We start from the raw sequence: 114,215 nt of genomic DNA, 5'->3' as shown, positions 1-114,215 counted from the left end.
CCGAATCGGCCATCAGTGCGGACGAGCGCGCGAACAGGCCACCGCCGAACTCGACGGCGAACATGACGAAATTGATCGCCATGACGACGATGAGCACGCGCCGCTGGTCGGCTTTTCGGCCAAGTTCGGCGATCGTATCGCCTTTCCTGGAGCAGCAATCGTCCGCCATCACCATCTCGATTCGCGTGTCGGACCCCCTATATGAACCCTCATCCCACTAGAGGGTCAAGCGGTGATTGCATGAGAATCGGTGAGATCGCGAAGCAGACCGGGCTGAAGGTCGAGACCGTCCGGTTCTACGAGGCGGAAGGCCTCATCACCGCGCCGACGCGCACGGGCGGCAATTACCGCGTCTATGAGCGCGCGCATCTCGATCGGCTCTCCTTCGTCAAGCGCGCGCGCGATCTCGGCTTCACGCTCGACCAGGTGCGCGAACTGCTCCGGTTGGCCGACGATCCCGACGGGACGTGCGAGGACGTCGATGCGATGGCGACGAGCCAGGTGGCGGAGATCGACCGCAAGCTCGCCGACCTCAAGGCGCTGCGCGGCGAACTGGTACGGCGCCTCGACAGCTGCGTTCGCGGGCCGATCGCGGATTGCCGGATCATCGACGCGCTCGCGCCGCGAGCCGGTTGAGCGATGTCCGATCGGCCGGCACCCCCCTCCCCTTCGCTGGCCGACCGGCTCGAGGCGATCGCGCGCGAGCAGCGCGAGTTTCTCCGCGATGGCCAGGCGGCGCTCGCCGCGTTCGGCGCCGTCTCGCAGATCGACATGCTGCTGCTGGCCGCCGCCAAGCGCTCGGTCGCGCTCGCCGAAGGCTTTCCCGCGATGATCCGGGCGCGAAACTTCCATGCCGCCGCGCCGATGATCCGCATGCAGCTCGACACCGCGCTCCGGGTCGCGGCGCTCCGCTTCGTCTCCGACCCCCATGCCTATGCCGAAGCCGTGATGGGCGGCGCCGAGGTCTTCCGGCTGAAGGACGACACGGGCGCCCGTCTCAACGATCACCGCTTGCTCGAACGGCTCGCCGAGACCTTCCCGTGGATCCAGGGTGTCTACCGCGACGCGAGCGCCTTCGTTCACCTGAGCGCACGGCATCTCTGGACGAGCATCGCCACCACCGACGAGGACAGCCGCACCGTGCGGTTCGTGCTCGGCCCGGAGGATCCGCCGCGGGTGTCGGACGGCCATTACATCGAAGCGGTCGACGCCTTCTACCGCTGTCTCCTCCTAGCGAAGGGGCTCGTGCTAGGCGGTCTCCATCGGGGGAGCGCAGCGGACGCTGCCTAGCGGATCCGATGCCTTCGCCCGCGCCTCAGCGCCGCAGGGATTTCGCGGTGGCATCGAGATAGGTGATCGATGCTCCGTCCGGGCTCCCGCCGAGCGGGATACCCGCGATCAGGCACGCCTGGCCCGGCTCGACTTCCTCGCCCGGCGCGAGCGGTCGCTCCTCCAAGGTCGTGTCGATCGCCTGCTGCAGCCGCGCCGCGCCGTGCGTCTGGCCTTCCCTGTCGAGCAGGGACCGCGCCATCCGCATCAGGCCGACCGCCACGGCGATTTCACGGTTGGACTGTTCCATCCTTGCCTCCCTCCGGAAGCCGGCGGCATGCCCGCCGGGGCATGCCGTCGCTTCGAACCGGGTGCTGAAAACCTAGAGCAAGCTAGGCGCGAACGCCTTTAGCCGGGCGGCCTGGACATACGCGTCCGCCACCCGGTTTACCGAACCGGCTCTTGCTCTTCGGGCTTTTCAGGACCCGCCCGCGTCTCCGCGAGTAGGTTAAGCCTACCGGCGCGTGCCCGATTTGGAAAGCCGCGCCGGCGATCGCCGCGGGGTCAGCTCCAATGCTCGTCGAGGACCTTCGCGAACGCCGCCTCGATCTCGCTGCGCGATGCGCCCGAGCGCGGCAGCAGCGTCAGGGTCACGCCCTTCCGCTCCGCGGCGTCGACCCGCAGCATCGGCTTGCCCCCCGCACTCTCGAACACCGGGGTTCCTGACCTCCTGGGGGCGGCGGCGCTGCTCGGCCGTCCTGACTTCCTGGGGGCTTCCGCTGCCGCCGTCAGCGCACGGACGACGTCGGCGGGGGCCAACGCCCCCCCTGCCCCACTCTCGCGCGTCGCCTTCATGTCCCGCGCGGTCGCCTCGACCCGCGCGGCGCGATCCGCGGGCTTCATGAGCGGCTTGAGCTGGGTGACGTGCTTGATGCCGAGGTCGTGCGGGCTCGCGAACGCGCCGAGGATTGCCGCCGGCAGGCGGGCGAGATCGAGGTAGCGGCTGAGCCAGCTCGGCGTCACCTTCATCCGCTCGGCCATCGCAGTCTGCTTGCCGTCGTAATAGGCGTCGAGCGCGCGCAGATAATCGCGAGCGCGCTCATAGTCCGAAATGTCCTCGCGCGCCCGATTCTCGATATCGGAGAGCCGAAACGCCTCCTCGTCGGTCAGGTCGCGCACCTCGACGAGAAAGCGAAATTCGGGATAGTTGTGGCTGCGCAGCCAGCTGATCGACCAGTGCCGCCGTGCGCCCGAGATGACCTCGTAATCGTGATCGGGATCGTCCCGCACGCGCCGGACGAGCGCCGGCACTTCCTGGCGACCCTGGGCCTTCAGGCTCTCGATCAGGTCGTGGCAGCGCGCTTCCGAGAGGTCCGCATATTCGCGGTTGTGGCCGTGCCACATCCGGCAGCGCGCCGGATCGACCAGCTCGATCGCGCGATTGACGAGGCTGCCGCTCGCGAGCTCCGCGAGCCGATTGCCGCGGCCCGCCAGCACGCCCATGCCGAGCCGCGACGGCCGCGCAACAGGCTCCGCCGGCGCGTCGATCGCGCCGACCAGGCCGGCGGCGAAGTCACGGTTTTTCATAGACACAGCACCCCCTTCCCGGCGAAATTGCACCGGTGCAATTTTCGCGCGCTCATGCCAATCCCTCACGCCGAAGCCGCGCGGCATGGCTCGGCCACATCGCGCGGATATCGACCTCGATCTCGGAGTTCACGCCGTCGAGGTAATTCAGGCATCGATCGCGCACCGACTTGCTCGTGGTCGGCCCGTCGAGCTCGTAGACGGTCATCAGCCGCGCCGACGCATTGTCGATCTCGGCCGAGTCCTTGAGCGGTGTCCGAACGAGCGCGTGGCCGTAGAGCTGGCTCATGAGGCCGAGCAGTTCGCGCTGCATCGACTTGTTCTCGTCGACCTTGGACGCCACGAACTTCAGGAAGCTGAGCTCCGTCGCCATGCCATGTTCCTGGAGGACGCTCATCGTCTCGTCGAGCATCGCCAGGAACGCCGCGGTCGACGCAAAGTCCATCACGGTCGGGGGCACCGGCACGATGAGCGCGTTGGCGGCGCGTAGCACCGAGAGCGAGATTGCCCCGAGCGCGGGGGGCGGATCGATCACCACCACGTCGTACCGATCGGCGACCGACGCGATCCCGTGCTGGAGCCGGTCGAGCAGCGCCCCCTGCCCTCGCGCCATGCGCGCGGCGAGCTCATACTCGGACTGGAACAGTCGCAGGTTCGCCGGGATGAGGTCGAGGCCATCGAAGTGCGTCGACCGGATCGCATAGTCGAGGCTGGTCAGTTCGTCCTGACGGAGGAACGGATACAGCGTCTGCTCTTCGTCGAGATCGAGGTCGGGCACATAGCCGAACAGCGTCGACGCCGACGCCTGACTGTCGCAATCGATCAGCAGGACGCGATAGCCCCTCATCGCGAGATATTGCGCGAGATGGACCGACAGCGTCGACTTGCCGACCCCGCCCTTGAAGTTCTGCACCGCGACGATCGCGCACGGGTCGGCGGCGTCGCGCCATGGCCGGGTGCCGAAAACCCCACGCATGTCGTTGACCTGCGCCAGCGTATACCCGACGCGGCGGTTGGTGTCGGTCCGCCCCGGCTCGGGCAACCGCCCGTCCTTCTCCGCCTCGCGGATCGCTGCGGGCGTGCGCCCGACCAGATCCGCCGCGCGACCGATGGTGAAGGTCGGTTCGCGCCGCTCCGATGCCCGGCGGCTCTGCGCCCCGTCGCGAAGTTTCTCCAGAATGCTCGAGCAGCGCTCAGCGAGGGCCGCGACCCTTGCCTGATCCGCCTGCCCTGCCCGCACGAGCGCGGTCGCCATTCCCCTACCTTTCGCTATTCGACGGAGGGATGACCGATTTGCGGTTTATCGTCAACCTGACGCTCTCAAGTGCAAACCGTGGCCCGCCCGCTTAGAGAGCGCAAACGACGGGGTGCAAGCTGACCGCTTGGGGGCGAAAACGGAAAATTGCACCGGTGCAATTTCTACTGCGGGCGACCTTTCCGAGTGACGTAGCTTTCGCAGAAGCCCTGCCAGGAGCGCTGCAGTTTGACCCCGCTCAGTCGCGCGATCCGCTCGCCCATATGCGCTCGATAGGCCTGCGCGATCAGGTCGACGTCCCACCCGCCACCATAGGCCCGACCGATCGCCAGGAACTCGGCGCCGTCCGCATATCGTAGCGAACCGCCCGGGAAGGCCGCGAATTTCGGCTTGGCCCCGGGTTCCGCCGCGGGCGGCGTGATCGCGGGCACGGCCGGCGCTGCCGCCAGACGCGGCGATGGGGCGGGGAGGGGAGGGGACCGCTCGGCCGCACCGATCGCGACCGCGCCCTCGACCAGCGTCTCGACCGTCCCGTCGCGTCGCGCACGCCGTCCGCCGGAATGCCGCGACAGTTCATCGACCGTACCGAGCTGCGCCGGCGCATCCTTCGGCTCGAACCGAAACTCGAGCTCGACGACGGTGCGCCCGGCGCGGGTCTCGGACCATTCGACCCGGAAATGGGCAAGCTGGTCGATCTCGGCCTTGGCGGTCTGGAGAACCTTGCGTCGCAGCTGCGCGAAATCCTTGTAGACATCGGGCGGGATGCCGAGCGCCGCACGCAGCCCCGCCATGTCCGTCCGCCAGACCGGTTGTCGCCGGTGGATGCGGAGCGCGCCGACCTCGTAGAGCTTGAGCGCATAGCTCGATCGAAAACCCAGTACCGCCTGGCGGTTGAGCACCGCGTAGGTCTCCGATTCCTGGATGAGCTTGCGCGCATCCGGCGTGAATTCCCATTCGATCCAGCCGGCCTCGACGCCGCCGTCCTCGTCGGTCTCCTCACGCGACATCTGGATGAGCGAGAAGCGGCGGGTCGCCTTCTTGCCGCGCCAGCTGCGATCATCCTCGGCGAACAGCGTGCGGTGAAGCTCTTCGAGCATGTCGGAGATGCGCTCGTTGCCCTTGTGGCCGCGACGGATGTCGGCCTTACGGAGGCGGTGCGGCATGTCGCGCCACGCGTCGCCGCCGGCGGTCAGGATCATCAGCGCAAGCAGGCGGGACGCGGTCAGGCTGAGCGAGTTGCCCCGGACGAACCGCACCTCGACGAGCTTGCCGGGCTTCGCGAAGTCGTCGGACCGTTTGGCGGAAAGCGCCGCCGCGACCCGCATCGCCCTCCCGACTTCCGGCTGGCGTTCCTCATCGTCCACGATAATCTCTTCGGCAGTGGCCATGGCCGAATCGCTCCCACGGTCGGCTTGCCTGTCCTGTCCGCCGTCGTCAAGGCAGGACAGGATGAAAATGGTGTCGGCTCGCCGTTCCGTTATCGGCTGTTCAGGCGAGTCCAGCCCCCACGAGGTCAGGTTACCCCGACAGGTCAGGATAGGGCCCCCGCCCGGTCAGGTCTCAGCCCCCGGAAGGTCAGGCAAACACCCCCAGGAGGACAGGATGACACGTCGCGAATCGCGGAGTTCCGCGGGTTTCGGCGTCCCGAATCAGAATCTCTAGAATCCTGAATCGCTTCCGCTGCTGGCGCAGCGGCGGTTGATGAGATTTTTTGAGAGAAGAGAGGGGGGGATCGGGCATGACTGGAGACCGATCATGCCGCTTACCGCCCTCCGTCCGACACAAGCACTCATCGACCTCGTCGCCACCCTCGGTGGCCGCTGGCACGGCTACACCGCGATGTGCCGATGTCCCGCCCACGCCGATCGCACCCCCAGTCTCTCGCTGCGGCAGGGGGAGCGTGCCATCCTCGCGACCTGCTTTGCCGGTTGCGATCCCGCCGACATCCTCCGCGAGCTGCGCCTCGTGCGGCCCGATCGCCATTACCCGCCACCGTCCGAGGTTCGGGCCGGCACCGCAAACATCGCGCGCCTCTGGGAGCGCAGCGTCGATACCGATCGCAGTCCGCTCGCTCGCCGCTATCTGTCGGGCAGACGGATCGACCCGCCGGGCGCCGACGTCCGCTTCCTCGCCCGCTGCCCGTTCGGACCGCGCCCGGCAACGCTGTTCGAGCCGGCCCTGCTGGTCGCCGTGCGGGAGCATAGCCGGTTGGTCGCGATCCAGCGCATCTTCCTGGACCCGGTCACCGGTAACCGAACCCGCAAGGTGATGCTCGGCCGTCCCGGCAGCGGCGCCTGGCAAGGCCAGCCGGCAGGCGAGGTGCTGGCGATCGCCGAGGGCTTCGAAACCGCGGCCGCCTACACCCGGCTCAACGCCACGCCCTGCTGGGCGGCGCTCGGCGCTCGGCGCCTCGACCTGCTCGCGATTCCCGGCAGCGTTCGCGAACTCATCATCGTGCGCGACGAGGACCCCGAGGGCCGCCGGGCGGCGGACCGAGCCGAACACCGTTACGCGACGGCCGACCGGCGTGTCCGCCAGCACGGTCCGGCCGATCCGTTCGAGGACTGGTCCGAGGTGCTCGTCGCCCGCGATTAGAGAGGAGGGGGGAGCGGGGGAGGGTGATGCTGCCAGGGGGCGGCGTCGCCCGGAGAACCTCGATGTCCCATCTTTCCGACGCACCGCTGCGTGCCGACCGCCGTGCCGCCGACCTGCTGCAGCCATTGCTCGCCGGCAAAGACGCGATCGCCCGCAACGACCTCAACGCGGCGATGATCAGGGCCTATGGCGGCAGCGACGCCGATGGGTGCTGGACCCAGCGCGACAGCTTCGAGGTGCTCGAGCTGGCGACCGCGCTCCATTTGCGCACGCGCCCCTATCCGCTGTCCGCGCTCGGCGACGTCGGCCATGCCGCCGCGCTGCTCGCGCGCTTTCCCACCCAGACGGTTCGCGGCGAAGACCAGCTCGACTGGCAGCAATTCTCGACCCCGATCGATCTCGCGGCGCTCGCGGTCCTGCTCGCCGCGATCGGACCGGACGACGTGGTGCTCGAACCGTCGGCAGGCAACGGCCTGCTCGTCGCCCAGGCGCCGGCCGGCGCCGAGCTTCACCTCAACGAGATCGAACCCGGCCGTCGCGCACGACTGACCTCGGCGTTCGCCGACGCCCGTATCAGCGGTCACGACGGCGCGATGCTGGGCAGCCTGCATGCCGACCTGCGCCGCCCGACCGTGGTCCTCATGAACCCGCCGTTCTCGCGTTCGCTCGGGCGCGGCGCGGACCCCTTCGCGGCGATCCGCCACGTCGAGAGCGCGCTGCGCCGCCTGCTGCCCGGCGGGCGAGTGGTGGCGATCCTGCCCGACTGGTTCGCTCCATCCGCGCGGATGCGCGATGTCTTCGAGCATCTCCTGGCGGGGCTGAGCGTGCGCACGTTCGCCCGCCTCGAGCGCGCCTACGCCAAGCATGGCACGAGTGTCGCGGTGAGGCTGCTGGTCGCGGACAAGATCGCCGGCGGAGGGCGTCCGGGCCTGATCCAGCGCAAGACGGTCGCCGAGCTCCTCAATGCGATCGCTATCGCCCCGCGCTGTCCGGTCACCAGCGCGCCGGCTGTGCGAGCGACATCGCCGGCGCGGTCGGTCGGGTTGCTGAGCGCGGTCAGGCAGGCTTCGGCGCGAGCCCGACCGTTCTTCGCGCCCGCGCGCAACGACGTGCTGCCCGTCGCCTATGCGACATTGGAGGTGCCCGCCGCCCAGCTCGAGCAGGTTGGCGTCTATCTTCCCTACCGGCCGAGCAGAATCGCTTTCGAGGCGGCAGGCGAGCATCCGACCGCGCTCGTCGAATCGGTGGCGATGGGATCGATCCCGGCTCCGGTGCCCGCCTATATTCCTCGTCTCCCCGAGCGGACGGTCAGTGAACGGCTGCTCTCGACGTCGCAGCTCGAAACCGTCGTCTATGCGGGCCACGCCTGGGCGCAGACCTTGCCCGGTCGCTTCCGCCCGGCCGCCGAAGGTGTCGGGCTCGACCTCGCCGGCGACGGCAAGGCGTATCGCCAGGGGTTCATGCTCGGCGACGGGACCGGGGCAGGGAAGGGGCGGCAGGTGGCGGCCTGTGTTCTCGACAATTGGCTGCAGGGGCGTCGCCGCCATATCTGGGTGACCAAGAACGAGCCGCTGCTCGAAGACGCGCGCCGCGACTGGACGGCGCTCGGCGGCTTGTCCGCCGACATCCAGCCGCTCTCGAACTGGAAGATCGACGAACCCATCTCGCTCGACCGCGGCGTGATCTTCGTCACCTATCCGACGCTCCGCTCCGCCCGCGGCGACCGCACCAGGCTCCAGCAGCTGATCGACTGGGCGGGCGCGGACTTCGACGGCGTCCTCGCGTTCGACGAAGCGCACGAAATGGGCGGCGTCGCGGGCGGGGAGGGCGCACTCGGCGCCAAGAAAGGCTCGCTCCAGGGGATCTGCGGCGTCCTGCTCCAGAACCATCTCCCCGACGCCCGCGTGCTCTACGCCTCGGCGACCGGCGCCTCCGACGTCAACAATCTCGCCTATGCGGTCCGGCTCGGCCTGTGGGGTCCCGAAACCGCGTTCGCCGACCGCGAGGCCTTCATCGCCGGCATCCGGCAGGGCGGCATCGCGGCGATGGAACTGGTCGCGCGCGACCTCAAGGCGACGGGGCTCTACATGGCGCGTGCGCTGAGCTTCGCAGGCGTCGAATACGAGATCCTGCGGCACGCGCTGACGCCCGAGCAGGTCGCGATCTACGATACCTATGCCGATGCGTGGGCGGTGATCCACCAGAACATGGAGGCGGCGCTCGAGCAGACCGCCGTCGTCGACGCGATGGGCGGCGAAACACTCAACGGCGGCGCCAAGGCAGCCGCGCGGTCGCGCTTCGAATCGACCAAGCAGCGCTTCTTCGGCCAGGTCCTGCTCGGCATGAAGCTGCCGACCGTCATCGCCGCGGTGGAACAGCACCTCGCGGCCGGCCAGTCGGTGGTGTTGCAGCTCGTGACGACCGCGGAATCGATCCTCGACCGGCGCCTCGGCGAGCTCTCGCCCGAGGAACGCGCGGACCTCGACATCGATCTGTCGCCCAAGGAATATATCATCGACTATCTCGAGCGCGCCTTTCCGACCCGGCAGATGCGGGTCTTCACCGACGATACCGGGACCGCGCGCTCGATGCCGATGGTCGACGATCATGGCCGGCCGGTCCACAATCCGGAGGCGGAGGCGGCGCGCGACCGGATGATCGAGCATCTGTGTGCGTTGCCCCCGATCGGCGCGGCGCTGGATACGCTGATCGGTCACTTCGGCCACGACGCGGTGGCGGAGGTGACCGGTCGGACCAAGCGGCTCATCACCGCGAGCACCGGCGTTCAGAAGCTGGAGAGCCGCTCGACACGCACCGCGCAGGCGGAGGCGGCGGCATTCATGGCCGGTCGCAAGCGGATCCTCGTCTTCTCCGACGCGGGCGGCACCGGCCGTTCCTACCATGCCAGCCTCGACGCGGTGAATCGGGCGCAGCGCGTCCATTTCCTGCTCGAACCCGGCTGGCGCGCCGATCGTGCGATCCAGGGGCTCGGCCGGACGCACCGGACGCATCAGGCGAGTTCGCCGCTGTTCCGGCCGGTGACGACCAACTGCAAGGGCGAGCTGCGCTTCACCAGCACGATCGCGCGCCGCCTCGACAGCCTCGGGGCGTTGACCCGGGGGCAGCGCCAGACCGGCGGCCAGAATCTCTTCGATCCGGCCGACAATCTCGAAAGCGAATATGCGTGCGCCGCGCTGGTCAGCTGGTTCCACCTGCTCGTCGCCGGCAAGCTTACGAGCATCTCGCTCGACGACTTCGAGCGGCGGAGCGGCCTGTCGCTGTGCTCGACAGATGGGGTGCTGCGCGACGAGCTGCCCCCGATCCAGCGCTGGCTCAATCGCCTGCTCGCGCTGCCGATCGCGCTCCAGAATGCGATTTTCGACGAGTTCCTGGCGCTGGTGGAGGCGCGGACGGCCGCGGCGCGCGAGGCTGGCACCCTCGACGTCGGTGTCGAGACGATCGCGGTCGAGCGGGCGACGGTGCTCGAGGACCGGCTGCTGCGCACCGATCCGAACAGCGGCGCCACGTCGCACCTGCTCACGATCGAGATCGCCCAGCCGCGGCGGGTGGTGTCGCTCGAACGCGTCCAGCGGATCCTGGCGAGCGATCCCGACGCGGTGTGCCTGCGCAATGGCAAGTCCGGCCGGGTCGCGCTCCAGACCCGCGCCCGCGCCATCATGAATGCCGAGGACGGCACCTCGATACCTCGGGTCGAACTTCAGCGCCCGACCCGGCGGGAATATCTGCGCGAGGCCGACCTCTTCGAGACCGCCTGGTCGCCGGTCGACCGCTCGGCCTTCGAGCAAGGCTGGAACGCGGAAGCCACCGAGGCCGCCGGGTGCGTCGACGTCGAGACGATCAGGCTGGCCACCGGCCTGCTGCTCCCGATCTGGTCGGCCTTGCCGTCGGATCACCTCGTCGTGAACCGAATCGTCGACGCGTCGGGCCGGTCGTGGCTGGGGCGCCTCGTCTTCGACGAGCATGTCGTCCAGCTCTACACCAAGCTGGGGCTCGAGGCGGCGGACGCCTTGTCGCCCGCCGCGATCGCGAAGGCCGCGCTGTCGGGACGCAGCGTCGAACTCGCGCATCCGTTTCGGCTCACCGTCAAGCGCGCGCTGGTGAACGGCACGCAGCGGCTCGAGCTGGTCGGCTGTCCCGCCGGACAACTGGCATGGCTGAAGTCGATCGGCTGCTTCACCGAGGTGATCCAATACCGTACCCGCGTGTTCGTGCCTCTGGCGGATGCGGACGCGCTTATCGCGCGCCTGTCGGCCGGTGCCGTGTCGTCGCCCGCGGCGCCATGATCCTGCGTCGGCGACCGAAGCCGCGCGGCGGCTGGAGCGCCGGCCAATTGGTCGGCAATGGCGCCTTCGCCGCCTTGCCAGACGAGAGCCCGACCGGGTAGCATCCCCGGACCACGTTAGCGCGTGGCAGGGCTTAGTCTCCCTGAATGCGAGAGCCGGTTCGATCGACCGGGTGGCGGACGCGCATGTCCAGGGCCACCCGGCCTAAAGGCGTTCGCGCCTTGGCTCGTTCAAGGAGACTAACACCCGGTTTCGAGCGACGACGTGCCCCGCCCGGGCACGTCGCCGGCTGTTGGATGGGGGTCGACACATGGTCACACCGGAACAGGGGACCGCCGCCGCGCTCGATCTGGCGCGACAGGCGGCGAAGCTGCTGGACGGGGTCGGCGACCGCGCCGGCGCGATGCGGCTGCGACAAGCGGCCGCTATGATCAGGCACGATGCCGGGTTTCCCGCGCGCGACGCCGTCAAGGTGCCGCTCTCGCTGATGAAGATGGCGCTCGCGCTCTTTGACCGCGACGGGCATCGCACAAGCGACGCCGCGATTCATCTGCAGGCGGCGATCGACCGCGCGCGGGGCGCACGACCGCTCGGGCCGCGCGACGAAATCGATCCCGACCTGATCGCTGCCTTTCTCAGCGAGCTGCCGGCCCAGCCGCCGAACTAGCGCTCGCCGACGGTCAGAGCCGTGCTGATGCCGTCGACCTTACCGGCGAGGCCCGGCACCTCCTCCAACTGACGCAGGTCGCTGAAGCCCCCGCGTTCGTCGCGATAGCGGACGATCTCCGGGCCATGGCCCTGCAGCGCGGCGACCGCATCCAGCTCGTCCGCGGTGGCGGTGTTGACATCGATCGGGGTCATCGCGCGTTCTCCTCCTGGCCGACCCATGGATCGGCAATGGCTATCCGTCGACGTCCCCGATAGCGCGGCTCGACGTCCACCACGATGGTCGCCTCATGCGCGCGCATCCCGGCCAGACGATGCCGATCCTCCCTCGGGCGCCAGCACATCGACGGTCGCGCGGGCGATCGCGGTCATCTCGCTGCGATCGACGCCGCTGCGCGCCCGCAGCGCCAGGCTCTGCACCATCGCCGTGGCCAGTCGTCCGAGCACGGCCGGCGACATGTTGGCGGAGACTTCGCCTCGATCCCGGGCGATCGCGAAGCGACGCTCGAACGTCCCGTCGAGGCTGGCGATGAGCCGCCCGAGCGCGGCCCGGATCGCGGGCGTCTCCGCCGCCTCTGCCGGCGCGGTACACGTCACCAGGCAACCGCGCGCCGTCACCCCGGACAGATAATGGTCGATCGACATCGCGAAGAACGCCGCCAGCTCATCCCGCACCGGCCGCGCGGCCGGCAGCGCGGTGTCGAGCGCCGCCTCCGTCTCGGCGATCACGCGATCGACGACGGCGAGGTACATCGCCTCCTTGTCGGGAAAGGTGTCGTACAGCCGCGGCCTGCTGACGCCGGCGGCGCCGGCGAGGTCGGTGAGCGACGCACCCGCATATCCCTTTTCCCAGAACACGCCCTGCACGGCGTCGAGCAGGCCTCCATCGTCGATCCGCTTGGGACGGCCCCGCGCACGCCGGCTTTCCTCCATTTCCCTACCGATCCGCAGATAATTGTTGACCGCCGCATTTAATTGCGGAACGGTAGGAAAGTCCACAGTCAATGAAGCTTATGCGTGACCAACGACCTGCCTGCCCTGCCGCCCGTCTACGAAAACCCCTATGATCGTGCGCGGATCGACGCGGACGGCGCCACCAAGCTCTACCGTTTCGCGGTCGGCAATCCCGACGTGGCGCGGCACCTCTCGACGCTGTCGCCGCCCTCCACCAAGCTGGAGGCGTATTTCCGGCTGTTCGGCATCCCCTATGAGGTCGTGCCGGTGCAGGGCACCGAGGATGCGCCGCGCGGAAAGGTGCCGTATATCCTCGCCGGCGACGTGAAGCTGACCGATTCCGATCTCATCATCGGCTACCTGAAGCGGACCCAGGCAGACCCCGATGCCGGCCTCAGCGCCGCGCAGTGGGCGACCGGACACCTCGTCCAGCGCATGCTCGAGGACCATCTCTACTGGATCGTCATCTACTACGAGTTCTGCGACGACGCCGGCTGGGACTTCCTGCTGCGCGCGTCCGTCGGCGATCCGTCGGTGCTGCCGCCGGCCGTCATCGACGCGTTCGACGCCATCCGCGCCGACCGCGCGCGGCGCTGCTACGATCAGGGCATCGCCCGCTACACGCCCGAGGAGATCGTGGAAAAGGCACGCAAGGACCTGCTGGCGCTGTCCGAGGTGCTCGGCGACAACGACTATCTGCTCGGCACCGAGCAGCCGACGTCGTTCGACGCGATGGTCGTCGGCATGACGCTCGGCCTCTTCCAGGCACGGGCGATGCACCCGGAGATCAGCGACATCGCGCGCGGCCTCCCGAACCTCTCCCGCTACATGCACCGCATGCTCGCTGCCGCCTTCCCGGACCTCGAACCGGCGTTCGATCCGGCCTGACGGCTGGAGCCCGGCGGACGGTCCGGCGATCGGGGGGGGCGTCTTAACGATCGTCGTCCCGATCGGCGCGGCAAACGCGCTCGTCATGGCGACGCCGCGAGGGAGCCCGAGTGATCGCGCCGGCTGAAAGGGAAGGGGGGAGCGGGAAGGTGTCCGGGCTGATCCGGACGAAGAAGGAGCCTTCCCGATGATCCAGACCGTCAAGCTCGCCAAGCTGCGTCTGTCGCCGATCAATGTCCGCACCGCGCCGGACAAGGATCTCGCGATCGAGCCGCTCGCCGCCGCCATCCAGGCCCGCGGCGTTCTCCAGAACCTGCTGATCACCCCGGTGACCAAACCGCGCGGCCATTTCGAGGTGTTCGATGGCGGCCGCCGCCTGCGCGCGCTCCACCTGCTGGTCGAGCAGGGACAGATCGCCGCCGACGATTACGACGTGCCGGTGATGGTGCTGAAAGCCGACGCCAGCGAACTCAGCGAAACCTCGCTCGCGGCCAATTTTCATCAGCTCAAACTGACCCCGGCCGAGGAATGCCGCGCCTTCCACCATTTCCTCGGCAAGGACGGCGACATCGACGCGGTGGCCAAGCGCTTCGGCCAGACCCGCCGCTTCATCGAGGGGCGCCTGCGGCTGGCGACGCTGGCCGAGCCGATCTTCGACGCGCTCGCCGCGGGCGAGATCACGCTCGACATCGCCAAGGCCTATGCCTCGACCGAGAGCCACGACAAGCAGCTGATGGTCTGGGGCAGCTACGGCCAGAACGGCTACGCCAATGCCGACATGATCCGGCGCGTGATCGCCAACGAGACGATGAAGTCGACCGACCCGGTCGCGATCCTCGTCGGCGAGGACGCCTATGCCGCCGCCGGCGGTCGGGTCGATCGCGATCTCTTCAGCGATGCGGGGGATCGCTGGACCGATCCCGAGATCGCGCAGCGGCTGGGCGCCGAGATCATGGAGGCCGAGGCGCGGCGGATCGGGGAGGAAACCGGCCTCGGCTGGATCCGGCCGGTCGCGTCGAGCAGCACCTGGAACGCTGCCGCGGGCCTGCACCGCGTCGTGCTGCCGACCGTGCCGCCGACCGAGGAGGAAACCGCCCGGATGGACGAGATCGACGCCCGGCTCGAGGCGATCTACGCCGAGATGGAGGACGAGGCGCTGCCCGAGGAGGACTATGCCCGGCTCGACGCCGAAGCCGACGCGCTCGGCGAGGACCGCGAGCGTCTCTCGGAACGGCCCACGGTCCTTCCCGACGAGCTGAAGCCGCAGGTCGGCGTGTTCCTGACGCTGACGCCGCGCGGCGAGATGGTCGTCGAGCCGACCTATTACAGCGAGCAGCCGATCCGCGCCGACGATGCCGACGCCGGCGACACGGGCGGGGCCACCGCCGGTCCGACCGGGCGCGGCGAGCCGCAGGTGCCGGCGCTGCGTCCCGAGGCGGTCGCGCCGGGCGGCAAGGCGCTGTCGGCGAGCCTCTACGACAAGCTCGCGATCCAGCGTCGCGACATCCTTGCCGCCGCCCTGCTCGGCCATCCCGGCCTGGCGCTCGACTTCGCGCTGTTCGCGATGGTCGATGCCCGCTCGCGGCACGGCCAGTACGGGACCTCGATCCACGCCCGACCGCCGCTCGACCCGACGGTCGGCGAGGTGCCGGGGAGCCGGGCTCGCAGCGATCTCGCCGAGGCGCGCGAGGAGCTCGACGCCGGCTGGACCGAAAGCGCGTGCGAGGTCGAGCGGTTCGAGGCGTTCCGCGTCCTCGCCGACGACGCCAAGGCCGGATGGCTCGCCTGGGCGGTCGCGACGTCGCTCGAGGCCAAGCCGACCTACGCGACCCGGCAGAACCCGCTCCAGAACCGGCTGGCCACGATCATGGAGATCGACGTCGCCGCGTGGTGGCGGCCGACCTCGGAGAATTTCTTCGATCGCGTGACCAAAAGCGCGCTGCTCTCGCTGCTCGACGAGGTCGGCGGACCGGCGCTGTCCGGCCGCCACGCCGCGCAGAAGAAATCCGAGATCTCGGCATCGTGCGAGAAGCTGTTCGCCGGCGAGGCGATCGTCGAGGCCGAGGTCAAGGAGAAGGCGCTCGCCTGGGTGCCCAACGCGATGCGGTTCCTCGACGGCGTCGAACCCGATGGCTTCGACGACCGGGCCGACGAGAGCGGCGACGACGACGCGGACCTCGGCGACGCCGATCCGGTCGCGGGCGAGGGCGACGAAGCGCTCACCGACGCCGAGTTCGACGAGCCGGCGCTGGTCGCCGCCGAATAACCGTCAGTGCCACCACGCGACGGCGGCGGAGCCATGGCTTCGCCGCCGTCGCTTCGTTTTCGGAGCATCCGTCATGCCCAAGAAGGACAGCCGCGACGTCGCGGCCGAGATCACCGCGCTCATCGTCAGGAAGCTCGAGGAGGGGGTCCCGCCCTGGTCGCGGCCATGGTCGGTGACCGGCGCGGGCGCGCGGCCGCTGCGCCACTGCGGCACCGCCTATAGCGGGATCAACTCGCTCTACCTCTGGGCGATCGCCGACACGCGCGGCTATCGCAGCCGCTACTGGATGACCTACCGCCAGGCCGCCGAGCTGGGCGGCCAGGTCCGCCGCGGCGAGACCGGCTCGCTGTCGGTCTATTTCTCGACCTTCGCCAAGACCGAGACCGATCGCCGGACCGGCGACGAGGTCCGCAAGACCATCCGCTTCCTGCGCTCCTACATCGTCTTCTCGGCGGACCAGATCGACGGCCTGCCCGCGCATTTCTACCCGACGCCGGTCGCCGCGCTGCCGCCGACCCCGTCCGAGCACCAGGCGGCGATCGACCGCTTCTTCGCCACGCTGCCGCTCGACGTGCGGCACGGCGGCGACAGCGCCTTCTTCAATCGCGCCTTCGATTTTATTCAGATGCCGCCGCCGGCGGCCTTCCGGACGATGGACCATTACGCCTCGACGCTCGCGCACGAGACGGTGCACTGGACCGGCCACGAGCACCGGCTCGCGCGCACGTTCGGCAAGCGGTTCGGCGACGCCGCCTACAGCTTCGAGGAACTGGTCGCCTTATCTGGACAGTCTGCGCCGTCCGCAACATTGCAGTAAGGTCGGCGATGGACGCCCACGGTAGGCAGTAATCAGGCTGGCCGTAGCGCTGACCCAAGAGCTGGCGGAGGCCAGCCTGATAGCTGCCGGGCCATAGCGCGCATCGGTGTGAAGGTCAGCTTCCGGGTGGGGGGTCCGGGGGGAGGGCTTCGCGCCGGTGTCGATCATTACTGTTTGCGAGCGTCGCGAGGCCAGGGGCCTCGATGCGCATGTGCCGCTGATCCAGCGCGACGACGCGCTCTACGATCCCGATCTGGATCGCTTCTTTCTCGACCTGCCGCTGTCGGGCGTCCGCTCGCGGCACTCGCTTCGCGCCTACGCCTATGATGTCGTAGTCTGGCTTCGTTTTCTCGATGCCTGCGGCAAGACCGTGTGGGCTGCGACCCGCGACGATGTCGACGCCTATCATCGTGAGCGACGCCGCGACGATGCCGATCACCGGATAACGGCGGCAAGCTGGAACCGCGCCGTCGCCAGCCTCGATCGCCTTTACCGTTGGGGCGAGCAGCAAGGGTTGATCGCCGACGCGCCGTTCAGCCGCCGCGCCGTGTGGCGACCGGCGCAAGGTGGCCGTCGCGGCATGATCGCGGCGCGCAACGATGCCTATGAACGTGTCGCCAGGCGATCGGATGTCCGGTTCGTCACGATGGACGACTACCGCATTTTCCGCGAGGTCGGCCTGCGCGGGCTCACCCCTGACGGCACGGAGCGCCCCGGCGCTCGCGACCGTAATGGGCTGCGCAACGCGCTGTTCGCGGATCTTCTCGTCACCACCGGCCTGCGCCTCGAAGAGGCGTCGGGCTTGCTCACCGTCGAGCTCGCGGCGATCGACCGCGAGGACGGTGACGTCCAACAACTTTGGTTGCCCCTTCCGCCGCCGCTCACCAAGGGCGACCGCGGACGCAGCGTTCTGGTCCCACGCCGGCTGCTTCGTCAGATCGCCGCCTATGTCGCGGTCGAGCGCGCCGCGGGCGTGGCCAAGTTCGCCGCGCGCGACGGTGCGGCCAGCTTCGACCGACCGATCCCTGTCACCCGCGCCGGTCTCGACCGCATGCGCGATATCTGCACCCCGGAGGAACGATGCCGCCTGATCCTGTGCGACGAGGATGGAACGCCCCGCGAGCCGGCGGCGCTATGGCTGACCGAGGTCGGCCAGCCTGTCCGCCCCAACTCGTGGGAGGTGATCTTCACCCGCGCCTGCAAGCGGTGCGCACAGAACGGCTTCCCGCTGTCGATCAGCCCGCACCAGCTTCGCCACGCCTTCGCAGTCCATATGCTCGCCTTGCTGATCCAGCAGCGGCTGCGCGAAGCGGCATTGCCGGTGGGGCCGGTGGAGAGCTATCGGCTGATCCTGGGCGACCCGCTGCAACAGGTGCAACGCCTGCTTGGCCACGCCAGCCTCACCACCACCTATATCTACCTCGACCATATCGCGACCCGCGCCGATACGGTGGACGCGGCCGTCGAGGAGCTGCTGGCGTTACTGCCGGGGCCGCAAGGCGTATGAGCGGGCGTCCCCGCAAGGGCCGGCCTGTCGCCTTTGCGCCGATCACGCCGGAGCGATCGCAGCCCGATCCTGTGCTCGGCCTCAAGTTCACCATCGAGGCGCGGCATGGCGGAACGGTCCTAGTCGATATGACCGGGCTCGATCCTCGCCCACTCGCCATCGCTTTCGCCGGTGCGCTGCGTCGATCGGCGGCGCTCGGCGGCCCCATCGGTGCGGCCAGCGTCATCAAGCAGTATGTTCAGGTCTATCGCCACTTCTTCGCCTGGCTTGGCGATGATGCGCCGGAGGTGACCGGCGTCAACGACCTGCGCGCAGTCCATATCGATGGCTTTGCGTCCGCGCTCGAACGGCGTGGGATGGGCGCGATCCACCGGCACATAACGGTCGGCAAGGTCATCAACACGCTGCGCGCGATCGAGGCAGACCGGCCCGATCGGATCGCGCCCGACCTGCATGAGCGGCTGCGCTACACGCTGGCCACTTCGGCGGGCCGCTCGACCCCGCGCGATGCCTATAGCCCCTTCGTCGCCCGCGCGCTGCGCGACGCCGCGAGGGCCGATATCGAAGCGATGCTTCGCCGCCTCGGCGCCGACGACCGCACTGATGAGGGCGACCCTGTCGTCGCCAGGGCGCGCGCCGATGTCGAAGCGATCATCGCGCGGCAGGGCTTTATCGTCGCAGACCAGCCCGCGCTGAAGCGCCTCTATTTCATGCGCATGCGGCGCGGATTGCCGATCAGCACGCTCATCGACGACCTGCATGGCCGCCATCATCTGCTCGCGCGCGATCTGCCGGCGCTGCTCGTGCTGCTCACGCTCGATACCGGCCTCGAGCCGGAGTGCCTGAAGACGCTGACCGTGGATTGTCTCACCAACCCGCATGCCGGCACGGTGGAGCTGCGCTATCTGAAGCGCCGCGCCCGCGGTGCCGAGCACAAGAGCATGCGGGTCCGCGATGGTGGTAGCGGCACACCCGGCGGCCTCATGCGTCGCCTGATCGACGTCACCGCCGTCGCACGCGAGCATCTGACCGACGATTGCCTCTGGCTCTATCACAACGTTGGCGGCCTTCGCGCCGGCATCGTCGATCCCAAGTTCCAACTCGCCGCCTGGGCTCGTCGCCATGGTATCGCCGGCGATGATGGGAAGCCGCTCCATCTGCTGCTTTCCCGGCTGCGCAAGACCCACAAGGCGTTATGGTACACCAAGACCGAGGGGCATATGGCCCGCTTCGCGGTCGGTCACACCCGCGAGGTTGCGGCGCGCCACTATGCCGATCTGCCGTCGCTCCGGCCGTTGCACGAGGCGGCCGTCGCCGATGCCTTCCGCGCAGCGGTCGCTGCGGCGATGCCGACCGTGCTTCCACCCACCGCCGAGCAGGCGCTGCGCGAAGCGCCCGAACAGGTCGCGTCGCTGATGTCGGCTGATACGGTGGGTCCGGTGCTCGACGGCGAACAGGATGTCTGGCTCGCCGCCTGCGCGGGCTTCCATAGCAGTCCTTTCGCCGAGCCCGGTTCGCCCTGCGCGCAGCCCTTCTGGGGCTGCCTCGATTGTCCCAACGCCGTCATCACCGCGCGCAAGCTCCCCGCGATCCTCGCCTTTCTCGCGTTCGTCGAAGAGCAGCGATGCAGCCTGCCGGCGAGCGACTGGGCCGCCAAGTTCGGCCGCGTCCACACCCGGATCACGGTCCAGGTCCTGCCGGTCTTCTCCGATGCCGTTATCGCCGAAGCGCGCCGGCAGATGGGGAGCGAACGGCTCTATCTGCCGCCGGAGGCACGCGCATGACCACGCCCGTCCATGCCCTCGTGCCCGCGTTCGACGATCGCCCTGTGCTGGCGAGCGCGCCGCTCAAGGCGGGCCATGCCCGCGAGGAGCTGTCGCACGTCGGCGACCCGACCTGGGATCTCGGTCCCGCCGTCTTCCGCGAGAACGCTCGGCGCTGCCACGTCACCGTGCATTTCGACGTGCTCGAACATGCCGATGTGCAGGCGGCAATGCGCGCCTATCTCTACGCCCGCCTCAACGTCGGTCTTCCCGGCTACCACCCGAAGCTGCCGCCCGCCAGCATCCGACAGGCATTCAACCGGGCTCGCCGGTTCTTCGCCTTCGCGCGCGAGCGGCTTGGGCGGCTCGACCTGGGCCGCATCGATCAGGCGCTGATCGACGCTTATGCGCGCCACCTGCGGGATGATTCAGCGCGGCGCCCCGTCATCGTCGGCCAGCTCTTGCAGGTGGTCACCGATCTCTACCATCTCCGGGATCACCTGCCTGGAGGCGGTCTCGGGTTCGAGCCGTGGGCCGGGCAAGCGGCTGCGCGCGTCGCCGGATATCGGCATGTGCGCGAGAACCGCACCCCACGCATGCCGGAGGAGATTGTCACGCCGCTGCTCGCCTGGTCGCTGCGCTATGTCACGACCTTCGCGACCGATATTCTGGCGGCTCGGGTCGCGCTCGATCGGCTCGAGGCAGTCCGCGCTCGGCTGCTCGCCGCCGAACGCGGACTGCCTGATGCAGAGCGCCGCCTGCGGCAGCGCGCGCGCCTCGAGCGCTATCTCGCGCGCCGAGCCCGGCAAGGACGCGGCGTGCCCATCTGGACGACGGCACACAACGGCGCCACGCGCATCGATCCCCTCACCGGGGATGCAACCCCGCCGATCAACGCCCATCTCCTCCATTTGCATGCCGGCATCGATGCCGTCGCCGAGCCGGCCATGCATCTCATGCTCACTACCGGCGCACCGGATGTCATTCGCGAAGCGGTTGCATCGCTTGGTACCGAGGTCGGCGGCATGGACACGCCGATCTCGATCGCTCCCGAGAGCGGTCGGCCATGGCGTGCCCGCTTCGACGTGAAGACCCTAGCGATCGAGGAGCGGATGCTGCAGGCCGCCGCCTATATCGTATGCGCCTATCTGACCGGCATGCGCGACTGCGAGGTCCAGGCGATGCGGCGCGGCTGCCTCTCGATCGCGCGCAGCGAAGACGGCCTGATCGAGCGGCAACGCGTCCGATCGACCCTCTACAAGCGCCGATCGAGCGCCGGTGAGTCGGCGAGCTGGGTGACGATCGAACCGGTGGCCGAGGCGATCACGGTGCTCGAACGGCTGTCGGAACACGCGGCACGGAAGACTGGAAGCGACACGCTCTGGCCGGTGCTTCGTCCCCGCGCTGTCACCAAGACGCATCTGTCGAGCGAGGTGGTCCGCCAGCTCAACGCCTTCCGCGACCACCTCAACACCGTCTTCGGCAGCCCCGATGCGCCGGTCATCCCACCCGGCCCCGATGGCAAGCCGTGGCGCATCACGACGCGGCAGTTCCGGCGCACCATCGCGTGGCACATCGCCAACCGTCCGTTCGGCACCATCGCCGGCATGATCCAGTACAAGCATGCCTCGGTCGCCGCTTTCGAGGGCTATGCCGGGACCAGTGGATCGGGGTTTCGCGCAGAGGTCGAGGCGCAGCGCCGGCTCGGTCAGATTGACGATCTGCTGGACTATTTCGACCGGCGGCAGGGCGGCGCATCACTCGGCGGACCGGCGGGACCACGCATCGCGCGGACCCTCGACGATGCCGCCGTTAAGCTCGGGCCACTGCCCGCCATGATCGCCGATCGGGCCCGCCTGCGCGTCATGCTCGCCAGCGTCGCGCGCACCTTCCATGTCGGCCCGCTCGCGGATTGCTTCTTCGATCCCGCGACCGCGCTCTGCCTCAAGCGCGTGACGACCCCCGATCCCGCGCAGCCGCTTACCGCCCTGTGCGAACCGACCCGCTGCCCCAACGCCTGCATCACCGCCCGCCACAGACCGGCCTGGGAACGTGCGGCGGCCGATGCCCGGGCGCACTTACGCGAACGGCGCATCTCCGACCTCCAGCGTCAGGCGCTCCAGCGCGAGCTTGATCGCCTGACCGCGGTGATTGCCGGGATCGACCCTCCCGCGCCGTAGACCACCCCGGCTGTTGGCGGAGTCCTGCGCCGGTCGGCGCGCCCGCGCAACGGCTTCGCCGTCCTTCGCTTCGCTGCGGCCCTGACGGGTGCGCGAGCCCCCCTGTGCCCGGCGCGAACGGGCCTCCGCCGCCGGGGATGGTCCCCGGCGCGAGAACGGAGAACATATCATGTCAGCCTCACCACGCTCAGACGTCTACGCTCGCGTCACGCAAGCGATCGTCGACGCCATCGAAGCCGGCACCGGCACCTGGCGCATGCCGTGGCATCATTTTGGCGCCGACGTCACCCGCCCGACCAACGTCGCCAGCGGCAAGCCCTATCGCGGCATAAATACGATCTCGCTCTGGGCGGCCGCCTATGGCAGCGGCTACGCGAGCGGGGTCTGGGGCACCTATCGCCAGTGGCAGGCGCTCGGCGCGCAGGTCCGCAAGGGCGAGCACGCCAGCCTCGGCGTCCTCTGGAAGGAGTTTCGCGCGAAGGGTGACGACGCCGGCGGCGATGACGACCATCGACGGCTTTTCGCCAAGGCGTTCAGCCTGTTCAACGCCGATCAGGTCGATGGCTACGCGCCCGAACCGGCGCCGGACCTGCCTGAGAGCGAACGCCTCGCCGCCGCCGAAGCCTTCATCGCCGCGCTCGGCATCGATACTGTCTACGGCTCGGCCAGCGCCTATTATCATATCGCCGAAGACCGCATTCACATGCCGGATTTCAGCGCCTTCCACGATGCCCACGGCTTCTACGCCACCCACATTCACGAAGCGGCTCATGCCAGTGGCGCAGCCCATCGGCTTGACCGGGATTTCAGCGCCAAGTGGACCAGGCACGCGCTCGCCATGGAGGAAGCGACCGCCGAACTGACCGCATCGTTCCTGCTCGCCGATCTTGGGATCGCGCACGAACCGCGACCCGATCATGCGGCCTACATCGCCTCCTGGCTGCAACTGCTCAAGGACGAGCCTCGGGCGATCTTCACCGCGGCGAGCAAGGCGCAGGCGGCAGCCGACTGGATGCACGCCCGACAGCCGTAATGCTCACGCGACCCGCACTTCGGCGCCAAGTGTGTCGAGCAGCGGACAGCCCGGATCCCGACCGGCATCGCAGGCGCGCACCGAGTCGGCCAGAACCCGTTCCATCCGCTTGAGGTCCGCGATCCGCGCGCGTACGTCCTTCAGGTGCGACGCCGCGAGCTCGCGCACCTCGGCGCAGGAGGCCTGACCGCCAACCGCGAGTCCGAGCAAGGCGCGTACCTCGTCCAGGGTAAAGCCCAGCTCCCTCGCGCGGCGCACGAAGCCCAGGCGAGCCACGTCCTCCCGGCCATAGCTGCGGTAGCGGCCCCGCCGCGGCGGAGCGGGCAGCAGCCCGATCCGCTCGTAATAGCGGATCGTCTCGATGTTGCATCCGGTGCGGCGTGAGAGTTCGCCGATCTGGATCGCGCCGGTTGCGGCCATCCCCAAAATACCTCTTGAGTCTGTAGTCGCTACAGATGTTAGGACAGCTCAATGCCCGCCACAAGGAGTCGCCCGTGACCCAGACGCCAAGCCCGCCTAAGGGGATCGGCACCGCCACGCTCACGCTGGCGGGGATCGCTGCGGCGTTCGGCGTCGCCGCCTGCTGTGCGCTGCCGATCCTCTTCGCATCCGCCGGGATCGGCGCAGCTTGGCTCGGCGGCGTGGCCATTGTCGCCGCGCCGTATCGCACGCCGCTTCTCCTCATTGGCGCATTGTGCCTGCTTGCCGGCGCGGCGCTGCTGTTGCGCCAGCAAGTTACGGCGGCGCGCTGTGGGCCGGGCGGCATATGCACGCCGCGCTGGATGCGTGTTCTCACGCTCATCGGATTGCTGCTCGGTGCGGCCCTGCTCTGGGCAGGCTATCGCTATGTCTGATGCCACCCCCGAGCTGCGCTCGACGCTGACCTGTCCCCACTGCGGTCATCGGGCGACGGAGACCATGCCGACCAATGCCTGCCAGTATTTCTACGACTGCCGGGGTTGCGGCGCGGTCCTCAAGCCCAAGCCGGGCGATTGCTGCGTCTATTGCTCCTACGGCGACGTGCCCTGTCCGCCGATCCAGGAGAGCGGCGGCAAGGCGTGCTGCGGCTGAGGAGGGCGGGCGATGGCGCGCGCATCATCCGCTGAAGCCGCCTTTGGATCGACGGTTACATTTCCCGGCGGTGCCGTTGTCCCGGACTGGAGCGCAGTCACAACACCCAGCGCCCGCGCAGCCCTGACGGCACTGTTCGCGGCGTTCATCGGTTCGAAGTGGCGCGGGATGGACGGCGTCGAGGAGCGGGTCCGGCGCGCCGTGCTTCAAGCCTATGCTGCCGATGGTCGCTCGCCGGTGCCGGCACAGATCGCCGCCGCATCGGAACTCCCCTCCGGCGAGGTCGGCTCGGCCCTGCAGCGGCTCGCCGGGCGCGATCTCGTGGTCCTCGACGGCGCGGGCCGGGTGACCGGCGCCTATCCGTTCACCGACGGCCCCAGCGAACATCAAGTCGAAGTCAGCGGAGTGACCATGAGCGCCATGTGCGCCATCGACGCGTTGGGGATCGGCGCCATGCTGGAGCGGGACTGCATGATCCGCTCGGCCTGCCGCCAGTGCCGGCGCACGCTCGCCATCCATACCCCCAGCCGCGGCCGCGAGCTGGAAGAGGTTGAGCCGGGCGCGATCGTCGTCTGGTCCGGCCGTCGCTATGCCAGTGGCTGCGCGGCATCGTCGCTCTGCACCTTGCAGGCCTTCTTCTGCGATGACGATCATCTGGCGGCCTGGTGCGCGAGCGGTCCGGTCGGAGCCGATGACGGCATTCGTCTGTGCCTGGCCGAAGCGCTCGAGGTTGGGCGCGCGATTTTTGCGCCGATGCGGATGGAGATGCGACCATGGCTTCCTACGACCTGATCGTCATCGGCAGTGGCACGGCAGCGCAGGTCGCGGTCGGCCGGGTCCGTGCCGCTGGATGGTCCGTCGCCGTCATCGATCACCGTCCGTTCGGCGGCACCTGTGCGCTGCGTGGCTGCGATCCCAAGAGGATGCTGGTCAGCGGCGAGGAAGCGATCGACGCGGCAAGGCGCATGGCCAGACATGGCGTCGACGGCACGCTGGCGATCGACTGGCCCGACCTGATGGCGTTCAAGCGGACCTTCACCGATCCGATCCCCGCCAAGCAGGCGCACCGCTACGCCGAGCTCGGTGTCGACGCATTACACGGTGTTGCTCGCTTTGCCGGCCCAGACACGATCGTGGTGGAAGGCCGGACATTGCGGGCCCGCCATATCCTGATCGCCAGCGGCGCGCGTCCAGTCCCGCTCGGCATTCCGGGCGAAGATCTGGTGAGCACAAGCGATGCGTTCCTGGAGCTTCAGGCCCTGCCGCGCCGGATCGTGCTGATCGGCGGCGGCTATGTCGCTGCGGAGTTCTCGCATCTGGCGGCCCGAGCGGGCGCAGAGGTCACCATCCTACAGCGGGCCGAGCGGCTCCTGCCGCACTTCGATCCCGACCTGGTGGGCTGGCTGACGCCCCGGTTCGAGGCGCTCGGCATCCGCGTCGAGACCGGTGCCACCGTTACCCGGGTCGAGCGCAGCGGGAGCGGTCTGCTGGTCCACGCCGAGCGCCAGGGCGAGCCTGATCTCAGCGTCGCCGCCGATCTCGTCGTTCATGCCGCCGGGCGCGGTCCTGACCTCAAGGCGCTCGACCTGTCCGCCGGCGAGGTGGCGGTGCAGGACGGGCGCCTGCAGCTCGACGCGCATCTGCGGAGCATTTCCAACCCGCGGGTCTATGCCGCCGGCGACGCTGCCGGAGTCGGGCCGCGGCTGACGCCGGTGTCCAGCCACGATGCCAAGGTAGTTGCCGCCAACCTCCTGGATGGCCCGACGCACCAGCCGGACTATCGCGGCGTGCCGAGCGTGGCCTTCACTCTGCCGCCGATCGCCGCCGTCGGACTGTCAGAGGAGGCGGCGCGCCGCGGCGGCGTCGCGCTCCGGGTCAACGCAGCCTCGACGCCAGACTGGTTCACCGCCCGCCGCCTCGCCGAGCCGGTCTACGGCCATAAGCTGCTGATCGACGAGGACACGGACCTCATCCTCGGCGCGCATCTCGTGGGGCCGAACGCCGACGAGGTAATCAACGTTTTCGGTCTGGCAATCCGCCACGGCCTCACCGCGGCCGATCTTCGCTCCACCATGTTCGCCTATCCGACCGGCGCCTCCGACGTCGGCTACATGCTGACTTAACGCACGAGCGCCACTGCCATGGCGGCCGATCCCTCGCGCGATCGGCCGCTTCGCGATGCATGTCGATGCGGGCTGTCGCCCGCCATTAAGCGGACGCCGCTTGCGCGGCGGCTCCGATTTTTTGGCCTCTCCCTCGATGCGGGAGTGGTCGGCGCTCCCTGCTAGGCCCGCCGCGGCGCGCTGCAAGCCTCGGCTTCGCCGGGCTGCTCCATTTCATTTCGCCCCTGCGGGTGCAGCCCGCCGCTTCAGCAGGCCTCTCCGGTCGCTCTCGCCGCCCACCCCCGCCTCGGGGGAGGCCATGGGGCTTTTGGGCAGTGCTGGAGGCAACCGATGGTTTTCACCTTCCAACCGCCATTTTGGGCTGGACTGTCAGGATATTGCGCCGAGATCGGCTCGGGGCTGATCTGCGCCGAGCTCGGCCTCCCCAACGAACTCCACGACAGCCACGCGAGCTATGTCGACCACTGGCTGCGAATCCTGCGCGCCGACAAGACGGCGATCATCCATGCCGCGGCCAAGGCCGAGCAGGCGCTCGCCTATCTGCGCGGCTTCGGCGCCGAGGAGACGGTCGCGGGCGTCGACGATGCCGGCGCGATCACCGACCGGCGGCTCGCTGCCTGACCACCGACCTTCACCGCATCACGAGAGGAACCGATCATGGGCTGGCTCTACATGCACCGGGATTCGATGGGCGGGCACGCCACCGCCAAGGCCTATCTCGACGCGCAATTCACCTATGCGCGCGAGCAGCCCGACGGCGGCAGCCGCGGTTTCAACGTCGTCGCCTCGGCCTGTGTCGGCAACCGCGTCTATTACGCCGCCGCCCAGCGCATGGAGAACGGCATCGGGCACGAGATCGTCGCGATCGTCTGTCTCGTCCGCTGGAACCCGCGCGACCGCGAGGGCCTCGTCTTCGGCTACAAGGACATGGACGAGACCTGCGGCCCGAACGAGGCCGCGTGTCCGCCGCGGATCCTCGCCTTGCTCAGCCCGACCGACAATGCGTACGCGCTGGCCTGGCGCGAGCGCTGCCGCGTCCGCGCCGAGCGCGCGAAACGCCGGCTCGAGGAAGGCATGCGGATCCGGCTCGCCCGTCCGGTCACCTTCACCGATGGCTATAGCGGCGACGAGTTCGTGGTCGAGCGGCTCGGGCGCCGGCTGGCGCTGCGTCCGCCGGGCGGCGGCGGCCGCTATCGCATCCGCGGCATCGCCACGCTCGACTGGACCGTCGTCCACGAGACCCGCGTCCACGGCACGGTCTTCGCCTGAGCGCGTCCGCTCCCTCTCAGCGCAAGGATGCCCCCCGTGTCGATCCTGCTCGAATCCCCGGCGACCTATTCGCCGAAGCGGCTGCTGCTGTGCAGCCGCGAGAATGCAGTCCGCGTCGCGGATCGGCTCTGCGGCGCGACGCGCCGGCGTGTCTGGGTCGTGCGGACCGGCCACCCGCTGCAGCCCTACCGGGTTGCGGCGGCGCCGCCGCTCGACGACACCGTCGATCTGGAGATGCGCCTGTGATCCGTCCGACCCTCATGCTGATCGCGCTCGCCGCACCGGCCGCGGTGGCGAGCAGCGACGTTCCGCTGACCGCGCGCAGCCGCGCGCTCGACGGCGACACCGTCGCGATCGATCTCCGCCTGCTCGGCGTCGACGCGTTCGAGCGCCGCCAGCTCTGCGCGCGCGACGACGGCTGCTGGCCCTGCGGCAAGGCGGCACAGGATTATGCCGCGCGGCTGCTCGACCGCGGCGAGGCGACGGTCACGCTGACGCCGGCACGCACCTACGGCCGGCCGGTCGCGCGCGTCGCGGTCGGCGGCGTCGACCTCGGCGAGGCGCTGATCGGGGCGGGGCTCGCCATCCCCGAACCGCGCTATCTGCAGGACATGCCGTCGTTGGCGCGGCGCTACGCGCTCGCCTACGGTGCGGCCCGCGGCGCCCGCCGCGGCGCCCATGCGGGCCGATGGATCGCGCCCGCGCGCTGGCGCCAGGGCGAGCGGCTCGCCTGCGAGGCGGGCGATCGGCGCTAGCCGAGCGGATCGCGCTCCAGCCACCACGACGGCCCTTGCGCGAAGTCGGGATCGAAGACCCCAACCGGACCGTCCGCCTCCGCGGCGACATAGGGCGACACCAGCGGGCGCACCCTGACGCCGCGCGCATGCAGGCGTCCGGCAACCTTCGCGCGGCGCTCGAGCAAGGCTTCGAGCCAGGCGAGATCGTCGAGCATGGCGACGATCCCACGCCCGGCGAGCGCGTAATAGAGGCAGCGCTGGAAATCGTCGACGGCGTCGTTGCCGAGGATCGCCACCAGCTTACGCCGGCCGGCGGGATCGCCGTCGTGAACCCAGGCGGCGGCCTGACGCAGCTCGGCGACGGCGTAGAAGGCATCGAGCGTGTCCATGCCGATGCACGCATTGGCGAGCATGCGCCGCGCCGGCGACTGGTCGGGCGCGAGCGCCGCCTCGTCGAGCGAGAGATCGAGGTCGAACCGGTCGAGCAGATCCATGACGCGCCTCCTGTGAGCGCGCGAAACGTACCGTGAACATCGGCGACGGTCAAACGCGCCGCGACCACGCCGACCGGCCGCTCCGGCGGGCGCGCTTCAAGCCGCGCCCGGGCGCCGGGAAGGGGAGGGGGAGGGGAACGGCGAGCGCACGAGGCGCTCGAGAGACCGGAGCCGCCCCATGCCGTACGACGTCGCCTTCCGCCACCAGCAGGCGCTCGATCCGAGCGCGCTGACCACCATCGCCGGGACGCTCCACGCGGTCGAGGCCGCGGTCCGCGACTGCCGCAACGCCGGCGTCGATGTCGAGACCGACGCGGCACTGGCCCTGCTCGCGCGGCATTTCGCGGCGGTCTGCGCCGACCGCGCCGATGATGCCGTGCTGCGGCGTCGCTGCCTCGATGCCGTCGCCGAGCTGCGGCGCCATCCGGCACTGCTCACGCTGGCGCTGCGCGGCGTCGCCTATGACGAGGCGGCCAAGACGCTGTTCGATGCCGACGGGCGGCGCGCCATGCGCCGGCTCGCCGACGCGCTGGGGCTCGCCGAGGCCGATTACGAGATCCGCTCGAACAAGGGCGGCGTCGCCGTCTCGGGCGAGATCACGCTGCACGGCGAGGACGTCTGGGTCAGCCTCGGGCTCGGCGCGCTCGGCGCGGATCACGAAATCTGCTTCCGGCGGGTGCGCGGACGCCGCGACCATCACGGCGACCGCAACCGCTGGGCGTCGATCCGCGAGCTGCTCGCGCCCGACCGGTTCGCCGCGCGCATCCGCCGCGAACTCGCCCTCGCACCCGCCGCCGCCGAGCAGGACCGGCTGTTCGCCTGATCCGGCGCCCCTCCCGTCAGGAGCGAGACGTCATGTCCGACCCCGTCTTCGATCCCGCCGATCCGGGCCACTGGCTGGCCCGAGGCCGCGATCCCGACCACGCCGCCGCGATCGCCGCCGCCTGGCAGGACTTTCCCGACCTCCCGCCGACCGCGCCGCTCGCCGACCGGATGGCCCGGACACGCGCCCGCGTCGCCGCGATGCGGCCGGTCAACGACGCGATCCGCGATCGGGCGGAAGCGGAACGGCAGCGCGGCAACTTCGCGTTCGTCGCCGATCGTGTGGCGACCGGGCAGCCCCAGCCGCGCGAGCGCCACATCCTCCACGCCCGCGACGCGCGCGGCTACGACTGGGATGCCGCGGTCGCCTATGCCGACGGCCGTCATGCCGCCGAGGCCGGGTGGCCGTTCCGCGACCGGCGGGGTGGCGGTGGGACCACGCCGTACGCGATCGGTTTCGCGGACGGCGGCGGGCGTCCGGACGACCTGTTCGACACCGCGCGGCGCGCCAATCTCGTCGCTTCCCCCGCGGTCGCGCCGCCGTCGGTGCCGGCGCGACCGCTGCCGCGCGACTGGCCCGCGCCGGGCGACCGCCCGCGGCGGGCGAGCTGGGGCCGCCGCATGGTGATCCTGAGCGCGCGCGAGGCCTGGCGCACCGGCGACCCGACCGCGTTCGACGGTGACTTCCTGCGCCGCCTCCGCGCCACGCCGGGCGCCGATGCGGCCCTTGCAGTGGTGATCGGCGAGACCGGTTTCGTCGCCGCGGCGCTTGCGGTGCCGCACCGGGCCACGACGCCGTCGACCGCCACGGTGGCGGCACTGGCGGCCGCGCCGAGGCTTCGCGCGCAGCTGGCGGCGCTGCTCGCGGGCCGCGAGATCGACGACATCCTCGTCGCCGTCCAGGGCGGCTGGCTCGCCGTCGTTGACGCCCATGCCGCGGCGCTGCCGCTGTGCCGGACGATGGAGCGCACCCGCAACACGCCGCTCCAGGAGAAGGCGCATTTCGTCGCCTGGCTCGCCCGCGGCCTCGCGCCCGGGGCGAGCATCGGCGCCGGCCACATCCGCTGGGCCAAGGCGGCCAAGGGGCTGAGCGCCGCGCTCGGCGAATTCACGGTACGCCACGTCGGACCGGCGCATCCTCGCGGCCACCGGATCGAGATTGGCCTCGCCGGGGGCGGGCCTGCCACCGGCTATGTCGACGTGGCGGGCGTGCCGCTCGCGCCCGCCGAGACGGTCTCCGCCAAGGCGAAGCTGCGCCCGGCGATGACCATGCTGCTCCGGCGGTTCGCCGGGGCGACGCGGCTCGCTGCCGGCGGAACCGATCGGGCGCCGGCGGGACCGGGTCGATGATCACCGACCGCAGCCAGCGCTGGCGCGAGCGGCGCAGCCTGTTCGTCGACGACACGAGCGTCATCGACCCGCGACTTTATGCCGTCGACCTGGTCGAGGCCGAGATCGCGCGCGCCTTCGTTGCCCGCCATCATTATCTCGCGACCTATCCCGCCGCGCACCTCGCCGCCGGATTGTTCGGCCCCGGCCCGGGCGGCCGCGCGAGCCTCGCCGGCATCGCCGTCTTCGGGGTGCCCGCGGTTGGCGCGGTCGTCACTGCCCACACCGGCTTCGCCGAACCGGAGCGGGGCTGCGTGCTTGCCCGGCTCCTGTGCCTGCCGAGCGTCGCCGGCAACGGCGAGAGCTTCTTCGTCAGCCGCGCCTTCCGGCTGCTGCGTCGCGAGCGCCCGTCGATCGAGGCCGTGGTCAGCTACAGCGATCCCCGCTTCGGCCATGTCGGGCAGGTCTATGCCGCGCTGTCGGGCGCCTATCGCGGGATCAGCCGGCCGCGCACGGTCTGGCGGGTCGGCGCCACGACCGTCTCCGAACGGACGCTGTCGAAGATCCGCGGCGGCGAGCGGGGCGCGGGCGGCGGGGTCGACCGGCTGCGCGCGCTCGGCATGCCGCCGCCGCTCCGCGGCGAGGACCCGGCGCGCTGGCTGGAACGGCTGAAGCGCACCGGCCGCCTCGTCCGCGCGCGCCAGGCGGGTCTCTTCACCTATTGTTTCGAGCTGACCCGCACCGCGCGTTCGCGCGGCCGCACGCTGCCGCGGCTCGCCTATCCGCGCCCCGACGCTGCGTGGCGACCGGCGGCGACCGCGCCGTCCGAGCCTGCCTGACCGCCGGCCGAGGCCGCGCAGCACGCCTTCGCACCCCCAACCCCACCGGAGACCCGTCATGGCCGATCGTGCTTCCGCCTCCATCCTGATCGGCGGCCCGCTGCGCCGCGCCCTCCTCGACGATCTGTGCGAGGCCGCCCGGCAGGACGGCGGCTTCGCGGGCTGGGACGAGGACCCGCTCGACGGACAAGCGATGCGCGACGGCGCGCCGCTCGAGATCTGCGCCTACGAACTACGTGGCGGCGTCTTCGACGCGCTCGAGGCGTTCTGCGAAACGCACGGGTTGGCCTATGTCAGGCGTTCGGGCAGCTGCGCCGGCGCGTTCGGACCCGAGCGTGTCGTTCACGTCGGCGACGGCGCGCCCGAGACGTTCGAGACCAACGAGGGCGACGCGGTGACGATCGGCGTGGCCGACGTTCGTCGGCTCGGCTCGCTCGCGGCGATCGAGGCATTCTTCGCCCGCGCCGCGTTCGTGGTGCCGCCGCTGACGCTGGTCGACGGAGCCGCGGCGTGACCGCCGAGGCCGTGGCGCGCACGCCCGACCGCCTCGCGCTCGCCCCCGCGCCGCCCGTGGTGCTCGCCTACGGCGTCGGCGTCGACAGCACCGCGATGCTGGTCGAGCTCGTCGCGCGCGGCGAGCCGCCCGATCTCGTGCTCACCGCCGACCCCGGGGCCGAGAACCCCAGGACCTACGAGTATCTCGAGGTGATCCGCCCCTGGATGCGCGCGCACGGGCTGCGCCACGAGATCGTCCGCTACGTCCCGCGCCGGTTCAAGAACTGGCCGCCTTATTATTCGCTGCTCGAGAATTTGCTGACCAACGCGACGCTGCCGAGCATCGCGCTGGGGCGGCACTCGTGCAGCCTCAAGTTCAAGGCGGCGCCGCAGGAGGCGTTCCTGCGCGACTGGGCACCGGCGCAGGCGGCGTGGGCGCGCGGCGACAAGGTCGTCCGCCTGATCGGCTACGACGCCGGGCCGCGCGACAGCCAGCGCCATGCCCATGCCGCGGGGATCGAGAGCGAGCGCTTCACCTGCCGCTATCCGTTGCGCGAATGGGGCTGGGATCGCGCCCGCTGCGCGGCACGGATCGAGGCCGCGGGGCTGCCGGTTCCGGTCAAGTCGTCGTGCTGGTTCTGCCTCGGCATGACCCCGGCCGAGGTCCGGGCACTGCCGGCCTGGTGCCTGCGCCTCATCGTCCTGATCGAGGCGCGCGCCGCGCCGCGGCTGCGCACGGTCGAAGGGTTGTGGCGCAAGACCACGCGCGCGCGCCCGGGCCGGATGACCGACTTCATCCGGCACGAGCGGCTGCTGCCCGCGGTCGAGATCGATCGCATCGCGCGCGACGCGCCGCTCGACCTCGTCCGCTTCCAGGACGTCGCCGCCGCTATTCCCGTCGAGGACCGGCCGACGATGCGCTCGTGGCTGGAGCGGTTCGAGGAGGGCCTGTCCGCGACCGGCCTGCGCGATGCGCCCGACGCCGCGCTGCAATGACCCCGGCACGACCGCCAGCAGCGACGACGGGCGGCGACCCGGCCGGTGGCCGGACAGAGGGGAGGGGGCGCGGCGAGGCAGTTCCAATGCGAGGAGAAGAACCCATGTCGCACCCGATCGATCTCGGCGGCGCCCCCGCCCGCGAGCCGTGCGCGCAGCTCGGCCGCACCCCCGGCTTCGCCGCGCTGAACGCGCTCGAGGTCGACGTCCTGCGCGCCGCGCTGATCGCGCGCTACGGGCCGCCGCCCGCGGGATGCCGCTTCATCGCGCTCGACCACGCGCACGATTTCGGGCGCTATCGCACGCTCGGGCTCGCGACCGACCCGGCGGCGGGCGACGCGGCGGCGATCGCGGCCTATCGCGACGCCGTGGCCACGGGCCTCTCGACCTGGACCGAGGCCGGATTCACCCCGCCGGTGATCTACGGCGGCGTCGTTGGCACCGCGCCGCGGACCGAGCTCGCCGAGATCGTCATCGGCGCGCTCGCCACCACCCGTCCGGGCTGGGACGGCAGCTTCCCGCTACCCGCCTTCGCCGAGGCCCACGCCCATCTCGCCGCCGCCTTTCCCGCCGAGGCCGCGCGGTTCGCCGAGCGCGTCCGACCCGGCGCGCCGGCGGTCGCGGTCGCGCGCGACCCGCGGTTCGCCGATGCCGCCGGCGCGCCGCTCGACGGCATGGCGGTATCGCGCGCGGTGACCGCCGCCGCGGTCGCCGCGGCGGCGCCGATCCTCGCCGCGCACGGCATCGCCACGGTCGTGATCGCCTATGACGGCGGCGGCGACAGCGGCCAGATCAACGAGGTCCGCGCCGACGATGCCGCCGGCGCGCCGGTCGTGCTCCCCGCGGTCGCCTGCGAGCGCTACGTCTCTGGGTACGACGGCAGCGTCGTCGTCGACGTCGCCAGCCTCGAGGCCGCGCTCGAGGAGATCGGGACCGAGGCGCTCGCGGCCTATCACAGCGGCTGGGAGAACAACGACGGCGCGTTCGGGACGGTGACGATCGACGTCGCGGCGCGGACCGCGACGCTCGATCACAACGTCTATTTCACCGACTCCGAACTCTTCACCACCCAGCTGTGAGGAGCCCGGCCATGTCGCATTGCTATCATCATGCGCTGAGCTCGGTGCGCCGCTGGGGCGGCATCCCCGAGGATTATCTGCCGCTCCACCAATGGTTCGACGAATCGAAGCGGATCATCGCCGATCCGCGGCACCGCGCGCTGCGTCACCATGCCGAGGGCATCTTCATGCTCGAGACGCTCTTCGGCGTGACCATCACCAACAGCGCGGGACGCGTCGTTCCGGTCCGCCAGATCGGGGAGCAGCACGTGACGGAGGATCTCGGCCGCATCCCGAGCTTCGCCGACTGGGCGCGGGTCATTCAGCCCGCGCCCTGGATCCTGCGCGGCAATCCTGCCGGCGCGCCCGCGCCCGACACCACCCATTAGGAGCCCGACCATGGCCAACAGCTACACCAAGGCCGCATTCACGCTGACCGTCACCGCCGCCGAGGCCGCGCTACTCAACGCCGCGCAATGCGCGGCCGAGACGCTCTCCTTCGAAGAACCCGAGGGCGACGAGCGCCGCGCGGCGTTCGCCGAACTCGGCGCGGGGTTCGCGGCGGCGTTCCCGGCGGGCGACGACGATCCGTTCGCGGGGTTCCTCGCGCTCTTCGACGATGCCGCCTATCCGGCGCTCGACTGCGACATCCACACCGGCACCCCCGACGCCGACGGCCGGGTCGGGGTCTATTTCGGCGGCGACCAGGTCGCCCCTGACACGCTCGCCGAACTGATCCGGCGGTGCTGTCCCTCGGCGCTGCCGTGCGGCTTCGAATATGCGCTCGACTGCGACCGGCTGCGCGCCGGCGAATTCGGCGGCGGCTATGTCGTCATCACCGCCGAGGGCATCGCCGGTCACGGCTCGAGCCGCGGCCTCGAACGCGCTCGACCGCACCCGCGACGAGGGCGTCGACGGCTTCGTCCTCGTCATGCGCGATCGCGACCACGGTCTGAGCTTCTGGAACGGCGGGACCGGCTTCGGCCGCCTCAGGGACGCCGCCGTCTTCTCCGAGGCCGAAGCGGCGCGGGTCAACCTGCCGATCGCCGACGACGAACCCGAGTGGCTCGCCATGCCGGCACCGCTCGCCTGAACGCCGACCACCGGCGCGGGGCGCCGGGCAGCCTCGGACCACGCCCCGGGACCACCCCGTCGCCGCGCGGCGCGGCGACGGATCGGCGCTGGCGCGCCTCACCCGGCCGGAGGCCGGGAAGAGGAGCGGGGAAGAGTGAGGTGTCACGGACAAGGGGTTCGAGACGGATCAGGAGGTTTTCGCCATGAACATCGGTTCCATCAAGCAGAACGAGGCCGGCATCTACATCGGCCGGGTGTCGACGCTCGCGGTCGCGATGACGATCGCGCTGCGCGAGGTGCGTTCGGTCAACCCGAAGGCGCCCAAGTACGAGATCCACGCGCTCAACACCGCGTCGCGGTCGTGGGTCCAGGTCGGCGCGCTCTTCGAGCTCGCCTCCAACGCGACCGGGGAGACCTTCCTCAACGGCAAGATCGACGATCCGAGCCTCGCCCAGCCGCTCTACGTGTCGGCGTTCCGCCAGGAGGACGGCAGCTACAACGTCGTCTGGTCGCGCCCGAGCCGCAAGCGCGACGTCGCCGCGGCGATGGCGACCACGCGGGGCGACGACGCGCTGCCGCCGCTCCCCGGCGAGGCCGAGGAGGAGGACGCCACCGACCAGACGGCCGGCCGGCAGCGCCGCGGCCGCCGCGCCGCGGGCGACGACGGCCTCGGGGAGTCGACCGCGCCCGCGCTCGTCGGTTGAACCCGCCCCCGACGACACCGACGGACCCGCCGCGCTCGCTTGCGCGGCGGGTCCTTTTTTTGCCTGCGATCCCGAGGGCCCGCGTGCCGCGGGCTGGCAGCGCCGCGCCGCCGGTCCTAGCATCGGCCCAGCGGACAGCAGTGGCCGGAGGACGGGTGGAGCAGGACCTGAAGGCGATCCACGCCCACGCCTCGGACGTCTGGTACGCGCGCGCCGCGGTCGCGGCGATCGCCGGGCTGCAGCTCCTCCTCAGGAACGACCTGACGCTCGGCCCGCGCTGGTTCGCGCCGGTCGTCGAGCTGACGCTGCTCGTCCCGCTCGCGGCGGCGACCGCCTGGACGCAGGCGAGCGCGGCGCAGGCGACCACGCGGCACCACTGGCTGCGCGTGCTGCGCGCGCGCCGCACCATCCGCGCCGCCGCCCTCGCGCTCACCGCGCTCATCACGCTCATCAACGGCGCCGCGCTCGCCGACCTCGTCCACGACCTCGTGCGCGGCACCTCGCACCAGCTCGGCCGCACGCTCCTCCTCGACGCGCTCATCGTCTAGTGCATCAACGTCATCGTCTTCGCGCTCTGGTTCTGGAGCATCGACCGCGGCGGCCCCGCCACCCGCGCGGTCGTTTCCGAGAAGCGCACCGACTTCCTGTTTCCCCAAGCCGGGCTCGGCGGCGAGGACGCCGCCTGGCTGCCCGGCTTCCTCGACTATCTCTACCTCTCCTTCACCAACGCCACCGCCTTCTCGCCGACCGACGCGATGCCGCTCACCCGCCGCGCGAAGATGCTGATGATGGTCGAGGCGGCGATCTCGCTCCCGACCATCGCGCTCGTCGCCGCCCGCGCGGTCAACATCCTCGGCTGACCCGCCCGCCGCTCGCGCCGGGCCGAAGCGCGCGCTATCGTCGCCGCATGGTCCACCACCCCGGCTTCGGCCGCCCGTTCCGCGATCTCGACACCGGCCTCTACGCCAGCGCCCACTGGATCTGGGACCGCCGCGGCGTCGCCAAGCGGCTCGCCTTCCCCTTCTCGGAGGAGACCGTCACCGAGACGGTGCTGCTCGACCTCGCGGCCGAGCTGCCCGGCGCGATCCACATCGTCCCGTTCACGAAGCCCGAGGAGGGCAAGACCGGCGCCGACTGGGAATGGTGCCTCCACGATGCGGCGACCGGCCGCTATCTGCGCTTCCTCGTCCAGGCCAAGGTGCTCGACGACCGCGACCGGGTCTATGCGCATATCGACCGCTATGTCGGCAACACCGGGGTCCGCCAGATCGACCGGCTGTGGGCGACGTCGGTGCGACGCCGCGTCCCGGCACTCTACGCCTTCTACAACCATCTCGATGACCCGTCGCGGCTCCCGCTCCACCATTGCGCGTGCCACCAATGCGTCGGCTGCTGGGGGGCGAGCGTCGCCCCGCTCGGCGCGGTCTATCCGCGGGTGATGGGCAGTCCGCCCGACAAGACGTTCGACACGCTCGCGCAGGTCTCGGTGGCATGGCGGTGTCTGCTCTGCGCCGGGGCGGGCGGCGGTCCCGAGCGCGACCCGATCGACGGCGCGATCGCCGGGCTGAACCGGCTCGCCGCCCTGGCACGCGAGCGCTCGCCCGACACGCCGGTGGGAGACCTCCCGCCGATGCCGGAGGCACCGGAGCGCGAGCCGCCGGACTATCTGCGGCCGCTGCTCGGGCTCGCCGAGGATATGGGCGCGGCGCCGCCCGACGATGCCGTCCGCTGCAAGCTCGCCGGCGACAATCCGGGGGTCGACGGCGTGGTCCTCGTCGATGCGACGCGGGCGCGACGGCGCGGCCGACCGGACGACTGAGCGGGCGACCGGGCGGGCGACCGGGCGGGCGACCGGGCGGTTCGGGCCCGACGGGAGGGAGACGGCGCCTCCCGCGCCGCGGCGCGGGACCGGGCTCTAGTCGGCTGCGCCTCCCGGAGCCGCGGTGCCCGCGTCTCCGCCCTCGCGGGTGACGATCCCTGGCGGACCCCAGGACGACCGTTGGGGGATAAATACTCTCTCTATGACCTCCTAGTCTGGCATGCGGGGTTGGCGGCCGGTCAAGGATGAGCGGTCCCCCCAATTTTCACGCGGGCACCGCTTCCGCTGACGCTCCGCGGCACCCGCGAGAAAATCGGTTCCCCCGCTCCCCGCTGGCGCGGCGGCGGCCCGGCGGGCCGCCGTCCCTGACCGACCTGACCGCCGCATGCCGTGAGAGGGGCCTCATCGATCGGATGAGATCAACCACCGCATGGAGGCCAACATGACCGGTTCCACCAAGTTCACCGACTTCGCCCAGCTCGCCAGCTTCGTCGCCGCGAGGGGCGGCAGCGACGCCGCGATCGAGGCGTTCGACGGCGCGTTCGTCGAGCACGAGGAGATGGCGAAGCTCGCCATCGTCGACGCGCCGGAGCGGCTGGAGATGCCGTGCCCGCAGCAGGCCCGGGCCGCGGTCGAACTGATGATGCAGACGCTGTTCGACGTGTTCCGCGACACCCGGATGGAGGAATTCGCGCGCGATCTCGCGTGGGGGTTCGCGAACAGTTTCCACGTCGTCGCCAAGCGCATCGAAGGCCGCGAGGACGACGCCGCCAAGAAGCTCGGGGAGCTCGCCCGCGCCTACGATCCGTCCGAGGGCTACGCGCGCGATCTCGAGGACACGCAGCTGCTCTGCCAGACGCTGGAGGGATGCCGCGCCGCGATGGAATGCATGCGCGACTACGCCGCCGAAGTGTACCGGGTCGAGACCGGGCATCCGTTCTCGCCGACACGCGGCAGCCGGGTCTCGTCGGCGCTCAACGCGTCGATGATCGAAGCCCGCGACTTCCTCGCCGCCCGCGCCCGCAACCGCCGCGAGGCGTTCGCGCCGGAAGGGCCGATCGTCGCCTTCTCGGGCGGGCAGGCGTGGCACGACCACGACATGCTCTGGACGCGGCTCGACGCGATCAAGGCGCGCATCCCGGAGATGGTGCTGGCGACCACCGCGCAGACCAAGGGCTGCGACGCGATCGCGAGCGCCTGGGCATCGTCGCGCGGGGTCAAGACCATCGCGTTCCGGCTCGACCGCAGCCTCGGCAACCGTGCCGCCTTCGTCCGCAACGACCGCATCGTCGCGCTGAAGCCGGTCGAGGCGATGGTCTGCGAAGGCTCGGGCATCCAGTCGAACCTCGCGCAGAAGCTGCGCCAGGCCGGCGTTCCGCTCCACATCGTCCGCGCCGCCCAGCAGGCGGAGCTTCGGCGCGCCTGACCGCGCGCCTCTCGGAGGAGCCCCGGCACCCGCCGGGGTTCCTCCTTCTCCTTTACCGCAGGCCGGCCGCGGCTCGGGGCATCGAGCCCGCTCGCCGCGGTGAGCGGACGGCGTCCGCCGCACGACATGCGCAACTCCATCGCCACGAAAGGGGAGAGGGAAGGGAACGGCGCAACCGAGAGGATTTCGAGATCATGCCGACCGCCACCGCCTGCCGCGCAACCGCCGTCGCCGCGCCGCCCGCGGTCCTCGTCAGCGCCGCTGCCGCCGCCGCGTTCCGGCACCAGCTCGGCACCGCCGCGAGCACGTGTCCGGGGTCGATGCCGGGCGGCTATCGCGCGGACGTGACCGGTGCCGCGCTCGCCGCACTGGCGCGGACCTTCGACTTCGACACGGACGTGATCGCGGTGCTCGATCATGCGCAGTTCGAGCGGTGCGCGGTGACGGTCACCCCGCGCGGCGACGGCTCGGCGCTGCTGGCCTGCGCCGGGGACACGTCCGACGCTTTCCGACCCGCGCGCCGGCCTCCCGCGCGGTGATCGGACGGGCGGGGCGGGCCGGGATCGACCGGCTCGTCCCGCCATCGCCGCCGCGCCCTCGGCGAGCGGCGCGGGCCCTCCCCACCGAGGGGGAAATCTCTCACAGAAGTCCGAGGGTGTCATGCGGGCCGGGACCGCGTCAACGATCGACGGTCCCCCCAATTTTGTCGGGGCCACCGCTCCGCTGCGCTCCACGGCGACCCCGACAAAATCGGCACCCCCGTCGCCCGCTTCGCGGCCGCCGGCGATGCCGGCGGTCGTTGACCCGATCCCGACCCGCATGACGGCCGGAGCCTCGTCTTGAGGACAAGAGGAGGCTCACATGCAGATCACATCGAACATCGCCGTCGCCGACCACGCCGCGTACATGAGCGCGGTCGCGTGCGCCGAACGCCGCGCGCTCCACAGCTACTTCGACCAGCACGTCCTGGAGGAGGACGACGGGATCTACGTCGCGGTCGACGAAGGCGACTACAGCGTGCTGCCGAGAGCGATGGTGGACCGCATCGTCCACACCGTGCCGGGCGCGATGCACGACGAATTCTGATCCGGGAGGGAGGGGCTGCGGCCTCTCCCTTTTTTTGCTTGGAGAAGCAACGGGCGCGAGGGGCATCGAGCCCCCCGCGCCCGTGCCGCGACAGGGTCGCGGCGAACGGTCAGGCCCTGGCCTGGAGCCGCTTCTCGACCTCGTCGGGTCCGAGTTTGCGGATCGTCGCCGCGAGCGTCTCCAGCCGCGCGATGCCGAGCTTGAGCAACCCCGACTTCTCGAGCGCCGCCAGCGCCGACTGACGCTCGCGTTCCGCGAACGCGCGTCGGCGTTCTTCCAGCCGCCGCTCGTCTTCTTCGAGCGCCGTGCGTTCCTGTTCCAATGTCCGTGCCATGATGGCCTCGCTGTTCAAGCTGATCGGGCCGTGAACGGTGCGAGTATACCCACGCGAACTCGGCGATGAAGAGGGTTTCTTCGATCGGCTGACAACCTACGCCGCGGCGCTGAACCGCGGGTAAGGATCGAGCCCGCGGAGTGGCGGATGCCGACGCTCCCAGCGGTCAAGGCCGACGGCGAAATCGTGGACGCGTTCGAGCAGCGCGTCATGGCCGAGGTCGCGACCGCCGAGGGGAAGCCAGGCGACTTCCGATCCCCACATCTTGGTCACGGCATAAGCGCGCTGCCGGTGTTCGACATAGACGACCGCCACATATGGATCGTTGGCGTCGGGAACGCCGATGATGCCCTCCTTGCGCGATAACCGGATGGCGAGCCCGACAGGCCAAGCACAGCCGATCTGATCGAGCCAGTCGAGCGGCAACCGCATATCGGTGACCAGGCCAATCGTGCAATGGCGCGAGCCGTGGCAGCGTTCGGCATACTCGCGAAGCGCTGGGATCACCTGCTCCTGAAAGTAGCGCTCCATAAGCTCTGGCGGCAGGATGTGATCGAAAGCATCGCTGGCCTGGCCGAACGATTCATCGTTCATTCGCTCACGCGCGGCAGCGTCGAACGCTGCAATCTTCCGTCTGATGCTCGTCACGAATTCCGACCCTCTTAGACTGGGAGGAGGAAACGCTGGGCGGACCGTCGAGGTCCATTTCCGCCTGCCGGCGGCCGGAACCGCGCCGGCTACGATCACGACGACGAACAGCGCTCGAACGCGACGATGGCGACCTAAAAACGGCTCTTGGGAGTGCACACCGAACGCACCGGATGGTGCAGGGATCTTGTGTGTCCACAATGACTTAGCGGGATCGCGCGGCGTGGGACGGTGTGGGACACTCCGGGACAGCGCCAAAACCTGAGTGTTCAGAGGCAGTTAGCTGTCCCACACGGTCCCACGCCGGCGACGCGTGTCGTGCTTGTCGTCCGGTCGCGCGTCGGCTAAAGTCGCCCCCGGCTCTCATCGGTTCCCACCAGCCTCTCTGCTAGGAGGCTGGGTTGTCCCACCCATCAAAGCATTGCACGATCCGGTTCGACCGCGAGCGGTACGAGCGCATCCTGGCGCTCGCGACCGAACAGGGCACGACCCCTTCCGAAATCATCCGCGCCGCGGTCGACGCCTATGTCGGGACGACGGCGATGCTCGGTTCGAGCCACCGCCGCCTCGCCCGCATCGGCGAGTTCATGCAGCTCGCGCTCGACGTCATCATCAGCGAACAATATCCCGAGTTCCGCGACCGGATCATCGCCAACGCCGACAAGCGGCTGGAGCAATATCATGGCGCGTGACGGCATCCGCTTCGACGGGCGCGCGGTCCCGCTGACCCACCACTCGGCGCGCGGCAAGATCCAGCGTAACTCGGGCAATTTCACGCGCGGCAGCCAGCTCCTCACCCACGAGCTGCTGATGTGGTTCGCGGGCGCGAAACTTCCCGTCCTGCTGTGGTTCTTCGCCTTCCTCGGCTCGTGGTTCCTGATCATGTCGGTGCGGCTCGACGAGCACGGCTTCCAGCTGCTCTGCATGAAGCTCTACGCGACGATCTGGAACTGGGTCGCGCTCGATCCCGCCAAGCGCGTCGACGTGCTGCTGCCGAGCGGCGAGCGCGTCCATACCGTGATGGCGGCGGTGCCGTATCTCGCCGATGTCCGGCACGCCTGGTCGATCGCGCTCCGGGGCCTGTTCGGGGCGATCCTGATGGCGACCTTCATCGTGATCCCGATCACGATCTGGTTCGTCGATATCTCGTGCCGGCGGGGAAAGGTGATCCTTCAGGAGCGGCACGAGCGCGGCGCGATGCTCGTCACCCGCGCGATCCTCGAAGCCGAGATCGTCCAGCACAACAACGCCCGCTTCATCGAGGAGGCGCGACAGTGCTTCCCCGACCGTTCGCCGCGCCAGGTGCTGGCGTTGCCGTTCGCGGCCCGAAAGGCCGCCGGCCTCCACCATCCCTATGCGCTCGCCGGCATCCCCTATCCGCACCGGATGGAGCAGTCGCACACCATGCTGATCGGCACGACGGGATCGGGCAAGACCACCGCGCTGCGCAGCCTCGTCGCTCAGATGCGGGAGCGCGGCGACAGTGCGGTCATCTTCGACCTGACCGGCGCCTATGTGGAAGCGTTCCACAACCCCGCGCGCGACACGATCCTCAACCCGATGGACCGCCGCTGCCCCGCCTGGTCGATCTTCAACGACTGCCGCACGCACAGCGAGTTCACCGCCGCCGCGGCGGCGCTGATCCCTGCCGACGGAGGCTCCTCCGAGCCGTTCTGGGCGCTGGCGGCACGCACCCTCTTCATCGAGATGTGCATCAAGCTGGTCGAGCGCGGCCAGACCACCAATGCCGCCCTGTCCGAGAACCTGATGACCGCCGACCTGAAGCGCGTCCACCGGTTCCTGCAGAACACGATCGCCGACCCGCTGACCGCCCCCGAAGCGGCGCGCATGGCGGAATCGATCCGGGCGGTCTTCAACACCAACGCGCAGGCACTCCGCTTCCTTCCCGACAAGGGCGAGCGCTTTTCGATCGGCGACTGGATCACCGGTGACAAGGCACCCGGCAGCATCCTCTTCATCACGTCGAACTATGTCGATCTGCCGATGAACCGGGCGCTGCTGACGCTCTGGATGGATCTCGCGATCAACCGCCTCATGACCATGAAGCGGACGCGCGACCTGCGCACCTGGTTCATGTTCGACGAGCTCGGGGCGCTGCACAGGCTGCCCGCGATCGAGAACGGCCTCCAGACGGCGCGCGCGTTCGGCGGCGCAATGATCCTCGGCATCCACAGCTTCGAGAAGCTCGTCGAGGTCTATGGCGAACAGGGTGCCCGCAATCTCGCCTCGCTGGCGCGCTCCAAGCTGATCCTTGCGACGGCGGACCTCGACACCGCCGAACAGTGCGCCCGCTACATCGGCAACCGGGAGGTCCGGCAGATGGATGAGGCCTATTCCTACGGCTACAACAACACCCGCGACGCCTCGACGCTGACGCCGCGCAAACAGGTCGAGCCGCTCGTCATCGCCGACGACATCACCAACCTCCCGGCGATGCACGGGTTCGTGAAGTTTCCCGACGGCTTTCCCGCCGCGCGGATCACGCTCACTTGGCGCGATTATCCCGCCGTGGCGGAGGGCTTCCTCGCGCGCACCGACCTGCGGCCGGTGCGCTCCGATCGCGCGGAGAAGGTGTTCGACGGGGATGGGGACGCGACGGGCGAAGGCGGCGGCCGGGACGGGGCCAATCAGGTGGTCGAGGAGGTGGCGGCGCCGACCAATCTGGCGAAGGAGCTGGCGACGCGGATCCTCGCCGCGGCCACCGACGAAGAACGCGAGGGCACCGTCGCCGGCGCCGACCGCGCGCGCGTGCCGGACGGCTCCGATCGGACGCCGGGACGGCCGTCGCCGACCCCCAGGCCAGCCGCTGCCGGCGAGACGCTGCCGCCGCGAGAGCGCGACGACCGTTGGCCGGTGAACGGGGCGATCCCGCCAGCCGCGCCGGAGGATCAGACGCTGGTGGAACTGCGCGAGGATTTCGCCAGCGGGCGCGATGCCGACGGCATCGACATGGGCATCTGACCGATGCTGTCGATCGCTTCGGTCCGATCCGCCTCCGGTGCCGCGAGCTATTTCGCGAAGGACGATTATTACACGGCCGAAGGAAGCGCCGAGGCGAGCGCCTGGGGCGGGGAGGGCGCCGCCGCGCTCGGTCTGGCGGGCGAGGTCGACAAGGAGCCGTTCGAGGCGCTCCTCAACGGCGTGCTGCCCGGCGGCGAAGCGGTGGCTCAGGTCGAGAACCGCCGCGCCGGCGTTGACCTCACCTTTTCGGCGCCGAAGTCGGTATCGGTAATGGCCTATGTCGGCGGCGACCGCCGCATCCTTGGGCCCGATGGCGCCAATATGCGCGCGGTCGCCCGCGCCATGGCTTGGGCCGAGCGCAACCTGGCCGAAGGACGCAAGGACGTCGAAGGACGGAAGGTGCCGGTCGCGACCGGTAACCTCGTCTATGCGCTCTTCCAGCACGACACGAGCCGGGCGCTCGATCCGCAGGCCCATGTCCACGCGGTGATCGCCAACCTGACGCGGATGCCCAACGGCAAATGGCAGGCGCTGCACGCAGACAAGCTGTGGAGTGGCAACAGCCTGCTCGGCTCGATCTATCACGCCTTCCTGCGCGACGAGCTGGAGAAGCTCGGCTATGTTGTCAAACTGAAAGGCAAGCACGGGACGTTCGAGATCGCGGGCGTCCCCAAGTCCGTGCTCGACACGTTCAGCCAGCGGCGGCAGGACATCCTCGCCAAAGCGGCGGAACTCGGGATCAAAAGCGCGCAGGGGCTGCGCGATGTCACCGCGCGGACCCGCGACCCCAAGCTCACCATCGGCGACCGCGAGGCGCTCGGCGCCAGCTGGATCGAGAAGGCGCGCAGTCTCGGCTACGACGGTGCCGCCGTCCGCGACGCGGCAGTTGCACGCGCCGCCCGCCACGATCCCGCCGGCCCGCTCGAGCGCGGCTATCGCGCGGTCGCGGCGGCGGTGAGCGGCGCCTGGACCAGGCTCGAGGCATCGCTCCGTCCGCACGATCCGCTCGTCGACCGCGGGCTCGGTCGCATTACCGGCTCGCCGGCCGAAGCCCGCGCGCAGTTCGCCGTCGCTTCCGCCGTCCGCATCTTGTCGGAGCGCGAAGCGGCCTTCGACGTCACCCAGGTCGCGAAAGCCGCGCTGGATCTCGGCCTGACGGGCGTGACGGTCGAGCATGTCGAGCGGCGGATCGGCCAGCTGGTCGACCGGGTGCAGCTGATCGCCGGCGCACCCCGGCCGAACGACAGCCGGCCGCCGATGGTCACGACCCCGGAAGCACTGCGCATGGAGGAGGCGATCCTCGCGGCGGTCGATCTGGGCAGGGGCGCTGCGAGCCCGATCCTGTCGCCGATCGACGCGGCCGATCGTTTGCGCGCCGCAGCGACGCGCGAGCTCAATCCCGGGCAGCTCGCCGCCGCGACGCTGATCCTCGCGTCGTCGGATCGGACGATCGTGGTCCAGGGGATCGCCGGCGCCGGCAAGTCCACCATGCTGCAGGCGGTGGCGCGCGTCGCCGAGACGGAAGGCCGCAGCGTGATCGGGCTCGCCTTCCAGAACAAGATGGTCGCCGACCTCGCCGAGGGCGCCGGCATTCCCGCACGGACGATCGCATCGTTCATTCTCGCCAACGAGCGGCACCTCGCCGAGCCCGGCGGGCACGGCCATGCGGAGGCAAGCGCCGCCTTCGCCGGCGCGGTGGTGATCGTCGACGAGACGTCGATGGTCTCGAGCCGCGACATGCTGAAGCTGCAGTCGATCACTGCCGCGCTCGGCGTCGACCGTCTGGTCCTGGTCGGCGATCGCCAGCAGCTCGCCTCGATCGACGCCGGCAAGTCGTTCGCGCTTATCCAGGCGGGAGCGCCGGCGATGGCGAGGATGGACGAGAACATCCGGCAGCGGACCGACCAGCTGCGTGCAGTCGCGGCGCTCGCGAACATCGGCGCTGCCGGCAAGGCGTTGAAGCTGCTGGGCGACGGGGTCGTGGAGCACGCCGAGCCGGCCCGCCATGCCGCCGAACGCTGGCTCGCGCTGCCGCCGGGCGAACGCGACAACACCGCGGTCTTCGCCTCCGGGCGCGCCGCGCGCGCCGTCATCAACGCTGCTATCCAGGACGGGCTCGTCGCCGAGGGCGCGATCCGCGGCGCCGGGATCCATCTCACGGTCTACGAGCGGGTCAATCTCTCGCGCGAGGAGCTGCGCCACGCGTCGAGCTATCATCCCGGGCAGACGCTCGAGGTGGGGCGCGGCGGCGGCGCCGCGATCGGGCTCGCGGAAGGGCGCTACGATGTCGCCAAGGTTCACCCGAACGGGCGGGTAGATCTGTCGGACGGCCGCAAACGGTTCCGCATCGACCCGCAGCGGCTGTCGCCGACCGATACCCGCGACAGGCTACAGCTCAGCGAGAGGAAGGATCTGCACCTGCGCGAGGGCGAGCGGATCCGCTGGACCGCCAACGACAAACCGCGCGGTCTCTTGAACGCGGCACTTGCGCGGGTGCTAGCGGTGGACGCGCGCGGCGTCACCGTCGAGACCGCCGGCCGGGAACGGCTGACGCTCGATCTCGGCGATCCGATGCTGTCGCGGCTCGACCTTGCCTACTCGCTCAACATGCACATGGCGCAGGGCATCACCACCGACCGGGCGATCACGGTGATGTCGAGCACCGAGCGGCACCTCGCCAACCAGCGGCTCTTCAACGTCGGCGTGACCCGGGTGCGCGACGCGCTCACCATGGTGGTCGACGACCGGGCCAAGCTCGAGCGCCAGCTCGACGCCAATCCCGGCGACAAGACCTCGGCGCTGGAGACGGTCGGCCGGCTCGAAATCGACCGCGAGCCACATCGGCGGGACGCGCGCGGCCCGTTCGATCCGGGGCCGATGGCGGACCTGCCGCCGCTGCCCGGCGACCTGCCGCCGCTACCGGACGGGGCGCGGGCCCCGTCGCCCGGCGCCCCGCCGCCGTCAGACCGGCCGCCGGCGCGGAGCGATCCGTTGCCGCCGCTGCCGGAGCGCAGCCTGGGGCTCGACTTGTAGGAACCGACCGGCCGGGTCGCCGGAGACTGATGGAGGGCAAGACGATGAGTGGTTGGGATTTCGACGAGGTGGGCAAGTTCGGCAGTACCAAGGCGGCCGAGGACTTCGCCAAGCGCAACAACGTCGATGTGCGCGACATCCGGACGCGCGACACGGGCGACGGCGTCGAACTCGAGATCAGGCGAGGCGGGCAGGACCGGCGCGAGCTGCGCGACGGCGGGGAAGGGCGGCGCGACGGCTGGAGCTGAGGCCGTCCAAGAGCCAGCGCCGAGAACAGACGGCGCCTGATCCCAACGGCTAAGCGGGGGTGCTTATGTCGCACGCGATTTTGATGCCATTGGCGCTCATCATCTTCTTTTTGTCGGCGTTGCTCATTGTGCGAGCGATAACCGGGGTGTCGTTCGGTCTGGGGAGGGTCGCTCCGGGACCGGTCGCGAAGCCGCTGCTGACCGATCGAGAAGCGGCCATGCTCCTCGTCCTTGAGGAACTGCTGCCCACCGCGCGGATACATGCCCAAGTCGCGATGGGCGCGCTCCTTCGCGCACCTCCGGCACCGGGTCGTCGGACCTTATCATCGGACCGGAACTACTTCTCGCAGAAGATTGTCGACTTCGTGATCTAGGATCGAGCGTCCGGTGCGATCAGAGCCCTGATCGAAGTCGACGACCGGTTCCATAGCACGCATAAGGACACGCTGCGGGATGCGGTTACGTCAGCGGCCGGATATCGGACCATCAGGATATCGGGAGCGACGCCCGCCACGCTGCAGCATGTGCGCCCCGTGATCGTCCCGTTGATTGATCTAACGCCCTGCTGACTCTTCGACCACCGTCTGCCACACAACGGCGGTGTGCAATCGCTATCGTATTTCCGCCAAGCAGGCTGCCGTAATGCGAGCGTGCGGCTTCGACCCCCCGTTCGCTCCGGACGAAACCTTCCCGCCAGCGCGCGAAATCTTCCCGACCGGCAAGAAGACCGCGCGACACGGGCCGGTCGTCAGGCGTGTCGCGACAGGGAACCGGCCGCTCGAAATGGCACTGCTCGAATGGGGCTTCCCGACCAAGGTGCCGAGCAAGCGCAACCCCGAGATCAAGCTCGACAAGTACGTCACCAACGCTCGCAACCTTTCGTCCAGCATGTGGAAGCCGTCGCTGGCTACGCCGGCGCGGCGGTGCATCGTGCCGTTCACCTATTTCGCCGAGCCTCATCCCGACGGCGGGATCGGCGACGACGGCAAGCCCAAGCAGATGTGGTTCGCGCTACCGGACCAGCCGATCGGATTCTTCGCTGGGCTGTGGCGCCCGACCGATCGCGGCGAAGCCTACGCCTTCGGCACCACGGAGCCCAACGACATCGTGCGTCCCTGGCATCCCAAGGCGATGCCGGTGATCCTCAAGCCCTGCGACCTCCTGCTGTGGCTCGACGGCAGCGCGGAGGAGGCGCTGGCCCTGGTGCGGCCGTACGACGGCCCGATGATCCGCCAGGTCGAAACACCGCGCGACGACCTGATCGAGATCGACGCCTGATCGGCCGCAACCGTCCCCGTACCGATCTGCGTATCGGAGCGCTCAGTCCTCGTGCCGGCCGGCCAGCCGCAGCTGGCGAACGATCCCGTTGAAGGCGGCCGTCGTGCCCTGAGCGCGGCCGATCTCGTTCTCCTGGGCAGCGGCATCCCAGAACAGTTCGAGCGGCCACCGTTCGGGGCAGTGCGGCAGCAAACAGCGCAATGCCAGCCGGACCTCGACGCCATCGACCCGGGTCTCGCCCGAGCGCACCATCGCGGCACGCAGGATGTGAAGCGACAGCGAGATGATCACGCGCTGGTGACGCGGCAGGCCAGCCACGCCTCACCGGAAGTCGCGCGTCTTGATCCGCACGACCTCCTCGGGATCCATGCCCTCGACGTGCGGCGGCCAGTAACTGTCGCGCGGACCCGGCTTCCAGCCCGGATCACCACGGTCGGGAGAACCGGCATGGCGCGCCCCATCGCCGCGCCCGGTCGCGTGGGGGAAATCCATCTGTCCAACCCGCGACAGCAGGTCGCCATAATCGATGATGCGATCGCAGATGACGTGGATGACCTCTCCTTCTCTCTGAACGCGCCCCTTCATGCCGATCATCGCCGCGGACATGACCGTGCGGCGCTGAGCCTCGAACCGGTCCGGCCAGAGGATACCGTTGGCGATCCCCGTCTCGTCCTCGATCGTGATGAAGAGGACGCCTTTGGCAGACCCGGGCTTCTGGCGGACGAGGATGATGCCCGCGACCTCGACATGGCGACCGTCCTTGATTGCGGACAGGTCAGCGCAGCGTTTGATTCCGCGGCGGGTCAGCTCGTCACGAAGGAAGGTCAGCGGGTGTGCACGCAGCGAGAGCTGGAGCGCCCGATAATCCTCGACGACCTCGCGCCCGGCCGACATCGCCCTGAGACCGACGAGCGGTTCCAGCCCTTCAGGGCTGAACGTCGTCTCGCGTTCGTCGGCAGCAGCGAACAGCGGCAGCGGCGCCTCGCCGAGCCCGCGCACCTTCCATAGTCCCTGCCGCCGATCCTCCCCCAGCGCGTGGAAGGCGTCTGCCTCCGCCAACCGTTCGATCGCGGCGCGCGGGACGCCGGCACGGCGCCAGACCTCCTCGATCGATCCGAACATCGCCGCGCCGCGTGCGGCGACGATCGCGGCACCGTGGACGTTGGCCAGTCCCCGCGCCTGCCGCAGGCCGAGCCGTACCGCGAGATAGCGGCCACCGGTCGGTTCCAGCGTGCAATCCCACCGGCTCGCGTTGATGCAGGCGGGGCGGACCTCGACCCCGTGCTCGCGCGCGTCGCGGACGACCTGGGCAGGCGCGTAGAACCCCATCGGCTGGGCGTTGAGCAGCGCCGCACAGAAGACGTCGGGATGATGATGCTTCATCCAGCACGAGGCGTAGGCAATCTTGGCGAAGGACGCCGCGTGGCTCTCGGGGAAGCCGTAGGAGCCGAACCCCTCGATCTGCTTGAACGTCCGCTCGGCGAAGTCGCGCGGATAGCCACGCTCGACCATGCCGCCGACCAGCTTGTCGAAGAAATGGCTGACGCCGCCGGTGACCTTGAACGTCGCCATGGCGCGGCGAAGTTGGTCCGCCTCGCTCGGCGTGAACCCCGCGCCGACGATCGCGACCTTCATCGCCTGCTCTTGAAACAGCGGCACGCCCAAGGTCTTCTCGAGGACGGCGCGCAGCTCGGGCCGCGGATACTCGGGCTTCTCGATGCCCTCGCGGCGGCGAAGATAGGGATGGACCATGTCACCCTGGATTGGACCGGGCCTGACGATCGCGACTTCGATCACGAGATCGTAGAAGCGGCGCGGCTTCATCCGCGGCAGCATCGACATCTGTGCGCGGCTCTCGATCTGAAAGACGCCGAGCGTGTCCGCCTTCTGGATCATGGCGTAGACGTCGGGATCGTCGTCCTGGAGGTCGGCCATGCCGACCCGGATGCCTTTCATCTCGTCGAGCAGGTTGAACGCCCGGTTCATGCAACCCAGCATGCCGAGCCCGAGAACGTCGACCTTCATGAACTTCAGCGCGTCGATATCGTCCTTGTCCCATTCGATCACCTGACGATCGATCATTGCGGCGGGCTCGATCGGCACCAGATCGTCGAGCCGATCGTGGGTGAGGACGAAGCCGCCCGGGTGCTGGGAGAGATGGCGCGGAACCCCGATCAGCTTGCGGGCGAGATCGAGCGCCAGCCGGAGGCGCCGATCGTCGAGGTTGAGGCCGAGCTCTGTGACCTGCTTCTCCCCGACACCCTCCTGGCTCCAGCCCCACACGAGCCCGGCGAGCGCCTTGGTGAGGTCTTCCGGCAACCCGAGCGCCTTGCCGACCTCGCGCATCGCGCCGCGCGCGCGATACCGGGTAACGACGGCGGTCAGCGCGGCCCGATCACGGCCGTAGGTCTCGTAGATCCACTGGATGATCTCCTCGCGGCGCTCGTGCTCGAAATCGACGTCGATGTCGGGCGGCTCGCGACGCTCGCCCGAGACGAAGCGCTCGAACAGGAGCTCGTGCTTGATCGGGTCGATGCTGGTCACGCCGAGCACGAAGCAGACGCAGCTGTTCGCCGCCGAGCCGCGCCCCTGGCAGAGGATGCCGCGCCGGCGGCTTTCCGCGACGATGCTGTTCACGGTGAGAAAGTACGGCGCGTAGCCAAGATCGCCGATCAGCCGCAGTTCGTGCGCGATCTGCTTCCGGTAGGGGAGGGGCACGCCGCTGGGGAACATGCGCTCGGCCGCCTCGCGGGTCAGCGCCTCGAGCGCCCCTTGCGCGGTCAATCCCTCGACGACTTCCTCGTGCGGATATTGGTAGCTGAGCTCGCCGAGATCGAAGGTGCAGTCCCGCGCGATCGCCTCGGTCGCCGCGATCGCGTCGGGGAAGGCCGCGAACCGCCGTTCCATCTCCTCCGGGGACTTCAGATGACGGTCGGCATGGCGTTCGCGTCGATGGCCGAGCGTGTCGACGGTGCACTTCTCGCGGATCGCGGTGACGACGTCCTGCAGGAGCCGCACCTCGGGCGCGTGATAGAGTATGTCGCCCGTCGCGACCGCGCGGATGCAGGCGGCCGCCGCCTGGGAAGCGAGGTCGTGGAGGCGGATCGCGTCGTCGGGTCGGCGGCGCCACGCCAAGGCGCAATAGCCGCGCGTTCCGAACGCCTCCGCGAGGTCCGCGAGGTGTCGCGCCGTCGTCCCGCCGGGGAGGTCGGGCAGCAGGATGGCGACCAGACCCGCCTTCCAGGCAACCACGTCGCTCCACCCCAATGTGCAACCGCCCTTACCGGCGCGCGACTTGCCGAGGGTGAGCAGCCGGCTCAGGCGTGACCACGCGGCGCGATCGGTCGGATAGAGGAGCAAGCCGCGGCCATCGTCGAGCACCAGTCGCGCGCCCGCGATCAGACGGATCCCGGTGGCCTTCTGCGCTTCCCAGGCACGGACCACGCCCGCGACACTGCCGAGATCGGCGACACCCAGCGCCTTGTGACCGAGCAGCGCCGCGGCGGCGAACAGCTCGTCGGGCGACGAGGCTCCCCGGAGGAACGAGAAATGGCTCGTCACCTGGAGTTCGACATATCCCATCAGCCGAACAGTCCGTGCATGTGCCAGCTGAGATCGCCGGTCGCGCCGTCGACGCCGTCGCCACGGCGGAACAGCCAGAAGCGCGCGCCCATCTCATCCTCGACCCGGAAATAGTCGCGCACCGCCCAGACCTCGCCCTCGCGCCGCCACCATTCGCCGTGGATGCGCTCCGGGCCGTCGCCCGCCACCACGGCATGGATGGAGCCGCGCCAGCTGAAGCGTCGCGGGGGATGATCGGGCAGCAGCGCCACGACGCCGGTGAGCGGTTCGGGCCGCCGCAGCAGGCGCACCGGCCGCTTCCACGCCGGCCAGCCTGAGGGGTTTGCCAACGGGGCGGTACGGGCGGTCGCGCGCTCGGGCACGTCGGTCTCGATTGCGCCGACGGTGAACAGCGCGTCGGCGCCGGCGCGCCCCGCAAGCTGGTCGACGAGCGTCGAAAGGTCGGCCGGGCGGTGGTCACCGGCGAGCACCGCGCCGAACGGCGTTGCGCCGAGCGGCTCGGTGCCCGGCGCGGACAGCCGCATCGTCTCGATGCCGAGCCCCGGGTCGATGCGCTCGATGCGAAGGTGGAAGAGGCGGGCAAGATGATCCGCGTCGCGCGAGGCAAGCACCGTGCCGATCGCCAGCCGCTGTGCGCTGCCGTCGACGCGATCGAGCGCCAGCACGAGTCTGCGCGCGCCGAGCCCGCGCGCGCGCAGGCGCTCGACGAGGTCGGCGAGAAGATCTCCTATCACCTGCTCGATCGCCTCGGCGGTGCCGATCGGTTCGAGCAGCCGGCGTACGGCGACGGGCATCTCGGGCGGGATCAGCGGGACGATCGGCTCGGCGATCCGGCCGAGCGCCTCGTCTAGGCGGCGGACGCTCGCGAGCCCGAGCCTGCGCGCGAGCGGACCGCGCGGGAGCGGCAGAAGATCGCCGATCCGTTCCAGGCCAAAGCGCGCCGCTGCCGACAACGCTTCGGGTGTGAGCCGGAGCGCGACCAGCGGCAGGCCAGCGAGTGCTTGCGCCTCGCGGCCGCCATCGATCCGCTCCACCGGCTCGCGCCCGAACCGGGCCAAGGCGTGCGCCGCCCCTGGTGTGCCCGCCACCGCGATCCGCGCGGTCAGTCCGAGCCGGTGACAGAAGCCGACGACGCGGGCGCAGAAGCGCGCTTCCCCGCCGAACAGGTGGGCGACGCCGGACAGGTCGAGCCACAATCCATCGGCGGTGACCGCCGCGATCGGCGTCCAGTGACGCGCGGCGTGAAGCGCGAGCGCGTCCAGCATCGCCCGGTCGGCAGCGGGTTCCGCGACGCGGACGTCGAGACCCGGGGAGAGCGCGCGGGCTTGCGTGACGGCCATGCCCGGGAAGAGCCCAAGCGCCGTTGCCGCCGGGCACGCCGCGGCGATCAGCTGCCGGTTGCCGATCTGACTCGACAGGATCAGCGGCGACGCCGGCGCGATCGGCGCTGCGACCGCCATATCGTGCGCGACGAACGGCGCCGGCGGGGGGGTCTTGAAAGGGTGCTCGGCCGCTTCCGATCGACGACCCAACTCGCGCTTGGTCGGTCGCTGGTGAAGCGGAAGCCCGGTCGTGGTGGCTACCGCGCCGCCGTCGCGCGCCCATCGGGCACCCGGCCGCCATCCGCCGCCCCGCGGCGCCGAGCAGGGACCGGGGTCGTCGTCAACCGGCAAGGGGAGGGGGGACGCGGCTCAGGCTGCGCGCGCGGCCGCTCCAGCCGCCGTAGCCGCTCGATGCTGAGCGCCGGCAGGTAGAGCGAGGCGACCCGTGTCATCGCATGCCTCGACGAGAAGAGAGAAAGGATTGCCACCGCGCTGCCGGACGAGGTCCACCATCCAGCGCCCGCGCCCTACCCCGGGGGCGGGGAGGCGGCCCGACGGCGCGCAGGCGATCCGCCAGCGCGTCGCCGCAGCCGAGAGTTCGGTCAGCGGGCAGACGCCCTGCCGCCGCCAGCGGCGCGACAGAAATGCCGGTGTGCGGCCCGTGTCGGCGGCGAGCTGCAGCCTCCGGCTCGCCGTCATGTCGGCGCGGCGGACTTCGCCGACGACCGCCGCGAGCGCACCGTGCCGCAGGCCGTCCTCCATCAGCGCGAGCACCTCCTTGTCCTCGCGCGCCTCGGCGAAGAGCAGGCGCGCGGGCGGCAGGCCCGCCTGCTCGAGCCCGGGAGCGTAGAGGTCGAAGCGGCTCACCACCCACAGCACCCGCGCCGCTTCCGTGGCCGCTGCGCAGCGGGCAGCGATCCCGGCGAGGAAGAGCGTGGCCGCAGCTTCGTCACTGAGCGACGGCGTGGCCGGGGCGACCTCGTGCAGGGCGCCGCCATCCAGCCCGCGGTCCGCCAAGCGACCATCGATCTCGGCCATCCCGAATGGCAGCATCGGCGCTTGCCGCGGGCGCACGTCGGCAATGCTTTCACGTAGACGCGTCAGGATTTCGGGACGAGAAGCGGCGGCAGGCATTGTGCGGAATCGACTCACATGTTCCGAATATGTTCCGCCCGCGGGATCGTTCGGTCAAGCCGTTGTGACGCGACAGGTCGCTGCCGGCGGCGCGTGCCGACTCCCGCGGGGCGGGAAAGGGCTGAAAAGCGCGCCTACGCTTCCCATCTTTTTTCCTCACGCGGGTGGAGGGACGGATGGCAGGCGGTTGGACGCGGGACGGAGCCGTCCAGGATCAGATCGACGATTCGGTCGCCGATGCGATCTCGTCGGCGCGGGCGAGCCTGCCGACGGATGAGAGCGAAGCCCATTGCGTCGAATGCGGCGAGCCAATCCCCGAGCGCCGTCGCGTAGCGCTACCGGGTGTCCGCACATGCATCGAGTGTCAGTCGGCGCGCGACGCCGAGCCCAAGCCGTCGGCCATCAACCGGCGCGGCAGCAAAGACAGCCAGCTTCGCTGATCGCTCGACGAGCCGATCCATAGAATGCCACCAGTGACACTTTACCGGACCGGTAAAGTGTCGTTGCTGACACTTCATAGTCGCACACGAAGGACGCCACGCTTATCGGAAAAAGCGGGCGATAATCTAACCTTGGCGCACGCAGGGGATTCACATCTCCGTCGCTCTGTGCTCTAAATGTTCCTATGTTGCAGCCCGATCTATTCGCCGCCGAAACGCCGGCTGTCGTTCGCGATATCAATGAAGCAGTGACGCCGCCGGGCGGCGTCGTCGGCTTGCTCGAACGTCTGTCGGCCGCTTGCGAGCGACCGCGCTACAATTACATGCTGCTCACCCTCATCGCGGAAGCGAGCGATCGGACAGGGGCGGCCGGTCCTTTCGTGCAGGACGGCGGCGCCGCCGTCCCGATCCGCGACTGGCTGTGCGATGCTCTCAGTCCACTGGCGCGCCAGGATCCGCGACGCCTGTCGATCGCCGCCAGAGTGCGCGTGGAGCTCGCCGAGGCGGGAACGCTCCCCGACAGCGAAGCTGCTGCCGAACGGACGATCGCGGCCGAGGTCCAGGCCAGGTTGCGTCGATCGGGTCGCACCAATGTCAGTCGCGCCGTGTCCGAACTCGTTCGGATGGGCCTGCTCCGTCGCCATTACCAGGGTTACCGGGTCGACCATCACAATCGCGGCGCCCAACGGCAGGCGGTCTACACGATCACCGAAGCGACGCGGCGAGCACTGGCGCAGACCCGCGGCGCCGGCCTCGGCGGCCGGGTTGCACGGGCTGCTGCCACCTGATTATCCTCGCGGAAATGACGTCGGCGACCGGGCCGCGCGTCGATTGTACCGACCACGAGGAGGCTCGGCTCCCCACCGATGTACCGGCTGACCGACGACATCGCCCGCCGCCGCATGCTCTACCCGCCGCCGATCGCGACGGTGGCGAGCGCCCTGGTGATTGACATCCCCGTCGGGCAGCGTGGCGCCGGTCTCTCGCTGGGCCGCTATTATGCGATCCTGCTCGAAGACGATGCCGAAATCGCGGAAGCGGAGCGCTTCCTGAGCACGACGCGGGATGCCCCGGTCCCTCCCGATCTCTTCGATCGGCGACCCACGCGCCTCTATACCGCGAACTTCGTCGTCATCCGTTACGAGCCACCCGCCGCCGGCTGGCCCTGGCTCTCGGTGTGCCAGTGGCCCGGTAAGAGCGGTCCGGGCGATCCCGTGCCGCGCGGGGACATGGCCCGTGGCTGCTACACGATGGAAGCGTTCGAGACGCCGTCGGCGCTCGAAGCGCATCAGGCGGAACTGTTGGCGCAGCTCGGGCGCGAGCACAGGCTCGCGGTACGGATGATCGCCGGCGACGGTCTCCCCCCGCCCGGTCGTTGCTGAGCCGCGCGCCTAGCGATTAGCGGCCGCGATCTCGGCCAGGCGATCGGGCGAAAGGACAAACGGACGCCACTGCTCCGGTTCGAGGACATAGGCGTGGTAACCGGCCGTCCGGCCGCTGATCATCGCGATACCGATGGCCGCCGCGACGTAGCGATGAGCGCCATCGACGATCGCATCCTCGCCTGGGCCGGCGGCGTGACGGCACAGGATCACCGGGTCAGGCTGCTGCCGGATCGTGCTCGCCATCACATGGTCGAGATCGACCTGTCCGCTCTCGATGAAGCGTTGCGCCCGGCCCGGCTCCACCGCGAGCGACTTCGTCTCCAAGTTCGCCTTCGTCCACGCGCGCAGCGCCCTGACGTCGAAATAGAGCGGTTGCCCCGTCCCGTCGTCCTCCAGCCGGAACACCTCGTCCACCTCTGGACGAGCCGCCAGACCGGGCTCTCGCCCGGCCCGGATGGCGGCCTGCTGGCGCTTCATCGAGCGGTTCGCCAGCCGGCGGCGATTGCGGTCGCTGATCATCCTAATGCGCGCTCTTCCCGTCAGGCCATCGCCAGCCAATAGTCACGATGATCGTCGGTGAAGAACAGCGGGAATTCATCGCCGCTGATACCGTCGATCGCCCGCGCGATGCCGCCGGCGAGCCAGAGCTCGCCCCCCACGCGGATCGTCTTCGGCGACCATCGCTCCCGCAGCGCCGCGGTGATGTCGGCGCGGCTGAGCCGCGTCCCGAGCAGATCGTGGTTGACCTTCGAGAGGATCAGCAGGTTGCCCGCGTGACGTGGTCCGCCGGCCGACACCTTGTCGGGATGGTGCGCCTGCATAACCCGGACTCGGTTCTCGCCGTGTTCGGCGTAGGACCCCTTCGGCGCTAGGCTCTCGGGAGCGTGGCGCGCGAGATCGAGCTGACAGTGCGAGGCATAATGTTCGAGTTTGAGCTGCTTGCGCTGGATCTCCTCCGTGTCGACCTGAACCCGCTGCTTGCCGCCGCCCTTCCTGGATTGCGCGCCCGCGCCGGCGAAGAGCTTCCCCGGCCGCGGCGTGTTGCGCGCAGGATCGGGCTCGCCGCCCGGATGATGCTGATCGGACTCGCCGGTTCCGCTGTCCCGATCGTCGCCACCGTCTTCGTCATCGTCGGGGTCGGCGGACCCGGCCTCCGACCGGGGGTCGAACTCGCGTACCCGATGTCGCAGCGCCTCCTTCAGCACGGCGGCAAGATAGCGCGGCCGCGGCTTCACGAAGACGAGCTCGGCGATCGCTTTCATCAGCAGATCGCCGGTGTCGCCCGCCCGGTCGATCCAGATCGCGTTCGGGAGAACGACGAAGGGGCGCGTGGCGCGATAGAGCCGGCCACGCGCCCGGTATTGTACGGTCAGATCGTCCGCCAGCATCACCCGCTCGATCGCGGCTAGCCTGCGTTGGAATTGCGGTTCGATCGCCGCCTGCTTGATGTCGAACGCCTTCACTTGCTTGCGGAACCGGCGCGCGGCCGCCGGCGCGGTGAGCGTGCGCACCGTCTGCAGTAGCGCCGGCGCCTCCGCCGGCCGTCCCCCGGCGGGGCTGCCGGGATCCTTCGTGAGCGAGGAGAGCGTCGGAATGCCCCAGGCGGCGAGATTGTCGCCGATCGGCTGGTTGGGCACGCGCACGGAGTCGATCGCGAGGCGGATGCGCGCGGTGTTCGGATCGTCCCGGATCGCGTCGCCCAGTTCGGGGACGTCGTCGATCACCGCGACCTTCAACGCCGCGCCGAGGGTGAGCAGCTCCGCCGCTCCGTCGCCCTCGACCGGGATGCTGGGAACTTCGGGGGGCTGGAACAGCCAGCCGGCGACACCCTGCCGGTGAAGGATATGGCGGAAGACGCAGCTCAGCTGTTCCCCGTCGAGCGGACCGGACCGTGTCTCGAGCCACTCGAAATAGGCGCGCGATGTCTGCGGTGACGGAAGGCTGCGGATCACACCCGCGTCGCGGTAGAGATCCTGGGCAAGGTCGCTCAACCCTTCGCCGCCGAGAACGTGCCGCCAGCCTGTCCAGAACTCGCCCTTGTTGCCGCGGAACGCGAGGCGGTTGGGTGGCATGAGGCGGCCATCAACGGGGATGCAGGGCAACGCCTCGAGCTCGGCTCGGATAGCGGGATCCGCGGTCGCGGTGATCGCCGCCAGGCGGGGCAGCAGCGCGGCATCGTCGGCGGGATCGGCGCGGAGCGCCGCGATCGCCGCTGCGGGCGACACGATCCGCGCTGGGGGCAGGATCCGGTCGAGGTCGGACGTCGGGCGGTCGAGAAGATCGTCGGCGAGCAGCGCGATGCGCGCGGTCGCCCCGTCCTCGCGCGCCAGCATGGTCACCGGCCGAAGCCGGCCTGCCCGGCTCAATGCCACGGCGTCCGCGCGGAGCGTCCGGAGCAAGCGTTCGATGCGTCGCGACCGGCCGAGCGTCAGCAGTGCCTGCTCGAACCGATGGAAGCGGCGCCGCTCGTCCTGGTCGAGCACCCGATCGACGGGAAAGCCGGCTATCCCCGCCTCGTAGAAGCGGCGGATCTCGGCCGGGTCGGGTTCGGTGCGCAGCACCAGGCGGCCGCGCCGGATGCGATCGTCATGGCATAGCGTCCGGACGTCGCGCGCCGGCCGGGCGATATGCGGACCGAGCAGCTTGGACACCGCCGGATCAGGCAGGCAGAGTTCGTCGAAACGCCGGAGCGTCCCGTCGGTGGCAGGCCAGATCGGCAGCGCACGCAGCACCGGCCAGTCGTCGCGTCCGATCTCGTCGGGTTGGGTCGACAGCCAGGCGAAAAAGCGGCGACGGACCGCCGGCGTACTCGCATCGAGCGAGCCACCGCGCAGCAGATCGATGAGCGCGAAGCGGGCGAGCTTCCAGCCATCGAGCTTGAAAACGGAATGGGCGCGGAGCGCCGGATGGACGACCGGCGGCGTGTCGAGACCGACGAGCCCTGCCGGGACCGATGCGCCCCGCCGCAGCTCACCGAGCGCATGCAGCGTGCCGCTCGTGTCGGGGAGCCAAGCATCCTCGCCCGCCGGCCGCGACTTGGTCGGCAATCGCTCGAGTGACGGCAACAGAGCGTCGAGATGAGCCGCTGCACGGGCGGGGTCGCCGAGCACGGTCGCGCGCTCGGCCTTGCTCGCCCACGGATAGTGTTCGGCCTCGATCACGCGCAGGCGCTCGAGGACATCTCCCTCGTCGAAGCGACGATGGTCCTTCCCCCAGCCGGCGCACAGGCCGCTCGCGAGCAGCCGGAGCAGGGGAGGCGGCGTCGCGGGGTCGATGATCGACATGCCGGGCGGCACGACGCGGGCCAAGGCACCCGCCCAGGCGTAGGGCAAGGCGGTATAGGTCGGGACGGCGATCCTGCCGGGGTGCCGTCCGGTTATCGGTCGTTCGTCCGCGTCGACGACGGGGAGCACACGCGCTTTGAGCAGACGCTCGGTGGCCGGTTGCAGGCGTTCGGCGGGAAGATCGGCGATGAGGGTGAGCGCGCGCGCACCGAAGCGGGGGATCAGCAGCTCGCCGACGACCCGCGTCGCCAGCCGATCGGCCGCCGCGGCGATCCGGTCGTTCCAGTCGGACGATTGGGCGGCGAGCCCGTGCCGCTCCGTCCCGGACACGAACGGTCCGGAGATGTGATAGGCGCCGCCGGCCGTGCCCGTGCCGCCATTCTCGGGATAGGCGATCGGATAACGCAGCTTTCCCGCCCCGCCGGCGACGCGACCGTCGGCATCCACGTCCCAGGCCACTTCCACGATCAGGCCGTGTCGGGCGAACAGCGGTTTACCGCCCACCCTGTAGTCCTCGGCCTGGAAGAAGGCGGGCTTCGACGATGATCGCAGCCCGGAGACCACGAGGCAGGCCTGCTCGCGCGCGATCGTCCGCTCCCCCTCGCGACAATCGCGAAAGAAGGTGACGAGGTCGCCGCTACACCTGGTGCGACCGGCGCCGAAGGTGAAGACGCGGGTGCCGAGGCGGTGGTGGCGTAGCTCCAGCGTGTAGCGCGACAATGCGCCGGGGCGTATGACGCCCATCAGCCGCTTCGGCAGATGGGCGACCGCATCTTCGAACATCGCGGCGATCTGCTCGTCGTCGACCGCTGCGAACGCGATCGCCTCGCCGTGCGGCACCGTGAAAGCGCGGCGACGATAAGGAACCTCGATCACAGTTCCATGGGCTGGCGCTGCCGGATCGTCGCGCTCGGGCACCCTTACGCCCGGGAACGGGGGCTTGCGACTGCCGTCGGCGAAGAGGGTCTGGAGGATCTGCTTGCCGGCGGAGCGCAACAGAATGTCGTTCCCGATCGTGAAGCACGCCTTCAGCCCGTGGTTCTTGACGCCGAACATCCCGATCTTCGCCTTGACCGCATGCCCGGCGCCCTTGATGCGCCGGAGGCGTGCCCAGCCGTCGGCGTCGATCGCGTCGCCGTTCCCGGAGCAGACCAGGCGGTCGGGGCCGAACTCGACCGTGGTGTGGCTGGACTTCGCATCCAATTCGTTGACGATCAGCTCGACGAGAAGATCATCGCCGCGCAGCCCATTGACGAACTGCCAGAACTCCGGGGCCTGGTCGGTTTCGAGAACGAACCGCTCGTCTTCCCGTGCGGTCGATTGCGGAACTCGCGTCATGCCGGAATCCTAGAAGGATCGCGACGCCGCGACCATCGTCGTCTTGCCGGCGCCCGGCTCGCCGGCGGTTTGACAAGGCCCGTCGCTGCTGGAAACCTGCTCCGTCAGATCGTGATGGAGAATTGATCGCCCATGGAGCGTGAAACCAACCTCGTCGGGCTCGCGACCGAGTTGACGATCGCCTGGCTGGGTAACAGCAACACCCGTTCGTCGGCGGAAGAGGTGCCGGGGTTCCTGCGCGCCGTCCACGCCGCGCTGGCGACGCTCGACACGCCCGCGGTCTCTTTTGAGGAGCAGCGCGTGGAGTATCGGCCGGCGGTGACCGCCCGAAGATCGCTCGCCTCGCCCGATCACATCGTCTCGATGATCGACGGCAAGCCCTATCGGACCTTGCGGCGTCACCTGTCAACGCACGGCCTGACGCCCGCTCAATATCGTGAGCGCTACAACCTGCGACCCGATTATCCGATGGTCGCGCCGACCTACAGCGAAGCGCGCCGCGCGATGGCCAAGAAGATCGGCCTCGGGCGCAAGCCCGGTCAAACCAGGGCGCAAGGCGCGCCGGCGACAAAACCCGCCGCACCGACGCGCGGGCGCGGGAAGCGGGGGGCGGGAGGAAGCACCGCGGCAAAGTGAAAATGCCGGGCGAGGCACCGCTCGACCGATCGTCGCGCGATCCCGATTTGGTCGCGTGGCAGACCGTTCTGCCACCGTTCGCGGAGCATCTTGCCGCCGCCGCCGATCGGGCGCGCCGGCTGGAAGTCGCTGAGCCATGGCGGCTCGCGATTGATCAGACACGATTGCCCGACGTCGACTATCGTCGGGAGCTCGTCCTGGCCGCGGCTGCGTGGCGGCACCGCCGGAAAACCTCAACGGTCTACGTCTTCGCCTATGACCATCCCGTCCCCTCGAGCCTCATCGATCCGCTGGTCGACGATGCGCAGGAACATTGCCTGATCGAAGGGCAGCCCCGCGCGTTCGCGCAGCGCGGCGGCCGGCCGGACAGCCGCTGTCTCTATGTCGGGCATGCGCTCAAGTTCGACGAACGCCTGCGGCAGCATCTCGGCGACGGTCCGCGCAAGACGAGCGCGCTCAACCTCCGGCATTGGGCGCGATATCCCGATGGCCCGCTGGTGCTGCAAGCCTATGGCTTCGCCACCGACGATGTTCCGCTCGCCCGGATGTTCGAGGAGTTTCTATGGGACACGTTGCGGCCGCTGCTCGGTCGTCGGGGCGGGCGGTGAGGCCCGTCCGGGCGCCCGGTGCCGGTCGCGCGGCCGGGCAGTCGCGAGGCTGAACCCATGGTCACGTTCGAGGTCAACCGCCGTTCCGTCGTCCTGGTCTACGAGCCGACCTTCACGACGCCTGCCTGGGTTCGCCGGGAGCTCAAATCGTACGGCAAGGTCAAGGTCAGCCGCGGCTTCAGCTTCCTCGCCGAGGATCTGATCGACGGCCCCGAAGAGGACGACGCCGACGTCGAGCCGGTGCAGCCCTTCCGATTCCGCTTTGCCGAACACAGCGGCGGCTACTTCAAGATCCCGGGGCGGATCCTCGGCATCGACAACGAGGTCTGGATCGATGAAGGCAGGTGGCTGGAGCGCAAGCTGTTCATCGCCGAGCGCAACGTCGGCATTTTCCGGCGCATCGCCAAGGTGAAGGGCGACGGTGCGACGATCGTCGTCGGGGGCAACGCCCCGGGCGCCATCTCCGCCACCAGTTTCGACGAGCTGCTCCGCCGCTTTCCCAACAGCATCGAGGTCGACCGGTACGCGAGCGCACGGGTCGAGGTGGTCATCGGCGAGTTTTTCGACAGCATGAGGAGCGCGCGCGATGCCTACGAGACCTATCTCAGCCGCCGGCGGTCCGTGGTCGACCGCCGCCCGCTGCGTCAGGTCGAGCTGTTCCAGGCCGAGATCGACAAATATGTCTATCTGCGTGACCTCATCGCGAAATGGCTTGAGCGCGCAACCGATTATTCGGAGTTCGACTGGCAACGGATGATCATCAAGGTCATTCTCCTGATCCTGCCGAAATACGTCGCCGTTCTCGAGAACGTGGAGATTGCCGACTTCTACAGCACGCCCGGCCAGCGCCGGCGACGGTATATCGACCTGTGCCTGGTCGATGCCGGCGGCACCATCGACGTGATCGAGATCAAGAAGCCGTTCGATGATGCGATCGTCAGTCGCTCGCTCTACCGCGACAACAGCATACCCACCCGTGAGCTGGCGGGCAGCATCATGCAGGCGGAGAAGTACATCTTCCATCTCTCGAAATGGGGAGTCGCCGGCGAGCAGGTGTTGAACGAGCGCTATCGTGGCAAACTGCCCGGCGCGCTGAGCCTTCGCATCACCAATCCCAAGGCGATGATCATCATGGGTCGAGACCGCAAGCCCGACGGTCGACCGGCACTCTCCGACCAGCAGACGTTCGACCTCGAGGTGATCAAGCGCAAGTACGCCAACATGCTCGACATCCTGACCTATGACGATCTGCTGCGCCGGCTGAGCGCGATCATCGCCTCGCTCACCGAACGCCAGGCGGAAGCGGCGCTCGCGGAGCCGCCGCTTTCGCCGGTGCCGCCGGGAGCCATGACCCCGGCGGCGCGTTGAAGCGAACAGAACGAGCGCGAAATCCGGTCGAGCCTTTACGCAGGTGCCGGGAGGGAATGTCTAGGACCCATGGCGACGATCCTGTCCGCGCGAGAACAGACCGAAACCGGCGCTCTGGCCCGGCGGGTCGGCGGCTATCCCAACATGCTTCGTCTCAAGGCCGAGTTGAAGGCACTCGAGATCGCGGACAGCGCGGTCGCATTGCGCGTGATCCCAGCACGGGACAGCTGCGCGTAGTCGCCGCCTAAGACGCGGCAGTGACTCCGCTAACCTGACCCGATTGCGGTGCTCATACCGGAAGGTTTCAATGACGGCTAGGGTGAGGCGAGTACGCGGCCGCTATTAGTGATCAAGAGCCTTCACTGTCCCTCTTTCGAAGCTACTTAGACTCGGTTTACTTGGCTAGGCTCCGCAGGATGGACGATTACTCTTCTGGGCCACTTGTTCCAGGAGTGGCTCTCATGGGTGTACCCAAACACGCCGGGCAGGAGTGACGGGCAGGTGGCAGGCAGCGAGGTGAAGGCGGCGCGGGTGTACTTGCGGGTGAGCACGGACGAGCAGGACCTGACGCGGCAGGAGAGCATCGTGGCGGGCGCGCGTGCGGCCGGCTTCTACGTGGCGGCCGTGTACCGGGAGAAGGCGTCGGGCGCGCGGCCTGACCGGCCGGAGCTTTTGCGCATGGTGGCGGACCTGCAGCCGGGTGAGGTGGTGGTGGCCGAGAAGATAGACCGTATCAGCCGCCTGCCGCTGCCGGAAGCCGAACTGCTGGTGCAGACGATTCGCGGCAGGGGAGCTCGGCTGGCCGTGCCGGGCATCGTCGACCTCAGCGACTTGGTGGCGGACAGCGTGGGCGTGGCGCGTATCGTGCTGGAAGCGGTGCAGGACATGCTGCTGCGCGTGGCGCTGCAGACGGCGCGCGACGATTATGAGACCCGGCGCGAGCGGCAGCGCGAGGGGATCGAGATCGCTAAGAGGGCAGGACGGTATACCGGCCGCAAGCCCGACCTAGCCCATCACCGCCGCATCATCGGTCTGCGCGAGGCTGGCATGAGCATCGCGAAGACGGCGGAATTGGCCGGATGCAGCATTGCTCACGTCAAGCGGGTGACCGCCCTACACCGCGTCAGGACGGCTGCCGTAGCGCCGACTTAGTGAAGCGATCCAACCGTATATGCAGAGCTCGACTTCCGTTGTTGATGTCGTGACCTTTGCGGCGGAGCACGCGATCTACTTCGACGGCATTGCCTCGCTCATTTCCGGCCCGATGTTGCCCGTGATCGTGCACGGCGCGACTGCGGTACTGCTTGAGCTGAACGGTATCGAGGAAGGTACAACAACGCAGATTTTCGGGCAGCACTGGCCGCGCTCGACCACGCCGCGGCGAACGCCCTCCGCCAACCGGTAAGCGAGACTCCGACGCGGTGATCTTGGCGCTCAGTACGCTACATCCTCTTAAGGACGTCGCTGTACCGCGCGTGTGCGGCCAGGGACCCGGCGCTCGAGCCATCTGGCAACGTGTTCCTCGTAACAACCCTGCCGGTCGCCTCATCGAGGTCGAACGTCGCCGCCAGAAGGCCGCACGCCGGAGCGCCGCTGCAACATCCCGGTCAGATGCGTAGTAAGGGTTAGATTCCGGCACTGGCGGTACTCGGATGGCTCAGCTTGGACGCGCCGCGTCGAGGCGCGTTCGGGTGCCCCAATTCTCCGTGCTCGACCGGCAGTTTCGGGAAAGGGCAATCGAGAACAGGTTTTGGGAAAACGGTGGATTCGTTGCCCGATGGAGCACCATGTCCGCCCGAGCATCCCGTTGATGGTCCCTTTTGGGGAAGCCGCATTGCTGGCGATCAGCCCAAACGTCTCAACACTCGGCCAAGCAGCTTTGTGAGATCGTCCACCGAATAGGGTTTGGTCAGAAGCTCGAACCCTTGCGTTCCACCTTCAGCTATAGCCGAGCTGTAGCCGCTGGTCAGGAGGACGGGTATTGTGGGGTAGAGGCGCCTGATCTCGCCGCCTAGCTCGATCCCGGACATGCCGGGCATCATTACGTCCGAGAAGACGAGATCATACCGATCCGGCGCGTCACGCAGCTTTTCCAGGGCGGCGTTGGCGTCAGGAGCCCAATCCGTCTGATGACCGAGTTCGCGCAGGATTTCCGTCGAGAAGGTGCCGACCTCGACATTGTCCTCGACCACCAGGATACAGGCATTGCGGACCTGCGCATCGGAAACCGGCACCTCTTCCAGCGGCGCAGTCATAGCCTGCGCCCCGCTACACGGCAGGTAGATGGTGAAGGTCGTGCCTTGCGGCGATGACTGCACAGCCACCTCGCCACCGGACTGTTTGGCGAAGCCGAACACCTGGCTCAGGCCAAGGCCTGTGCCTTTGCCAAGCTCCTTGGTCGTGAAAAACGGCTCGAAGACACGCTCTATGACATCCTCGGGAATACCCGGTCCGGTGTCCGTAACGGACACCGCGATGTGCGGCGCATGGACGGCCGGATGGTGTCGGACTACCGGCACCTCAGCGACGCTCTCGACGAAGAACGCCAGCGTCCCGGAACCGCTCATGGCGTCACGGGCATTGGCCGCCAGGTTGACCAGCGCCGTCTCGAACTGCGCCGGATCGGTTTCGACGAAACAGGTCGAGGCCCGCTGTTCGAATGTGACCTCGACCTGCGATCCGACGAGTTGGCGAATCAGATCGAGCGCGGCCTGGGTATTGGCTCCGGCATCGATCACCTCGGATCGCATAGGCTGTCGGCGCGCGAAGGCCAGCAATTGGCCGGTTAGCTTGGCGGCACGATCCGTCGTTTCAAGCACCGCTGAGGCATAGCGCTTGCGCTTGGCGTCGGAAATGTCGTCGCGGGTCAGCAGCTCGGCTGCCGAACGAATGATGGTTAGCAGATTGTTGAAGTCGTGCGCGACGCCGCCCGTGAGTTGGCCGATCGCTTCCATCTTCTGCGACTGGCGCAGCGCCTCCTGGCTCGCGAGCAACTCGCTGGTCCGCCTTGTGACCTCGGACTCAAGCCGTCCCGACAGCGCCCGCAAGTCGTTCTCGGCACGGCGTCTGATCGTGATATCCTGAAACAGAACGGCGACCTGGCGGCGCTCGGGCGGCTCCAGTCGGAACGCAGAGAGTTCGAGCTGGCGCCCGGTCGCGATCAGTTCCTGCTCGAAGCGGATCGGTTCGCCGGTGCGCAGCACCTCGCCGTAGCGGGCGACCCAGCTATCCGCTTCATCCGGCACCATCTCGCGGACCTTCTGGCCCACTACGTTGGCGATGCCGGCATTGCGCTCGTAGGCGCCGTTCGCCTCGACATGCACATAGTCGCTGAGCGGTCCATCTGGACCGTCGATGAACTCGATGATGCAGAAGCCTTCGTCCATCGTCTCGAAGAGTGAACGGTAGCGCGCCTCGCTGTCCCGCAAATCGGCGCGAGCCTGCGTCAGTGACGTGACATCGACCTGGCTACCGAAAAAATAGAGGAGGTTGCCTTCACCGTCGAAAACCGGGCTGACGTAAAGCTCGTTGACGAATGTGCTGCCGTCCTGCCGATAGTTGAGGATATCGACCGCGACCGTTTCACGCGCGGCGATGGCCTCTCGCACACGGCGAACCGCGCTTTGATCGGTGTCCGGTCCTTGCAGGAAGCGGCAGTTGCGACCGATCAGTTGATCCTCGCTGTATCCTGACAGCGCGAGGAAGGAGCGGTTCGCGAAGATGATCGGATTGTCGTTTTGATGCGGGTCCGTCAGGATCATCGGCATCCGCGTGGACTGGATCGCCGAGAACAACGCATTACGATCCGGTGCCCGATCGATCGACACCGCGCGCTCACGTCCTGCGGCGAGCGGCTCCGCGCCCTCTAGCGGCCATATGGCGGACTTGGCATCACCTTCGTTCATCAGCAGACCTATGGCCTAGTCACGATGCGATGGCAGCCGTCATTCTCATTGTCGGCGAGTTTCAAGCAGCGTCTGCAGCGTGATCCGCCATGCGGCGCATGACAGCGACAATCTCCCTGTGACGGACTGGCTTGGAGAAGAACTCCGCCCGTACGGGGAGGTCCAGGTCGGCCTTGCTGAAGCTGGCGGCCGTCAGGATGATCTCAATCGGAGGCCAGCGGTCGCGAATGCATGCCGCGATCTCAATGCCTTTCACGCCCCGGGGCATATCGAGGTCCATGTAGACGACCCTGATATCGGTGCGCGTCTCAAGGATTTGGATCGCCTCATCGACATCCTTCGCTTCGATTGCCTCGAACCCGGCACGCTCGACCATGTCGATCGCCTCCATTCGCAGGATCGGCTCGTCCTCGATGATAAGCACCGGGTGGCACGACAATGGCTGTGACTGACCCATTCGCTTCGTTCTGCCGCCCTCAGCCCTGCTGTATCCGGGCAAGGGGCGCACTCATCTCGACCGTTAGTCCCTGAGCGCCATAACGCAGTTTGACGCCGCCCGATCCGCTCAGTCCCATTCGGATAAGCCGTGAGCCAAAGCCGCGGGAAGTGGGCTCGGCCGCCGGAGGGCCGCCCCGTTCCGACCAGCTCATCTCCAGCGTGTCTACGCTATCGGCTCGACGCAGCGCCCAGGCGATGGCGACATGGCCCTCGGGCACGCTGAGCGCGCCGTATTTGACGGCGTTGGTTGCCAGTTCGTGGAGCAACAACGACAAAGACATCGCAGTGCGGGAGCTGATCGCAAGCTCGGGACCTGACAGCCTAATGCGGGTGCTGGCGAAACTCGATAGCGCGGCACGCGCCACTACCTCGAAATCGGCGGCTTCCCAGCTTCGCTTCATCAGCACATCGTGTGCGGACGAGAGCGCCTTCAGACGGTTGCTGAACTCATCGACCGCCGTCTGATCCGCCTTTCCGACGAGGGTCTGCGTGGCGATCGCCTGAACGACGCTGAGCGTGTTCTTGATGCGGTGCCCCAGCTCGCCGTTCAGCACCTCCTCCTGCTGAGCGGCGCGCAACCGCTCGACTGCCTGCCGGACGCGGAAGGCGATGTCACGGATAAACGCAAGCTCGTCGGCGCTCCAGTCCCGCGGCGTGTCGGAGCTGACATAGAGAAGGGCGACGAACTCGCCGCGTTCGATCACCGGCGCGTTGACGAAAGCACGCGCACTGCGTGCTTCAAGTGCGTCAGCATGGTCGCAAGTACGCGGATCGGTCCGGCAGTCCCGCACAATCACAGTGCAGCCTGCCTTGAGGTCATCGATGTAGCTACCGAAGTCGCGGAAGCGGAGCGTACCGGCGAGGGTTTGTGCGGCCCCGCTTGTCCAGTCCTGCTCGACGGTGATGGTTTCCGCACCTGCATCGACATCGCCGTAGCCGACGAGTTGGACGCCGAGCGCATCGCCGATAATGGCACTGGCAGCGAGAGTGATGCTCCCGACGCTCGTCTCCTGCTGCAAGCGGTCGCCGAGCGCGATCAGCGCCCGCTGCCGCTTCTCGCGCAGGACACGCTCCGTCACCTCAGTGAAGATGACGGTGAAATGATCGTTGCCGGCATGCTGCGCCACGCCGTCGTACCAACGGCCGAGCGTTCCCACCTGACGCGTGAAGCGGATCGGTTCGTCGGCCTCGGCCATACCGGCGAACTCCATAACCCACTCGTCCTCGATGCCTGGGAACACCTCGCGAATCGTCCGACCGACCGCGCAGCCGTGCTCGATCCCGACGAGATCGTACCAGGCGTCGTTGACCTCTTCGTAGCGCCAGTCGATGACCCGTCCCGTTTCGTCACGCACCAACTCGCCGAGGATGAAGCCTTCGCGCAACGTGTGGAAGATGCCGCGCCACTTGGCTTCGTTCCGGCGCAGCCGCTCGACCGCCTCATCGCGGCCTTGCTCCGCCAACACGCGTCCCGTGGTTTCCACGGTGACGTTGAGCAGACCGGCAACGCTGCCGCACTCATCCACGACCGGCGAGTAGGAGAAGGTCCACCAAGTCTCCTCCGGGTAGCCGTTGCGCTCCATGGTAAGCGGCATGTTCTCGAAGGTTGAGGTTTCACCGGCGAACGTCTGATCGACCAGCGGTCCTATATCGCTCCAGATGTCTGGCCAGACCTCTTTGAAAGGCGCACCGAATGCTTGCGGATGGCGTGTACCGAGCATCGGCACATAGGCGTCGTTGTAGAGGAAGGTGCGCTCAGGACCCCACGCCAGGCACATGGCATGGCCCGATGCCATCACGATCTGAACCGCGGTGCGGAGGCTCAGCGGCCAATGCACAGGGTCGCCGAGAGGGGTGGCGCTCCAGTCGTAAGCATGGAGCCGATCGACCATGCCCCTGCCGTCCGTTACACGATCCCGCTGTTCCGTCACGCCGCTGCCCGCACGTTTCTCTTGTTAAGTCCCGATGAAGCGGCGACATTCATCGCGCCCCCCGGTTCGGAATTAACCAATGAAAGTCGTTCAGAAAAGGGCCGTCCTCAGACCATCCTGCCTCAGAAATATCGCATGGTCAGGTTGATCGGGTTCGGAGCCCCTATCGCTGACTGTAATTGCGCAAGCGGCAAGTTCCCGGCGCGTCGCGTAGGCGGCCGCCAGATCGAGATGGATCGTCTTTGTCGCCGCGTCCGCGGCTTTGCCGGCAAGATCGAGCTCCTGCTGCGCCCATCGCGCGAAGTAGGCTTCGTCGCTGTTCTGGTTCATTGTTGCCCCCTGCACCGTCCGGTGCGCGATAGCCGATGCGTTCCCTTCCTCTGTGTGATCAGACCGCCTGTCCCCCTGGGCTTCACCGAGAAACGGTTTAAGCGATCCTTCCTCTCCCATCGCGCTGTGATCGTTGCAAGATCGCGCGCGAACGTCCCTCTTTTTCAAGCAACACCGATGGAAAACAAGACCGTTACCGGAAGCGAAATTGCACGTCACGAATGGTCTAGCACCTCGCTCGGCCCGCTGGACACCTGGCCGACTTCGCTGCGCTCGACGCTTGCCCTGATGCTGGCCTGTCCCACTCCCATGTTTCTCGCCTGGGGGCCGGACCTGCTGTGCTTCTACAATGACGCTTACCGGCCCATCCTCGGATATCGGCTCGACACGGCGCTTGGCCAACCGTTCCGGGAAGTTTGGGGCAGCATCTGGGACGAGATCGAGCCGTTGGTGAAAACGACCCTGGCGGGCGAGAGCCAGACGCTGATCGACATGCGGCTCGATCTCAGCCGCACCGGTCTGCCTGAGGAAAGCTGGTGGACGTTCACCTACTCGCCCGTGTTCGACGATGCGGGGGAGATAGCCGGCCTCCTTTGCGTCACCGGCGAAACGACGCCGCGGGTAATTGCCGAACGTGAACGCAAGGCAGCGGACGAACGGCTGGATTTGGCCCTCTCCGCCGGCAACAGCATCGGCACCTGGGACTGGGATGTCGTGGCTGACCGCGTGACGGCGGACACGCGGTTCGCGACCCTCTACGGCATCGACCCCGACGAGGCAGCGCGCGGGGCACCGCTGGCGGACTTCTTCAATGGCATCCACCCGGACGATCTTGAACGTGTGCGATCCGAAGTCGCGGCAGCGGTCGAGCAATGCGGAAGCTTCGTGTCGGAATACCGCCTGCTGCATTCTGACGGCAGCGTTCGATGGGTGTCGGCGCAGGGCCGCTGCATCGCCGGGCTGGACGGGTGCTGCGAGCGCTTCCCGGGCGTGAGCTACGACATCACCGACCGAATGACATCCGAGCTGGCGCTGCGCGCGGCCAAGGCGGAGCGGGACTTTGTGGTCGAGTTGACCGGCCGCCAGCGTGTCGCGACCGATCCGGAAACGATCATTCGCGTGGCCGCGGAAGCGCTTGGGCAGCGCCTGGGTGCGCATCGCGCCGGCTTCTATCGCCTGCACGGCGCCAAGCAGATGCGTCATAGCGAGAGCTGGACGGACGGTACGCTGTCACCGTTGATCGGGTTCCAGCCGGTCAGCGCCTTCGGCGAACGCGCGGAGCGGCAGCGTCGCCGCGGCAAAACGCTGGTGTTTAGCGACAGCCGCTATGAAAACGACGGCGACCTAGCGGCCTATGCCGATACCGGCGTACTCGCTGGCCTGTGCGTGCCGTTGATGGACGCCGGGCGCTGGCAGGCCGGCATCTACTTGCACCATGCAGACGTGCGCCATTGGACGCCGGCTGAAATCTCGCTGGTCAAGGAAGTGGCCGAGTTGACCTGGCTGGCGGTGGAGCGCGCCGAGGCCCTGCTTCGCCTGAACCAGCGGGTCGATCAGCAGAGCGCCGCGCTCGCCGAGGCCAGCACCGAGATCAGGACGGAAGTCGAACGTCGTTCGGCAGCCGAAAGCCAGGTCCGCCAGCTCCAGAAGATGGAATCGCTTGGCCAGCTCACCGGCGGCATCGCGCACGACTTCAACAACATGCTCGCCATCATCATCGGCGGGCTGAATATCGCCCAGCGCCGGCTCGCGCGTGGCGAGCAGGACGTGGGCAAGTATCTCGACGGCGCGATGGAAGGTGCGACCCGCGCTGCGACCCTCACGCAGCGCCTGCTCGCCTTTTCGCGGCAGCAGCCACTGTCACCCGAACCGATTGATCTCAACAAGCTGGTAGGCGGCCTGTCCGACCTGCTCACCCGGTCGCTCGGCGAGCTGGTGCAACTCGAAACCATCCTCGGCGCCGGGCTCTGGAAGGCCAAGGCCGATCCGAACGAGCTGGAGAACATCATCGTCAACATGGCGGTGAACGCCCGTGACGCGATGCCGGAAGGCGGCAGGCTGACAATCGAAACCTGCAATGCGCATGTAGATGACGATTACGCGCGTGAAGCTGAAATCCCGCCGGGCCAATATGTGCAGATTTCAGTTACGGACACCGGCACCGGCATCGCACCCGACGTGCTGGAAAGGGTGTTCGATCCCTTCTTCACCACCAAGCCGACCGGCAAGGGAACCGGGCTCGGCCTTAGCCAAGTGTTCGGTTTCGCGCGCCAGTCCGGCGGCCATGTCCGCGTCTATTCCGAGATCGGCCACGGCACGACCTTCAAGCTCTACCTGCCGCGCTTCTGGGGCGACGAGGTTCCGATGCCACGCCGGAAGACGGCGCCGGCACGGCAGGGCCGAACGAGCGAAATCGTGCTGGTCGTGGAAGACGAGGAGCGAGTTCGCCAGAACACGGTCGAAACGCTGCGCGAGCTTGGCTACACCGTGCTTCATGCCGCGAGCGGTCCGGAAGCTTTGGGCATGATCGAAGCCGGCCAGGACGTGACTGTCCTGCTTACTGATATCGTCATGCCGGGTATGACCGGCCGCCAGCTCGCCGATCGCGCGGCCGGCCTGCTGCCGCTCATGAAGGTGATCTACATGACTGGCTATACCCGCAACGCCGTGGTGCATAACGGAATCCTCGATCCGGGCACCAACTTCCTGCCCAAGCCGTTCGGGATCGAGCAACTTTCAGCCAAAATCAGTGAGGTACTGGACGGCTGAGGGAGCCGCTTTCCTGATCGCTCGTTCACTCAGATCAGGAAGCGGAAAATACCCCATGTGCCACGTTTTAATTATCGAGGATGAACCGTTCGTCGCGATGAGCATCCAGGCGACCCTGGAAGACGAGGGAGCGACCTCGTTCGACATCGCCGTGACGCAGGAGGATGCGGTCGCGGCGGCAATGTCGCATCGTCCTGAACTCATCACCTCGGATGTGCGACTTGCCCGCGGCACCGGGCCGGCTGCGGTGCAGGAGATTCATCGCCGGTTGGGCATGGTGCCGGTGATCTTCATCAGCGGGACGCCGGAGGAATGTCAGCCGTGCAATCCTCCCGGGATCGTGCTGCCCAAGCCGCTTCGGCGTGGCGCGCTGGAGAGCCCATTTCACCAGCTGCTCTGACAAAGGCGGCATCATCCCTTGGGCGGGGTCATCCGCCATTGCCGCCACCACGGCATGATTCCTGTCAGCATACCGTCGCGCTCTGCCAGCCGCTCCAATGCCGATCGCAGATGCCCGATCATCTGATCGATAAGCAGTGAGGCTTCGTGATCGTCGAGCTGGTCATGTATCGCGCTGAGATTGCGGATATCGAGGGCGAACCTCTCTAGTTCAGGCAGCATTACCCAAAGCCTCGCATGTCACTCTATCCGGCTAAAATGCCGCTGTTTCGCACGATACGCGCCAAGGTGCATTAATGATCGCTACGTTGCGATCGCTCAGCGCCGCTAATCCGATCGTTCCCGATCCTGGCCTCGATCGCGGCCTGCAAATGACAGGCTGGAGCATCGGCCCCCTCGCCTTGCATATCCAGAAGACCCAGCGCCATACGCATCAACGTGAGGGGAATATCGACTTTGGTCATCAGACCTTAAAAGTCGTTTACCCTCCGTTTTGATCCCGAAGCGGACCGATGCACCATCCGTTGCCAATCTCGACCCTTCGTTCAGGCGGCGAGTCTGAGAGCGTTGCGGCCTTCCCGCTTTGCCGCATACAGCGCCTGATCCGCACGTTTCAGAAGACTTTCACAGCTCTCGCCCGTTGCCAGCTCAGCGACGCCGACGCTGATCGTCACGCGCGGATTGTCGCCGCCAGCCTCGATCGCGAGCCGCACACGCTCAGCGACCATCATCGCGACGCTGGCGGTCGCATCAGGGAGAACGATCACGAACTCCTCACCGCCGAACCGACCCAGCGTGTCGGCGCTGCGAAGCTCCTTTCCCGCATCGGCCGCGACGCGCTTCAGCACCTCGTCGCCGGCCTGGTGACCATAGGTGTCGTTGATGCGCTTGAAATGGTCGATGTCGAACATCGCGACCGCCACTGACCGGCCGGTGTCACGCGACACCTGCACCGCCTGGTCGAGAGCGAACGAGGTCCGGCGTCGGTTGGCGATGCCGGTCAACTGATCGGTTTCAGCCATGATCGTCGCTTTGGCCGCCGCGTCCTCGGCGTGACGGCGTGCTTCCTCCAAGGCCGCTTCGTGCGCGACCTGGGCCGTGATGTCCTGGATGATGCCGAATAGGGCCGGGGCACCGTCGTCGGCATTGCCGTCGATCTCGCCGCGCGAAAACACATGACGCACCTCGCCATCCGGGCGGATGATGCGGGCGGTAAAGGCGAAGCCGTGATTGTCCCGGATCGCCTCTTCGAGCCGTTCCGAGACGAGCGGCCGATCCTCGAGGTGATAAGCCTCGATTGCAGCATCCAGTGCTGGGGGAACCTCGCCGTCGATGCCGTGGATGCGGAACACCTCACGCGACCAGGTGATCGTCCCGGTCGCGGTATCAAGACGCCAGTGCCCGACGTGAGCGGCGCTTTCGGCGAGCTGAAGCAGCCGCATCTTCTCGGCGACTTGCTCGGTAAGCCTGCTGCGGGCGGCAAGCAGCGTTGCAATCGGCAACGCCGATGCGAACAACGCAAGAAGGTAGAATTGCATGAACAGGCTACGGGCGAGCGGCCCGGCGTGCACCAGCACATGCGGACCAGACCCGGTCCCGATTGCGACCGTGCTGATCCCCGTCACGATCAGCACCCCTCCGGCTGCTCCCAGCGGGCCGAGACGGAAGGTCGCGGCCAAAACTGCCAGCATCGGCACGAACAGGAGGGGGTAGCTGGATTGGGAAAAAGTCAGCCCCGTGACGACCGTGACCAGGGCGAACATGAACGTCGCATCGATGACGGCCTTGCGCGTCAGTCGAACGCTCCCGCCGCGGATGACCCTTTCGGCGATCAGGATCAGGGGGGTTACGATCAGGATGCCCAAAAGATCGGTCGTGAACCAAGAAAACCAGAAGCCGATCGATGGCACGACCGACACGATAACCGCGATAGTCGCGGCCAAGACCGTCGCGAGCAAGGCAGCCATGCAGAAGCGGGTCAGGCTGCCGGGATCGACGAATGATACCCGGCAACGGCTGCGTGCCCGCAACAGCCATGCGGCAGAAAGCGACTCACCCATGTTGGCGACAGTGAACCCGATCGATGTCGCCAGCACAGTACCAGCATGGAGATTGGCGGCGAGGCTTCCGATCGCAGCGGCCGCGACGTGCCACGTGATCCGGTGACGCGGTGTAACCAGCAGTACCGCGAACAGGATGCCGCTGGATGGCCAAAGCATCGCGAGGCCAGCAGTGCCGCGGGTCAGAGAGAGCGAGACGATCGCGGCTAAGTAGTACGCCATGCCCGTCAGAATCGGACTGAGAAACAGACGCAACGAAGCGGCAACGCAAATATCAGCGCGGGCCATTTCCATGGACTAGTATCCACTGGTTAACGGCGCGTTGTTCGTGCCTTGCTAGAGCTGCGTAACAGGGTGCCTAGTCGACGCACGCGCAAACTGCGCCTCCGCCGGCCCGATAGCCGGAGGACGAGTTGAGTTCGAGGAGGTGACTGGCCCACCCCAGACGAGTTGCGTTCACCGGCCGCCCACATCGTCGCCTGGATCAAACCGCCAGACGCGAATGGCGTACCAGAGGACCAGAGCCGACATCACCAGGGTCGCGACCGGATCGAGATAGCGCCCAACGTCGGAGTAGGCCTGCCGAAGCAGAAAGCCCGCGGTGGCAAGGACAGTCGTCCAAGCGGTAACTCCAACGGCGCTCAGCGCGAGGAAGCGGCCCACGGGCATGCCCGCGATCCCCGCGGGGATTGACACCAGCGAGCGCACGGTCGGGACAAGCCTGCCGAGCAGGACCGCGGTCCCGCCCCGCGTCGCGAACCACTCGCGCGCCAGGTCGATGTCGGCGGGCGTCATAGTGAGCCACCGCCCGTGCCGCGCCGCCAGCCGATGCACCCGGTCGTAACCGAGCCGCTTCGCCAACAGATACCAGAACGTCGCGCCTGCCAGCGATCCAAGACTGCCGGCAGCGATCACGAGAACAAGCGACAGTCGACCGCTCGCTGCTTGGAAGCCAGCTAGCGGCATGATCAGCTCCGAAGGTATAGGCGGAAAGACGTTCTCAGCGAGCATGAGCGCGGCCACGCCGGCGTAGCCCGCCCGCACCACCAACGCCGTGATCCAGTCACCCAAGGTCACCTCCAACTCTCGCAGACACAGACAAGGGAAGGTTCGGCCGACAGCGTTCGTCCGGGGAGCATGCACAGCGTCGCTACCGGATCATCGGCCGCGTCGTCACGGCCGCCCTTCGGGGACCCTTGCCAAACCCGCCGCTCCGTTCAGGGCAGCCGACCCCCGTCCGACGAGCCCGGGTGGGAGCCCGCGCGCTGCGGGACAACCAGCAGGCACGCCAGGATGAACGCCGCCAGCACCGCGGAGGCGAGCGGGCGGCTGAACGCGAGCCCGCCATCGGCGACCGGCTTGTCCAGCCAGTCGCCCACGGTCGCCCCGAGCGGGCGGGTGAGGATGAAGGCCGCCCAGAACAGCCAAACGCGCGACACGGCGGTCCAGTAGTAGAGGCCGACCAGCACCAGCAGCGCGGCGCCGAAGATCAGCGCGCCACCCTGGTAGCCGGGTCCGGCGTCCGCCACCCAGTCGCCGAGTGCTGTGCCGAGCGTCTGAGAGAAGGTGATCGTGACCCAGTAGAAAAGCTCGGCCTTCGGCGTCCGCACCGTCTCGACCGCGACCGTGCCCATCGTCCACCGCCACGCCGCCAGCGAGGCCAGCACGCACGCGAGCAGCAGCGTCGCGCCGCCCGGATAGCCGATGCCGAGGGACCGGTCCGCGAAGTCGGCCATGGTCGTGCCCGCAGTCGTCGAGGCGATGATCGTCGCCCAGTAGAGGAACGGGTGGAACCGCTTCGCCCTGATCTGCCACGCGACGAACGCGACGAGCAGGGTCGCGAATATCGCCGTGCCGACCAAGTAGCCGAGGTTGAGCGTCATGCTCACCGTGTCGCCGGCGGTCTCGCCGAGCGTCGTCGCGGTGATCTTGATCACCCAGAAGCCGAGCGTTACCGCCGGCACCTTGCTGAGCGCGTCCCGCCGATCCTCCTCCGACATCACCATCTCAGGTCCTCGGCTCGTAGATCATGACGCGGACCGTACCCGGACGAATTCGCGGACGGCCGCCGGGCACAGGGCTCGGTTCGGTGTCGGCGCCGACGATGAACAGGCGGCCGGAGCGCGGCTCGACCGCCATGTTCCTGGCGCTCACCACCGTCGATATGGTCGGCAGCGCGCGGTAGCGGTCCGGGGCGACCTGCTGGTAGACGCTCACCGTGCCGTCGCGCCCGTTCGCGCTGAACACCCGCCTGCGCACGGGATCCCAGGCGATCGCGTCGCTGCCCCTGCCGATCGGCAGCCGCGCCACCACGACGCCCGATCTGGTGTCGACGACCATCATGGTTCCGTTCGCACAACCCATGAACACGCGGTGGCGCGCGTCGTCCAGTGCGAGCCCGTGGGGGCTGACGCAGCCGGGCGTCGGCCAGCGGGCGGCGATGCTCGCGGTCCGGGCGTCCACCTCGAGAACGTCGCCGCGCGCCTCGCCTGCGACGAACACGTGGCCGGTCTGGTCGGCCGCCAGATACTCCATCTTCTCTCCCGTCCTGATGGTCGCGACGGCTTCGTCCGCCTTCGGATCGATGACCGTGATCGTGCCCGGATCGCCCTCGACTACGAACACGCGCCCGGTCGCGGGGTCCTCGACCATGCCGTCGGCGTCGTCCGCCGCCGGGATGCGGCGCAGCACCTCCAGCGTCCGAAGATCGAAGGCAACGGCCTCGCCCTTCTCGCCGTCATCTGTGAAACCCTGGCCAGTCGCGCGTGAGATGGCGGTGCCGTGCGTACCGCCCGGCATGCCTGCGACCTGACCGACGACCGCGCCGGAAGCGGCGTCCAGTACCGTCACACGGTCACCATGGGCGACGTAGACGCGCCTGGTCGCCGGATCGGCGACGACGTAGTCCCATCGGTCGGGTGCCCCGAGCGGTACCGTGCGGGCGAGGACGTAATCCGCCCTCGGACCTGCAGCCGCGCCTACCGAGACGATCATCAGCGCGGAGCAGAACAGCGTCTTAACCAGACCAGAGGTGCCCATCTGCCTTCTCCTGACGACGCACCAGCGCGCGCCAAACACGTCTAGGCCGCGATGCGCTCGTCGCCACGTTGGCAATTCCCAACGTGACAGCGGCTTTGGTCAGGCGACGCCACGAGCCGAAAGGCGGCGGCTTCGGGCGGCTCGCCCTCGATGCGGCTCGATCTCGATCGTCACGGCAATGCGCCGCTCGCGAGGAATCAAGGATGTGACCGCATCGTTCGCAAGATGAGCAATTAGCGGCCGTCCGTGCCACAGGGGGCGCTCGCATCGGGAAAGCGCACCAGCACCATGAGGCCCGGCGCGGCGTCGTCGATGACCAGCTCGGCCCCATGCAGCGTCGCGACCGCGGCGACGAGAGCCAATCCCAGCCCCGCGCCCGGCGTGTGGCGGCTCGCGTCCATGCGGTAGAAGCGCTTCAACACCTTTGCCCGATGGTCAGCCGGAATGCCGGGTCCCACGTCGGCGACCCAGGCGACGGCCTGCCCCCCCTCGCGGCGGAGCCCGACAGCGATGGCCGTCCCGCCGGGCGTGTGGACGAGCGCGTTGTCGATGAGGTTGGTGAAGAGCTGGGCGAGCAGCTCGGCGTCGCCCTGGACAGACACACCGGGGGCGACGTCGACGGAGTAGGGCCGTCCCGCGTCCTCAGCAACCGGTCGATAGGCCTCCGCCACTCGGGCCACCAGCTCGGTCAGGTCGGCGGATCCGAACGCCTGCCGCTCCCCGCCCTCGATCAGCCCGATCCTGAGCAGTGCGCGGAAGATCGCGTGGATCTCTCCGATCTGAACCAGCGCCGCCTCGATGCCTGCCTCGTAGGCGTCGACGGAGGCGCTTCCCCTCATCGCCTCCAGCTGCTGCTGCAGGCGGGTGAGCGGCGTCCGCAGGTCGTGCGCGATGTCGGTCGAGACTTGGCGCAGGCCGTCCATCAGCGCGGCGATGCGGTCGAGCATCGCGTTCAGGTTGCGCGACAGGTGATCGAACTCGGGAGCCATGCCGATCGGCGGCAGCCGTTCGGCGAGATCGCCCGTCATGATCCGCGCGACTGCGCCGTTCACCCGGGCGAGCCTTCGCAGGAACAGGACGCCGATCACGTAGCCGCCGAACAGTGCGAGCAACGTGATCGCGACGCCCGACAGGAGCGTGAAGCCGGCCAACCGGTTGCGCAGCTTCTGCACGTCGAAGGTGTCGGTCGCGACCACGAGGAGCGAACCGTCGGGCAGGCGCGTCCCCAGCGTCCGCAGCACCTCCGGTTCAGCGCCCTCGTGCGGCTCCCCGTCATCGACGAACGACACCTGACCCCAACCGTCGCGCGCTGCCGAGAGGGGGAGCATGCCGGCCAGCCGCCGACCGTCGCGCGCCAGCAGCAGATACTGGAACGGTTGCTCGAACCGCGCGCCGTCCCGGCGGACGATGGCGTCGACCAGCTCGGTCCTGCCGCCGTCGGGCCAATCGTCGGTCAGCATCGCCGCTTCCGACTTCAGGCCGACCACGGTGGCCTCCTCCGCATAGGAACGGATGGAGCGCTCGACCACAAAAAGGAGCGCCAGCGAGCCCAGCGCGAACATCGCCGCGACGACGAGTGCGAAGCGGAAGGCGCCGCTGCTGAACGAGCTCGGACGGGTCAAGGCTGCGGCGCCTCGATGCGGTAACCCGAGCCTCGGATGGTGTGGATCAGCTCGGCCCCGAAGCCTCGGTCGACCTTGGAGCGCAGCCGGCTCATGTGGCTCTCGATCAGGTTCGTCTGCGGGTCGAAGTGGAACGACCAGACGTTCTCGAGCAGCATCGTCCTCGTCACCACCTCGCCCTTGTGGCGCATCAGATATTCCAGCAGCTTCATCTCTTGCGCCTGCAGCTCGATGCGCTGCCCGGCACGGGCCACCACCCGCTTCAACAGATCCAGCTCCAGGTCCCCCACCCTCAGCGTGGTCAGCGCGTCGACCGTCGGCGGGCGACGCGCCAGCGCGGCCACGCGGGCGACCAGCTCGGTCGCCGCGAACGGCTTCACCAGATAGTCGTCGGCGCCGCCCTCCAGGCCCTCGACCCGGTCCTTGATGCCGTCGACGGCGGTGAGCAGGATCGCCGGCGTCGCCACCCCCTGCGCGCGCAGCTGCTTCAGCGCCGACAGCCCGTCGAGCTCGGGAACCATCCGGTCGAGGATCAGCACCGAATAGCCGTTGGAGGTGCCGAGGAATACCGCGTCCCAGCCGTTGGAGCAGACGTCGACCACATGGCCGGCGGCCGTCAGCGTCTTCGCCACGTGCGACCGCGTGGACTCGTCGTCCTCCAGCAGCAGCAGCTTCATCGGTCCGCTCCACACTCCGCAAACCCGTCCATGGGCTCCCTCCGACGGTCCGCGCGCAAGTTGGCAATTCCCAATGTCCGGTTGAGCCTGGGCGAATGTAAGGAGGTGTAGTCGCAAAACGCAGAGGCAATCACGCCTCCGGAGAACGACGATGCGCAAGTATCTCATGATCGTGGCGGCGGCGGGCCTGGTCGCCGGCGGAGCGCAGGCTGCGACCAAGCACGGCCGGATGGTCGGCGCCGAGCTCATGCCGATGGCGAAGGTGTCGCTCGCCACGGCGCGCGCGACCGCGAGCAAGGCGCGGCCGGGCCGGATCACCGACCAGGAGCTCGAGCGCGAAGGCGGCGGCTCCGGCCTGCGCTACTCGTTCGACATCGTGAGCCGTGGCAAGACCTACGAGGTCGGCGTGGACGCCAAGACCGGCCGCGTGCTCGAGAACAAGGCGGAAGGCAAAAATCCGGACTGAGCCCCACGCCCAACGCATCGCGGCGAAGTAGGCCGCGTGGCCCGGATCCTCGGCCGGCGCCGAACGGGAGAACCGATGAAGCCGCCCAAGCCGAAGATCCGGGTCGTTTGCCCAGGCGCGACGGCGCTGCTCGCGCTCGCCGCGCTCGGGGGTTGCGCCCACTACGTCCCCCTTCCGCTGGCGCAGACTCCCCCCCTCGCGCCAGCGGCGGCGGCGCTGCCGGGCGTCCAGCCCGGCGCGCCGCTTGGCGTCGCGCAGGTCGCGGCGCTCGCCGTCGAGAACAATCCCGACCTGCGTGCCGTGCGCGCGCGTCGAGGTGTCGCGCAGGCGCAGCTGATCCAGGCCGGCGTCATCGCCAACCCGTCGCTGACAGGCGCCATCCTCCCGCTCATCGCGGGCGTCGGCACGATGACGGCGTGGAACATCGGCCTGTCGCAGGACATCAAGTCGCTGATCACCTATCGACCCCGCCGCCGGGCGGGCGCGCTCTCGGCGCAGCAGGTCGACGCCGACATCCTGTGGCAGGAGTGGCAGGTCGCTGGCCAGGCGCGGCAGCTCGCGGTCGACCTGATCATGGCCGACCGGAGCCGACCCCGGCTGGTCGAGGCCTTCGACCTCTTATCGAGACGCAACGCCGTGCTCCAGCAGGCGCTCGCCGCCGGCAACGCCACGCTCGTGACCGCCGCGCCGACGCTGGTCGCGCTCCAGAACGCCCGAACCAGCCTGCAGACGCTCGACCAGCGGCGGCTTTCGATCCGGCACCAGCTGAACGCGCTGCTGGGCCTCGTTCCCGAGGCGGTCGTTCCGCTCTCGTCCGCGATCGACCTTCCGCCCTGGGACCCGGCCGCGGCCCGCCAGTCTCTCGCGACGCTGCCGGACCGACGGCCGGACCTCCTGGCGCTGCGGCTGGGCTACGCCGCCCAGGACCAGAACGTCAGGGTGGCGATCCTCTCCCAGTTCCCCGACCTGATCCTCGGCGGATCGGTCAGCAGCGACAACAGCGGGGTGACCAACGCCGGTCCCAACGCGACGGTCGGACTGCCGATCTTCGACCGCAACCAGGGCAATGTCGCCATCGCCAACGCGACCCGCGCGCAGCTGCACGCGGAGTATTCGGCCCGCCTCGCGGGCGCTGTGGGCCAGGTCGGCGCGCTGTTGAGCGAAATGGAGCAGGTCTCGGGCCAGCTCGCGGTGGTGCGCCGCGATCTGCCCGCCGCGCGGCTCGCCGCCCAGCGCGCATCCAACGCCTTCGGCGCGTCCAATCTAGACGAGCGCAGCTACGTCGACCTCGTCACCAACTTCTTCGCCAAGGAGCAGGAGATCATGAACCTGGAGCTCGCGCTGCTCGACCGGCAGGTCGCCCTCCAGACGCTGCTCGGCGCGGGGCTCTCGAGCGTCGAGGCGCTGCCGCCGTCGCCGATGGGCGCGGGGGCGCGCAAGTGAGGGTGCTGGTCCCCATGGCAGCGTTGCTCCTCGCCGGGTGCGGTGGATCGGCGGCGCCGGACCCGGCAGCCTCCGCGACCCCGAGTGTGCTCGTCGGCCTGCAGCCGGTGCAGCGCGGCGAGGCGCCCGAGTGGCTCGCCGGCTACGGCAGCGCCGCGCCCGCGACCGGCGGATCGATGACGGTCAGCGTCCCGCAGCCCGGGCAGGTCGCGCGGCTCGCGGTTACGCCCGGATCGGTCGTCCGGTCCGGCCAGCTGCTCGCCGTGTTCGCCACCGATCCCTCGGCCGTGAGCGCCTACGATCAGGCCGTCACCGCGCTGACGGCCGCACGCCGGCAGCGCGCCACTACGGCGCAGCTCCTGACCCAGCAGCTCGCCACCCGCGACCAGCTGACGCAGGCGGGCAAGGCCGTTGCGGATGCGCAGACCGCGCTGGCCGCGCTCCGTCAGCAGGGCGCCGGGCAGAGGACGCGCCTGCTCACCGCGCCGTTCGCGGGCGTCGTCACGGCGATCACGGCCGCGCAGGGCGACCGCACCCAGCCGGGGGCCCCCCTTCTCACGCTCGCCCGGAGCGGAAGCATCGTCGCGACGATCGGGCTGGACCCGGCGCTGGCCGTCCGCGTGCGCCCCGGACAGGCCGCGCGGGTGTGGCGACTGGACGGCGGTACGCCGTTGGCGGGTCGGGTGACGCGAGTCGACGGCCTGCTCAACCCGCGGACCCGGATGGTGGACGTCGACCTGTCGGTGCCGGCAGGTGCGGTGCTGCCCAACGAGGCGCTCAAGGGCGAGATCGCGACGGGCGTCGCCGCCGGGTGGGCCGTGCCGCACGCCGCGGTCGTGACCGCCAACGGCCCGCCGCGCGTCTACCAAGTAGCTGGCGGCAAGGCGCGCGCCGTGGCGGTCACGGTGCGCCTTCCCGGCGAACGGGTCGACATCGTCGAAGGGGCGCTCGACTCCGGCCGCCCGCTGATCGTCGAGGGCGCCTACCAGGTCGAGGACGGCGCCGCCGTGCGCACCCGCTGATGCTGGAACGGCTGCTCGGACGCCAGTCGCGCGCCTTCGTGGTAATCGCGATCGCGCTCGCGCTGGCCGGCGCGTTCGCCGCGCGCTCGCTGCCGATCGGCCTCTTCCCGCAGGTGGCCTTCCCGCGCGTGGTCGTCGATTTGGACTCCGGCAGTCGTCCCGCGGACCAGACTGCGCTCCTGGTGACCCGACCCGTCGAGGAGGCGGTTCGCGCGATCCCCGGCGTGCAGGACGTGCGTTCGGAGACGACGCGCGGCTCAGCGCAGATCTCGATCGACTTCGGCTGGGGTCGGGACATGGTGGCCAGCACGCTGCTGGTCGACTCCGCGCTCGCCCGCGCTTCGGCCTCGCTCCCGCCCGGCACGAAATACGACGTGAGGCGCAGGGATCCGACCGTGTTCCCGATCATCTCCTATGCGCTCGTGTCGGACGGAGGTTCGCCCGTCGCGCTCCAGGATTTCGCGCGCTACCAGATCACCCCACTGCTGTCGTCCATCCCGGGACTGGCGCGGGTCGGCGTCCAGGGCGGCGAGACCGCCGAGGTCCAGGTGCTCGCCGACCCCAACCGGCTCGCCGCCTACGGACTGACACTTGCGGACCTGGCGACCGCGATCCGGAACGGCAACGTGCTGACGGCGGTCGGTCAGGTGCAGGACCGTGGCCGGCTCTCGCTCGTCATCGCCGACCAGAACGTGGTGGATGCGAAAGCGGTAGGTGCGATCGTCGTCAAGTCCGATCCCGCCGGGATCGTCCGCGTGGCCGACCTTGCGACCGTCCGGGACGGCGTCGTCCCGCAATGGCTGCGCATCGTCGAGGACGGCAGGCCGGCGGTGCTGTTCAACATCTACGAGCAGCCCGACGGGAACGCCGTCCAGATCGCCAGGGACGTCGCAAAGGCGCTCGCCGGCGTCAGGCTCCCTCCCGGCGTGAAGCTGGTGAACTGGTATGATCAGAGCGAACTCGTGACGCAGTCGGTCGCCAGCGTGAGGGACGCGGTCCTGATCGGGCTGGCGCTCGCGGCCGTGGTCCTGCTCGGCTTCCTCCGGAGCTGGCGCGTGACGCTCGTCGCCGTCATCGTCGTGCCCGCGACGCTCGCGACGACGGTGCTGGTCCTCAGCATGTTGAAGATGAGCTTCAACATCATGACGCTGGGCGGCATCGCCGCAGCGGTCGGGCTCCTGATCGACGACGTGATCGTCATGGTCGAGCACATCGCTCGGCGGGCGGGTGCCAAGGACGAGCGCGGGCAGGAGGCCGGTAACGCCGCCGTCCTGCCGGCGGCGCGCGAGTTCATGGCTCCGCTCACCGGCTCGAGCCTCGCGACGCTGATCGTCTTCCTGCCGCTGTCGTTCCTCACCGGCGTGACCGGAGCGTTCTCGAAGGCGCTGTCGATCACCATGGCCGCCGCGCTCGCCATCTCCTGGGCGATGACGGCCTTCGTCGTGCCGCTCCTCACGCGCCGACTGGTCGACTTCTCCAAGTGGCGGGACCCCGGCGCGGCCGGCGAAGGGCGGCTCGCCCGCGTCCACGACCGAGCCCTCGATGGGGCGATCCGCCGGCCGTGGCTGCTGGCCGCCATCCTCGTGCCGCTGCTTGCGATGGGGTGGATCAGCTACTCGAAGGTTCCCACGGGCTTCATGCCCAAGGTGGACGAGGGCGGGTTCATTATGGACTACTACACCCCGCCCGGCACGTCGCTCGACGAGACCAGCCGGCAGGTCGGCCAGATCGACGCCATGCTGCGCGCCGATCCCGAGGTCCTGACCTTTTCGCGCCGCTTGGGCACCGGGCTCGGCGGCGACCTCGGCCAGAGCTATCACGGCGACTACTTCGTCAGGCTGAAACCAAACCACTCCAAGAGCACCGACGCGGTCGCCAGCGCGGTGCGCGCGCGGATCGAGGCGGAGGTCCCGGGCGTCCAGGTCGAGGTCGCCCAGCTCATGGAAGACCTGATCGGCGACCTGACCGCGGTGCCGCAGCCGATCGAGATCAAGCTGTTCTCGTCGAACCCGGCGGCGCTGCGCGCCCAGGCGGAGAAGGTCGCCGGCATTATCGGCAAGCTCCCGGGCGTCGTCGAGGTGAAGAGCGGTGTCCAGCTCGCCGGCGATGCGCTCAACGTGAGGATCGACCCGATCCGCACCGGCGTCGAGGGCGTGACGCCGGCGGACGTCCAGACGGCCGTGGACAGCGCGCTCGCCGGCACCATCGCGACGTCCCTGCCGCAGCCGACCAAGGCGGTGGACGTGCGGGTCCGCCTGCCGGGTGCGATGAGCATGACGGAGGCGGGATTGGCGCAGCTGCCGATCCGAGCGCCCGACGGCCACGTCTTCCCGCTGGCTCGGGTCGCCACGATCGTCCCAGTCGCGGGTCAGCCTCAGATATCCCGCGAGAACCTGGAGCCCATGGTCGCCGTGACGGGACGCATCGAAGGCCGCGGGATCGGCGCCGCGGTCGCAGACGTGAAGGCGGCGATCGACCGCCCCGGCGTGCTCGCGCCGGGTGTGCGCTATGAGCTGGGCGGCCTCTACCAGCAGCAGCAGGTCGCGTTTGCCGGGCTGGTCAAGGTGTTCTTCGCGGCGCTGGTCGCCGAGTTCGCCCTGCTTCTCGTCCTCTACCGCCAGTTCTGGCGGCCCACGATCATCATCGCCTGCTCGCTCCTGTCGACCACGGCGGTCTTCACCGCCCTGTGGCTGACCGGCGTAGAGCTGAACATCACCGCGCTGATGGGAATGACCATGATCATCGGGATCGGCACGGAGATGGCGATCTTCTACATGTCGGAGCTGGAGGAGCTCGCCGCGCACATGCCCGCCCGCGACGCGGTGCGCGAGGCGAGCAGGAACCGGCTTCGGCCGATCACCATGACGACGCTTGCCGCGATCCTGACGCTCCTGCCGCTGGCGCTCGCCATCGGGCAGGGGTCGGGCATTCAGCAGCCGCTCGCCATCGCCATCATCGCCGGCCTGCTGCTGCAATATCCGCTCGTGCTCGTCGCCATGCCGGTGCTCGCCGGCCTCACGCTGCCGAAGCGGGACCGGCAGCCGATCGCCCCCGCGCAGAGGCTCGCATGAGAAGGGAGGTGACGATGATCGCCGGAGCCGCGCCCTGGCTGACCTGGGCGCTCCTGTCCGCGACCTTCGCGGCGCTGACCGCGGTCTGCGCGAAGGTCGGGGTTGACGGCGTTGACCCGGATCTCGCGACGCTGTTCCGCACGATCGTGATTGGTGTCGTGCTGACGGCGCTGCTGGCCGGGACCGGCAAGTTCGACCGCGTCGGCGCGATTGCCCTCCGGACATGGGTGTTCCTGGTCCTTTCCGGACTGGCGACCGGGGCGTCGTGGCTGTGCTACTTCCGCGCGCTGAAGGTCGGCGACGCCGCGCGGGTGGCGCCGGTTGATAAGCTGAGCGTGGTGCTCGTCGCCGTGCTGGGCGCGACCCTGCTCGGCGAGCACCTCTCGCTTCGGGGCTGGACTGGTGTGGCGCTGATTGGCGCGGGCGCGGTCTGCGTGGCGCTCGGGTGAGCGAGATGTCGTCGGAACCGGAGCACGTCCGTTCCGGCTGGGTTCGGCCGATCAACCGTCCCGCCGCTGGTCCCATACCATTTGTCCGGCGCGAAGCGCGCCTGATCGTCGCCCTCGTAGTGCTCGCGGCCGCTCTGCTGGCGGTGGTGCGGCTCGGGTCGGGAATCCGCGAGGACGGGACATCGACCTTCGACAGGTGGCTGATGTTGGCGCTGCGGCGGCCCGACGACCTTGCCCAGCCGATCGGCCCCGCTTGGCTCAAGGCCGCCAGCATTGATATAACCGCGCTGGGCGGGGTCACCGTGCTCACGTTGCTCACAGTGCTGGCCGTCGGCTACCTGCTGGTCTCGCGGAACTGGACGTTGGCGGCGCTTCTGACCATCGCTACCGCCAGCGGCAGGGCTCTCGGCAGCCTGCTCAAGTTCGGCTTCGCTAGAGCCCGCCCCGTCATCGTGCCGCATCTCGTTGACGTGCATTCGCTGAGCTATCCGAGCGGGCACGCCACCAACTCAGCCATCGTGTTTCTCACTCTGGGGGCGCTCCTCGCCCGTGCGCAGGATACTCGACGGGCCCGTGCCTACGTCCTGGGATCGGGCGTGTTCCTGACCGTCCTGATCGGCTGTTCGCGCGTCCTATTAGGCGTGCACTGGCCGACGGACGTGCTCGCCGGCTGGGCGGTCGGCGGCAGCTGGGCCTTACTCTGGTGGGCTATAACCCTGCGCGTTGAAGAAGGCCGGACTGCGGTGGGCGTGCAGGCACAACGTCTGGATTCATGGGACGGCGGAGGCGAGACGGCATGAGGACAGCATCGGTGGTCGGGGCGGCGCTGCTAGCGCCGCTGGCGGTCATGGGCGCGACCGCCGTTGATGGGCAGCGTGCACGCCCCGGTCTGCCGGAACTTTCGAAGGACGGCTGGGTCGATCTATCGCTCATCCAGCGCATAACTGCCGACCATCGCAGCTACGCGGTCAAGCGCCGCGAGTTAGTGGACGGCATTCGCAGCGAAGTGAGAAAAGTCGCGCCTGACGTGGACGACGCGCGTTTCGAGGGCGTGCTCCAGTTAATTGGCGCCATCCCGCGCGAAGAGTTCGTCAGCAAGGAGGCCCGGCAACTCGCCTACTTCCCAACGCCGCTCCAGATTGGCTACGGACAGACGATCTCTGACGCGTACATCCAGGCGATTATGACCGCAGAGCTTCGCCTTCCGCCGAACGCCGAAGTTCTCGATGTGGGCACCGGCTCTGGCTACCAGGCCGCCATCCTCTCGGGGCTGGCGCGCCGCGTCTCCTCGATCGAGATCGTCGCGCCGCTCGCCGAGCAGGCTGCGAAGCGGCTACACCGGCTCGGTTACCGCAACGTCGAGGTGCGCGCCGGCGATGGCTTCGCGGGTTGGCCGGAACACGCGCCTTTCGACGGGATCGTCGTCGCTGCAGGGGCGGCCGCGGTCCCGCAGCCGCTTCTAGACCAGCTGAAGCCGGGCGGGCGCCTAGTAATGCCAATCGGGCCTACTGGAGCGCAGGAGCAGTTGCTCGTCTATACCAAGGGTCCAAACGGATCGATTACGCGATGCTCACTCGGCTGGGCGATGTTCGTCGACCTGACCGGGACTGGTCAGCGCCCGGCGGACAGTCGCGGGCTCATGGACCGATCCATCCCGAAGTGCCATGCCGCCGACGTGACCTGAACCGGATACGCGCGAGTGTTCGCTTGCAGGCGCGGCGGAGAGATGGCTCGCGGATGGACGTGACGCCTGGTGCCGCGACTCAGCATCAGGGCGAGGATACGGGCCGCTCCCGCAGAATCGCCCCGCCACCCGGTAATAGCTCGATCTGACGACCTCGGGACTGCCGTGTCGCCACGGCCGGGCAAAACGCCTGCCGCGACCCGCTCAAGCTTCTCTCCACGAGCGGCTTTCCGAGTTGGGTGGGGACGGACGGACAGAAGGCTAGCCGGCCGAGGTCCCAAAGAACCGGCCCACGCCGAACGTGATCGCCATCGCCAGCACGCCCCAGACGACGACCCGGATCAAGGCGCGTAATGGCGGCGCGCCGCCGGCGCGCGCTCCTACCGCGCCAAGTACCGCCAGAGCCAGCAAGGCCGTCATGGCGACCACTGGAACGACGCTCTTCGCGGGTGCGATCAAGACGCTGAGCACGGGCCAGAGGCCACCTGCGGCGAACGACACAGCCGATGCGAGCGCGGCCTGCACGGGGCGAGCTGAAGACACTTCGGTTATGCTCAACTCGTCCCGAGCGTGGGCAGCGAGTGCATCACTCGCCATCAACTGCCTAGCCACCTCGTCCGCAAGCTCGACCGTGAGGCCGCGTCCGACGTAGATGGCGGCCAGTTCGCGCTGTTCTGCTTCGGGGTTCTCCAACAGCTCTCGTCGCTCCCGAGTCAGGTCGGCCGTTTCAGTGTCGGACTGGGAGCTAACGGAGACATATTCGCCAGCAGCCATCGACATCGCGCCTGCTACCAGCGCCGCAATCCCGCTGATCAGGACTTGACGCCCCCCTGGCGTGGCAGCCGCAACTCCAACAATCACACTAGATGTCGATAGTAGGCCGTCATTAGCGCCGAGAACGGCAGCTCGAAGCCAGCCGATGCGGGTCATGTAGTGGGCTTCTGAAGCCGGAAATGAGTTTAGTCGCATGATGATACCTCGACCTTTGCGACGTTGTGATCCGCACGATGCAGACAGGTGCAGCGCGAGAGGTTCATGTCCTGTTCGCACGGGTGTACATGGCGATGCGGCTTCAAGGCAGCATTCGCCGCAGCGTCCCATCGCGGAGGACCAAGGCATGGTAGAGCGCCCCCAGCACATGCAACGCGATCAGAACCAGCAATGCCGTGGCCAGCGTCTTGTGAACGTCACCTAGGCTGTGGCCTAGTGGCGAGCCCGCTGGAACGATCGACGGGAGCGAAACCAGGCCGAATAGGCCGACCGACCACCCGCGGGAGGAGGCGTTTGCCCAGCCGAGCAGGGGGAGGATCAACAGCAGCGCGTAAAGGCCGTAATGCGTTATTCGCGCGGTCACACGTAGGAAAGAGGGCAAGTCCCTCGGGGCAGGAGGCGGGCGGTGGGTTAAGCGCCAGCCCAGGCGCGTTAACACCAATGCTAAGATGAGCGCACCGACGGAAAGATGCCAGTCGATGAGGCCCACAGGTCTGACCCCTCGATGGATCTCGGGCATCGTCCAGGCAATGGCGAACTGCAATCCCAGCAGGGCTACCGTTATCCAGTGAAAGCCCCGCGCTACCGGGTCGTAGCCTGTGGTGCTTGTTGTGACGAACCGATCCAGTGTTACTTCCTCTCATCCTTCGCTGCGGCGTCTCGAACGGTATGGCGGGCACCTCCGCACAAAATGCCCGCGGGGGCTCATCCCGTAGCGTACGAACCAACGCGGCAGCCTTGGGAAGCGCGCCCGTCCCGGCGTCACCCGGCGTTAGGGGCGGCGGTACCAAGGCTTCTCCTCCCTGAAGTTGTTGGACCGGCCGTCGAAGATATCCTCGGCGGTTCTCATTACGGCTGACCTAAATTGCTTGTATTCGAGCTAAAGGTGTGGTGCGGGCCAGCACAGGGGGGACTGGCCGGCACCACGCGTTGGCGCGAGTCCGGGGGGTCGGCCAACGCAACTTGGTAAGCAGAATAGACTCTTTTTTTCTCCTGCGGTGGGTTACTGGAACTCTGCCAGGCAGAACTGGGCAAACAGGCGTTTTCGAGACCACCGACTTGCGAGATCAGGCTCCGTTCAACCGAGTGGTGTTTTGGCTTGCCAAGATGCTCATCGCTGGCCCGTATCATTGCTTGTCGCATAAAGCTCTCGACGCCAATAGTTGTTGTCTAAATTCGAGTTCAGACTGCGATTGAAGCGCAGGCGAAAGCTATGGCTCCACCTCAATTCGTTCTGTGGGCCGGTCCGAGCGCGAAGCGTTGTGGTAGGTCGATCAGGTCGACCACAGCATGGACCTTCGTGCCGAGCCCGTCGCGCGAGCGACGGAGGGCTTCGCAGTCGACCCAAACTTCGACCCACTCCGCGCGTCTTGGCTGTGGGTGCAGTTCAGGTTCGCATCAATCGAGTGTCGCTCCAGTTCCTCGTCGGCAGTTACCAGCACGACTCACCCTCAGCATTGGGCCACGCCACTGCCCGACGAGGAAACGGCTCCAGCGGGCCACGGCAATGTCCCAAGCGCCCTCGCCATGGCGCGCTGCGTAATTCACCGCACTTCTCGCGAGCAGCAACCAGCCCGCCATGTGCGTGATCGCCGAAGAGAGCGGCGCGGCGAGCGCGTGCCCCTCCACCAAGGCCGACGTGCGCAGGAATGCGACGATTACGCCGAAGCCGAGCAGGATTGCGACCCCACCGATGCCACGTCGCGGCGGGGGCGCGAAGGCGAGCGCGAACCAGGGCAATAGCAGGCAGAACACCCCGCTGGCCAGCCGCGCGGCGGCGGTGGAAACAGCCCGTCGTGGATCGATTGTCGATCCGGCCTGCCGCCGGATGGCGGCGAGCAACTCGCGCGAGTGTAGCCGATCCATGCGGTCATCTGCCGAGTGGAGCCCGGCGCTGATGCGACCCGGACCCGAGCGGAAGACGAAGCGGGCAAAACGCACAACCTGAGCACTACCGTCGCTGCGGCGATGCACTATTTGTCCATCGAGCATGTCCACCACTACGTCGCCCTTCGGGTCGATGCCCGCAGTCGCAGTGCGCGCGGCGAAGACGTCATTTCCGCGCCTGATGAATACGTCGTGCATGGCGCGGTCGCCATGAAGCGGGGCGAGGTCAGCGACGAGGGTGGTGTCGGCGTCGAGCGGCACGATCTCACCTGCTTTCAGCGCCACGCCGTATCTACCGGATGCAATCTCGCTGAAGACGCCGTCGAGCGCCCGTTCGCCGCGTGGCTCGATCTCGAACCTGACCGCCAGCTGAGCGCCCGCCGAAAGCGCCGCCACCAGCATAGGAGCCAGCATGATGCGCGCCGGTCGCATGCCGAGTGCTCCAAACATTTGCCACTCGCCGCGCAGGGCCAGGCCGCGGATAGCCAGCGCAGACGCGAGGAATGCCGCCACGGGAAGCGCGATGGCCAAGTACTCCGGCAGCAAACAGGCCATCAAACGGCCCAGAAGGGCAAATGGCGCATCAGTTCCCTCGACCACCGTCGCCAGCCTGCGGACGTTCTCGATGGACAGGATCGCGACGAGGACGACTAGGATGCCAAGGTGCCAGGCCGCGACGCGCCTCAACAGATAGGTGTCGAGGATGCGCACGTGTTCGCGGAGTCAGGCCGCGAGCAGGGCGGGCCGGCTGAAACCGCCATAAAGGGCGAACAAGTCGCCAAAGTGCTCGTCCATCGTCCGTACCGACACCGGCATCGACGCCGCTCGCGTCCTTGCGATGCACGCGAAGTCGGCCAGCGCGTCCCGTAACGCGCCCACATCCGCCGCGCGGTAGAGCCGTCCGCCGTTTTGTGCGGCGTGGTCGGCGGCGCCGCCGCGGTCCGGCGCGATGATCGGCAGCCCGCTCGCCGCGGCCTCTGCCGCCACCATGCAAAACGTCTCCGCCTCGCAGGCATGCACGAGCGCGTCTGCGCTTGCCATGATCGCCGCAAGCTGCCGCCGGTCGCGCACGGCTTCGCCAATGACGACGTGCGGTGACCCGGCTGCGCGGGCCATAAGTCCGCGGTGGGAGCGTCCCTCGCCGAGAAGGATGAGACCGATCGGCGAGGTTACGCCCGCCGCAGTTGCCGCCTCGATGACCATGCCCCACCGCTTCTCGGCAGAGTAGCGGCCGACGCCCAGCAGCAGAGTCGCGTCAGCGGGCAATTCGCAACGCGCCAGAAGTTCGGCCCGCAGGCTGAGATCGCGATGTGCGGGAGAGAACACGCCTGGCTCGACACCCATCGGAATGGTTGCGACCCGCGTCAGGCCGCCGGCAGCTAGGCGACCGGCTAGGTCGCGGCTCGCGCAGACCACGGTGTCCATCGCTCGGTCCAGCTCGCGCAGGTGGCGCCAGAACCAGTCGAAGCCACGATCGATCGACGCGGTGCTCGCGATCCGGCCAAACCAGCGGTAGGCGTATGCGGACAGAGGGTCGGCGTGCATGACAAGCGCACGGCCAGCGGTTCCCCGCCACCTAGCAACCATTGCCGCGCTCGCCCAAGGCGAAGATGCCTCAACGAAGTCAGGCCGCCACTCGTCAAGCGCTCGGTGTAGCGCCTCCTCGTCGCCGAAATACCGATAGCGGCGGTCGAGCGGCAGTTTCGGCGAAGCCAGTGTCGCGAGAATGCCGCCGCCCGGCAGCTCGCGCCAGCCGTTCGTCGCTCCAGGCGCAAGCACCACCAGCTCGTGACCTGCCGCCGCGGCCGCGGCGAGCTTGCGATGAACATATGTCCGCACACCGCCGCCGTACGGCGTGTAGAAGGCGCAGACGTCGACAATCCTGATGTGACTTCTCCTGCGCTTGACCAATGCCGGGCCCCGACACGAGTGGGACGGCGCGCTCCTCGATTTCCTCAGTTGCCAAGGCATTCGACTTGTCCGGCAGGCGCGCGGCGGGCAGAGTAACCGCACGTCATGAAGCTAACTGAAGCCCAAACGTCCGGCTCGGGACTGTCACAGCTGCTCGGCGAACTCCGTCCCGAGTTGCTCCGCTTTCTGACCGCTCGCCTCGGGGATGTCGGGGAAGCGGAGGACCTGCTTCAGGAGCTCTGGATCCGGGTTAGCCGCGGCGTTGCTGCCGGCCCTGTCTCGAACGGGCGGGCCTACCTTTACCGGGCCGCCCAGAATCTCGCGCTCGACCGCGTGCGCGAACGCCGTAGGCGGGCGGCGCGCGACGGGGAATGGGCGGACGGTCAAAGGGCGGCGCTGCCGGGACCGGAGCCCGCGGACGCGCGCGCAAACGCCGAGGCGGTCCTGCTGGCGCGCGAAGAGGCAGGGGCGCTCGCCGCCGCGATCGCGGCGCTACCCGAGGCTGCGGGTCGGGCGTTTAGAATGCACAAGCTAGAGGGTATGCCACATGCCGAGGTGGCACGAGCGCTCGGCATAACCCGCAGCGGCGTGGAAAAGCACATGGCGGTCGCCATGGCCCACCTGCGCCGGACGTTAGTGGACTGAGGGATGAGCGGTCGGCGGCGTCTGATGCAGACGGAACAAGAGGAACGGCGTGTAGACGCCCATGGGGCTGGGGCGGCATGAGCGACCATATCACGGAGCAGGCGGCCCGATGGCACGCCATTCAGGACGGGGACGCGATGGACTGGGACGCGTTCACGTCCTGGCTTGAAGCGGACCCGCGTCACCGCGTCGCCTTTGACGACATCGCCCTGATCGACGAGCGGATCAGCCGGCATCGCGACGCATTGCGCTCAAGCAGTTCGTCAGTACGCTCGCTTGCGACCGACCGCATCGTGGCGGCGCGCGAACGGCCGGCTCGCTGGCGCTGGCCGGCCGCCGCCGCAGTCGCTGCGGCGCTCGCGGTAGGGGTTTTCACGCTGCAGCAGCCAAGCCGCGATCGATCGCCCGTGGAATACAGGGCGACGGTCTCCACGCGGTCGATCGACCTCGGTGGCGGCGCGCGCGTCGCCCTGGCGCCAGGCAGCGTGCTCGTTGCCGACAACACCGAAGGGCATCGGCTGAAGCTTTCGGGCCGCGCGTTGTTCGACGTCGATCACAATCCCGCCCGCGAACTGGTTGTTCGCGCCGAAGGTTATGAGATCAGGGACGTGGGCACGCGTTTCGACGTCGTGACGGGCACCGGTCAGATGCGGGTCGCCGTGGCGGAGGGACGGGTGGCGATCAAGTCGCGTTTGGGAAGCGAGGAGGTCGAGCTCGGTGCTGGGCACGCGCTCACCGGCTATGCTGACGGTACGATGACGACGGCGACGATTGGCGCGAAGCAGGTCGGCGGCTGGCGGCAGCCTGGGCCGCTCTTGTACGACCGGGTGCCGCTCGGCCTAGTGGCGGCCGACGTGGCACGCGCCTCCGGTCGTCCAGTCGAAGTCGACGCCGCGGTGCGGTCGAGGCCGTTCTCGGGCGTTTTGACCCCCGCGCGCGGGGATACGATGGCTGAGGCACTTGCGGCTTCGGCGGGGCTCCAGGCGCGGAGGGACGGTGAGACTATCCGTTTGGGCGACGGCGCTCCTCGCTAGCACCTGCATCACTGGGGAGGCGCAGGCCGCGGACCGGCGGTTCAGGGTCGACATACCGGCCGGCGACCTCGCCGACGCGCTCGCGACGCTGGCCGGCCAGACCGGGATTTCCGTCGGTACGGGTGAGGCATTGCGCGGGCGGACCAGTGTCGCCGTGCGCGGCCGCATGGAGGCGGGCGAGGCGCTTAACCGCATGACCGCGCGATCGGGCTTGCGCGCCGAGCGCGTCGGGCCCTCTACCTGGCGCCTGGTCCCGGACGCGAAACCATCGGTATCCACGAGATCACCCAAACCCGCGCCGCCCCCGCCGGACATTGTGGTGACCGGGCGCAAGCTCGCCGAGCAGCTATCGCGTGTGCCGGCGCCGGTCGCCGTTTACGAGCCGGACGGGGCAGGACGACCGCAGGGCGCTCGGGCGGATGCCCACGACGTCGCCCGTGCGGTGGAGGGGCTCAGCCTCACTAACCTTGGACCTGGCCGGGATCGGCCGTTTATCCGCGGTATTGCTGACAGCCCGTTCAACGGGTTCAGCCAATCGACCGTCAGCTTGATCATCGACAATGCCCGCGTGACCTACGATGCGCCCGAGCCGGGACTGCGCCTGGCTGACGTCGCGCGGGTGGAGATCCTCAAGGGGCCGCAGGGACCGCTTTACGGGACGGGCGCTCTCGGCGGCGTGTTGCGTGTGGTGACGAACCGCCCGGTGCTGGGGGCAGCCGACGCCTCAGCAGACATAGGTTTCGGCATCGTCCACGCCGGCGGTCCGGGGGCGGACGCGACGGTGATGGCGAACTTGCCCCTTATCGGCAACTCCGCCGCTATCAGGCTCGTGGCCTATTCTGCGACGCAAGGCGGCTGGGTAGATGACGCGGGCGGCCGCCGCGACGTGAACGCCTCGCTGACCTCCGGCGGCAGGGCCGCCGTCCGCGTTGCGCCCGCTGCCGGATGGACCGTCGACTTCGGTGGCGCGATCCAGCGCATCCTGCAACGCGACAGCCAGTATGTTGACCGGGACGCAGAGGACCTCGCGCGCTCGGCGCGGGTGCCGGAACCGTCGAGGGGATTGTTCCGGCTAGCCCACGTGACCGTCGAAGGCCCTGTTGGTGAACTCCGTCTAACCGCAGCTTCCAGTCACGCCTGGCAGGATCGCACGGACGTTTTTGACGCCTCCGCATCTGCCGCGGCGCTGGGTCGCCCCGACGTAAGCACTTACCGCGATCGGCGTGCGCACCGGGTCTTCGACCAAGAGGTGAGGATTGCCTCGGCGCCGAATCGCCGCGTCCCCTGGTTAGTCGGCGCTTCCTATCTCTCGGCAACGACGCGGGCGACTGGCGACCTACGGGGCGTGGACGCCGCTGACGCCCCCTTCTTCTTTCTTCACCGGGCTGTCAGCGAAACGGCCATCTTTGCGGATGCGTCAACGTCTCTCGTGGGCCGGTTGCGGCTCGGGGCCGGCGGAAGGCTGTTCCGCGCGACCACCGACGACGAGCGGCTGGAACAGGGCGGGGCACCTGCTGCGAAGGCCAAGGCAAAGGTGGGATTTACGCCCAGCGCGTCGCTCACCTTTGCCATCGCGCCAGACAGGCTCGTCTATCTGCGTTTTGGCTCCGCCTTTCGCCCGGGGGGGCTTGATCCGGCCAATCTTCGGAGCGGGCGCTATGACGCGGACGAAGTCCGGAGCCTCGACATCGGCACACGTCTGGTTCTGGCGGACGGTCTACTCTCCTTTTCGGGCGGCGCATTCCGGACGACCTGGAGCAATGTGCAGTCCGACTATCTGCAGGAGGACGGCCTCGTCGCGACCCGGAACGCCGGCGACGCGCTCATTGTCGGGGCGGAACTCTCGGCCGAGTGGCGGCCCGGCGGATGGCGCCTGCGCGCCGGAGCTGTGGCCCAGCGATCCCGCCTCGAGCGTGGCGTGGACGGAGCCGACCTGCCCAGGGATCCCCGTCTGCCGGTTGTGCCGGACCTTACAGCCCGGTTGGAGGCGTCAAGAACCATAGAGATCGCCGGCTCCCGCTTGGACCTGAACGTGGCAGCGAACTATGTCGGCCGCTCGCGCCTCAGTTTCGATACGGGTCTGGATCGCTCGATGGGCGGCTACGCCGCCGTGAGGGCCGGTGCTTCGACTTCGGTCGGCGGATTGGAGTTACGCCTCCACGTCGACAATCTGCTGGACGCCCGTGCGGATACGTTCGCCTTTGGCAACCCGTTCAGGGTCCGCAGTGAGCGCGAGTATACGCCGTTGCGACCGCGTTCCATCAGGCTCGGGCTGGCGCACCGCTTCTGACGCGGGGGGTTCTATCCGGCGCCATGCCGGCGGGCACCCCAGGGTGCAGTCGTGCTTCGCCATAGAGCTAGCGACACAATTTCGCTCGGGGTGTGCACCTTACGCCGAGCCATCGACGATGGTAGCCGCGGCGCAGATCAGGGCGACTGCCATCGCGGCGTTGAAGAAGACCAGCAGCCAAAACAGCACTGGTTGTGCGCCGCGGTCGGCGTTGATCCCGGCCCAGGCGGCCACCGATATCCGGCCGGTTCGCAGTCCCGCCGCAAGGGCCGCGGCGAATGGACCTGCGGCGATTACGCCCGCTGCGGCGATCAGCGGTGCCGGCACAGGCGCCCGGCCGGCAGTATCCGCTTCGGCCCTGACGGGATAATGGCTCTCACTGTCCTTCGCCGTTTCGCCACTCCGGGAATGACGCCGCCAACTGGCGCAACCGCAGCTCGTCGCGATCGTGTCGGGCGCTTTGAGTTGCCGCCGCCGGCCGGTGCCACCGCTGCACGCTTTGAACGCCTCCCGACTGAGTCGTCTGGACTAGGCGCTGGAGCGGCCAGTTCTTGCGGGTGCATCCGACGCATTGTGCGGTCGGCGAAGACGGACTGCGGTTCCGCGCGCGGTCGGCGTCGTGCAGAGGATGCCGCTTCAGACGATCGACAACCCTGAAATCAGCTCGCCTGCCGGAACGCCGCCCAAGCGTCTGCTGCTCTCCATCCACGACGTGTGCCCAAGGCACGAGGGCGACGTGGATCGGCTTCGTGAGGCGCTTCTTCAGGTCGGCGGCGATCGCATGGCGATGCTCGTCGTGCCGAATTTCTGGAACCGCTCCCCGATTGTCCGTGGCTCGGCCTTTGCCTCGCGCCTTCGCGCCTGGGCGGAGCAGGGAGTCGAGATGTTCCTCCACGGCCACTCGCACCGCGACGATGTGGAACATGCCTCCAGGCTGGACAGGCTGAAGGCCCGGCACCTGACGGCGGGGGAGGGGGAGTTTCTCGGGCTCAGCCACGTCGAGGCGACGATCCGGATCGAGATGGGTCGACGACTTCTTGAGGACGTTACGGGCGTCGCCATTACAGGCTTCGTGGCGCCCGCCTGGCTCTACGGGAAGGGCGCGAAGGCGGCGTTGGCCGATGCCGAGATCGCGATGGCGGAGGACCACTGGCGGGTGTGGGATCCGGCTCGCGACGCTACCTTGGCGTTCTCGCCCGTGGTCACCTGGGCGACCCGGACGCCGGGCCGCATGGCATCGTCGCTCGCCGTCGCGGAAGTCGCCCGCCGAATGCCCTTTTTTCGAGTTATGCGGATAGGGGTCCACCCGGGCGATTGCGGCGAACCGCAGGTGATGGACAGCATCTCAGAAACGGTGGCGACGATGCGCCGCTCGCGCCAAGTGAGCCGTTACGCCGATCTCCAGGCAGACGCCGCATGCGCGTCCTGACGTTCCTTCACAGCTTCGAGCCGGGCGGGGTCGAACGCGTGGCGCTGCGCCTCGTGCGCCGATGGCGCGAGCTTGGTACCGACGCGCCGCTCTTTCTCGGGCGCGCCGAGGGGGCACTTCGGGACGAGTTCGCGGCGGGGTTGACGTTCCACGTGCCCCATCAGCCCCGCTGGGGCACCGCCTGGTGCGAGACGGCATGGATGATCTTTAAACTGCCCGGACATGTGCGGCGGACCAGACCCGACGTGGTGTTCTGCGCTGGGAGCACCTACACGGTCGTCGCTGTGGCCCTGAAGCTCGCGCTCGGCAAGCGCTGCCCACCCGTCCTCGCCAAGATAAGCAACGACCTCGGCCGCTCCGACCTGCCTCGAGGTCCTCGCGCCGCTTGGTCCGCCTGGCTGCGGCTGCAGACCCGGTTCATCGACCGATGGGTGGTAATGGAGCCGGCCATCCTGCCATCCCTCGAGAAGCATCTGGGCGACGTGGATTGCGTCGTTGTGCCGGACCCGGCCATTGACGCGGCGCAGCTTCGGTCGCGCGGCGGCACGTCCTTCGGAATGAGCGGCAAGATCCGTTACATCGCCGTTGGCAGGCTCGTCCCCCAGAAGGACCACGCCACCATGCTCCGGGCCTTTGCCGCTGGTGCCGGTCAGGATGATACGCTGACGCTGTTCGGCGACGGCCCGCTCCGCCAGCCCCTCGAGCGGCTCTCAATCACCCTGGGGATCAGCAATCGGGTGACCTTCGCAGGCCACGTGCCGGACGCGGCCGGCCGAATGCTCTGCCACGACGTACTTCTGATCTCGTCCCGTTACGAAGGGGTGCCTGCAATGCTCGTCGAGGCACTCGCGGCCGGGTTGCGGGTCGTCTCGACGGATTGCGGCCCCGGCGTGCGTGCGCTGCTCCACGGCGGGCTTGGCACGATCGTACCTGCCGGGGATGCCACGCTGCTGGGCGCGGCGCTTCGTGCCGAGCCGAGCCGACCGTTCGACCGCACCGCTGCGCGGGAACGCGCGCGAGGTTTCACGCTGGAAGGCGCGGCGGAACAATATCTGGCCGCAATGCGAGGGATGATGAGCCGAGAGAAAGTAAGGAAGTCGAGCCAAGTCAAGGCTGCGCGGTTCGAGGAGGTGACGCGGTGAGCGGCTCCGCAGTGACCGCGATTCCCGTCCAACCCGGAACGGAGAGCAGGGGCGGAATTGTCTCTTGGGGACGCCCTCCGGCCGACCTCCACTGGTGGGCAGGCGCGCTTCTGTCAGTCGGCTGTACCGTTGCGGTTTGCTTGGCGCTTGGGCGTGACAGCCTCGCTCTCGCCGCTCGGTCAGCTCCGGTTGATCCGGCTTTCTGGCTGGCCTTCGTTGCCTGCTACTTGATCTCACCGATCTGCGAATTCACCATCTTCCGCCGCCTCTGGAAGCTGCCGCCGCTAGGTTTAGCCGCGCTCGTGCGCAAACAAGTCACCAACGAACTGGTATTCGGCTACTCGGGCGAAGCTCAGTTCTACCTTTGGGCGCGGCGACACGCAAAGCTCTCGACCTCGCCATTCGGGGCGGTGAAGGATGTGGCCATGCTGTCGGCGATCGCGGGCAATCTCGCCACGCTCGTTCTGATGGCAGTGAACTGGCCGATCGTGGCTCCCTTCGTGGTGGGACCGCTCGGACGCACTTTCGCCATTTCGGCAGGGCTGATCGCCTCCGCGTCCATGACCATGTTTCTGCTCAGGCGCCGGCTGTTCTCGCTTCCCGCTAAAGACTTGTGGACCATCACCGCGGTCCATGCCGCGCGTATAGCTGGCTCGCTTTTGCTGCTGGGGATGCTTTGGCACCTGCTGCTTCCCGAACTGCGGCTGGACGGACTTCTCGTGCTCGCGACGCTGCGCCTGATGCTCTCGCGGCTGCCGTTCCTCCCCGCCAAGGAAGTTGTTTTCGCCGGCTTGGTTGCGGCGCTGCTGGGGCGCGGCGCCGCCGTCGTGCCGGCCATCGCACTGATCGGCAGTCTCGTCATCGCCACCCACGTCGTCGTGGCGATTTGCTCGGCTGCCGCCGCACTCGCCAAGAAGGTCGCCGAAGCGTGATGCTGCCGCTTACCCTTATCGCCTTGCAGGCCGGCTCGAACCTCGACCTCGGCAAGGCCGCCGGCGCGTGCAGGCCCAGCGAACCCGGCCCTGCCTTGATGGTCGAAGCGGTCGGATTGCGGGACAGGACGGGGCTCCTCAAGCTCGAAGTCTATCCAGCCACCGACGAGGACTTCCTGGCGGACGACAGCCATCTAGTCGCGGAGGGCAAGACGTTTCGGCGCGTCGAGGCGGTCATCCCAAGGTCCGGGCCTGTGCGATTGTGTGTGCGGCTGCCGCACGCGGGCCGCTACGCGGTGAGCCTCCTGCACGATCGAAACAGCGATCACCGGTTCAACGTCTCAGGCGACGGGATCGGGTTCGCCGGCAATCCGCGATTAGGCTGGTCCAAACCGAAAGCTCGCTCCGTGTCGGTCGATGCGGGCGGCGGTATCACCCCGATCCGCGTCTTGATCAATTACCGCCACGGGCTGGCGATGCGACCGGACGCGCGATGACGCGGACGCCAAGCTCAGGGCATCGCCACCGGGCCGCCGTTCGATTTGACTAGAGGGACGTGTCATGATCATCGCGGCGGCGCTCGCCATCACCGCGCCTTCCGATACCGGCGGCGCTCAAACGAATACTTTACCGCGATCAGCGGTTCCGGTGTCGAGCCAGTCCACAGGAGCAACGCCTGCGGACGGGAGCACATCCGTGGGGATGACGCGCTCTGAGGAAATACAGGCCGACCGACCGGTCGCTGCGGGCGGAACGGCTGATTTGCCAACAACGGCTAACCGGCCGGCAGGCTCCTCAATCCCGGCCGATCCCGCGGTCCAGGCCAGCCCCGGCGGCCCGGGAGCCAAGACCGGCGTCACCGCCAACTCCTCTGCTGCGCCTGCAGATATCGTGGTGACCGCCCGTCCACCCGGAGACCCGTTGCACAAGGTCAATGAACAGGCATTCGCGGCGACCGAGGCCGTTGACGACGCGATTACCGGGCCGGCCGCGCTTGCCTACAAGCGAACCGTGCCCGATCCGGTCCGCAGCGGACTGCGCAACTTCTTCAACAACCTGCACGAGCCCACGGTGGCGCTGAATTATGCGCTCCAACTGAAGCCCGGCAAAGCCGCGGAGACGATCGGACGCTTCGCGCTCAATACGACGCTAGGGATTGGCGGGCTGTTCGACGTCGCAAAGCGCCGCCCTTTCAAACTCCCGCGGCGCCCCAACGGCTTCGGGGACACGCTCGGTTATTACGGCGTCAGACCGGGACCATATTTCTTCCTTCCGTTGATTGGGCCGACCACCATGCGCGACTTTGTCGGGGGGGTCGTGGACCGAGTGGGGACCGTGTCCTACTTGCGTGGTCCGTTCAGCGGCCGCGCTTATCTCGCCTCTACGGGAGTAGTCCGGATCCTCGACCGGCGCGCTGAGTCCGACGACCGAGCTCGCACGGTTCGCGCGAGTTCAGACCCGTACGAGACCCGGCGGGCTATCTACATGCACAAGCGCCAGGCGGAGATCGACCGCATCCGAGGACATCGCGCCAGCGCGCCGATTGTCACGCCCGTGCAGGCTGCACCCGAGCCGTCGTCGAGCAGCCCGCTGCAGGAACCCTCCGCTGCCCCGTCTTCGCAGTTGGGACCGGCGGGCGTGCTCGCGCCCGAGACGACAAGCCCGGCGGTCCCGCCACCGATGCCGGACGCGCGTTGATCCTCTCGTTGGGCCACGGCGCTATTCTGACGGTCGGGAGAGACGTAGATCGGGCCAAACGAGCGCCAGAAGCCTTTACCGCGCTCGGACTGCTGGCGATCGTCGCTCTAGCAGCCAGAATTCAGACGTTCGGCAACCCGGTGCTCGGCTTTGACGAGCAGTTCTATCTGCTCGTCGGCGACCGGATGCTGCAGGGAGCTACCCCTTACGTCGACATCTTCGACCGGAAGCCGATCGGCCTGTTCGTGATCTACGCAGGCGCCCGGCTGCTGGGCGGCGACGGCTTCGTGCAATACAAACTGATGGCCGCGTGTTTCGCGACCGGCACGGCCTGGGTTATATTCCTGCTGGCGCGTCGGCACACGACCCGGTTCGGCGCGACCGCGGCGGCCGCGACATACCTTCTCTGGCTCGACTTCATGGAAGGGGAGGGTGGGCAGGCGTCGGTGCTCTACGCCTTCCCAATGGCTCTGGCGGCCAAAGCCGTTGCGCACGCCGCCGCCGGGCGCGGACGCACGCGGCGGTTCGGGGCCGCAGCAATGGCTGCCGTCGGGCTGGCGACGCAGGTCAAATACAGCGTGCTCATCGAAGGCATCTATTTTGGTTGTGCGCTTCTCTGGCTCGGCAGGCGGGACGGGGAGCCATGGGATCGCCTGATCGCGTCCGCTGCTATGTGGATCACGTGCGCCGCGCTGCCCACGGCGCTCGCGCTTGCCTGGTATGCGGGGCATGGTCACGCGCACGAATTCCTGTTCTGCAACTTCGCGTCCGTGCTGGGGCAACAGCGACGGCCGATCGCCACCGAACTCGCGGGGCTGGCGATCATCGCCGGCATCGTCGCGCCATTGCTCGCTGGTGTCGTGGCGTCGCGGCCCTGGCGCGACAAGGACGCGGTTACGGGCGTGATCGCGGGGTGGCTGATCGCCAGTATCGCGTCGCTCCTCGCCTACGGGCGCTTCGACAGCCCGCACTACGGCATCCCGCCGCTCGTTCCCTGCACAATCCTGCTCGCGCCTTCGCTCGACGGTGCGCGTCGTCGCAGGACGGCGATCATCGCATCGCTTGGAGTGGTCTGGGCGGTCGGCCAGACCGTGCTCGCGGTGAGCGAGCGGGAGAAGGGCGGTCGCGAGGCTGCGCTGGCAGTTGCAGCCGCCGCGCGCCCGGCAAAGGGCTGCATCTACATCTACGACGGTTATCCCGCGCTCTACATGCAAACCCATTCTTGTCTGCCGACGCGTTGGGCATTTCCAGGCCACCTCGCGACGGTGGACGAGGCCAGCTCAGCCGCGCTCGGAGTCGACCCAGTTGCGGAGGTCGCGCGCATCCTTGCTGCCCATCCCGACGCCATCGTCGATGATTTTCCGCGGTTTGCTTTCGGCAACCCGGCCACGCGGCGAATACTGGAGGGTGCGCTCGCGGAACACTACCACCTCGCTGCCTGCATACCGACAGGGCATAGCCGGATTCGGCTCGTCTACAGACGTGGGCCGGGTAACTCCCGTGCGCCCTCCGCCTGTCCACACACACTGGTGTCGTAGCGGCCAGTTAAGGCGAGACGCTCCAACAGTGCCTAGATCGCGGGCGCGGAGGGAGGGGGGACGCAACTCGCTTGGGTTGAAATAAGGCGGCGCGTAGGAGGTCGCGGAAGGAAGAAAGCTTGACACATTTCTCTGCAGCCGCCGGCCACCTGCACTTCGTCGATCTAGGCCTGAGGCCGGTCGCATTCAGCTTAGGGCCGCTCCCGATCCGCTGGTACTCGCTCGCCTACATCACCGGCATCGTCCTTGGCTGGGGCTACCTCCTTCGGCTGCTGCGTCGTCCGGCCGCGCCCATGTCGCGCGCGCAGGCGGACGACCTGGTGTTCTACGCAACGTTGGGCGTCATCATCGGTGGGCGGCTCGGCTACGTCTTGTTCTACGGTCCCTGGATGCTGCTGCAACCGTGGAGCATCCTGAAGCTATGGGATGGAGGGATGTCGTTCCACGGGGGCGCGGTCGGCGTTTCCTTGGCGATCGTCCTCTTCGCGCGCCGCCACGGGCTCGACTGGCTCAGGGTCCACGACTACGTCGCCTGCACGGTGCCGATCGGGTTGTTCTTCGGCCGGCTTGCGAATTTCGTGAATGGCGAGTTGTGGGGCAAGCCCTCCGGTCTTCCGTGGGCCATGGTGTTTCCGGGCAGTCACGACGGCCTCGCCCGCCATCCCAGCCAGCTCTACGAGGCCGGCCTGGAAGGATTGGCCCTGTTCACGACGCTCGCCATCCTGTTCTGGTTCACCGACGCGCGCCGGAAGCCGGGGCTGCTCGTCGGCGCCTTCCTCATCGGCTACGGGCTGGCGCGGTTCACGGTCGAGTTCTTCCGCGAGCCGGACGCGCAGCTCGTCGCGTTCGCCGCGCGCACCGGGCTTCACATGGGCCAATGGCTCACGCTGCCGATGTTCGTTGGCGGCGTCTACCTGATCGCCTCCGCGTCACGGCGCAAGCTGCGTCGCGAGCCCTATTCTCCCGCTGCCCGGCAATGATCGACCGGCGCATCGCGTCCGCGCAAATCCTCTCTCGTCGTCGCGCGCGCCTGGTGGCCCGCGATGTCCGAGGATGGCTGCGGTCAAGTGAAGCCTTCTTCATCGTCTTGGCGATCGTCGTCGGCGGGATAGCCGGCCTGTTGAGCATCATTCAGGGTGCGCTGGCGCGCACGCTACAACATCTGCTGTTCGCCCTGCCGCCGGAGACGCGGTTGAGCGGCGTCGCGGAACTTGGGCTGGCGAGCCTCATTGTCCTGCCGGTGGGCGGCCTCGTCCTCGCCACGTTCGGTTATGCAACCCAGGCGCGTAAGCGCCGACTGGTCGATGCCGTCGAGGCAAACGCGCTGCATGGCGGACGCATGTCGCTGCCGGACAGCCTCGTCATTTCCGGTCAGACGATCATCTCGAACGGATTCGGCGCCTCGGTCGGTCTCGAAGCCGCGTACGCGCAGATGGGTGGGGCGGTGGCATCTGTGCTGGGGACGCGGCTCAAGCTGCGCCGCGCCGATCAACGGACGCTGGTTGGCGCGGGCACCGGAGCCGCTATCGCGGCGGCGTTCGGAGCGCCCTTGGCTGGCGCCTTCTACGCCTTCGAGATCGTCATCGGGGCCTATACCCCGTCGGCAATTGCTGCTGTGGCCGCCGCCGCGCTGGCGGGCGCGCTCGTCGCGCAGACCTTCGGCGTGCAACCCTATCTGATCGAGGCTGCCTCCAATCTGGCGGTCGAGAGCCACCATTATCTCGTCTATGCCGCACTCGGCGCGATCTGCGGCCTCCTTGGCATCGCCCTGATGCGGACGGTAGCGCTGGTCGAACGTGGTTCACGACGGACCGGCGTGCCCGATTGGTGTCGCCCGGCCATCGGCGGCGGGCTGCTGATTCCGGTCGCCATGGTGTCGCCTCAGGTCCTCTCGGCAGGTCATGGCGCGCTTCATGCCGACCTTGCCGTAGGCGCCTCGCTCGGTTTCATCCTGCTCGTGCTGTTCGCGAAGAGCGCGGCGTCGATCGTCTCGCTGGGGTTTGGATTTCGCGGCGGCCTCTTTTTCGCCTCGCTTTTCCTGGGCACGCTCATCGGCCACCTGTTCGCCGCCGGCCTCTCGATGATGGTCGGCCACCCCGTCGTCGACCCTCGCAATGCCGCGCTAGTCGGCATGGCCGCCTTCGCGGTCGCGGTAGTCGGCGGCCCGATGACCATGGCCATGCTGGTCCTGCAGGCCACACACGACTTCCCGCTCACGGGCGCGGTCATCGCCGCATCGCTCGTCTCCTCCACGCTCGTGCGCGAGCTGTTCGGCTATTCGTTCTCGACTTGGCGGCTGCACCTACGGGGAGAAACGATCAAGAGTGCGCGGGATGTCGGCTGGGTTAGGACGCTGACAGCTGCGGGCATGATGCGCAAGGACGCAAGGGCGACGCCCGCATCCATGAGCATCGCAGAATTCCGGCGCGCATTTCCCCTGGGCTCCACCAGCCGCGCGGTGCTGGTCGATGCCGACGGCACCTATGCCGGGATCGCCGTCGTCCCGAGCGCTTATGCTGATGGGTTGGACCCGGCCGCCCCGGTCGCCACGCTCGCGTCGAACCGCGAGGCGGCGCTCGGCCCCGACATGGACATTGGCGCGGTCATGGCCAGCTTCGACGAAGCGCGCACCGACGAACTGGCGGTGCTGGATAATGACCGGCATGTACTGGGGATCGTTTCGGAAAGCTATGTGCGACGCCGTTACGCCGAAGAGTTGGAGAAGGCGCAACGCGAACTGTTCGGGGAACGCTAAACCGTCCGGCTGCTGATCGGGGACCTCGCGGCCGGCCTCGAGAGGCGTCGAACGTCGGCGTGTAGTCCTGAAACGTGCCCCGCCCCGTCAAGTGGAAGGGCAGGGGGTCAGGCTGGAGGCGATGTCCGCGACAACAGCCTGCGAACCGCTGCCGAGCTGCGACGAACCACCCAGAGCGGCGAGCCAATCGGTCCCAAGGCGCGCGTCCAGCGACACGGGCGCAAACGGATCCAGGCCGGACCCTGGATAGAAGGTCATTTCGCCGAAACGCGGATGACCGCCAGTCGCGTAAAGGTCGACCCTCACGAAAGGGAATTCACGGCCAAGCGCTTCCGCAGCAACAATCATCGCGGCGAGCGCCCGCGGCGGAGCCGGATCGGGATCGGACGTCCTTGCTGAGACGCGCCGCCAATCGCGATCGAGCAGGATCCAGCGATGGTCGTGCTCCCGACCAAGGTGGACCTGTATGTAGGCCACGTGGCCTGCGAACACGAAGAATTTGTAGTCGATGGGGAGGACGCCATTCTTCCCGATGAAAGGCTCGACGAGCAGGCCGGGGGTGAGACCGGAATAGGCCCATTCATCGAGCCACCGGCCGTAGGTTCCTCGCATCCACCGCCGCGCCCCGCGACGGATCGCCGCCCAATCTTCGTCGCCGGTGCGGACGAATGCGTGTTGACGGCAGCCGTGGCGCGACTTGACGACAAATGGCCTGGGCCATGGGGGTAGCGCGGGCAGCGCCGAGCCGGTCCACAATGTGGGTGTCACCCACTTTTGACCGAGCTGCTGAGCCACCCAAGCTTTGACGATCACCTTGTCGACCAATGCACCGAGCCGTGGATCACGGTCGTGCAGCTTGCGGTGCTGCACCAGCTCGGTGAACAAGCTGGGTGCATCCAGCCGCGGCAGCCGGCGGTGCCGCCAGAGATAGGCCAGTGAAATCCGGCCACGACGAAGAAGCACCCTACGACCGGAAGGCCACGGATGCTCCGCAGCTGCCCATGACGGCATTCGCGATCGCGTCCCGCGCTTGGCGCCTGTACCACCCGACCTGGGTTGGTTTCACCCGCGCTGTGACGCGAGGAGTGGTCCCTAACCTAAGGTACGGGTACGCGGCGCCGGCGGCGCCGCGTTCGCCGGCGATGCCCCTCAGATCCAGCCGCGCGCCTCGGGCAACGGCCATCGAACGCCCTGCGCGGACGTCGGCTGGCCCACAGGACGGCCACCGCACCGCCTCCAAATCTTCCGGAAAGAACGCTAGTTGCACGAAGTAGCAGACCTTTTTCATGTGCTGCCCCGCGCATCTCCCTGCGGCAAGTCGAAGGGTCGGGCCAAAGCCGCCTCCGCAGCGCCCATATAATCTCGCACGATAGGCAGGGCGTCGCGTCGTCGGGTGAGCTGAAGCTGGAACACCTCATGGCCGTCATTGCGGAAGGCGCTAACCGCGCCAGCCAGGTAGAACTGCCACATGCGCAGGAACCGCTCGTCATAGAGGCGAACGACCTCGTCGCGCCGGTCTTCGACGCGATCATACCAAAGGTCCAAGGTCTGTGCGTAATGAAGGCGCCAGACCTCTAAGTCGGTCAGCCAAAGATACGAGCGCTCGAGGGCGGGCATGATCTGGCTGAGCGCCGGCACATAGCCGCCTGGAAAGATGTACTTCGCCGTCCAGGGGTCGGTGGAACCGGGGCCGTCGGCGCGCCCGATCGTATGCAGCAGCATTACCCCCTCCGGTGTGAGAAGCTCGCGGCACTTTCTGAAGAACGCTCCGTAATGCGGCGGGCCGACGTGCTCGAACATTCCGACCGACACAATGCGGTCGAAGCTGCCCTGGACGGCCCGATAGTCGAGCAGCTCGAACCGGACCCGGCCGGCGACCCCTGCTGCGGCAGCCCGGGCCCGAGCGACTTTCAGCTGCTCCTCCGATAGAGTGATGCCAAGCACGTCCACGTCGGCGACTCTGTTCAGGTAGAGCGCCATGCCGCCCCAACCGCAGCCGATGTCCAGCACGCGCTGCCCTGGGCTGAGAGCGAGCTTCGCCGCGATGTGGGCCTTCTTATCCAGTTGGGCCTGATCGAGCGAAACGTCCTCGTCGGCGAAGTAGGCACAGCTGTATTGCCGATCCGCGTCAAGGAAGAGATCGTAGAGGGCGTCGGACAGATCGTAATGGTGGGCGACGTTGCGTCTCGATCGTCGTTGCCAGTTCCAAACGTCGACTTTGGATGCGAGGCGCTGGGCACGCCAGAGCGCGACCCGGGTCGGGTTGTCCGCATCCCACCGCGTGTTGTGACCCACGAGATGCAGGAACGACCGCACGTCCCCTTCATCGATGACGAGACGGCCATCCATGAAGGCTTCGCCTGTGGCTTTGGCGGGGCTCAGGGCGACGCGGCGTGGCGTCGAGGCATCGGTGAACCGAATCGCCACCGGCGCGACCAGTGGCGACGGCTCGCCATATCGGCGGGTCTGTCCGCCAGCATAGGTGACTGACAGGGGTCCAGAACGGACCAGCTTGCGCAGGAAGCGATCTAACAGCAGCAACAGGTCTAGCCCTTCGTTGAGCGAACGAGGAAGTGTTGGAGAGAGTCGCTCGGCGCTCGGGCTATGGGCGCAACCCAGCGGGCTCGAAGCGCCAGCGCGTGACAATGGATGCCGTATTCGTGCAGGCTGGCAAGCGAGCGCCAGGTCTGCTTCAAAGCCGGCCGCCGATGGCGGCCCAGTCGCGAATGCCGCGGTACCACGACACAGTTGAACAGCGCCGCACCGCCGGGTCCGACCCGGAGTACCCGATAGGGCCGCCATTCGGCAGCCGCCGTTCCCGACCTCCAAGTCGCGGCACCAAACATCAAGGTGCCCTCAACTGTATCAGCGCATCGAGCAGAGCAGCCACCACGACGGCGAAGGCCAGCGCGGCGGCAAAGGCGCATCGTTCCCGCGTGCGATTGGCCACAGCGCGGATTCGTCGTCCGGTGGCAAGCCCGTCCCGGCGCGTCTCGCGCCGGGACGACGAGACGATCCGGTCGAGTTCGAAGTCGCTTAACGCCATGAAGGCCTGCGCCTCGACCACCCTCATGGTCGTCAACCCAGCGACCCTGAGGATCGGATCTCGGCATGCCACTTCCAGAGCCGAGCCGCACACACTCTGAACCGAGCGCTGCTCCTGTGACATGGCCCACGTTGATGGCAACAGCGAGAAGATCCGTGCCGGCTCGCGGTCGACGAGTTCTGCCCATCGGCCAAGCCTATCAGATCGCGTGAGCATCACGTGGCGGTCGCTTGGTCCGTGCCACCGCTCCGACCGCGTCCGAGTTCGGCGACCAGTCGGTAGAGGCTGGGCAGGACGAGCAGCGTGAGCAGGGTGGAGGTGACGACCCCACCGATCACCACGGTCGCGAGCGGCCGCTGCACCTCGGCGCCCGCGCCCGTAGCAATGGCCATTGGAACGAAGCCAACCGACGCCACCAGTGCCGTCGATAGCACCGGTCGCAGTCGATCATGCGCGCCGCGGCGGACCGCTTCGTCAGGTTGCAATCGCTCACCGCCGTCGCGCCCGTCGCGGAGTGAATTGATGTGGTCGACCAGCACGAGGCCATTCAGCATGGCGATGCCCGACAGGGCGATGAAGCCGATTGCGGCGGTGATAGAGAACGGAAGTCCGCGCAGCCATAGGGCGAGCACGCCGCCTGTGACGGCGAACGGAATGGCCGTATAGACGATCGCCGCTTCCTTCATGCTGCCCAGCGCAGCATAGACCAGAAGAAAAATCAGAAGCAGCGCAGCGGGCACCACGATCGAAAGTCGCTTCTGCGCGGCCTCAAGCTGGTGGAATTGTCCACCGAACTCGATCCGGTAGCCAGGTGGACGCTTCACCTGGGCATTGATCGCCTGCTGCGCCTTCGCGACGTAGCCGGCGAGATCGCTGGTCACCAGGTTAACCATCAAAGCCGCTCGGCGCTTGCCGTCGTCGTGGAGGATCGGTTCCACGGCAGGAGTTTGGCGGAGCCGAGCAACACGCGACAGCGGAACCATCCCGTAATCGCCAACCCTGAGCGGCAGCGCCAGGATGGCTGACGGATCGGCGCGCAGCGCCTCGGGCATCCGGATCACGACAGCGTGTCGTGCCGCGCCTTCCGGGATGAAGCCCACCTCCGCGCCGGCAAGCGCGTCCGTGATCGCCTTGTTCACCTCAGACGCGCCGAGCCCGAGGCGTAGCAGAGCCGCCCGGTCCAGCTCGACGACGATGCTCTCCGGCCGCCCCGCAGTCTCGAACTCGACGCCGGCGGTGCCGGGCTGCTTTTGCAGAACGGCCTTCGCCTGCTTGGCTATTCGTTCCAGTATGTCGTAATTTTCGCCAAACACCTTGACCGACACATCGGCCCGCACGCCTTCAAGCATTTCGTTGAAGCGCATCTCGATCGGCTGCGCGAACTCCAGGGTCTGCTGCTGGTAAACGTGATGCGCGACGTTCTCGATGCCGGCGCTGAGCTCGCCCTTGGTCGTTGGCTTGCCGTCGCCCGTTGGCCAGTCTTTCTCTGGCGCGTAGAAGATATAAAGGTCGTTCTCGTTGGGCGGCATCGGGTCGGTCGCCACTTCGCTGGTGCCGATGCGCGAGAACGTATGCGTGATCTGTGGGTAAGCCCGCCGGATCGCGCGTTCGGTCTCCTGTTCAATTTGGAGGCTGCGCTCGAGCGACAGGCCGACGGGCTTATAGACCATCACGGTCATCGACCCTTCATCAAGCTTGGGCGTAAACTGCGAGCCAAGGGTCTTGAATACGCCGAAAGTGGCGACCATCAGCACGATCGCAGCGACCGCGAGCAGGTAAGGATGCGCGATCGCGCGCTCCAGGGCCGGGCCGTAGGCGCGCTCGGCGTACCCGATCACGCCCTTGCGACGGCCATCGTCGTCTTCGCTCTCAGGCTCGCGGAGCAGCCACGCCGAGAGCGCCGGCACGATCGTGAAGGTCCATGCGAGGCCCGCCGCGATCGCCAGCATGACCGCTTCGGCCATGGGCTGGAACAGCTTGCCCTCGACCCCGCCCAGACTCAGCACCGGGACATAGACAAGCCCGATGATGGCGATGCCGAACAGCGTCGGGCGCGCCACCATCCGTGCGGCCTCGGCGACTGTCGCGCGGCGTTCCTCAGCGTCGAGCGGCTCACCCTTCTCTTGCCGGCGTTCCGCGAGCAGGCGCAAGCCGTTCTCGACCACAACGATCGAGCCATCGACGATCAGGCCGAAGTCGAGCGCCCCCAAGCTCATCAGGTTGCCCGACAGGCCAATCACGTGCATGCCGCCGACCGTCACCAGAAAGGCCAGCGGAATCACGAGAGCAACGATCAGCGCGGCGCGCCAGTTGCCCATCACCACCAGCAAGACCAAGGCTACGAGCAGCGCGCCTTCGCCGAGATTGTGTTCGACCGTCTTGATCGTGCGCTCGACCAGGTCGGAGCGGCTGTACTGCTGGTGAAGCACCATGCCCTTGGGCAGGGCTCCCTGGATGCCCGGCATCGCCTCCTCGACCCGTAGCGCGACCTGGCGGCTGTTCTGGCCGACCAGCATCATCACCGTGCCGAGCACGGCTTCGTGCCCGTTCTGCGTGGCCGCTCCCTGGCGGGGCGCCGAGCCGATTACCACTGTGGCGAGATCGCGCACCGTGAGCGGCAGCACGCCGCCGGCGAACTTGACGGGGATGGCGCCGATCTCGGTGGCGTTCATCACCCGGGCGTTGGTACGCACGGTGAAGCGCCGCGCGCCGCGACTGATGATGCCGCCGCCGGCGTTCTCGACGTTCTTGCCAACGGCATCGGCCAGTTCGGCGGCGGTGACCCCGTGCGCCGTGAGGCGCGCCGGGTCGGGCTCGACGACGAACTGCTGCTCCAGCCCACCGTTCGAATTAACGTCAGCAACGCCTTCGACGGCTCTCAGCATGGGGCGGACCGTGTATTCCTGCGCCTCGTACAGCTCCATCAGCTGCCGCTGCGGGTCCATGCCGGCCGGGGGCCGCCGCCACTCGAGGGTGTAGTAGTAAATCTCGCCGAGCCCGGTCGTGATCGGCGCGAGTTGAGGGGTCGAGCCGGCGGGTAGTTGGGACTGGACGGCGTTCAGGCGTTCGGTGACGAGCTGGCGAGCGCGGAGCTGGTCGGTGCCGTCCTTGTAGAGCAGCGTGACCTGGCTCAGCCCCGTTTTGGTCAGCGAGCGCATGGAATCGAGGCCCGGCTGGCCGCCCATCGCCCGCTCGATCGGCAGCGTCACCAGCTTTTCGGTGTCCTCCGGCGCGAGTGCGGGGACGGCGGTGTTAATCTGAACCTGAACGCCCGTGATGTCGGGGATCGCGTCGATCTGCAGGCTGGCGAACAACCAGATACCCACCACGGCGACAAGCGCCGAAACGAGCGCAACAGCGAAACGACGCCGCGTGACCCAATCGATGAGCCAAGCGATCATCGGGACAGCGGATCCCCGGCGTTGAGCGCGCGCAGTTGCAGCAATGCGTCCAGCGCCTCGCGTCGGGTGTCGAGCACCGCGTTGGTCGCGTCGATATAGGCCTGCT

108 protein-coding genes (2 of these 108 running past the window's edge) are annotated in these 114,215 nt (G+C 68.4%); 70 read left to right on the top strand and 38 right to left on the bottom strand.

Translation table 11 applies throughout. The features are described 5' to 3' along the window. Nucleotides 1-169: the 5' end (the start) of a cation transporter gene (locus tag D9601_RS17390; RefSeq protein ID WP_198355336.1), read on the bottom strand. 482 nt of this gene lie to the left of the window's left edge; the window shows 169 of its 651 coding nt (coding positions 1-169); it begins with the start codon at nt 167-169; its stop codon lies off the left edge, out of view. 71 nt (nt 170-240) lie between these two features. Here D9601_RS17390 and D9601_RS17385 point away from each other — a divergent pair, with 71 nt between their 5' ends. Then, a complete protein-coding gene (locus D9601_RS17385; protein ID WP_198355335.1) occupies nt 241-636 on the top strand; it encodes a MerR family transcriptional regulator in 396 nt (131 codons plus the stop codon). A gap of 3 nt (nt 637-639) precedes the next feature. Continuing rightward, nucleotides 640-1,290, top strand: a complete 651-nt coding sequence (locus tag D9601_RS17380) for a hypothetical protein (protein WP_198355334.1) — start codon at nt 640-642, stop codon at nt 1,288-1,290. 25 nt (nt 1,291-1,315) lie between these two features. Here the strand turns inward: D9601_RS17380 and D9601_RS17375 are convergent, their stop codons facing one another. The 4 genes from D9601_RS17375 to D9601_RS17360 all read right to left on the bottom strand — a co-directional run bounded on the left by D9601_RS17375 (nt 1,316) and on the right by D9601_RS17360 (nt 5,436). Then, nucleotides 1,316-1,579 carry a hypothetical protein gene (locus D9601_RS17375; RefSeq protein WP_198355333.1) on the bottom strand — a complete coding sequence of 88 codons (264 nt, stop codon included), beginning with the start codon at nt 1,577-1,579 and terminating at the stop codon, nt 1,316-1,318. A 254-nt stretch (nt 1,580-1,833) separates the two neighbouring features. After that, a complete protein-coding gene (locus tag D9601_RS17370) occupies nt 1,834-2,862 on the bottom strand; it encodes a ParB/RepB/Spo0J family partition protein (protein WP_332838047.1) in 1,029 nt (342 codons plus the stop codon). A gap of 46 nt (nt 2,863-2,908) precedes the next feature. After that, the gene (locus D9601_RS17365) at nt 2,909-4,111 is read right to left on the bottom strand and encodes an AAA family ATPase (RefSeq protein ID WP_198355331.1); all 1,203 of its coding nucleotides are present in this window, start codon (nt 4,109-4,111) and stop codon (nt 2,909-2,911) included. 164 nt (nt 4,112-4,275) lie between these two features. After that, nucleotides 4,276-5,436: a replication initiation protein gene (locus tag D9601_RS17360; RefSeq protein ID WP_198355409.1), complete on the bottom strand. Its 1,161-nt coding sequence runs from the start codon at nt 5,434-5,436 to the stop codon at nt 4,276-4,278. Nucleotides 5,437-5,866: 430 nt separating this feature from the next. Here D9601_RS17360 and D9601_RS17355 point away from each other — a divergent pair, with 430 nt between their 5' ends. From D9601_RS17355 to D9601_RS17345, 3 genes are all read left to right on the top strand, one after another. Next, nucleotides 5,867-6,706 carry a DUF7146 domain-containing protein gene (locus D9601_RS17355; RefSeq protein ID WP_198355330.1) on the top strand — a complete coding sequence of 280 codons (840 nt, stop codon included), beginning with the start codon at nt 5,867-5,869 and terminating at the stop codon, nt 6,704-6,706. Between the two features lie 62 nt (nt 6,707-6,768). Beyond that, nucleotides 6,769-11,010 carry a strawberry notch family protein gene (locus D9601_RS17350; RefSeq protein ID WP_198355329.1) on the top strand — a complete coding sequence of 1,414 codons (4,242 nt, stop codon included), beginning with the start codon at nt 6,769-6,771 and terminating at the stop codon, nt 11,008-11,010. Nucleotides 11,011-11,320: 310 nt separating this feature from the next. Then, nucleotides 11,321-11,677: a hypothetical protein gene (locus D9601_RS17345; protein ID WP_198355328.1), complete on the top strand. Its 357-nt coding sequence runs from the start codon at nt 11,321-11,323 to the stop codon at nt 11,675-11,677. Here the strand turns inward: D9601_RS17345 and D9601_RS17340 are convergent. Together D9601_RS17340 and D9601_RS17335 are read right to left on the bottom strand one after the other, a co-directional pair. Then, nucleotides 11,674-11,871 (bottom strand): ComEA family DNA-binding protein, encoded by a 198-nt coding sequence (locus D9601_RS17340; RefSeq protein ID WP_198355327.1) that lies wholly within the window; start codon nt 11,869-11,871, stop codon nt 11,674-11,676. The genes D9601_RS17345 and D9601_RS17340 overlap by 4 nt on opposite strands. 93 nt (nt 11,872-11,964) lie before the next feature. After that, nucleotides 11,965-12,609, bottom strand: coding sequence for a TetR/AcrR family transcriptional regulator (locus D9601_RS17335; RefSeq protein ID WP_232474352.1), 645 nt, complete (start codon nt 12,607-12,609; stop codon nt 11,965-11,967). Between the two features lie 84 nt (nt 12,610-12,693). Here D9601_RS17335 and D9601_RS17330 point away from each other — a divergent pair, with 84 nt between their 5' ends. The 7 genes from D9601_RS17330 to D9601_RS17300 all read left to right on the top strand — a co-directional run bounded on the left by D9601_RS17330 (nt 12,694) and on the right by D9601_RS17300 (nt 23,084). Beyond that, nucleotides 12,694-13,518, top strand: coding sequence for a glutathione S-transferase family protein (locus D9601_RS17330; RefSeq protein ID WP_198355325.1), 825 nt, complete (start codon nt 12,694-12,696; stop codon nt 13,516-13,518). A gap of 187 nt (nt 13,519-13,705) precedes the next feature. Continuing rightward, entirely contained in the window at nt 13,706-15,784 is a 2,079-nt protein-coding gene (locus D9601_RS17325; protein ID WP_198355324.1) for a ParB/RepB/Spo0J family partition protein, read from the top strand. A 73-nt stretch (nt 15,785-15,857) separates the two neighbouring features. After that, complete coding sequence (locus D9601_RS17320; RefSeq protein ID WP_198355323.1) at nt 15,858-16,601, top strand: ArdC family protein; 744 nt, start codon at nt 15,858-15,860, stop codon at nt 16,599-16,601. A gap of 157 nt (nt 16,602-16,758) precedes the next feature. Beyond that, the gene (locus tag D9601_RS17315; RefSeq protein WP_021224415.1) at nt 16,759-18,108 is read left to right on the top strand and encodes a tyrosine-type recombinase/integrase; all 1,350 of its coding nucleotides are present in this window, start codon (nt 16,759-16,761) and stop codon (nt 18,106-18,108) included. After that, nucleotides 18,105-19,892 carry a hypothetical protein gene (locus D9601_RS17310; protein WP_021224414.1) on the top strand — a complete coding sequence of 596 codons (1,788 nt, stop codon included), beginning with the start codon at nt 18,105-18,107 and terminating at the stop codon, nt 19,890-19,892. Before D9601_RS17315 ends, D9601_RS17310 begins: the two co-directional genes overlap by 4 nt. After that, nucleotides 19,889-22,051, top strand: coding sequence for a hypothetical protein (locus D9601_RS17305; protein ID WP_021224413.1), 2,163 nt, complete (start codon nt 19,889-19,891; stop codon nt 22,049-22,051). The genes D9601_RS17310 and D9601_RS17305 overlap by 4 nt, the downstream gene beginning before the upstream one ends. Before the next feature lie 169 nt (nt 22,052-22,220). Then, a complete protein-coding gene (locus D9601_RS17300; protein WP_030538909.1) occupies nt 22,221-23,084 on the top strand; it encodes an ArdC family protein in 864 nt (287 codons plus the stop codon). A 3-nt stretch (nt 23,085-23,087) separates the two neighbouring features. Here the strand turns inward: D9601_RS17300 and D9601_RS17295 are convergent, their stop codons facing one another. Further along, nucleotides 23,088-23,504, bottom strand: a complete 417-nt coding sequence (locus tag D9601_RS17295; RefSeq protein WP_016744720.1) for a MerR family transcriptional regulator — start codon at nt 23,502-23,504, stop codon at nt 23,088-23,090. Nucleotides 23,505-23,578: 74 nt separating this feature from the next. Here D9601_RS17295 and D9601_RS17290 point away from each other — a divergent pair, with 74 nt between their 5' ends. The 8 genes from D9601_RS17290 (at nt 23,579) to D9601_RS17255 (ending at nt 28,302) form a co-directional block, all read left to right on the top strand. Continuing rightward, a complete protein-coding gene (locus tag D9601_RS17290) occupies nt 23,579-23,938 on the top strand; it encodes a hypothetical protein (RefSeq protein ID WP_021224336.1) in 360 nt (119 codons plus the stop codon). Beyond that, nucleotides 23,931-24,155, top strand: coding sequence for a GDCCVxC domain-containing (seleno)protein (locus tag D9601_RS17285; RefSeq protein WP_021224337.1), 225 nt, complete (start codon nt 23,931-23,933; stop codon nt 24,153-24,155). The genes D9601_RS17290 and D9601_RS17285 overlap by 8 nt, the downstream gene beginning before the upstream one ends. A 12-nt stretch (nt 24,156-24,167) precedes the next feature. Beyond that, a complete protein-coding gene (locus D9601_RS17280) occupies nt 24,168-24,947 on the top strand; it encodes an alkylmercury lyase family protein (protein WP_232474351.1) in 780 nt (259 codons plus the stop codon). Continuing rightward, nucleotides 24,929-26,278, top strand: coding sequence for a dihydrolipoyl dehydrogenase family protein (locus D9601_RS17275; protein ID WP_016744716.1), 1,350 nt, complete (start codon nt 24,929-24,931; stop codon nt 26,276-26,278). Before D9601_RS17280 ends, D9601_RS17275 begins: the two co-directional genes overlap by 19 nt. Nucleotides 26,279-26,608: 330 nt before the next feature. Next, nucleotides 26,609-26,899: a zincin-like metallopeptidase domain-containing protein gene (locus D9601_RS17270; RefSeq protein ID WP_198355322.1), complete on the top strand. Its 291-nt coding sequence runs from the start codon at nt 26,609-26,611 to the stop codon at nt 26,897-26,899. 36 nt (nt 26,900-26,935) lie between these two features. Next, complete coding sequence (locus tag D9601_RS17265) at nt 26,936-27,547, top strand: DUF6927 domain-containing protein (RefSeq protein WP_198355321.1); 612 nt, start codon at nt 26,936-26,938, stop codon at nt 27,545-27,547. 36 nt (nt 27,548-27,583) lie between these two features. After that, nucleotides 27,584-27,793 carry a hypothetical protein gene (locus D9601_RS17260; protein WP_332838046.1) on the top strand — a complete coding sequence of 70 codons (210 nt, stop codon included), beginning with the start codon at nt 27,584-27,586 and terminating at the stop codon, nt 27,791-27,793. Beyond that, nucleotides 27,790-28,302 carry a thermonuclease family protein gene (locus D9601_RS17255; protein ID WP_443024770.1) on the top strand — a complete coding sequence of 171 codons (513 nt, stop codon included), beginning with the start codon at nt 27,790-27,792 and terminating at the stop codon, nt 28,300-28,302. The genes D9601_RS17260 and D9601_RS17255 overlap by 4 nt, the downstream gene beginning before the upstream one ends. Here D9601_RS17255 and D9601_RS17250 read toward each other — a convergent pair. Then, nucleotides 28,299-28,778, bottom strand: a complete 480-nt coding sequence (locus D9601_RS17250) for a hypothetical protein (protein WP_198355319.1) — start codon at nt 28,776-28,778, stop codon at nt 28,299-28,301. The genes D9601_RS17255 and D9601_RS17250 overlap by 4 nt on opposite strands. A 178-nt stretch (nt 28,779-28,956) precedes the next feature. Here D9601_RS17250 and D9601_RS17245 point away from each other — a divergent pair, with 178 nt between their 5' ends. The 7 genes from D9601_RS17245 (at nt 28,957) to D9601_RS17215 (ending at nt 34,706) form a co-directional block, all read left to right on the top strand. Then, the gene (locus tag D9601_RS17245; protein WP_198355318.1) at nt 28,957-29,601 is read left to right on the top strand and encodes a hypothetical protein; all 645 of its coding nucleotides are present in this window, start codon (nt 28,957-28,959) and stop codon (nt 29,599-29,601) included. 32 nt (nt 29,602-29,633) lie between these two features. Continuing rightward, nucleotides 29,634-30,950, top strand: coding sequence for a hypothetical protein (locus tag D9601_RS17240; RefSeq protein ID WP_198355317.1), 1,317 nt, complete (start codon nt 29,634-29,636; stop codon nt 30,948-30,950). Beyond that, entirely contained in the window at nt 30,947-31,768 is an 822-nt protein-coding gene (locus D9601_RS17235; protein WP_198355316.1) for a Mom family adenine methylcarbamoylation protein, read from the top strand. Before D9601_RS17240 ends, D9601_RS17235 begins: the two co-directional genes overlap by 4 nt. Nucleotides 31,769-31,826: 58 nt before the next feature. Further along, nucleotides 31,827-32,282, top strand: coding sequence for a hypothetical protein (locus D9601_RS17230; RefSeq protein ID WP_198355315.1), 456 nt, complete (start codon nt 31,827-31,829; stop codon nt 32,280-32,282). Then, on the top strand, nt 32,279-33,259 hold the full coding sequence (locus D9601_RS17225) for a hypothetical protein (RefSeq protein ID WP_332838044.1): 981 nt from the start codon (nt 32,279-32,281) through the stop codon (nt 33,257-33,259). Before D9601_RS17230 ends, D9601_RS17225 begins: the two co-directional genes overlap by 4 nt. 104 nt (nt 33,260-33,363) lie before the next feature. Continuing rightward, nucleotides 33,364-34,338 carry a DUF6878 family protein gene (locus D9601_RS20160; protein ID WP_332838043.1) on the top strand — a complete coding sequence of 325 codons (975 nt, stop codon included), beginning with the start codon at nt 33,364-33,366 and terminating at the stop codon, nt 34,336-34,338. Nucleotides 34,339-34,349: 11 nt separating this feature from the next. Next, nucleotides 34,350-34,706 (top strand): DUF6915 family protein, encoded by a 357-nt coding sequence (locus tag D9601_RS17215; protein WP_198355314.1) that lies wholly within the window; start codon nt 34,350-34,352, stop codon nt 34,704-34,706. A gap of 70 nt (nt 34,707-34,776) precedes the next feature. Here D9601_RS17215 and D9601_RS19910 read toward each other — a convergent pair whose 3' ends face one another. Next, nucleotides 34,777-35,250: a hypothetical protein gene (locus tag D9601_RS19910; RefSeq protein ID WP_232474350.1), complete on the bottom strand. Its 474-nt coding sequence runs from the start codon at nt 35,248-35,250 to the stop codon at nt 34,777-34,779. Here D9601_RS19910 and D9601_RS19905 point away from each other — a divergent pair. The 7 genes from D9601_RS19905 to D9601_RS17180 all read left to right on the top strand — a co-directional run bounded on the left by D9601_RS19905 (nt 35,249) and on the right by D9601_RS17180 (nt 40,426). Further along, nucleotides 35,249-35,410 carry a hypothetical protein gene (locus tag D9601_RS19905; RefSeq protein WP_232474349.1) on the top strand — a complete coding sequence of 54 codons (162 nt, stop codon included), beginning with the start codon at nt 35,249-35,251 and terminating at the stop codon, nt 35,408-35,410. The two genes, D9601_RS19910 and D9601_RS19905, sit on opposite strands and share 2 nt — an antisense overlap. A 184-nt stretch (nt 35,411-35,594) precedes the next feature. Continuing rightward, entirely contained in the window at nt 35,595-36,095 is a 501-nt protein-coding gene (locus D9601_RS17205; RefSeq protein ID WP_198355313.1) for a DUF736 domain-containing protein, read from the top strand. A gap of 155 nt (nt 36,096-36,250) precedes the next feature. After that, nucleotides 36,251-36,643, top strand: coding sequence for a hypothetical protein (locus D9601_RS17200; protein ID WP_198355312.1), 393 nt, complete (start codon nt 36,251-36,253; stop codon nt 36,641-36,643). 359 nt (nt 36,644-37,002) lie between these two features. Next, nucleotides 37,003-37,914 carry a DUF6615 family protein gene (locus D9601_RS17195; RefSeq protein ID WP_198355311.1) on the top strand — a complete coding sequence of 304 codons (912 nt, stop codon included), beginning with the start codon at nt 37,003-37,005 and terminating at the stop codon, nt 37,912-37,914. A 442-nt stretch (nt 37,915-38,356) separates the two neighbouring features. Continuing rightward, a complete protein-coding gene (locus D9601_RS17190) occupies nt 38,357-39,340 on the top strand; it encodes a DUF2493 domain-containing protein (RefSeq protein ID WP_198355310.1) in 984 nt (327 codons plus the stop codon). A gap of 194 nt (nt 39,341-39,534) precedes the next feature. Continuing rightward, a complete protein-coding gene (locus tag D9601_RS17185) occupies nt 39,535-39,879 on the top strand; it encodes a hypothetical protein (protein WP_198355309.1) in 345 nt (114 codons plus the stop codon). A gap of 322 nt (nt 39,880-40,201) precedes the next feature. Further along, on the top strand, nt 40,202-40,426 hold the full coding sequence (locus D9601_RS17180) for a hypothetical protein (RefSeq protein ID WP_198355308.1): 225 nt from the start codon (nt 40,202-40,204) through the stop codon (nt 40,424-40,426). Between the two features lie 109 nt (nt 40,427-40,535). On the opposite strand, the gene D9601_RS17175 is transcribed toward D9601_RS17180, so the two are convergent. Both D9601_RS17175 and D9601_RS17170 read right to left on the bottom strand, forming a co-directional pair. Beyond that, nucleotides 40,536-40,760 carry a hypothetical protein gene (locus D9601_RS17175; protein ID WP_198355307.1) on the bottom strand — a complete coding sequence of 75 codons (225 nt, stop codon included), beginning with the start codon at nt 40,758-40,760 and terminating at the stop codon, nt 40,536-40,538. Between the two features lie 96 nt (nt 40,761-40,856). Further along, nucleotides 40,857-41,609, bottom strand: a complete 753-nt coding sequence (locus D9601_RS17170; RefSeq protein WP_198355306.1) for a hypothetical protein — start codon at nt 41,607-41,609, stop codon at nt 40,857-40,859. 200 nt (nt 41,610-41,809) lie between these two features. Between D9601_RS17170 and D9601_RS17165 the strand changes: the two genes are divergently transcribed. The 6 genes from D9601_RS17165 (at nt 41,810) to D9601_RS17140 (ending at nt 48,949) form a co-directional block, all read left to right on the top strand. Beyond that, the gene (locus tag D9601_RS17165) at nt 41,810-42,100 is read left to right on the top strand and encodes a hypothetical protein (protein ID WP_198355305.1); all 291 of its coding nucleotides are present in this window, start codon (nt 41,810-41,812) and stop codon (nt 42,098-42,100) included. Further along, the gene (locus tag D9601_RS17160; RefSeq protein ID WP_198355304.1) at nt 42,090-44,390 is read left to right on the top strand and encodes a type IV secretion system DNA-binding domain-containing protein; all 2,301 of its coding nucleotides are present in this window, start codon (nt 42,090-42,092) and stop codon (nt 44,388-44,390) included. The genes D9601_RS17165 and D9601_RS17160 overlap by 11 nt, the downstream gene beginning before the upstream one ends. A gap of 3 nt (nt 44,391-44,393) precedes the next feature. Continuing rightward, nucleotides 44,394-47,423 carry a MobF family relaxase gene (gene mobF, locus D9601_RS17155; RefSeq protein WP_198355303.1) on the top strand — a complete coding sequence of 1,010 codons (3,030 nt, stop codon included), beginning with the start codon at nt 44,394-44,396 and terminating at the stop codon, nt 47,421-47,423. Nucleotides 47,424-47,452: 29 nt separating this feature from the next. Continuing rightward, complete coding sequence (locus D9601_RS17150; RefSeq protein WP_232474348.1) at nt 47,453-47,671, top strand: hypothetical protein; 219 nt, start codon at nt 47,453-47,455, stop codon at nt 47,669-47,671. An 89-nt stretch (nt 47,672-47,760) separates the two neighbouring features. Then, nucleotides 47,761-48,045, top strand: a complete 285-nt coding sequence (locus tag D9601_RS19900; protein WP_232474347.1) for a hypothetical protein — start codon at nt 47,761-47,763, stop codon at nt 48,043-48,045. Between the two features lie 226 nt (nt 48,046-48,271). Continuing rightward, on the top strand, nt 48,272-48,949 hold the full coding sequence (locus tag D9601_RS17140) for an SOS response-associated peptidase (RefSeq protein WP_332838042.1): 678 nt from the start codon (nt 48,272-48,274) through the stop codon (nt 48,947-48,949). 42 nt (nt 48,950-48,991) lie between these two features. Here D9601_RS17140 and D9601_RS17135 read toward each other — a convergent pair whose 3' ends face one another. The 4 genes from D9601_RS17135 to D9601_RS17120 all read right to left on the bottom strand — a co-directional run bounded on the left by D9601_RS17135 (nt 48,992) and on the right by D9601_RS17120 (nt 54,987). After that, nucleotides 48,992-49,267, bottom strand: a complete 276-nt coding sequence (locus tag D9601_RS17135; protein ID WP_198355301.1) for a hypothetical protein — start codon at nt 49,265-49,267, stop codon at nt 48,992-48,994. Nucleotides 49,268-49,270: 3 nt separating this feature from the next. Next, nucleotides 49,271-52,534 (bottom strand): error-prone DNA polymerase, encoded by a 3,264-nt coding sequence (locus D9601_RS17130; RefSeq protein ID WP_198355403.1) that lies wholly within the window; start codon nt 52,532-52,534, stop codon nt 49,271-49,273. Further along, nucleotides 52,531-53,991 (bottom strand): Y-family DNA polymerase, encoded by a 1,461-nt coding sequence (locus D9601_RS17125; protein ID WP_198355300.1) that lies wholly within the window; start codon nt 53,989-53,991, stop codon nt 52,531-52,533. Before D9601_RS17125 ends, D9601_RS17130 begins: the two co-directional genes overlap by 4 nt. Nucleotides 53,992-54,222: 231 nt before the next feature. After that, nucleotides 54,223-54,987, bottom strand: a complete 765-nt coding sequence (locus tag D9601_RS17120; protein ID WP_232474346.1) for an ImuA family protein — start codon at nt 54,985-54,987, stop codon at nt 54,223-54,225. A gap of 176 nt (nt 54,988-55,163) precedes the next feature. On the opposite strand from D9601_RS17120, the gene D9601_RS17115 reads away from it, so the two are divergent. From D9601_RS17115 to D9601_RS17105, 3 genes are all read left to right on the top strand, one after another. Continuing rightward, the gene (locus tag D9601_RS17115; RefSeq protein ID WP_198355299.1) at nt 55,164-55,427 is read left to right on the top strand and encodes a DksA/TraR family C4-type zinc finger protein; all 264 of its coding nucleotides are present in this window, start codon (nt 55,164-55,166) and stop codon (nt 55,425-55,427) included. Between the two features lie 185 nt (nt 55,428-55,612). Then, the gene (locus tag D9601_RS17110) at nt 55,613-56,215 is read left to right on the top strand and encodes a hypothetical protein (protein WP_198355298.1); all 603 of its coding nucleotides are present in this window, start codon (nt 55,613-55,615) and stop codon (nt 56,213-56,215) included. A 78-nt stretch (nt 56,216-56,293) separates the two neighbouring features. Continuing rightward, on the top strand, nt 56,294-56,809 hold the full coding sequence (locus D9601_RS17105; protein WP_198355297.1) for a hypothetical protein: 516 nt from the start codon (nt 56,294-56,296) through the stop codon (nt 56,807-56,809). 9 nt (nt 56,810-56,818) lie between these two features. Here the strand turns inward: D9601_RS17105 and D9601_RS17100 are convergent, their stop codons facing one another. After that, nucleotides 56,819-57,331, bottom strand: coding sequence for a hypothetical protein (locus tag D9601_RS17100; RefSeq protein ID WP_198355296.1), 513 nt, complete (start codon nt 57,329-57,331; stop codon nt 56,819-56,821). 20 nt (nt 57,332-57,351) lie between these two features. After that, entirely contained in the window at nt 57,352-61,434 is a 4,083-nt protein-coding gene (locus D9601_RS17095) for a hypothetical protein (RefSeq protein WP_198355295.1), read from the bottom strand. A 132-nt stretch (nt 61,435-61,566) separates the two neighbouring features. Here D9601_RS17095 and D9601_RS17090 point away from each other — a divergent pair, with 132 nt between their 5' ends. The 6 genes from D9601_RS17090 to D9601_RS17065 all read left to right on the top strand — a co-directional run bounded on the left by D9601_RS17090 (nt 61,567) and on the right by D9601_RS17065 (nt 65,451). Further along, entirely contained in the window at nt 61,567-62,070 is a 504-nt protein-coding gene (locus D9601_RS17090; RefSeq protein ID WP_198355294.1) for a MucR family transcriptional regulator, read from the top strand. Beyond that, nucleotides 62,067-62,678: a hypothetical protein gene (locus D9601_RS17085; RefSeq protein WP_198355293.1), complete on the top strand. Its 612-nt coding sequence runs from the start codon at nt 62,067-62,069 to the stop codon at nt 62,676-62,678. Before D9601_RS17090 ends, D9601_RS17085 begins: the two co-directional genes overlap by 4 nt. Before the next feature lie 57 nt (nt 62,679-62,735). Then, nucleotides 62,736-64,046: a Shedu immune nuclease family protein gene (locus D9601_RS17080; RefSeq protein ID WP_198355292.1), complete on the top strand. Its 1,311-nt coding sequence runs from the start codon at nt 62,736-62,738 to the stop codon at nt 64,044-64,046. Between the two features lie 69 nt (nt 64,047-64,115). Further along, nucleotides 64,116-64,283 (top strand): hypothetical protein, encoded by a 168-nt coding sequence (locus D9601_RS17075; RefSeq protein WP_198355291.1) that lies wholly within the window; start codon nt 64,116-64,118, stop codon nt 64,281-64,283. Nucleotides 64,284-64,562: 279 nt separating this feature from the next. Continuing rightward, nucleotides 64,563-65,198: a recombinase family protein gene (locus D9601_RS17070; protein ID WP_198355402.1), complete on the top strand. Its 636-nt coding sequence runs from the start codon at nt 64,563-64,565 to the stop codon at nt 65,196-65,198. A 19-nt stretch (nt 65,199-65,217) separates the two neighbouring features. Further along, the gene (locus tag D9601_RS17065; RefSeq protein WP_198355290.1) at nt 65,218-65,451 is read left to right on the top strand and encodes a hypothetical protein; all 234 of its coding nucleotides are present in this window, start codon (nt 65,218-65,220) and stop codon (nt 65,449-65,451) included. A 439-nt stretch (nt 65,452-65,890) separates the two neighbouring features. On the opposite strand, the gene D9601_RS17060 is transcribed toward D9601_RS17065, so the two are convergent. From D9601_RS17060 to D9601_RS17050, 3 genes are all read right to left on the bottom strand, one after another. Next, nucleotides 65,891-67,951, bottom strand: coding sequence for a hybrid sensor histidine kinase/response regulator (locus tag D9601_RS17060; RefSeq protein WP_198355289.1), 2,061 nt, complete (start codon nt 67,949-67,951; stop codon nt 65,891-65,893). A 61-nt stretch (nt 67,952-68,012) separates the two neighbouring features. Beyond that, entirely contained in the window at nt 68,013-68,375 is a 363-nt protein-coding gene (locus D9601_RS17055; RefSeq protein WP_288044412.1) for a response regulator, read from the bottom strand. A 52-nt stretch (nt 68,376-68,427) separates the two neighbouring features. Then, nucleotides 68,428-70,341, bottom strand: coding sequence for a PAS domain-containing sensor histidine kinase (locus D9601_RS17050; protein ID WP_198355287.1), 1,914 nt, complete (start codon nt 70,339-70,341; stop codon nt 68,428-68,430). On the opposite strand from D9601_RS17050, the gene D9601_RS17045 reads away from it, so the two are divergent. Then, nucleotides 70,324-73,479, top strand: a complete 3,156-nt coding sequence (locus D9601_RS17045) for an ATP-binding protein (RefSeq protein ID WP_198355286.1) — start codon at nt 70,324-70,326, stop codon at nt 73,477-73,479. The genes D9601_RS17050 and D9601_RS17045 overlap by 18 nt on opposite strands. Then, complete coding sequence (locus D9601_RS17040; RefSeq protein WP_332838041.1) at nt 73,460-73,879, top strand: response regulator; 420 nt, start codon at nt 73,460-73,462, stop codon at nt 73,877-73,879. The genes D9601_RS17045 and D9601_RS17040 overlap by 20 nt, the downstream gene beginning before the upstream one ends. An 11-nt stretch (nt 73,880-73,890) precedes the next feature. Here the strand turns inward: D9601_RS17040 and D9601_RS17035 are convergent, their stop codons facing one another. Beyond that, nucleotides 73,891-74,100 (bottom strand): hypothetical protein, encoded by a 210-nt coding sequence (locus tag D9601_RS17035; protein ID WP_198355285.1) that lies wholly within the window; start codon nt 74,098-74,100, stop codon nt 73,891-73,893. Between the two features lie 74 nt (nt 74,101-74,174). Here D9601_RS17035 and D9601_RS17030 point away from each other — a divergent pair, with 74 nt between their 5' ends. Next, entirely contained in the window at nt 74,175-74,375 is a 201-nt protein-coding gene (locus D9601_RS17030; RefSeq protein ID WP_198355284.1) for a hypothetical protein, read from the top strand. 48 nt (nt 74,376-74,423) lie between these two features. Here D9601_RS17030 and D9601_RS17025 read toward each other — a convergent pair whose 3' ends face one another. The 6 genes from D9601_RS17025 to D9601_RS17000 all read right to left on the bottom strand — a co-directional run bounded on the left by D9601_RS17025 (nt 74,424) and on the right by D9601_RS17000 (nt 81,276). Then, entirely contained in the window at nt 74,424-76,232 is a 1,809-nt protein-coding gene (locus D9601_RS17025; protein ID WP_198355283.1) for a sensor domain-containing diguanylate cyclase, read from the bottom strand. Nucleotides 76,233-76,394: 162 nt separating this feature from the next. Further along, nucleotides 76,395-77,015, bottom strand: a complete 621-nt coding sequence (locus tag D9601_RS17020; protein ID WP_443024769.1) for a DedA family protein — start codon at nt 77,013-77,015, stop codon at nt 76,395-76,397. A gap of 140 nt (nt 77,016-77,155) precedes the next feature. Then, on the bottom strand, nt 77,156-77,938 hold the full coding sequence (locus tag D9601_RS17015) for a COG4705 family protein (RefSeq protein ID WP_198355400.1): 783 nt from the start codon (nt 77,936-77,938) through the stop codon (nt 77,156-77,158). Between the two features lie 7 nt (nt 77,939-77,945). Beyond that, nucleotides 77,946-78,977 (bottom strand): YncE family protein, encoded by a 1,032-nt coding sequence (locus D9601_RS17010; RefSeq protein ID WP_198355281.1) that lies wholly within the window; start codon nt 78,975-78,977, stop codon nt 77,946-77,948. A gap of 233 nt (nt 78,978-79,210) precedes the next feature. Further along, entirely contained in the window at nt 79,211-80,599 is a 1,389-nt protein-coding gene (locus D9601_RS17005) for a sensor histidine kinase (RefSeq protein WP_232474345.1), read from the bottom strand. Beyond that, on the bottom strand, nt 80,596-81,276 hold the full coding sequence (locus D9601_RS17000; protein ID WP_198355280.1) for a winged helix-turn-helix domain-containing protein: 681 nt from the start codon (nt 81,274-81,276) through the stop codon (nt 80,596-80,598). Before D9601_RS17000 ends, D9601_RS17005 begins: the two co-directional genes overlap by 4 nt. Before the next feature lie 151 nt (nt 81,277-81,427). Here D9601_RS17000 and D9601_RS16995 point away from each other — a divergent pair, with 151 nt between their 5' ends. The 7 genes from D9601_RS16995 to D9601_RS16965 all read left to right on the top strand — a co-directional run bounded on the left by D9601_RS16995 (nt 81,428) and on the right by D9601_RS16965 (nt 89,411). Then, the gene (locus D9601_RS16995; RefSeq protein ID WP_198355279.1) at nt 81,428-81,742 is read left to right on the top strand and encodes a PepSY domain-containing protein; all 315 of its coding nucleotides are present in this window, start codon (nt 81,428-81,430) and stop codon (nt 81,740-81,742) included. 75 nt (nt 81,743-81,817) lie between these two features. Continuing rightward, nucleotides 81,818-83,185, top strand: a complete 1,368-nt coding sequence (locus tag D9601_RS16990; protein WP_198355278.1) for a TolC family protein — start codon at nt 81,818-81,820, stop codon at nt 83,183-83,185. Nucleotides 83,186-83,199: 14 nt separating this feature from the next. Next, nucleotides 83,200-84,207: an efflux RND transporter periplasmic adaptor subunit gene (locus tag D9601_RS16985; protein WP_198355277.1), complete on the top strand. Its 1,008-nt coding sequence runs from the start codon at nt 83,200-83,202 to the stop codon at nt 84,205-84,207. Further along, complete coding sequence (locus D9601_RS16980; protein ID WP_198355276.1) at nt 84,207-87,278, top strand: efflux RND transporter permease subunit; 3,072 nt, start codon at nt 84,207-84,209, stop codon at nt 87,276-87,278. Before D9601_RS16985 ends, D9601_RS16980 begins: the two co-directional genes overlap by 1 nt. A 14-nt stretch (nt 87,279-87,292) precedes the next feature. Beyond that, nucleotides 87,293-87,727 (top strand): EamA family transporter, encoded by a 435-nt coding sequence (locus D9601_RS16975; RefSeq protein WP_198355275.1) that lies wholly within the window; start codon nt 87,293-87,295, stop codon nt 87,725-87,727. Nucleotides 87,728-87,732: 5 nt separating this feature from the next. After that, entirely contained in the window at nt 87,733-88,527 is a 795-nt protein-coding gene (locus D9601_RS16970; RefSeq protein ID WP_232474364.1) for a phosphatase PAP2 family protein, read from the top strand. Next, on the top strand, nt 88,524-89,411 hold the full coding sequence (locus D9601_RS16965) for a protein-L-isoaspartate(D-aspartate) O-methyltransferase (RefSeq protein ID WP_232474344.1): 888 nt from the start codon (nt 88,524-88,526) through the stop codon (nt 89,409-89,411). Before D9601_RS16970 ends, D9601_RS16965 begins: the two co-directional genes overlap by 4 nt. Before the next feature lie 261 nt (nt 89,412-89,672). Here the strand turns inward: D9601_RS16965 and D9601_RS16960 are convergent, their stop codons facing one another. From D9601_RS16960 to D9601_RS16945, 4 genes are all read right to left on the bottom strand, one after another. Then, complete coding sequence (locus tag D9601_RS16960) at nt 89,673-90,341, bottom strand: VIT1/CCC1 transporter family protein (protein ID WP_232474343.1); 669 nt, start codon at nt 90,339-90,341, stop codon at nt 89,673-89,675. A 142-nt stretch (nt 90,342-90,483) separates the two neighbouring features. Continuing rightward, the gene (locus tag D9601_RS16955; RefSeq protein WP_198355397.1) at nt 90,484-91,029 is read right to left on the bottom strand and encodes a cytochrome b; all 546 of its coding nucleotides are present in this window, start codon (nt 91,027-91,029) and stop codon (nt 90,484-90,486) included. Between the two features lie 770 nt (nt 91,030-91,799). Next, the gene (locus D9601_RS16950; protein ID WP_198355272.1) at nt 91,800-92,999 is read right to left on the bottom strand and encodes an LptF/LptG family permease; all 1,200 of its coding nucleotides are present in this window, start codon (nt 92,997-92,999) and stop codon (nt 91,800-91,802) included. 12 nt (nt 93,000-93,011) lie between these two features. Continuing rightward, nucleotides 93,012-94,175, bottom strand: a complete 1,164-nt coding sequence (locus tag D9601_RS16945) for a glycosyltransferase (RefSeq protein ID WP_198355396.1) — start codon at nt 94,173-94,175, stop codon at nt 93,012-93,014. 129 nt (nt 94,176-94,304) lie between these two features. Here D9601_RS16945 and D9601_RS16940 point away from each other — a divergent pair, with 129 nt between their 5' ends. The 3 genes from D9601_RS16940 to D9601_RS16930 all read left to right on the top strand — a co-directional run bounded on the left by D9601_RS16940 (nt 94,305) and on the right by D9601_RS16930 (nt 98,168). Continuing rightward, nucleotides 94,305-94,844, top strand: a complete 540-nt coding sequence (locus D9601_RS16940; RefSeq protein WP_198355271.1) for an RNA polymerase sigma factor — start codon at nt 94,305-94,307, stop codon at nt 94,842-94,844. A gap of 77 nt (nt 94,845-94,921) precedes the next feature. Then, complete coding sequence (locus tag D9601_RS16935) at nt 94,922-95,878, top strand: FecR family protein (RefSeq protein ID WP_198355270.1); 957 nt, start codon at nt 94,922-94,924, stop codon at nt 95,876-95,878. Further along, complete coding sequence (locus tag D9601_RS16930) at nt 95,841-98,168, top strand: TonB-dependent receptor domain-containing protein (protein ID WP_198355269.1); 2,328 nt, start codon at nt 95,841-95,843, stop codon at nt 98,166-98,168. The genes D9601_RS16935 and D9601_RS16930 overlap by 38 nt, the downstream gene beginning before the upstream one ends. Before the next feature lie 99 nt (nt 98,169-98,267). Here D9601_RS16930 and D9601_RS16925 read toward each other — a convergent pair whose 3' ends face one another. Then, nucleotides 98,268-98,495: a hypothetical protein gene (locus D9601_RS16925; protein ID WP_198355268.1), complete on the bottom strand. Its 228-nt coding sequence runs from the start codon at nt 98,493-98,495 to the stop codon at nt 98,268-98,270. Nucleotides 98,496-98,796: 301 nt separating this feature from the next. Here D9601_RS16925 and D9601_RS16920 point away from each other — a divergent pair, with 301 nt between their 5' ends. From D9601_RS16920 to D9601_RS16885, 8 genes are all read left to right on the top strand, one after another. Further along, on the top strand, nt 98,797-99,597 hold the full coding sequence (locus D9601_RS16920) for a DUF2334 domain-containing protein (protein ID WP_198355267.1): 801 nt from the start codon (nt 98,797-98,799) through the stop codon (nt 99,595-99,597). Further along, nucleotides 99,585-100,739 carry a glycosyltransferase gene (locus tag D9601_RS16915; RefSeq protein ID WP_198355266.1) on the top strand — a complete coding sequence of 385 codons (1,155 nt, stop codon included), beginning with the start codon at nt 99,585-99,587 and terminating at the stop codon, nt 100,737-100,739. The genes D9601_RS16920 and D9601_RS16915 overlap by 13 nt, the downstream gene beginning before the upstream one ends. Nucleotides 100,740-100,966: 227 nt before the next feature. Further along, the gene (locus D9601_RS16910; protein ID WP_198355265.1) at nt 100,967-101,671 is read left to right on the top strand and encodes a hypothetical protein; all 705 of its coding nucleotides are present in this window, start codon (nt 100,967-100,969) and stop codon (nt 101,669-101,671) included. Beyond that, entirely contained in the window at nt 101,671-102,168 is a 498-nt protein-coding gene (locus tag D9601_RS16905; protein WP_198355395.1) for a DUF2141 domain-containing protein, read from the top strand. Before D9601_RS16910 ends, D9601_RS16905 begins: the two co-directional genes overlap by 1 nt. Nucleotides 102,169-102,232: 64 nt before the next feature. After that, nucleotides 102,233-103,369, top strand: a complete 1,137-nt coding sequence (locus tag D9601_RS16900) for an MlaA family lipoprotein (protein ID WP_198355264.1) — start codon at nt 102,233-102,235, stop codon at nt 103,367-103,369. Then, nucleotides 103,366-104,907 carry a hypothetical protein gene (locus D9601_RS16895; RefSeq protein WP_198355263.1) on the top strand — a complete coding sequence of 514 codons (1,542 nt, stop codon included), beginning with the start codon at nt 103,366-103,368 and terminating at the stop codon, nt 104,905-104,907. Before D9601_RS16900 ends, D9601_RS16895 begins: the two co-directional genes overlap by 4 nt. 119 nt (nt 104,908-105,026) lie before the next feature. Beyond that, nucleotides 105,027-105,887, top strand: a complete 861-nt coding sequence (lgt, locus tag D9601_RS16890; RefSeq protein WP_198355262.1) for a prolipoprotein diacylglyceryl transferase — start codon at nt 105,027-105,029, stop codon at nt 105,885-105,887. Further along, the gene (locus tag D9601_RS16885; RefSeq protein ID WP_198355261.1) at nt 105,884-107,662 is read left to right on the top strand and encodes a chloride channel protein; all 1,779 of its coding nucleotides are present in this window, start codon (nt 105,884-105,886) and stop codon (nt 107,660-107,662) included. The genes lgt and D9601_RS16885 overlap by 4 nt, the downstream gene beginning before the upstream one ends. A gap of 87 nt (nt 107,663-107,749) precedes the next feature. On the opposite strand, the gene D9601_RS16880 is transcribed toward D9601_RS16885, so the two are convergent. The 5 genes from D9601_RS16880 to D9601_RS16860 form a co-directional block, all read right to left on the bottom strand. Next, on the bottom strand, nt 107,750-108,547 hold the full coding sequence (locus D9601_RS16880) for an ATP-grasp fold amidoligase family protein (RefSeq protein WP_232474340.1): 798 nt from the start codon (nt 108,545-108,547) through the stop codon (nt 107,750-107,752). A 399-nt stretch (nt 108,548-108,946) separates the two neighbouring features. Further along, complete coding sequence (locus D9601_RS16875; RefSeq protein ID WP_198355259.1) at nt 108,947-110,203, bottom strand: SAM-dependent methyltransferase; 1,257 nt, start codon at nt 110,201-110,203, stop codon at nt 108,947-108,949. 304 nt (nt 110,204-110,507) lie between these two features. Beyond that, on the bottom strand, nt 110,508-110,924 hold the full coding sequence (locus D9601_RS16870) for a hypothetical protein (protein WP_198355258.1): 417 nt from the start codon (nt 110,922-110,924) through the stop codon (nt 110,508-110,510). Further along, nucleotides 110,924-114,109, bottom strand: a complete 3,186-nt coding sequence (locus tag D9601_RS16865; RefSeq protein WP_198355257.1) for an efflux RND transporter permease subunit — start codon at nt 114,107-114,109, stop codon at nt 110,924-110,926. Before D9601_RS16865 ends, D9601_RS16870 begins: the two co-directional genes overlap by 1 nt. Then, nucleotides 114,106-114,215 carry the final stretch of a TolC family protein gene (locus D9601_RS16860; protein WP_198355256.1) on the bottom strand. Its footprint extends 1,147 nt past the window's final position, so only the last 110 of its 1,257 coding nucleotides appear in the window; its start codon lies off the right edge, out of view; the stop codon is at nt 114,106-114,108. The genes D9601_RS16865 and D9601_RS16860 overlap by 4 nt, the downstream gene beginning before the upstream one ends.

This window comes from Sphingomonas sp. MA1305 (assembly GCF_016107325.1).
GTDB lineage: Bacteria > Pseudomonadota > Alphaproteobacteria > Sphingomonadales > Sphingomonadaceae > Sphingomonas.
Note: the sequence above shows the minus strand (reverse complement) of the source record. Positions and strands in the feature narration are given on the sequence as shown.

Excerpts from the sequence above, each read along its gene's own strand:
- D9601_RS17075 (WP_198355291.1), top strand. The coding sequence starts at position 64,116 with ATGGCGACGATCCTGTCCGCGCGAGAACAGACCGAAACCGGCGCTCTG.
- D9601_RS17270 (WP_198355322.1), top strand. The coding sequence starts at position 26,609 with ATGGTTTTCACCTTCCAACCGCCATTTTGGGCTGGACTGTCAGGATAT.
- D9601_RS17215 (WP_198355314.1), top strand. The coding sequence starts at position 34,350 with ATGTCGCATTGCTATCATCATGCGCTGAGCTCGGTGCGCCGCTGGGGC.
- D9601_RS17205 (WP_198355313.1), top strand. The coding sequence starts at position 35,595 with ATGAACATCGGTTCCATCAAGCAGAACGAGGCCGGCATCTACATCGGC.
- D9601_RS16975 (WP_198355275.1), top strand. The coding sequence starts at position 87,293 with ATGATCGCCGGAGCCGCGCCCTGGCTGACCTGGGCGCTCCTGTCCGCG.
- D9601_RS17115 (WP_198355299.1), top strand. The coding sequence starts at position 55,164 with ATGGCAGGCGGTTGGACGCGGGACGGAGCCGTCCAGGATCAGATCGAC.
- D9601_RS17150 (WP_232474348.1), top strand. The coding sequence starts at position 47,453 with ATGGAGGGCAAGACGATGAGTGGTTGGGATTTCGACGAGGTGGGCAAG.
- D9601_RS17060 (WP_198355289.1), bottom strand. The coding sequence starts at position 67,951 with ATGAACGAAGGTGATGCCAAGTCCGCCATATGGCCGCTAGAGGGCGCG.
- D9601_RS17295 (WP_016744720.1), bottom strand. The coding sequence starts at position 23,504 with ATGGCCGCAACCGGCGCGATCCAGATCGGCGAACTCTCACGCCGCACC.
- D9601_RS17250 (WP_198355319.1), bottom strand. The coding sequence starts at position 28,778 with ATGGATCTGCTCGACCGGTTCGACCTCGATCTCTCGCTCGACGAGGCG.
- D9601_RS17025 (WP_198355283.1), bottom strand. The coding sequence starts at position 76,232 with ATGGAAATGGCCCGCGCTGATATTTGCGTTGCCGCTTCGTTGCGTCTG.
- D9601_RS17030 (WP_198355284.1), top strand. The coding sequence starts at position 74,175 with ATGATCGCTACGTTGCGATCGCTCAGCGCCGCTAATCCGATCGTTCCC.
- D9601_RS16960 (WP_232474343.1), bottom strand. The coding sequence starts at position 90,341 with ATGACCCGCATCGGCTGGCTTCGAGCTGCCGTTCTCGGCGCTAATGAC.
- D9601_RS17105 (WP_198355297.1), top strand. The coding sequence starts at position 56,294 with ATGTACCGGCTGACCGACGACATCGCCCGCCGCCGCATGCTCTACCCG.
- D9601_RS17345 (WP_198355328.1), top strand. The coding sequence starts at position 11,321 with ATGGTCACACCGGAACAGGGGACCGCCGCCGCGCTCGATCTGGCGCGA.
- D9601_RS17340 (WP_198355327.1), bottom strand. The coding sequence starts at position 11,871 with ATGACCCCGATCGATGTCAACACCGCCACCGCGGACGAGCTGGATGCG.
- D9601_RS17110 (WP_198355298.1), top strand. The coding sequence starts at position 55,613 with ATGTTGCAGCCCGATCTATTCGCCGCCGAAACGCCGGCTGTCGTTCGC.
- D9601_RS17100 (WP_198355296.1), bottom strand. The coding sequence starts at position 57,331 with ATGATCAGCGACCGCAATCGCCGCCGGCTGGCGAACCGCTCGATGAAG.
- D9601_RS17380 (WP_198355334.1), top strand. The coding sequence starts at position 640 with ATGTCCGATCGGCCGGCACCCCCCTCCCCTTCGCTGGCCGACCGGCTC.
- D9601_RS17160 (WP_198355304.1), top strand. The coding sequence starts at position 42,090 with ATGGCGCGTGACGGCATCCGCTTCGACGGGCGCGCGGTCCCGCTGACC.
- D9601_RS16915 (WP_198355266.1), top strand. The coding sequence starts at position 99,585 with ATGCGCGTCCTGACGTTCCTTCACAGCTTCGAGCCGGGCGGGGTCGAA.
- D9601_RS20160 (WP_332838043.1), top strand. The coding sequence starts at position 33,364 with ATGTCGCACCCGATCGATCTCGGCGGCGCCCCCGCCCGCGAGCCGTGC.
- D9601_RS17195 (WP_198355311.1), top strand. The coding sequence starts at position 37,003 with ATGGTCCACCACCCCGGCTTCGGCCGCCCGTTCCGCGATCTCGACACC.
- D9601_RS17280 (WP_232474351.1), top strand. The coding sequence starts at position 24,168 with ATGGCGCGCGCATCATCCGCTGAAGCCGCCTTTGGATCGACGGTTACA.
- D9601_RS17050 (WP_198355287.1), bottom strand. The coding sequence starts at position 70,341 with ATGGTCGATCGGCTCCATGCTTACGACTGGAGCGCCACCCCTCTCGGC.
- D9601_RS17360 (WP_198355409.1), bottom strand. The coding sequence starts at position 5,436 with ATGCGGGTCGCGGCGGCGCTTTCCGCCAAACGGTCCGACGACTTCGCG.
- D9601_RS17300 (WP_030538909.1), top strand. The coding sequence starts at position 22,221 with ATGTCAGCCTCACCACGCTCAGACGTCTACGCTCGCGTCACGCAAGCG.
- D9601_RS17185 (WP_198355309.1), top strand. The coding sequence starts at position 39,535 with ATGCCGACCGCCACCGCCTGCCGCGCAACCGCCGTCGCCGCGCCGCCC.
- D9601_RS17010 (WP_198355281.1), bottom strand. The coding sequence starts at position 78,977 with ATGGGCACCTCTGGTCTGGTTAAGACGCTGTTCTGCTCCGCGCTGATG.
- D9601_RS16885 (WP_198355261.1), top strand. The coding sequence starts at position 105,884 with ATGATCGACCGGCGCATCGCGTCCGCGCAAATCCTCTCTCGTCGTCGC.
- D9601_RS17190 (WP_198355310.1), top strand. The coding sequence starts at position 38,357 with ATGACCGGTTCCACCAAGTTCACCGACTTCGCCCAGCTCGCCAGCTTC.
- D9601_RS17310 (WP_021224414.1), top strand. The coding sequence starts at position 18,105 with ATGAGCGGGCGTCCCCGCAAGGGCCGGCCTGTCGCCTTTGCGCCGATC.
- D9601_RS17230 (WP_198355315.1), top strand. The coding sequence starts at position 31,827 with ATGGCCGATCGTGCTTCCGCCTCCATCCTGATCGGCGGCCCGCTGCGC.
- D9601_RS19910 (WP_232474350.1), bottom strand. The coding sequence starts at position 35,250 with ATGACGAGGACGAAGCCGTCGACGCCCTCGTCGCGGGTGCGGTCGAGC.
- D9601_RS17285 (WP_021224337.1), top strand. The coding sequence starts at position 23,931 with ATGTCTGATGCCACCCCCGAGCTGCGCTCGACGCTGACCTGTCCCCAC.
- D9601_RS16870 (WP_198355258.1), bottom strand. The coding sequence starts at position 110,924 with ATGCTCACGCGATCTGATAGGCTTGGCCGATGGGCAGAACTCGTCGAC.
- D9601_RS17385 (WP_198355335.1), top strand. The coding sequence starts at position 241 with ATGAGAATCGGTGAGATCGCGAAGCAGACCGGGCTGAAGGTCGAGACC.
- D9601_RS16865 (WP_198355257.1), bottom strand. The coding sequence starts at position 114,109 with ATGATCGCTTGGCTCATCGATTGGGTCACGCGGCGTCGTTTCGCTGTT.
- D9601_RS17015 (WP_198355400.1), bottom strand. The coding sequence starts at position 77,938 with ATGTCGGAGGAGGATCGGCGGGACGCGCTCAGCAAGGTGCCGGCGGTA.
- D9601_RS16905 (WP_198355395.1), top strand. The coding sequence starts at position 101,671 with ATGCTGCCGCTTACCCTTATCGCCTTGCAGGCCGGCTCGAACCTCGAC.
- D9601_RS16940 (WP_198355271.1), top strand. The coding sequence starts at position 94,305 with ATGAAGCTAACTGAAGCCCAAACGTCCGGCTCGGGACTGTCACAGCTG.
- D9601_RS16995 (WP_198355279.1), top strand. The coding sequence starts at position 81,428 with ATGCGCAAGTATCTCATGATCGTGGCGGCGGCGGGCCTGGTCGCCGGC.
- D9601_RS17350 (WP_198355329.1), top strand. The coding sequence starts at position 6,769 with ATGTCCCATCTTTCCGACGCACCGCTGCGTGCCGACCGCCGTGCCGCC.
- D9601_RS17320 (WP_198355323.1), top strand. The coding sequence starts at position 15,858 with ATGCCCAAGAAGGACAGCCGCGACGTCGCGGCCGAGATCACCGCGCTC.
- D9601_RS17045 (WP_198355286.1), top strand. The coding sequence starts at position 70,324 with ATGGAGCCGATCGACCATGCCCCTGCCGTCCGTTACACGATCCCGCTG.
- D9601_RS16920 (WP_198355267.1), top strand. The coding sequence starts at position 98,797 with ATGCCGCTTCAGACGATCGACAACCCTGAAATCAGCTCGCCTGCCGGA.
- D9601_RS17240 (WP_198355317.1), top strand. The coding sequence starts at position 29,634 with ATGTCCGACCCCGTCTTCGATCCCGCCGATCCGGGCCACTGGCTGGCC.
- D9601_RS17335 (WP_232474352.1), bottom strand. The coding sequence starts at position 12,609 with ATGGAGGAAAGCCGGCGTGCGCGGGGCCGTCCCAAGCGGATCGACGAT.
- D9601_RS16985 (WP_198355277.1), top strand. The coding sequence starts at position 83,200 with ATGGCAGCGTTGCTCCTCGCCGGGTGCGGTGGATCGGCGGCGCCGGAC.
- D9601_RS17125 (WP_198355300.1), bottom strand. The coding sequence starts at position 53,991 with ATGGCGGTCGCAGCGCCGATCGCGCCGGCGTCGCCGCTGATCCTGTCG.
- D9601_RS17235 (WP_198355316.1), top strand. The coding sequence starts at position 30,947 with ATGATCACCGACCGCAGCCAGCGCTGGCGCGAGCGGCGCAGCCTGTTC.
- mobF (WP_198355303.1), top strand. The coding sequence starts at position 44,394 with ATGCTGTCGATCGCTTCGGTCCGATCCGCCTCCGGTGCCGCGAGCTAT.
- D9601_RS17365 (WP_198355331.1), bottom strand. The coding sequence starts at position 4,111 with ATGGCGACCGCGCTCGTGCGGGCAGGGCAGGCGGATCAGGCAAGGGTC.
- D9601_RS17355 (WP_198355330.1), top strand. The coding sequence starts at position 5,867 with ATGCCGCTTACCGCCCTCCGTCCGACACAAGCACTCATCGACCTCGTC.
- D9601_RS17265 (WP_198355321.1), top strand. The coding sequence starts at position 26,936 with ATGGGCTGGCTCTACATGCACCGGGATTCGATGGGCGGGCACGCCACC.
- D9601_RS17035 (WP_198355285.1), bottom strand. The coding sequence starts at position 74,100 with ATGCTGCCTGAACTAGAGAGGTTCGCCCTCGATATCCGCAATCTCAGC.
- D9601_RS16965 (WP_232474344.1), top strand. The coding sequence starts at position 88,524 with ATGAGGACAGCATCGGTGGTCGGGGCGGCGCTGCTAGCGCCGCTGGCG.
- D9601_RS17120 (WP_232474346.1), bottom strand. The coding sequence starts at position 54,987 with ATGCCTGCCGCCGCTTCTCGTCCCGAAATCCTGACGCGTCTACGTGAA.
- D9601_RS16980 (WP_198355276.1), top strand. The coding sequence starts at position 84,207 with ATGCTGGAACGGCTGCTCGGACGCCAGTCGCGCGCCTTCGTGGTAATC.
- D9601_RS17000 (WP_198355280.1), bottom strand. The coding sequence starts at position 81,276 with ATGAAGCTGCTGCTGCTGGAGGACGACGAGTCCACGCGGTCGCACGTG.
- D9601_RS17175 (WP_198355307.1), bottom strand. The coding sequence starts at position 40,760 with ATGGCACGGACATTGGAACAGGAACGCACGGCGCTCGAAGAAGACGAG.
- D9601_RS17095 (WP_198355295.1), bottom strand. The coding sequence starts at position 61,434 with ATGACGCGAGTTCCGCAATCGACCGCACGGGAAGACGAGCGGTTCGTT.
- D9601_RS17375 (WP_198355333.1), bottom strand. The coding sequence starts at position 1,579 with ATGGAACAGTCCAACCGTGAAATCGCCGTGGCGGTCGGCCTGATGCGG.
- D9601_RS19905 (WP_232474349.1), top strand. The coding sequence starts at position 35,249 with ATGCGCGATCGCGACCACGGTCTGAGCTTCTGGAACGGCGGGACCGGC.
- D9601_RS16935 (WP_198355270.1), top strand. The coding sequence starts at position 94,922 with ATGAGCGACCATATCACGGAGCAGGCGGCCCGATGGCACGCCATTCAG.
- D9601_RS16900 (WP_198355264.1), top strand. The coding sequence starts at position 102,233 with ATGATCATCGCGGCGGCGCTCGCCATCACCGCGCCTTCCGATACCGGC.
- D9601_RS17090 (WP_198355294.1), top strand. The coding sequence starts at position 61,567 with ATGGAGCGTGAAACCAACCTCGTCGGGCTCGCGACCGAGTTGACGATC.
- D9601_RS17065 (WP_198355290.1), top strand. The coding sequence starts at position 65,218 with ATGCAGAGCTCGACTTCCGTTGTTGATGTCGTGACCTTTGCGGCGGAG.
- D9601_RS17275 (WP_016744716.1), top strand. The coding sequence starts at position 24,929 with ATGGCTTCCTACGACCTGATCGTCATCGGCAGTGGCACGGCAGCGCAG.
- D9601_RS16970 (WP_232474364.1), top strand. The coding sequence starts at position 87,733 with ATGTCGTCGGAACCGGAGCACGTCCGTTCCGGCTGGGTTCGGCCGATC.
- D9601_RS17180 (WP_198355308.1), top strand. The coding sequence starts at position 40,202 with ATGCAGATCACATCGAACATCGCCGTCGCCGACCACGCCGCGTACATG.
- D9601_RS17080 (WP_198355292.1), top strand. The coding sequence starts at position 62,736 with ATGGTCACGTTCGAGGTCAACCGCCGTTCCGTCGTCCTGGTCTACGAG.
- D9601_RS16990 (WP_198355278.1), top strand. The coding sequence starts at position 81,818 with ATGAAGCCGCCCAAGCCGAAGATCCGGGTCGTTTGCCCAGGCGCGACG.
- D9601_RS17325 (WP_198355324.1), top strand. The coding sequence starts at position 13,706 with ATGATCCAGACCGTCAAGCTCGCCAAGCTGCGTCTGTCGCCGATCAAT.
- D9601_RS17245 (WP_198355318.1), top strand. The coding sequence starts at position 28,957 with ATGCCGTACGACGTCGCCTTCCGCCACCAGCAGGCGCTCGATCCGAGC.
- D9601_RS17305 (WP_021224413.1), top strand. The coding sequence starts at position 19,889 with ATGACCACGCCCGTCCATGCCCTCGTGCCCGCGTTCGACGATCGCCCT.